Genomic DNA, 114,897 nt, shown 5'->3' with positions numbered 1-114,897 from the left:
TGCCTTCCACGCCGAGGGGAATCTCGTGTGGGCCGGTGAATCCCTGGTGGGCTACGCCACGGTGTGGTGGCGTGCCGGCAACCCGCGCGCGGCGGCGGCGCTGCTCTCGGCGGCCCGCAGGCGCTTCGCGCGTGCCGGCGACTCCGAGCGTGAAGGCTGCTCGCTGGCGCTCCTGGCGCGCGCCCTGCTGGAGGGCGGTGAGCGCAGGCGCGCCGCGGCCTGCCTTGCGCGCCTGCGCGGCCCGGGCCGGCGCCCGGCCTCCCCGCGGCTGCGGCACCTGGCGCTGGCCGCGGAAGCCGGCGTGGCGCGCGCCGCGGGAGATCTGGCCGCCGCGCGGCGCTTCCTGCGCCGGGCGGCGCGGGAGTCGGAACGGCTGGCGGCGCGCGTCCTCGACGAGCAGTGGCGGTCCACGTTCTGGGGCGAGTGGGGCTGGCCACACCGCGAGCTCGCTGCGCTGGAGCTGGAGCAGGGCCGGGTGGCCGAGGCGCTGGAGGCCCTGGAAGGCGGGCGCGGGCGCGCCCTGGTCGGCCCCACGGCGCGCGGCGGCGGCAGGGGCGGGGAGATTCCCGGCAAGGTCCGCGCGTGGGCCGCGGCGCGAATGGCCCGCGAGCGGGAGCGCACCGCCCGTTCGGGCGAAGCCGTGCCCGAGGCCACGCCGGCGGGGCGGCGCCCCGTGGAGCCCGGCCCGGAGTCGCCGGCGCTGCGGCGCGCGCTGCGCGCCGCGCCCCGGATGATCCGCGCCGCCGCGCTGCAGAAGGCACTGCCCCAGGATGTGCTGCTCATTGACTACCTGCTCCACCGGGGCAGCCTGGGTGCGATCACCGCCGGCCGTCACCGCCTCTCCGGCCGGCTGGGAATGGCCAACGAGGCTCAGGTCACGCGCCTGGTGCACTCGCTGCTGTTCCAGTTGCGCAGCGCCACATTCTCCGGCGCGGGTGCCCCGGGCCCGGCGGGCGCGCCGGGTGCCACCCTGGCGGAGCTGGCCGCGCTGGCGCTGTGGCCCGCGCTGGGGCCGTCCCTCCCCGCCGGCCTGCCGCGGGGGCTGGCGGTGGCGCCCGTGGGGCCGCTGGCGCGGCTGCCATGGGCCGCGCTGCCGCTGCCCGACGGCCGGGCGTTGTGCGAGGCCATGAGCCTGGTGGTGGTCCCGGGCCTGCGCCTGGGCCTGGCGGGCGCGCGGACCGCGAGTCCCACGGCCACCTCCCCGCCCCTGATCGTGGCCGCGGACGCCGGCGAGTTGGAGAACGTGGAGCCGGAGACCCGCGCGCTGCTGCGGGAATTTCCGCAGGCCAGACTGCTGGCGGGTGCGGAGGCCACGGCGGAGCGATTCCTGGATCTGGCCCCGCGCGCCGAGTGGATCCATTTTGCGGGCCACGGTCACTAGCGCGCGGATGCCCCGAATGCCAGCGGGCTGCAGCTCTCCGACCGCTGGCTGCTCGCCTCGGAGCTGGCGGGGCTGCGCCTCCGAGCCCGCTGGGTCACGCTTTCCGCCTGCCAGACGGCCCGGGCCCTGGTCCGGCCGGGCGAGGAGTGGTTCGGGCTGGCGCGCTCCTTCCTCGTGGCGGGAGCGGGTGCGGTGATCGCGTCGCAATGGGATGTGGACGATCGGGCCACCTCCCGGCTCATGTCGGCCGTCTACGGGCGCATGGCGGCCGGGGCGGGTCCGGCGGGCGCCCTGGCGGACGTGCAGTCCGGGTGCAACCGGGACGGGATCCATCCGCTGGACTGGGCGGGGTTCGTGGTGCTGGGGGGACCGGCGGCAGCGGGGCCGGGGAAGGTGCCCGGAACAGCCGAGAAGACGCTGTAGGCGCGGAACTTTGAGACATTTCTCGCATCAAATTCAGGTGGCAACTACCCCCCGGAGGAGAGCCCATGAGTCCGCACCAGCAGATTCCTGAGAGAACCGGCCCCGCCAGGATCGCCGCGCAGCTTCTGGCCCTGGGGCTGGCGCTGGTCCTGGCATCCTGCAGCAGGCAGGCGCCGCTGTCGCCCCTTGTGGGAGTCAGCCCGCTCCCCGGACACCCCGGCAACGCCACGGCCGATCAGACCGGCGACCCACAGGAAGTGGTGCTCTCCCTGCTCGACGTCCGCGACGCCCCGGCGCTCGCTGTCGCCTACGCGGTGACACTCATCGAAACCGACGACGAGGGCTACGCGAAGTTCCTCGCTCCCTTCGGCACCAACCCCGACACCGTGGCTGCGCGGATGGCGCTTGACCCGCGCGTGGCCAGTGCCGAGCGCAACGTCCTCTTCGAACCCGCCGAGACCCGCCAGCAGAGCTGGGCATTCGACGACGGTGGCGGCACGCCGAAAGCGTTCATGGAGCAGCCGGCCGGGGCCGCCATCCACCTTTCCCAGGCGCATCGTTTCAGCCAGGGGGCGGGCGTGACCATCGCCATCCTCGACAACGGCGCCGACGCTTCGCACCCCGCGCTCCGCGGGCACGTGGTGGGCGGCTGGAACTTCGTGGACCGGAACTCCGACTTCACCGACCGCGCCTACGGAGTGGACAGCAACGGCAACGGCATCCTCGACGAGGCGCTCGGCCATGGCACGCACGTCGCCGGCATTGCGGCCCTGACCGCCCCGGCGGCCCGGCTGTTGATCGTGCGGGTGCTCAACTCCGACGGCCGCGGCGACGTCATGGACGTCGCCTCCGGCATCCGCTGGGCGATGGCCAACGGCGCACGGGTGATCAACCTGAGCCTGGGCACGCTGCAGGAGAGCCCGGCCATCAAGCAGGCACTGAACGACGCGAGGGCCACCGGGGTGGTGTGCGTGGCGTCGGCCGGCAACTGGGGCGCCGAGCACCCCGAGGAATACCCCGCCCATGCGCACGCAGCCCTGGCCGTGGCCGCGATGGACGCCATGGGCACCGCCGCCCCCTTCACCTCGTTCGGCGGCTTCGTGGCCGTGAGCGCCCCCGGTGTCGGGGTGCGCAGCGCGTTCCCGGGCAACCGGTACATGCTCTGGAGCGGCACCTCGATGTCCGCGCCGTTCGTGAGCGGCACCTCGGCGCTGCTGCTTTCGCTGCACCCGAACTGGAACCACGACCAGGTGATCCAGCGCCTCACGGCCACCGCGGGACCGGTGGCCACCTCGCGAAGCGAGCAGGCCGGCAAGCTGGGCGTGGGCTCCCTGGACGCCGGCGCCGCGCTGCGGGCCGACTCCACCATGGCGTGGAACTCGGGCGGCGGGGACGGCGACCTCACGCGCCGGAAGTAGTCCTGGGCGCGGGAAGACAGGCAAAAGAGACCGGCGCGGTCCGCAAGGGCCGCGCCGGCTTCGTTTCCATCCGCTGAAGCGCCTCTCAGTCCGCCAGCAGCTTCTCGTCGCCCGGGCGGGTGTGGTTCCAGTAGTCGAGGCGCAGCGACTTCTTCAGCTCCAGCGTCACGCCCTTCTGCGTTTCCACGCGCAGCAGGCGGTTCGGGAACACCGACTCGAAGTGATAGACATCCACCACGTCCAGGTAGCGCACCTCCACGCGCCGCGCCGGGAAGCGACCCGCGGGCACGGTGAGCGACTCGGCCTCCGCCACGTGCACCAGCGCCGGCACCAGCCCGGTGCGCTGCACCCGCGCGGCCGCCTGGGACGGGAGCAGGTCAAAGCCGATGTCCCCGCCGCGGCCCAGGTCCACGCCGCGCAGCCACAGCGGCAGGGCGTCCAGGGCCTGGGCGCCGGCGCCGGCCTCCAGGCGCAGCTCCCGGTCCCCTTCCTCGTCCCAGTAGGAGCCGGAGCGGTGGGTCCACGGCTGGTTCGCGGGCCTCGCCCCGGGCAGGGGCGGCTTCACCTCCACCCAGGTCATGCCGCAGCCGTCCTGCGAGGTGGCCGAGAGCTTCACCAGTTTCCAGGCGCGCGCGTCGAGGAAGCTGGAGGTCATCAGGTGCTCGGTGTAGGTGCCGGCGGGCACATCGAGGAAGAAGTTCTGCTTGAGCACCGGGAAGTTCACCTTCGGGCCGGGCGCGGCGTCGGACTTCACCAGCAGCCTCCGGTCGAAGTCCTCCTTGACCACGATCGAGCGGGCCTCCACGCGCACGGTGTCGCCGGCGCGGTTGCGCGCCGTGCCCGCGTAGATCGAGATCTCCGCCTTGCCGTCGTCCCACACGGGGTGGGTGCCGAGGCCGGTGACGGGCCGCGACACCGGCAGCGTCTCGGTGGCCACCACCTCGGTCGGCGCGGCACGGGCGCGCGGGCGCTTGTTGCGCGCCTCCGCCGGGGACCAGGCGCACACCAGGGCCGCCAGGAGCAGCGTGGCGCGAACCAGCGCGGCCCCCGGCCTCATGCGCCTCCCATCCGGCCCACCGCGCCCGCCTCGACCGCCACGCGGCGGCCCTGCGCGTGCGAGGCTCGCGCCGCATCCAGCACGCGCTGGGTGGCCACGCCATCCTCCAGGTTGGGATGGAACCCGGATCGGTCGCGCACGCTGGTCGCCAGCCCGGTGAGCAGCGCGTAGAAGGGATCGAGCCGGGCATCCTCGCCGTGGCGCTGGATGTCGAACTCCTTCTCCACCGACACCTGCTCGCGCGGGTGCCCCGGGCGCGCGCGGAACAGCACGTCGTTCTCCACGAACAGGCTGCCGTGCTCGCCATGCAGCTCGAAGACGTCGTCGCGGTGGGACACCACGGCGCTGGCCTCGAGCACCCCGGTGGCGCCGTCCTTGAATTCGGCGGTCACCACGAAAGCGTCGTCAGCCGTGACCGGCCTGGGCGTGCCGGAGGCGTCGGGTCGCGTCGGGAAGTGGTTCTCCATCGTCGCCGACACCGAGGTGACCGGCCCGGCCACCCACTGCGCGTAGTCCACCAGGTGCGACCCGATGGCGCCCCACATGCCCCCGCCCATGCCGGCGTCGCACAGCCAGCGCCAGGCGATCCCGCGGTGGGGGTTGAAGAAGTCGTAGTGGCTGCGCGCCTCGAAGCGCGTGAGCGGGCCGATGTCGCCGCGCCGGAGCAGCTCGCGCGCAAAGGCCCGCGCGGGCATCATGCGGTACTCGTGGTTCAGGGCGTGCACCCGGCCGCGCTCGCGGGCGAACCGGAGCAGGTCCTCCGCCTCGGCCGCGTCCATGGCGGTGGGCTTCTCCAACAGCAGGTCCCGGCCCAGCTCCAGCGCGCGCCGCGCCTGGGGGTGGTGCAGCTTCGGTGGCGTCACCACGCTCACCAGGTCGCAGTCCACCTCATCGAGCATGCGTTTCCAGTCGTCGGAGGCGTATTTCACGCCCAGTTCGTCGGCCGCGGCCCTGGCGCTTTCGAGGCGGGCGCTGGCGATTCCCACCAGCTTGTAGTCGGGGTGCCTGCGAAAGGCCGGGCCCTGCACGCGGCGTGCGAAACCGGCGCCGATCAGGGCAACGCGAATCGGTTCGGGCATGGGCGCTCCTCGGGTTTCAGGTCTTCCAGGAGGGCGGGATCCAGGGCGAATTCCGGGACACTCCGGACGAGTCTAGCGCATCCAAGGAGAGGGCGCACCGTGGGCCGGGACGCCCCGGGGCTCCCAAGCCCGCGGCCAGGCTGGTCCTGGCCGGAATACCCCCGACGCATGGCCTCGAGGTATCGATTTTCCTTCAGGGAGGAGTCACTTGATGATTCGCAATCACCTCGCCGGCGCGCTGGCGCGCGCCGCCCTGCTGACGGTGGTCCTGGGTCTCGCCGCCGGGCAGGCCCGAGCCTACCCCGGCATGGACAAGAAGCCGGCCGCCGCCCCGCAGGGGCACCCGACCGTTTCCGGAACCAAGTTCGTGTACGACTGCCCGCGCCCCGGCTGCGTCTTCGAGAGCAGCGGGCCCGGTACGTGTCCGCACCACGGTCTCAAGCTGGCGAAGATGTCCACGATGTACACCTGCCCCACGGACAACCAGCCGGTTGCCGGCCCGGGCAAGTGCCCGCGCTGCCCGATGGACGCGAAGCCGCACAAGTTGTCGGCGGAAGTGGCGAAGAGCGCCGCGCCCGCGGCGAAGAAGCCGGCTCCCAAGGCCCGGCCCGCGAACGCGACCTAGGAGGGCGGGCCGCAGCCCGCGCAGGCCGCAACCCGGACGTGACACGCGGGTCGCGCCCGGAACGCGAGGCGCGGACCGCAACCCGGGTGTGAGGCGCGCTATTGCGCCGGCAGCGCGTTCTTCCGCGGCCGCTGCAGCGGGTCCAGGAAGCGCTTGCGCACCCGCAGGAAGCGCGGCGTGACCTCGGCCAGCTCGTCGTCGGCCAGGAACTCCAGCGTCTGCTCCAGGCTCATGACCCGCGGGGGGATCAGCTTGGTGGTGTCGTCGGAGCCGGCGGCGCGCATGTTGGTGAGCTTCTTCTCCTTGGTGATGTTCACGTCCATGTCGCTTTCGCGCGCGTTCTCCCCCACCACCATGCCCATGTAGACCTGGTCGCCGGGGGACATGAACACCTCGCCACGCTCCTGCATGTGCTCGATGGCGTAGGCGGTGCAGCGGCCGGAGCGGTCGGCCACCAGGGCGCCGGTCTTGCGGGTGGGCATCGAGCCCGTCCACGGCTCGTAGCCGTCGAAGATGTGGTTCAGCAGGCCGGTGCCCCGGGTGTCGGTGAGGAACTGGCTGCGGAACCCGATCAGCCCGCGCGAGGGAATGCGGAACTCCAGCCGCACGCGCCCGGTGCCGTGGTTGACCATCTTGGTCATGCGGCCCTTGCGGGGCCCCAACTTCTGCGTCACCACCCCCACGAACTCCTCGGGGCAGTCGATCACCACCATTTCCATGGGCTCCATCACGGTGCCCTTCTCGACGTGGGTGATCACCTCGGGGCGGCTCACCGAGAGCTCGAAGCCCTCGCGGCGCATCATCTCGATCAGGATCGCCAGCTGCAGCTCTCCGCGCCCGGACACCTTGAACGCGTCGGGCGTCTCGGTGAGCTCCAGGCGGATGGCCACGTTCGAGAACACTTCCTTCTCCAGCCGCTCGCGCAGATGCCGCGAGGTGACGTACTTGCCGTCGGTGCCCACAAAGGGCGAGGTGTTGATGCTGAAGATCATCGAGACGGTCGGCTCGTCAATGTGGATCGGCGGGAGCGCCATGGGGTTCTCGGGGTCGCCGATGGTGTCGCCGATGCCCAGGTCGGCCACTCCCGCCAGCGCCACGATCTCCCCGGCGTGCGCTTCCTGCACCGGCACGCGCTTGAGCCCCTCGAAGGTGTAGAGCGCCGTGATCTTGGCCTGCGACTGCTGCCCCTCGCGGTTGATGAGCACCACCTGCTGGGCCATCTTCACCGTGCCGCTCACGATGCGCCCGATGGCCAGCCGGCCCACGAAGTCATCGTAGTCCAGGGTGGTCACCTGGAACTGAAGCGGCTTCGCGGGATCCACCTTGGGGGCGGGGATGTGCTCGAGGATCGCCTCGAACAGGGGCTTCAAGTTGGAGTCCGGGCCCTCGGGCGACATGCGGCAGGTGCCGGCGCGGGCGTTGGCGTAGATCACCGGGAACTCCAGCTGGTGCACGTCGGCGTCGAGGTCGATGAACAGGTCGTAGACCTCGTCCAGCACCTCCACGGCGCGGGCGTCCTTGCGGTCGATCTTGTTGATCACCACCATCGGCTGCAGCTTGAGTTCCAGCGCCTTCATCAGCACGAAGCGCGTCTGGGGCAGCGGGCCCTCGGAGGCGTCCACCAGCAGCAGCACGCCGTCCACCATGGTCAGGGTGCGCTCCACCTCGCCGCCGAAGTCGGCGTGGCCGGGGGTGTCCACGATGTTGATCTTGTGGCCCTCGAAGTGCACCGAGGTGTTCTTGGCCAGGATGGTGATGCCCTTCTCGCGCTCCAGGTCGTTGGAGTCCATGACCCGCTCCTGGACGGTCTCGTTGGCGCGGAAGGTGCCGCTCTGCCACAGCATGGCGTCCACCAGCGTGGTCTTGCCGTGGTCCACGTGGGCGATGATGGCGATGTTTCGGAGGTCGTCACGACGGGTCAAGGCGGGGTGCTCCTCTGGTCCGGGTTCGGGATGGGCGCGTTAGCCTGCTGCGCTCCCGGGGCTACCCGGTGAGGGCCATGCCGGCGGCGGCCGCAAACGGCGGCCGGCGCCCGGGGAATCATGCTTCGCGCGGAACGCTGTAGGATAGCATATTTGGGGCGACCGTGGGGCGGGCGATGCCGCCCCACGGGAGGGGGCCACCTGGGGTATCCTATTCGGCCAGGGAGGAGGCGGATCCATGCGGCCCGGCAGGCTCGACCACCCAGAACAGCCAGATCGCGGACCCGCCGCCCGGGGAGCGGCGGGGATGATGTCCCCCGTCACGGCCCACGCCGTGCGCGCAGCGCTCCTGCTCACGCTGCTCGTGCTCCTGGCCCACTCGCTCCTCTATCTCTTCCTCACCGACGACGCCTTCATCTCCTTCCGCTACGCGCACAACCTGGCGCAGGGCCACGGGCTGGTGTTCAACCCGGGTCAAGAGCGCGTGGAGGGCTACACCAACTTCCTGTGGATGGTGCTGCTCTCGGCGTTCGACCGCGCGGGCCTGGCCCCCGAGAAGGCGGCCCACGGGCTGAGCCTCCTGGCCACGGCGTTGCTGTGGGCGGTGGTGGCGGCATTCGCGTGGCGCGCGCGGAAGGCGGGCGGGCCGGCGTGGATCGTGGTGTTCGCGCCGCTGGCCCTGGCACTCACGCGCAGCGTGGCGGTATGGAGCACCGGCGGGCTGGAGACGCGCCTCTTCGAGCTGCTGGTGGTCGGCGGGACGCTGCGGCTGCTGGTGGAACTGGATGCGGAGACCGAGGGCCGGGATCTGCTCCGCCCCCTCTCCCCGCTGCTCTTCGGCCTCGCCGCGCTCACCCGTCCCGAGGGCCTGCTGCTGATGTTCTGCGCGCTGGGAGCCGCGGCCGTGGCGCTGCGTGCGCGCGGCCGGCTGCACATTCCGTTCTTCCTGCTGCGCGCCGCCCCGGGGCTCGCGGTGGTGGCTTCGCACGTGGCGTTCCGATTCGCGTACTACGGCTCGTGCCTGCCCAATACCTACTACGCCAAGGTGGGCGGCGGCTCGTGGTGGGGCCTGGGCGGGCGCTACCTGCTGCAATTCGCGCTCGAGTACGCGGCGTGGGCGTGGATCCCGCTGCTGGTCGCAGCCGTGGCGTGGCACCGCGCGCGCGGGACGTCGCGCGTGCCGCTCGTAGTCGCCGCTCTGATCCTGCCGCACGTGCTCTACGCGGCCGCCGTGGGCGGCGACCACTTTGAATACCGTCTGATTGATTTCTACTTCCCGCTGGTGTTCCTGCTGCTGGCGGATGGACTACGCCGCATCGCGGCCCTGCCCGCGGGACGCGCACTGGCCGGCGCGTGCGCGCTCCTGATCCTGGTGGGTACAGTGGACCTGCCGCTGCAGTCCCACCTGCAGTATCCCGGCAGCTACCTTCCCGGCTACCCCGGGCGCTGGAGCGAAAAGCCCGAAGCGGCGGGATTCCTCGATGCGGACCGCGACTACCTGCACCGGTTACCCGGCCTGCGCCAGTTGGCGGCGCTTCACCGCTCGCTCATGGACGATCTCACGCGCCACCAGGTCGGAATACGGGCGGAGGAGCATCGGCTATTCCTGGACACCGTGAAGCCGGAGGGTCTGCGCCTCGCGGGCCTGGTGCGGGCCGGGCTGCTCCCGCGCGACGCGCACGTGGCCATGGATTGTGTCGGCGCGATCCCCTACTACTCCGGCGTGCGCACGCTGGACCGCCTGGGCCTGACCGACGCCTGGGTGGCTCGCCACGGAGACGTCGCAGCGGAGATGCTAGCCCACCGCCGCCACGCCACGCTGGAGTACGCGCGCAAGGCCGGCGTGGACCTGTGGGACGCCGGCAGCGCCCACCTGCTGTGGCGCGCGGACGACCCCGTGTTCTTCACGGAACTGCTGGCGGCCGAGCGCGCTCCCGGGAGCACCTACGCGGCCCGCGTGGACACGGCATGGTGGATGCTCGCACGACTGCCCATGGGCGAGGCGGCAGCGGGGCGCCGCATGCCGCGCCTGGACTTGCGCCCGCTGGACCGCGCCCTCACCCGCGAGATCCTGGCCGACGCAGTGCCCCTGATGCGTGAGAGCCTGCGACGGGATCCGACGAACGAGAAACTCGAGTCGCGACTGGCCCGCGTGTGCCTGCTGCGCGGCGACGACGCCGGCGCACTGCCACTGCTTCGACACGCCGTGGAGCGCCATCCGGAGGATGGGCGCGGCTGGGACCGGCTGGCCACGTGCCAGGCGCGGCTGGGGGACTTTGCGGGGGCCATTCGCACGCTGGAGGCCGGCGTGGCGGCGACGCGGGGTCGGGGGGAACCGGGGACGGCGGCGCGGCTGGAGCGGGCGACCGGACTGCTCAAGGAGGCAGGAAGGGAGTCTGATTCGGCCCTCTCCAAGTGATATTGACACCGGGATGGAAGAGCGTACTCTTATTGCCAATCCTCGATGATGAATCTCCATGGCCGTCCTCCCGCCGATCGGTGAAACCGCTCGGAGTGCTCACATAGTTCCGAACAACCCATCCTGGACGAGTTCGGGACATTCCCTATTCAGTGCGGACGAGGTCCCGGTCCCCGTCACGGCACCGGCGCCTCGCATCGCCCCCACATCATAAGGAGGCGTCATGGCCGCGTTGCCGCCGGACTGTCAGGCCGTCCCACCGAGTTCTTCCGTGCGCTTTGCACGGCAACGAACCAAGGCGCAGAGCCGGCCGCGGGCTTCGTGCCTCCCGCGACTCCCGATGGTCATCCTGCTCCTCGCCTGGATGATCCCCGCCTGGGTCGAATCCACCTTCGCCTTGAGCTACCTCCAGGGCTCCGCGCCAGCCAGCTACAATGTCGGGCCTGGCGGCATCACCATCGAGGCCTGGGTCCAGATGCGCTCCCTTCCCGGATACGACCCACGCATCGTGATCGCCACCAGCGAGCCAGTGGGCTCGCACACCGATCCCATGGAAGTGTGGCAATGGTACGTCTGCAAGTGCAGTTCCTGCCCCAAGGGCTCCCTGGGATTCGGGCTGACACATGACCGGTGGTCACGCCACGAACTCGCCTCCCGCACCAGGATTGACGACGGCACGTTTCACCACTTCGCCACTACCTACGACGGTCAGGTGATGCGAATCTACGTTGATGGCGTACTCGACACTTCGAAGACCGTGGGCAGCGTTACGGTGAATGTGGGCGGCGGCGGAATGGTAGTCGGGCAGAGCATCGACTATGGCAATCCGATGGACGGACAGGTCGACGAGCTCCGAGTCTGGGACCATGCCCGGACCGCCGCCGAGATTGCGGCCTCATACGGATCCGAGATCTCCCCTTTCTCGCCCGGCCTGATCGGATATTGGCGCCTGAACGACGATGGCACGGATCTCGCCGGCACGAATAGTCTGACCGCGGGCGGCGGCGCAAACTACATTCCGTCCGGAAGGCTGGGCTCCGGAAACGTGTGCTTTTCGGACGTGAGCACGACCTGCTACATCTCCGGCATCGGCGGAGCCTGTGCGGGTCTGGGCCCAGACGTCACACCACCGAGCCTGCAGACGACTGTTCCTGCCTCGGGCGACAGCGTCTACGCGGGTGAGGCGGTTGCCATGACGTGGCAGGCATCAGACCCTTCATCTCCGCGTTCTGCAAAAGTTGATTACTCCCTTGATGGCGGCATGAGCTACATACCGATCGCCGGCTGGTTCCACGATACCGGCGGGGCGTCCATCGTGAATCCCCCCGTCCCCCCCACGGGGGGTCTGCTGCGACTTCGGATCCGGGATGCCGCGGGAAACGAGTCCAGCGCGACCTTCCCGATCAGGCCTGAAAGGGTCCCGCCCTGGGTGCAGCTTTCCGTGCCGAATGGCGGTGAGATACTCGCCGCCGGCGTTTCGTTTCCGATTCACTGGTCCGCGACGGACAACCAGGGCGTTACGTCCGTTGACATCGAGTTCTCTTCAGACGGCGGGGCATCCTACAGCGCGATCGCGCTCGGAGCGGCGTCAACTTCGCCCTACTCCTGGAACTTTCCCAGTGACACCACGGAGTCGGGCAGGATCCGGATCACGGCCTGGGACGCTGCCGGAAACGCCGCATCCGACGTCAGCGACGCGAACTTCTCCATCCGCCTCGACAGGGTGCCGCCAACGGTCCACCTCACCACACCCAACGGCGGTGAAGTCCTCGCTGGGGATTGCATCACCACTGTCCGCTGGACGACCAGCGACGATGTCGGGGTGTCACGGGTGGATCTCGAGTTCTCAGTCGACGGCGGGGCGACCTTCGTTCCGGCCGGCTCGACATCCGGCACCACCGAGTTGGCCTGGCAGGTACCAAACGTCACGACCTCGACCGGCGTGATGCGCATCACAGCATGGGACCAGACAGGGAAGTCATCGAGTGACTCGAGTGACCAGAACTTCTCCATCAACGCGATCTCGCCTGTCTACTATCCATGGACGGGACACTACTACGAAGCCGTTCAAGGACACACGACCTGGGAGGAGGCCAGGATCGCGGCCGCAAAGCGCGTGTACAAGTGCGTTCCGGGCCACCTGGTCACCATCACCACAGCGGGCGAGAACAGTTTCGTGTTTGGCCCGAGCGTGCCTGGAAACAAGATGGGAATGTGGTTGGGTGGCTTCCAGAACCATGAATCGAGATACTACCTTGAGCCGCGGGGTGGCTGGCAGTGGGTGACCCGGGAGCCGTTCATCTACTCCCTGTTCGCCTTTGGTGAACCCAACAACGACAGTCCGAACTCGGATTTCCTAGAGTCCATGATCACATGGACTGCCGGAAGCTGGAACGATGAGCCCGCCAACTCTGAGTTCAACTTGGGCTACATCGTGGAATACGATGTGCCGTTTCCCGTCGTTGGCGGGATCTCGGGCGGTGGCAGCCCCGGCATACCTGGCCGGCTACGTGAGATGGGGGCAGGCCCGGGCCAGGCTGCGGCGGAAGTTGATCCGCGTGGCTGCCTGAGCCTGGCCGGGGGCCACCCCAGGGCAAGCGGGCGCCTTCCCGAATTCAGACTGAGCATGGGCGCGGTTCCAGGCACGGCCAAGCTGACACTGCTCGACGCGCAGGGCCGCCATGTGGCGAATCTGTTCGAGTCCCACCTGCAACCCGGCGAGACCATCACCATCCCCGCGAGCGGGGCGACCGCCGTGGGACGCCGGATCGCCGCCGGAGTGTATTTCCTCCAATTCACGGCCCCCGGCGTAGATCGATCACTGAAAGTCATGATCCTGCAGTAGCGCCCAGGCCTTTGCCCCGCCCCCGCCTTCCCCCCAAGGCGGGGGCGTGCTAGGTTGCCTGCCATGCCCATCCACACGAGCACCCCCGAAGAAGCCCTGCCCTTCTACGCCCGCCGCTCGGTGGCCCGCGCCTCCGAGGGCATGGTGGCCTGCTCGCAGCCGCTGGCCGCCGTCGAGGGGCTGCGCGCGCTGCGCGAGGGCGGCAACGCCGCGGACGCCATCGTCACCATGGCCGCCATGCTGTGCGTGGTGGAGCCGATGTCCACCGGAATCGGCGGCGACGCTTTCGCCATCCACTGGAGCGCCGCCGACCGCAAGCTCCGCGCGCTCAACGCCAGCGGCCGGGCCGGTTCGAAGGCCACCGCCGCCGCGCTGCGCGCGCAGGGGTTGGACCGCGTGCCTCTGACCGGCGGGCGGTCCATCAGCGTGCCGGGGGCCGTGTCCGGCTGGGCCGCGCTGTTGGAGAAGTGCGGCACCTGGAAGCTGGACCGCTGCCTGGCGCCGGCCATGGAGACCGCCGAACGCGGCTTTCCCGTCACCGAGCTGATCGCCGCCAGCTGGGAGAAGCTCACCGAGAAGCTCCGCGCCAATCCCGAGGCCGCGCGCGTGTATCTGCCCGGCGGCCGCGCGCCGCGCGCCGGCGAGGTCTTTCGCAACCCGGACCTGGCCGCCTCGCTCAAGCGCATCGCCAAGGGCGGCGCGAAGGCCTTCTACCATGGCGTGATGGCCGAGGCCATCGCCGCGGAGTGCGCGAAGCAGGGCGGCTTCGTGGAAGCGGAGGACCTGGCCGGACACAAGCCGGAGTGGGTGACCCCGCTGTGGGCGCCCTACCGCGGCCACTACGTGGTGGAGTGCCCGCCCAACGGACAGGGCCTGGCGGCGCTGCTGGCGCTGCGCGTGTGCGAGGGCTTCGACCTGCGCGGCATGGGCGCGCTGTCGCAGGCGGCGTTGCACGTGGAGATCGAGGCCATGCGCCTGGCGTTCGCCGACGCGCACCGCTTCATCGGCGATCCGGCCATGGCGGCGGTGCCGGTGGCCGAACTGGTCTCCGAGACCTACAGCGCCACGCGGCGCGCGCTGATCCAGCCCGAACAGGCGCTCAAGATGCCCACCGCCGGCATTCCGCGCGGCGACAACACCGTGTACCTGTGCGCGGTGGACGGCAGGCGCGACTGCGTGAGCTTCATACAGAGCCTGTATTATGGATTCGGATCCGGCGTGGTGGTCCCCGGCACCGGCATGGCGCTGCAGAATCGCGGCGCCGGCTTCACCCTCGAGCCGGGCCACCCGAACGAACTGGCGCCGGGCAAGCGGCCATTCCATACCATCATCCCCGCCATGCTCTTCGACGCCCCACCTGACGCCACGGACAGCCCCGGCCCGCTGGCCGTCTTCGGCGTGATGGGCGGGCCGATGCAGCCACAGGGCCACCTGCAGGTGGTGACGGGGATGCTGGACTTCGACCTCGACGTCCAGCGGGTGCTGGAGCTCCCCCGGTTCCGCGTGGAGGAAGGCCGCGTGCTTCTGGAGTCGCTCGTGCCGGGCACCAGCGCCGACGCGCTGCGGGCATTCGGACACCGCGTCGAGCACGACGACACGCTGATGGGCGGCTTCGGCGGCGGGCAGATCATCCGCATGCGGCGCGACAATGGGACACTCGAAGGCGGCAGCGATCCGCGCAAGGACGGGCTCGCGATCGGATACTGACACGTGTGCGCGAGCCCGCGAGCCGATTCCACCCCGCCAGGCCGGGGACACGGGAACCCGGCGGCAGAGCCACGGCCGGAGGAGCCAACAGCGAAGGCAGGGCCAGCCTGGCCCTGCCTTCATGTTCGTAGTCGCCGTTCCCTGCCGAGCCGGGTGGCTCTATTTCCCTCTGCGCCTCGACTTCGCCAGGCCTGCCAGCGCGGTTCCGAAGAGGAGCAGGGTGGCCGGCTCCGGAATGGCGGCCGAGGGCTCCAGCAGTTCCACCTTGTCAATGAAACCACCCGAATAGGCGCCATTCGGAAGGAACCTGAGCGTCCGCACCTCGCTGGTGGGAGGAATGAACGTGGCCCCGAGGCCCCTCCACAGCGTGCCGCCGTACACGTCCATCCCCGCCGTCGAAACGACTCCGGACAGGACGGTTCCCGAGCCTGACCCCAGGAAGTAGGAGATCTCCGTTGTCGAACCCCCGCCGCCGCCGTTGAAGAGGAACGAGAATTCGTAGGCCGTGCCGGCGGTCAGGAAGACATCCTGCGAGATGCCGGATCCCGTTCCCACCCCCGGATTGAGGTCGAACCACTGGTTTCCATCACCGCTCGACACGGCTCCGGCATAGCCCTGCACGGCAATGTCCCCGGTGCCGGTCCAGCCAAAAGGCGTGACGTCAATGAGGTACGGACTGCCGGGCGGCACCACCGGATTCTCGAACCCGCCATTCGTGACCAGGTTCATCGCGCCGGCCTGGCCGGCGACAAGGAGCGTTCCGAGCATGAGCACGAACCACAGCTGCTTCATGGCGATTCCTCCTCCTGGTGCGTTCGAGGCGGGTGAGCCGGGCTGCCGCCGTCCCCGCCGTCAGTACCATCACGTTGCCCTACTACCATCTGCAAGTATGCATTATCATCGGGCGTGCCGCAAGCATGCCGCGTCCCGCACTCGCCCGAGGCGGGCGAAGTCGGTCGAGGTCGTTGAGCCCGACGCCGGCACACACTTCAAACGAGGTGACGAGTGAGCCCCAATCAACAGTCCCTGGCTGCCTGGATTGACGCCCACACCCGGGCCATCGAGCCCAAGGCCTTCGCCGCCCTGGACGCCGAGTGGAAGGCCAACACCACCGGCCGCGAGGACGACCAGGCCCTGAGCGCGCGGCTGCAGGCGGAGTACATCCGCCACTACGGGAGTGCCTCCGACTTCGCCGAGCTCAAGGCGTTCCGGTCCCAGGGCACCCCGGAGGACCCGCTCCTCGCGCGCCAGCTGGACCGGCTGTACCGCGCCTACCTGGGCAACCAGATGGCCCCCAAGGTAATCGAGGAGCTGGTCAGGATGCAGAAAGCCCTCGAGGGGACGTTCAACAACTTCCGGGCGGAACTGAACGGAACACCGGTCACGGACAACCGGATCAAGGACATCCTGCGCGACGAGACGGACAACGGCGCGCGGCGGGCCGCGTGGGAGGCCAGCAAGCAGATCGGCACGCGCACCTGCGCGGGCATCCGAGAGCTGGCGCGCCGGCGGAACATCGAGGCGAAGCGCCTGGGCTTCCGCGACTACTTCGCGATGGGTCTCGAGCTCCAGGAACTGGACGAGACGCGGCTGTTCGACACCTTCGCGAAGCTGGAGCAGCTCTCCGACGCGCCGTTCACGGCGTGGCGCGAGCAGCTGGACGAATCCCTGGCGAAGCGCTTCGGCGTGCGGCCCTCGGAGGTCGGCCCGTGGCACATGGCGGACCCTTTCTTCCAGGAGGCGCCCCCCAGCGACGTGTCGCTGGACGGCTACTTCGCGGAGAAGAAGCTCGAGACCCTGGCGAAGACCCACTTCGACGGCACGGGAATGCCGGTGGACGACCTGCTGGCCCGCGCCGATCTCTACGAGCGCGACGGCAAGTGCCAGCACGCGTTCTGCATGAGCATCGACCGGCGCGACGACGTGCGCGTGCTGTGCAATCTCAAGTCCAACGAGAAGTGGATGGGCACGCTGCTCCACGAACTGGGCCACGCGGTGTACGACAAGTACTGCGACCGCGGGCTGCCGTTCCTGTTGCGCGAGCCCGCGCACATCCTGTCCACCGAGGCCATCGCCATGTTGAACGGGCGCTTCACCCATTGCCCCGAGTGGCTGGAGAAGATCGTCGGCGTACCGGCGACGGAAGCCAGGGCGCTGGGCGTGAAGCTGCGCCGCCACCTGGGCCGCGAGTTCATGCTGCTGACCCGCTGGGTGATGGTGATGACCCACTTCGAGCGCGACCTGTACGCCGATCCGGAGGGGGTTCCCGATTCGCGCTGGTGGGACTACGTGGAGCGCTTCCAGAAGCTGGCGCGCCCCGCGGGCCGCAACGCGCCCGACTGGGCCTCCAAGATCCACCTCGCCGTGGCGCCGGTGTACTACCAGAACTACCTGCTGGGCGAGATGATGGCCTCCCAGCTGGCGCGCCACGTGTCCGGCCGCGTCCTGGGCTCCGCCGACGGCGCGCTCGGAGCGCTGGTGAACCGCAAGGAAGTCGGGGAGTACTTCGTGAACGGCCTGTTCGCCCTGGGGGCGCGCCATCCCTGGGAAGTGACCCTGGAGAAGTGCACCGGCGAGGGTCTCAACCCGGCGCACTTCGTGGCGGAGTACGCCGGCTGATGGCCTCCGCCGGCGCCGCCGACCGGTTCGCGGGCCACACGAAGCTGCACCTGGGGTGCGGCCCGCACGTGATGGAAGGCTGGGCCAACCTCGACCTCGAGGCCGGCGAAGGCGCCATCGCCTTCGACCTCACCCGGCCCCTGCCCCTGGCGGACGGCGCCATCACCCACGTGTACTCGGAGCACTTCCTGGAGCACCTCACCCGCGAGCAGGGCCTGGCCCTGATGCGCGAGTGTCACCGGGTGCTGGTCCCGGGCGGGGTGCTGCGCGTCAGCACCCCCGACCTGGCGAAGATGGTGATGGAGTACCTCATGAGCCGCACCACCGAGTGGCGGGACATGGAGTGGAATCCCGCCACGCCCTGCCAGATGATGAACGAGGGCATGCGGCTGTGGGGGCACCAGTTCCTCTATGACGAGAAGGAGCTGCGGGCGATGCTGGTGGAGGCGGGGTTCGAGGCGGCGCAGCGACTTGCGTGGCGGCAGAGCGGGCGCGCGGAATTGCGCGGCCTGGAGACCCGGCCGTACCACGGGGAGATCATCCTGGAGGCGGTGAAGTAGGGCGGCGCCAGGCCGCCCTTCATCCCGCCGGCGCGGGCGGGGTCACGGCCTGCCGTGCCTTCGCTCCCATGATCATCATCCAGAAGATGATCGGCACCTCCCCGAGGTAGAGCGGCATCAGGAGCCGGAATATCATGCGCTTGTGCTCCGGGAAGAGCACCCCTGTGACGCTCGACACCATGTACGCCAAGCCCGCGATCATCAGCAGGACGCCGAGGATCCGGGGGAAGAAGCGGGACTTGATGACGAGGATGCCGAAGGGAAGAAGCCACAGTCCCCAGAAGGCGGTGACCACCCCGGCGCAGTCTCCGTGCAACTTGAGCGCGCCCAACGCCAGGGCATCCAGCTGGGGCTTGGTGAACACCGACATGTAGTCGGTGCCGGCCAGGAGCATCAGGGGGACGAACTCGAGGAGCAGGTTGGTGAACGCGAGCGCGATGCCGGTGGACACCAGCAGGACCATGAGCATGCTGTGGAACCGGCTCGCGTCCCGGAGCAACCGGTACAGGCCCGCGACCAGGAAGATGAAGATCACCAGGGTGGCGATCCCGAGCAGGATCCCGAGGCGGTAGGTGGGCTCGCCCGCGGTGATGTTGCGGGCCGTGGCAGCGGCGTCGCCGGGCACCATGAATCTCGGAAACAGGAACTCGCCGACGATTCCCAGGATCATGAAGATGAAGTAGAGTGCGCCGATTCGATGCGCCATCGCCTTGGTTGAGTTCACGGCCTGCCTCCGGGTGGATGCCGACTCCCGCGCGGGGGCTGTTTCCGCGGACCGGGATGAGTGACGCGCAGCCCGGAACGTCCCAGGCGAGTCCGAACCAGTATACGCTCCCGCCCGCCGGGGAGTTTCAGCAACGCGCGGGCATCCCGCACCCGCCCCGGGCGCGCCCCTACTTCACCCGGACGACCTTCGCCACCCCGGCCTCCTGGCCGCATTCCACCCGCAGCCAGTACACCCCTGAAGCCGCCCACCCGCCGCCCGAAGCGGCGCCATCCCAGATCAGGGTGGTCTCCGTCGGACCCGCCGGAAGCCCCCACGCCCGCAGCACCCGCCCCGACACATCCACGATCCGGGCCCGGCGCGCACCCAGTCCGCCGCGCACGCTGAATTCCACACCGCCCGCAGACACTGCTCCGCCCAGTGCCCGTACCGTCAGCGGCCGCGCCCCCGGACGTCCCGGCCCGGGCACCGCCGTCGGCGTGCCCAGGTCGAACGCGATCCCGCCCGGCTTGAGGCCCGTGCTGACCGGTGTGGACGTCTTCTGCACCCCGCTGGCGGCGTCGAAGACCCGCACCCCCGGCGCGGACGATGACCGGTCCGCCACCCACACCTGCCCCGCGTCGTCCACGTTGACGTCCACCAGCACGAACCCGCCGGGCGCGTAGATCGTCGCCGTGCGCCGGTGCGTGGAGAGATCGAACCTCACCAACGCGGTGTTGAACGATGCGTCCGACACGATGGCGTAGCCCTCCGTTCCGGAGGTGAACCGGAACAAGTTGATGTCCGCATGCAGGGAGTCCTCCCGCACCGCGAACCCGCCCGCCGTGAGGCCCACCGGGTCGATCCCCTCGATGCCCCCGTCGAGCACTCCGTAGTCCCCCGTCTCACCCACGTACAGCCGGCCGTCGGCGCGGTTGAGCAACAGCGGCGTGTTGGGGTTGGCCCCGGTGAGCGGGATCGCCTGCTTTCCGGGCAGCGCGGGATTGGCATCCAGCACCGTGTCGGCGTCGGTGTCAATCACCACGACCTTCCCGGGCCCCGTCGGCGCGTAGAAATTGGCCCGGTCGAGCAGTTGCAGCGACACGAACAGCCGCTTCCCCACCACCGCGGCCTGGTCCATCTCGGGAATCCCGTCGGCGTCGGCGAAGGCCGCGAAACTGACGGTGCCGGTGTGCGCGCCGGTCTGCGGGTTGACCACCCACAGTTCGGGGCTGTCATAGCGCGTCACGTACGCCTTCGTGGTTGAGACGAACGCGATGTCGTGCGGATTGGAGCCCGCGCCGACCGAGAACTGCACCACGATGTGCCACGAGGGCACCGGGTCCAGCACCTGGATGTTGTCCCCGCCCGCGCGGTTGACCACGTGAAAGCGACCTCCGTGCCAGCGCACGACGGCGTCGCTGCCCGTGGTGGCCACGTTGTCGTGAAGGGTCCACGGCGAGTTCAGGCCCACGTCGGCGGCGCTGCCACTCACGCCGTAGTCGGTGGTGACCACCAGGGCGCGGGTCGCGGCCCGCGCGGCCGGCACGGCCGGCGTGCCCAGGAGCAGGATCGAGAGGATGGCCAGGGATGCGGTGCGCATGGTGCGGTTCCTTTCAGGGCAACTCCGGCCGGCGGCCGGCGGGTGCGTCGGGCCCGGTGGAGCCGGGCGCGGAGGTCCATCGGAGAGTGAGCCGGGCGGTTCGGCCCGGAAGCGGGTATCCAAAGAGATCGGAGGCGCGACGGTCGGTCAGGTTGTCGAGCGCGAAGCGCAGGGCCAGGCCGGCGGGTTCGATGGGCGCCTCCAGCTCCAGCGCCCACAGGGTGCGCGAAGCGGCCAGCGAGCCCTCCGCGTGGGCGCGGTCCAGCCAGTTGCGGCCCACGTGTTGCGCACGCAGCGTGGGACGCAGAGGGCCGGCATTCCACATCGCCCGGGCAAACGCCTCGAACTCGGGGCGGCCGGGCAGTTGCTTGCCCGCGCGGGTGACATCGCCCGACTTGTCCACGGCGGAAAGCCATGTGGCCGAGGCCTCGGCCTCCAGCGCCCCGAGCGCGGCGCGGGCGCGCAGTTCCTCCCCCGACACGCGCACCCGACCGCTGTTCTGCGGGATGGCGGTCCGCTGCGAGTTCTGCTCCGGCACGATGGCGTCGGTGACCGTGCCCCAGAAGTACGCGCCTTCCAATTCGAAGGCACTCGGGCCCCGCGCCAGCCGCCACGCGAAACCGGCATCCTGGCTGGTGCCGCGCTCCGGGCGCAGCGAGGGGTTGCCCACCTGTGAGCCCTCGACGCCGAAGCGTTCCGACATGCTCGGAAGCCGCTGGTAGACGGCCGCATCCGCCTTGAGCCACAGCCCGGGCAGAGCGCGCACCGAGACGCCCGCCACGGGCAGGATGCGCGATTCCATCGCGCCACCCATCGGAGGCGTGGCTCGCCCCATGCGGTCGATGGTGGAACCGCGGTCCGCCCACCACTCGGCGCGCGCCCCGGCGGTTGCCTCCAGCCGCTCGCGCTGCAGGGAAGCGCGCGCGCCCAGCACGCCCGAAGATCGGTTGGCGCCGCGCGCCGTGCGCTTCGGCAGCACGAACTCCGGCGCCCAGTGCTCCACCGTCTGCTGGATTGCCGCTCCCAGCTCCGCGCCACGCCCCAGCCTCCGCGTGCCGTGCAGTCGCGCCCCGAGCACCTGGTCGGTGCTGCGTGATTCCAGGTAGCCCACCTTCAACTCGCCGCGCGGGTCCTCGAAGTGCGCTTCGCCGCGGGTGTAGAACGCCTCGGCGCTCAGCAGCCCGGCGCTTTCCCGCTCCCACAGGCGGGCGCGGACGCGGGCCGCTCCGCCCGAGGAGCGGAAGCGCGAGTGGTACGCCTGGAAATAGCCGGGTCCCGGCAGGCCCTGCGCGGAGGAGAAGGCGTAGGCGCCCACGGCGACACGCCCGCGCGTCGCCAGCAGCGAACCGCGCCACCGGTCCAGGTCGTTGTTGACGCGGACCACGCCGGTGTCGTCTCCCGCTTCGAACCACGTGCCGTTGTCGCTGCGGTAGGCGAAGTCTCCGCGGTAGGTCTCGTGCGAGAGCGCGAAATGGGCCGTGGCGCCGGCCGCGAGCAGCGAGGCGCCGAAGGACTCCTGCCGGTCGCCGTACGAGCCCGCCGCCATGGCTGCCCGCGCCCGCACCGCGCGGGAGGTGTCGCTCACCAGGTTGACCGCGCCCCCCGGCGCGCCCGCGCCAAGTTCGAAGGGCACGTGCCCGCGGTGCACCTCGATGCGCGCGAGGCTCTCGTAGGGCAGGTCGTTGAGGTTCACCGCGCCGAACTCGCTCCAGCGCAGCGGCACGCCGTCCAGGTAGTAGCCTACCTGGGCCGCCGAGCTGCCGCGGATGGAGAGCGTGGCAAACGCCCCAGGCCCACCAGTGGTGCTCACGTGCAGGCCCGGGGCGCGCCGCAGCTCCGCGGCCACACCCCCATCCCGGGCGCCTCGGGGGCCCACCGTCAGCGCGGTGGAGAATCCCGGCGAGCGCGCCAGCCGCTCCGCGTCGGACGGGCGCGGGGCCACCACGCGGACGGTGTCGAGGACCATGGGCGCGGCGCGTGCCGCGGCGGGGCCGCACGCCAGGGATGCGCACGCGAAGAACGCCGCGGCGAAGCAGCGGGGCTCAGGCAGCGGACGTGAAATGAGTGGACGGGATGAACCGGGTGCGCGCGAGCGCCGGAAGCAGGACACCTTCGATCTCCGCGGATCGAGCCGCCCGGCTTCACCGATGGCACGGGCAGCTGGAACGCGGCAGGCCGCTGCGTTCCTCGAAGACCCGGGCAGGTCTCCTGACTGAGGGCTCGACGCGGGCGTCGCCTTCCCGGCTCGGCGCCAGTGGCTTCATGACACCCGCTTGCCCATCACAGTGGCGGGACCGTGGGGGAATCGCACCCCCTTCCCTTTTCACCCGGAAATCCGGGCACCCGGGAATGGCAGGGCTAACGGTAGACCCCTGCGGGGCCGCGAGTCAAGGAGTGCGTGGTCACAGGGCGCCTGGCGAGGGAGCATCAGCGGGGCCGCTGCAGGGTGACCACCCGCCTGGCAGTTGCGACCGGTCCGCAAAGAAACCGCCCGCCCCGCGCTCGCGGGACGGGCGGAGAACCACTGATGGGATGCCGGACTCAGGAGTGACGTCGGCGCAGGGCCACGAGGCCGACCATCCCGCCGCCCAGCAGAATCAGGGTCCGGGGCTCGGGGACCGGTGCGGGAGTGCCGTTGGCGGCGTCAATGCTCGCCCACTCCTCGAACCCGTCGTTGGTGGCGTAGGCCCCGCCGGTGGCGCCGAACTTGGAGTACAGGTACAGGTACTTGCCGGCGTAGGGCTGGACCAGGCTCTGTGGCAGGTAGGCGAACATGTCCCCGGCGCCGCTGCCGCTCTCCAGCGAGTAGTCGAGGTAGATCTTGTTGTCCGAGCCCATGTCGTACACCAGCGTGCCGAGGGAAGCCAGTGAGGAGTTGCTGTGGATATCCGGCGCGTCCGCCGCGTAGATCTTGAGCTTGTCCAGCGACAGCATCGGCGAGTTGCCCGTCTGGTTGATGTCCAGCAGGAAGCGGATGGACGGGGTGCCCTCACGGTCCACGACCCCGAAGTCGTCGAACTTGATCGAATGAGTGAACGAGGCGCTGCTGTTCACGTGCGCCAGGTCCCCGGAGAGCGGGCGATAGTCCGTGTTGAAGCCCTGCTCCCAATCGGAGTGCTGCAGCCTCACGAACGGGTTGATCACGCCGCTGCCCGTGGACTGGTGCTCCACCTGCTTGAAGTACGCGCTGCCGATGAAGCCGCTGGCGCCCAGCGTGGTGAGGTCGAGGATCGTCGCGCCGGACGGCTGGACGGCGAACGCCGCCAGGGCCAGGCACAGACCGGCGACCGAGAGTCTGCGCGTGCACGAGGTCATGTCGGGACTCGCCTCCTTACAGTGCCTCCCGCGCCACCGGGGTGGGCGGAAGTGGGCACGGGGATGGTGCAGTGCGATGGGCTCGGGGCCCTTTCCTACGCAGAGTAGTTTACCAAATATGTTCATAAGAAGAAACAGATATTTACATGTGAGAACATCAGATAGGCCAATCATGGCCGAATCCGAGGCTGGTACTTCGAGGAATGTGTCCGGGGGTTCGGGGTTGAGTGGGTGGGGCGGGGGACCTGGACCGGAGGGCACAAGCGACTGTCGTCTAACGAGTTATCCAGAGATCCTGCGGAACCGGTTGGTCGCCAGCCACATCACGGCGCAGCCCATGGCCAGCAGCGCCCCGTATTGCGGCCACAGCGCGTCCAGCCCGGCCCCCTTGAGAAAGATGCCGCGGATGATCTCGAGGTAATGACGCAGCGGGTTCAGCAGCGTGAACCAGCGGAAGGCCGCCGGCATGCTGCTCACCGGGAACATGAACCCGCTCAGCAGCATCATGGGCTGGAACACCAGGAACGTGGACATGAACGCCTCCTGCTGCGTCGTCGAGATCGAGGAGATGAACAGCCCCAGCCCCAGCGCGGTCATCAGGAAGCACAGGCTGGCCAGCAGCAGCAGCCCCAGGGCGCCCGTGAACGGGATGTGGAACCACAGCACCGCGGCGCCCAGGATCAGCGCCTGGTCCAGCAGCCCGATGAGCGCGAACGGGATGGTCTTGCCGGCGATCATCTCCCAGGGCTCGAGCGGGCTCACCCGCAGCTGCTCCAGCGTGCCCAGTTCGCGCTCCCGCACCACCGCGAGCGAAGTCAGCAGCAGGCACACCAGCAGGATGATGGTGCCCACCACCGCGGGGATGTTGTAGTTCCGGCTGGCCAGGTCCGGGTTGAACCACGCGCGCTCGCGCACGTCCACCGGGGGGACGAAGCGCGAGCCCGCCACCCTGGCGCCGTAGGCGGTCACGATGCGCTCGGCGTAGCCCTGCGCCACGGTGGCGGTGTTGGAATTGGTGCCGTCCAGGATCACCTGCACCGTGGCCCCCTCGCCGCCCGCGGTGAGCGCACGCGCGAACCCGGGCGGGATCTCGATGCCCACCGTCGCGGAACCGTGGTCCATGGCATTCACCAGGTCCGCGGAGCGCTCCGAGCGGCCCACGATCTTGAAGTAGCCCGCCGCGGTGAACGAGCGGACCAGTTCGCGCGACGCCCGGGTGTGATCGTGGTCCACCACGAAGGTCCTGGTGTGCCGGATGTCGGTGCTCACGGCGTAGCCGAAGATGATCAGCTGGATCATCGGCGACACCAGCACCATGCGCGCCAGGCGGGGATCCCGGAACAGCTGCCGGAATTCCTTGCGCACCATCTCGCGCACGCGCTCGAAGCTGGCGGCGAGGTCGTTCACCGGAGCTCCTTGCGGAACGCGCGGGTGGCCAGCGCCAGGCCGGCGGCGGCAAACGCCAGCATCAGCAGTCCCTGGAGCAGCAGGACGTGCACGCCCACGCCCTTGAGGAAGATCCCCCGCGTCACCACCAGGAAGTAGCGCGCGGGCACCAGCAGGCTGATGGCCTGCAGCGGAGCGGGCATGACATCAATGCTGAACATGAAGCCCGAGAGCAGGAACGCGGGCAGGAACGTGGCCACCATGGCCATCTGCGTGGCCAGAACCTGCGAGCGCGCCACCGCCGAGATGAACATGCCCAGACCCAGCGCGCCCACCAGGAACGCGGTGGCCAGGACCATCAGCAGCGCCGCGTTGCCGCGGAACGGCACGTGGAAGAGCAGCACCCCCACCACGCTGGCCAGCACCACGTCCGCGATGCCGATGCACAGGTAGGGCAGCAGCTTGCCCAGCACCACCTCCAGCCGGTGCACCGGGGTGGACGCCAGCTGCTCCATGGTCCCGCGCTCCCACTCGCGCGCGATGGTGAGCGAGGTGAGCATGGCCGCGATGATCATCATGATCACCGGGATCAGCCCCGGCACGATCATGTTGCGGCTGGCCAGCTCCTGGTTGAACCACACCCGGCTGCGGGTGGCCACCGGAAGGCGCATCCCGCTGGCGCGCAGCGCGACGCGGTTGGAGTAGGAGCGCACGATGCCCTGGGTGTAGCCCATCGCGATGGTGGCGGTGTTGGCGTCGCTGCCGTCCAGCAGCACCTGCAGCGGGGCGGTGCGCCCCGCGCCCAGGTCGGCGGCGAAGCCGCGGGGGATGACCAGCGCCACGCGCACCTTGCCGCGGTCCATCAGCGGCTCCACCTCCCGCACCCGCGCGGGACGCGCCGCCACGGTGAAGTAGCCGGAGGCGCGGAAGGCGTCCACCAGCTCCCGGCTGCGGGCGGTGCCGTCCAGGTCCACCGCCGCCAGCGGGATATTGTTCACGTCCCAGGTGATGGCGTAGCCGAACATCACCACCAGCAGCAGCGGCAGCACGAACGCCATCCACATGCTGCGGCGGTCGCGGCGCAGCTGCAGCAGTTCCTTGCGCGCGATCGCCAGCAGGCGACCGCGGTTCAGCCCGGGGCCGCTCCTACCCATCGATCGCGCCCCCCTCCTGGCGGACGCGGGAGATGAACACGTCCTCCAGCGACGGCGGGATCTCCGCCACCCCGGCCAGGCGGATGCCGCGGGAGCCCAGCGCGCCGGGTATCGCGGCGCGGACCGCGGCGACGTCCGCCACCGCCACGTGCACGGCGCGCCCGAACATGCCCGCCTCCAGCACCCCCGGGAGCAGGCGCAGCGCCTCCACCGACTCCGCGCCGTGGTCGGTGCGCACTTCCAGGATGGGCTCGCGCATGGCCGCGCGCAGCGCCGCGGGCGTGTCGAGCGCGATCAGCCGCCCGCGGTTCATGAGCGCCAGCCGGTGGCAGTACTCGGCCTCCTCCATGTAGTGCGTGCTCACGAACACGGTGGTGCCGGCCTCGGCCATGCCACCGATCAGGTCCCAGAAGGAGCGGCGGGAGATGGGGTCCACCCCGGAGGTGGGCTCGTCCAGGAACAGCACCGGCGGCTCGTGCAGCACCGCGCAGCCCAGCGCCAGGCGCTGCTTCCAGCCCAGCGGCAGTTCGCCGGTGAGGCGCCGCGTGTGCTCGGCCAGGCCCGCCATGCCCACCACCCAGTCGCGCCGCTCCGCCCGGCGCTCCCGCGCCACGCCATAGATGCCGGAGAAGAACGCGATGTTCTCGTCCACCGTCAGGTCGGCGTACAGCGAGAAGAGCTGCGACATGTAGCCCACGCGGCGCTTGATCTCGCGCGCGTCGCGGGCCACGTCGAAGCCCGCCACGGATGCGCGACCTGAGGAAGGTTTGAGCAGCGCGGTGAGCATCTTGATGGTGGTGGTCTTGCCGGCGCCGTTCGGCCCCAGGAAGCCGAAGATCTCCCCGGCGCGGACCTCGAAGCTGACGTGATCCACGGCGGTGAAGTCACCGAAGCGGCGCGTGAGATCGCCGGCGCTCGCGGCGAGGGGCGCCGGGGCGGGGCCCGCGCCCGGGGGGGCGACACCCGCGCCCGGACCCGCGTTCCGTTCGTCCATCATTCCGTCCCCGCCCGCTCGACGCGGTCGATGAACACGTCCTCCATGCCCGGCTCCGCGGGCTCCACGGATTCCACCTGGCAGCCCGCCGCGCGAAGCGCGGCGTCCAGCGGCGCGGCGGCGGTCCGGGCGGACGCCACCATCACGTGCAGCCGGTCGCCGAACACCGCCGCGTGGCGCACGCCCGGGTGCCGCAGCGCCACGTCGCGCGCCTGGCGCAACGGCCCGGCCTTCACCGCGAGCATGTCCCCGGCGAGCGCGTCCTGCAGCGCGGCGGGCGTGTCCAGCGCCAGTACGCGCCCGCGGTGCAGGAGCACCAGCCGGTCGAACCGCTCCGCCTCGTCCATGTATGCGGTGCTCACCACCACCGTGGTGCCGGCGGCCACCATGTCGTGCACGATCAGCCACAGATCGCGCCGCGAGATGGGATCCACCCCGAAGGTGGGCTCGTCCAGCAGCAGGATCTCGGGCTGGTGCACCAGCGCGCAGGACAGGCCCAACTTCTGCTTCATCCCCCCCGAGAGCTGCCCGGCCAGGCGATCGCGGAACGGGCCCAGGCTGGAGAAGCGGAACAGCCGCTCCAGCCTGGCCGGCCGCTCCGCGGCAGGCACGCTGTAGAGGTCGGCGTAGAAATTGAGGTTCTCGAGCACGGTGAGGTCCTGGTACAGACCGAAGCGCTGTGACATGTACGCCAGCGAGGGCTTCACGCCCTCGGGGTCGCGCGCCACGCTCACCCCCAGCAGCCGGGCGTCGCCGGAGCTGGGCCGCATCACGCCCGCCAGCATGCGCAACGTGGTGGTCTTCCCGGCGCCGTCGGGGCCCACCAGGCCGAACAACTCCCCGCGGCCCACGGTGAAGGTAAGCCCGTCCACGGCCACCAGCTCGCCGAAGCGCCGCGTGAGGCCTTCGACCTCGATGACCGGCGGGCGCGCCGGCTGGGCGCCCCCGGGCTCCGGCGCGCTCATCGCCTGGGCGACTCCAGGCGGACGTCCGCGGGCATGCCCGGTTTCAGCTCGTGCCTGGGATCCCCGTCAATCTGCACCTTCACGGCGTACACCAGCTTCACGCGTTCCTCTGCCGTCTGCACGCTCTTGGGTGTGAACTCCGCCTCGCTGGCGATGAACACCACGCGGCCCTCGTATTTCTTGCCCCTGTAGGTGTCGGACGTGATGGCGGCCGGCTGGCCCAGGCGCACCGCCCCCACCCGGTCTTCGCGCACGTAGATGCGCACCCACCGGTCGGCGGGGTTCATGAGCGTCAGCACCGGCGAGCCGGCGCCGAGCACCTCCCCGGGCTCCCGGTGGCGCACGGTGATCACGCCGTCGAAGGGGGCGCGCACCGTCATGTTGTCCAGGGTGGCCCGCAGTCCGCGCACCGCGGCCTCCGCCTGCGCCAGCTGCGCGCGCTGCGCCGCGATGCGCTCCTTGCGCGGGCCGGCCTGCATCAGCTGCATCTGCTCGCGCGCCTGGCTGTGCTGGCTCTTCGCGACGTCGAAGGCCACCTGGGCCTTGTCCAGCGCCTGCTCGCTCACGGCGCCGTCCCCGCGCAGCCGCGAAGTGCGGTCCAGGTCGGACTTCGCGTCCGCCAGCCGCCGCCCGGCGGCGACCAGGCCGTCGCGGGCCTGCGCCACTTCCTCGGAACGGAACCCCTTCTCCAGCTCGTCCAGCGCCGCGCGGGCCGCGTCGCGCTGCGCCTCGGCCTGCTGCAGGCGGGCCACGGCCTCGGCGCGGTCGAGGACCGCAAGCTCGGCCCCGGTCCGCACCGTCTCGCCCTCGCGGACGGCGATCGACTCGATCCTGCCGGGGGCCTGGAAGCCGAGCTGGGCGTCGGTGGCCTCCACGGTTCCCGACGCGGCCACCGCCCCGCCGTCGCCGCGGAGGCGCAGCACGACGACCGTGGCCACGGCCGCCACGATCAGCAGGGGCACCACGATACGGACTGGTTTCGGGATCATCTCGAACTCTCCTGGGGTGCGGGCGGCGCGACACGCGCGGCGCCCCGTTCATCGGACAGACAGCGTTTCAGTTCGTCGAACATGTCCATGGCGGTGGCACGCAGCGGCAGCGTTCGCCCGGAGATCATCCAGCGCATCCCCGCGGACTGCGTGACCGCGAGCGCGAGATTGGCCAGGCGCGCGGCCCGGGCCCGGGAGCGGCGGCCACCCTGGGCGCGCAGGAACAACCCGGTCATGCGCGCGTGCAGCAGATCCTGGACCTGGACGGCCTTGCCCTGGAGTCCGCGGGACACCGGCGCCGCGTGCCCGCTCAGCACCACCAGCGGCGCGCCCCCGGTCTGCTCCACGAATTCCAGCAGCGTGAGCACCAGGCCCCGGGCGCCCTGCCAGGCGTCGCCCGGGGGGCGGTACGCCTCGATACGCCGACGCAGCTCGTCGGCGGCGCGGCCCACGGCGTCGGCGAGGATGTCCTCCTTGCCCGCGTAGTGGCGGAACAGGCACGCCTCGGACACGCCCACGCGGCGCGCCAGCGCCGCGGTGGTCCAGGCGTGCAGGCCCTCCTCCGCCAGGATGGCCAGGGTGGCCGCGGCGATCTCCGCGCGCCGCTCCTCGGCCGCCTTGCGCCGGCGCACCGGCGGGCGGGCCGCGGCGCGGGAGTCGGGGTTGGGTCGGGTTCCCATCGTAAGTGAATATTTACTTACTTTCCATTCCAAGTCAAGCGCCCGCCCCCGGATCCCCGGGCTCCGGGGGCAGAAGTCTCCGGAACACTGTCTCGCCGGTGCGGGCCATCTCCCGCAGGTAGGGCCGGCACAACCCGCAGCCCATGCCGGCCCCGGTGCAACGCATGAGCTCCTCCAGCGAACCGCCCGCCTGCAGGCGCTCCCGGAGACGGGCAAAGGTCCAGCCGCTGCACAGGCAGGTGTCCACGCGGATCGGGTCCATGGTCCTGTCTTGGATGAGCCCTGCCCGGTCGGGGAGCGGACGCACGACCCGCCTGGGACGTCTTGACGTCGCAGTTGTCGTGGATGCATACTGCCCATATGGGCAGTATGCATGGAAGAGCCCCGCAGGCGGGCGCGGAGCACCGGCCCGCAAGGCACGAGCCGTGAAGGTGGAGCTGCTGGACGAGCCGGTGGCCTGCCGCGCCGAATTCTCCGCCGGGCGCGTCACGCCCCTGGCCTTCACGCGGGGAGGGCGCGAGATCGTTGTGACGCAGGTGCACGCGCGCTGGGTGGACCGCGCGGGCCGTCACCCGCGGTTCCACTTCTCCGCCGGGACCGAGGGCGGCGAGATCTTCGAGCTGCGCCTGGACGCCGCCGACATGCAGTGGCGGGTGCAGGCGGTGCTGATCGAGTGACGAGCGGGGGCGGCGCCTCCCCGCGGGGCCGGGGCGGGAGCGACTCATGATCCTCCATGTGGACATCGACGCCTTCTTCGCGCAGGTGGAGCAACTGCGCTACCCGCCGCTGCGCGGTCGCCCGGTGATCGTGGGCGCGGGCGTCATCGCCTCGTGCTCCTACGAGGCGCGCCGCCACGGGCTGCGGGCGGGCATGCGGCTCTCCGAGGCGCGGCGGCGCTGCCCGGGCGTGGTGATCCTGGAGGGCTCGGCGCAGACCTACCGGTGCTTCGCGGAGGCCATCTTCGAACTGTGCGGGGGCGTGAGCGGCGCGGTGGAGTCGTACCTGGACGAGGCCTACCTGGACCTTGCGGGCACCGAGCGCTACCACGGCGACCCGGTGGCGGCGGCCGCGCGGCTCAAGGAGCGCATCCGTCGCGAGGTGGGGCTGACCGTGAGCGTGGGGATCGGCCCCAACCGCATGCTGGCGAAGCTGGCGTGCAAGATTCGCCGCCCCGACGGGCTGAACCACATCACCGCCGGGGAGGCCCCCGCGTTCCTGGAGGGCCGTCCCGTGGAGGATCTGCCCGGCGTGGGGCCGCGCACCGCGAGGCGCCTCAGGGGGCTCAACATCACCACCGTCGCCGCGCTGCGCGCGGTGCCGCGCGAGGCGCTGGCGCGGCTGCTGGGTGCGGCCGGCGAGGCGCTCCACGAGCGCAGTCACGGGCGCGACACGCGCGCCGTGGGCCCGCGCGAGATCCCGGGGAGCGTGAGCCGCGAAACCAGCTTTCACTCCCCCGCCACCGACACCGGGGAGATCGAGGGCATGCTGGGCTACCTGGCCGGCCGCCTGGGCCGCGCCCTGCGCGAGCTGGGGCTGGCGGCGCGCACCGTGGGCTGCTCGATGCGCACCTCCGACGGCCAGGGCGACACGCGCTCGCGCACCCTGGCCGAACCCACCGACCTCGACTCGCTGCTGTTCGAGACGGCGCGCGACCTGCTGCGCCGCATGCACACGCGCCGCGTGGCGCTGCACCTGGTGGGGGTGCGCGCCACCGGCCTGGGCCCGGCGGGCGGGCGCCAGGGCCGCCTCTTCGACGCCGACCCCGCGCGCGAGGCCTCGCTGCTGGGCGCGCTGGACGAGGTGCGCGGGCGCTTCGGCCACGGCGCGGTGGTCTCGGGCGGCGCGCTGCACCTGCTGGGCAGGCTGGAGCAGAACGAGCATGGGTTCGTGCTTCGTACCCCTTCACTCACAAAGTGACGGCTCGTGGCTGCGCGGGTGCGCGTCGCCGGGCGAGCTGGCGCGTGCCGCCGCGCGCGCGGGCCACGCGGCGCTGGCGCTGGCCGACGTGGAGAGTCTCGCGCACGCCGTCACCTTCTTCCGCGCGGCGCGGGCCGAGGGCGTGCGGCCCATCCTGGGCCTGGAACTGCGCCGCCCGGAGTGCGCCGCGCTGCTGCTGGCGCGCGACCGCGAGGGCTACGCGCGGCTGTGCGCGCTGGCCACGGCCGCGGCCATGGAGCCCGGTTTCGACGCGGCGGCGGCGCTGCTCGGGGACGCCCGCGGGCTGTTCGTGCTCTCCGACCACGCGGCCACGCTGCGCCGGCTGGCCCCGCTGCCGGAAGGCACGGCGTTCACGCGGCTGCGCGCCGGTTGCGGCGCCCCCGCGCTGGCGCAGCGCGCCGCCCGGCTGGCGCACGAGGCGCACCGGCCGCTGGTGGCCACCGGGGAGACGCTGTGGCTGGAGGAGCCGCAGCGCGAACTGCGGCGCGCGCTGGAGGCCGCGCGCAGGAAGACGCTCGCGGCGCGCGTGCCGCCGGAGTCCGCCGCCCCCGCACACGCGCGGCTGCTGGGGCCGGAGGCGGCGGAGCGCGAGTTCGAGGCGTTCCCGGGCGCGCGCATCCGCAACGCCGCGCTGGCGGAGGCGTGCCGCGTGGACATCCTGCCCGGCCGGCCCATCTTCCCGGCGGTGGACGTGCCCTCGGGAGATCCGCTGGAACACCTCCGGGCGCGCTGCGAGGAGGGCCTGCACGCGCGCTACGGCCCGTGCCGGCTCCCCGCCGCGCGCCGGCGGCTGAGGCACGAGCTGGCGCAGGCGCACGGCATGGGCTTCACGCCGTACTTCCTGCTGGTGGCCCGCATCATGGATTTCGCCCGCGGCGCGGGCATCCCCAGCGTGGGCCGCGGCTCGGGCGCCAGCAGCGTGATCGCGTACGCGCTGGGCATCACCAACGTGGACCCGCTGGAACACCGGCTGTTCTTCGAGCGCTTCCTGCACCCCGAACGCCCGGACTGCCCCGACCTGGACATCGACCTGTGCTGGAAGCGGCGCGAGGAGGTGATCGCGCACGTGCAGCGCGCGTGGCCCGGCGGGCTCACCGCGATGATCGCCACGCACGCCACGTTCGGGTTCCGCTCCGCCTTCCGGGAGACCGCCAAGGCGCTGGGAGTCGGCCCCGCGGACACCGACCGGCTGGCGGCGCGACTGCCGCGGTCGCTGGAGACGACCGCCAGCGAGGTGCACGCCGCGCTCGCGGAGCACCCGCCCGCGCGCCGCGTGGACTGGCGCGAGCCGGAGCTGGACGCCGCGCTGCGCCTGGCCGCGTCGCTGGAGGGCCGCCTGCACCACCTCGGGATGCACCCCGGGGGGGTGGTGATCGCCGACCGGCCGCTCACGCACTACACGGCGCTGGCCCGCTCGCCGCGCGGCGTGACCATCACGCAGTGCGAAATGCGCGCGGTGGAGGCGCTGGGGCTGGTGAAGATGGACCTGCTCGGAAACCGTGCGCTCTCGGAGATCGCGGAGACGGTGGCGGCGGTGGGCGACGGTGGTTCCGCGCGAGCGTCGGCGTTGGGCGGGCGGGGAGAAGACGGGTCGCGCCTCGGTTCCGTTCTGTCAGCCGCCCGCGCCCCCGACGGCGACCCCGCCACCGTCGCGCTGCTGCAGACCGGGCGCACGCTTTCCTGCTTCCAGCTGGAGTCTCCGGCCATGCGTCACCTGCTGCGACAGATGCGCCCGGCGAGCCTCGCGGACACCGTCGCGGCGGTGGCGCTCATCCGTCCGGGGCCGTCGGACTCGGGCATGAAGGAGCGCTACCTCCGCCGGCTGCACGGGCTGGAGCCGGTGAGCGTGCCGCACCCGTGGCTGCGCGAGGCGCTGGAGCCCACGCTGGGGTTGCTGCTCTACGAGGAGGACGTGATGACGGTGGCCGCGGCCATGCTGGGGCAGCCGCTGGCCGACGGGGACCTGGTGCGGCGCGCCATCTCCGCGACCCACACCGACGCCGAGCGCGCCGCGCTGGGGCACACCTTCATCGCCCGGTGCGTGCAGCGCGGGGTGGAGGAGGCGGTGGCGCGGGAGGTGTGGGCGTCCCTGGCGCGCTTCGCGGCGTACTCTTTCTGCAAGGCGCACGCCGCGGGCTACGGGGCGCTGGCGTGGCACGCGGCCTACCTCAAGGCGCACCACCCGGTCGAGTTCTATCGTGCGGTGGCCAACCACCACCAGGGGATGTACCCGCTGTGGGTGCACCTGGAGGAGGCGCGGCGGGTCGGCGTGGAGGTGCGCGGGCCGGCCGTGAATGCGTCCGAGGAGGAATTCACGCTCGAGGACGCAGGCCTCCATCGCGCAGTCCGCGCCGGCCTGGCCACCGTGGCCGCGCTCTCCGCGGCCTCGCGCGCGCGCCTGCTCGCCGCGCGCCGCGCCGACGGACCGTTTGCCTCGCTGCCCGACTTCCTGGCGCGCGCGCGTCTGCCGGAGCGGGAGTGCGCCGCGCTCATCGAAGCGGGAGCGTTCGACTTCACCGGCCGCACCCGCGCCGCGCTGCTCTTCGAGCTCGCCGCCACGCGCGACGCCTACCGTGACGCGCAGCCCGGCGGACTGTTCCCGGGCCACCGCGCACCGTGCGCGCTGCCGGACCTGCCGGAGTTCGAGCCGCTGGAGTCGATGACGCGCGAAATGAAGGCCGCGGGCTTCGCCGTCAGCGGCCCGCCGCTCCTGCCGTGGGCTGGCGTGCTGGGGGAGCTCCGCCCCGCGCCCGCGGACACGCTGGAGCGACGCGTGGGCCGCGAGGTCCGCGTGGCGGGCCTGCCGTGCGCCGCGCGGCGCGTCCGCGCGCGCGACGGGCGCCGCATGCTCTTCCTGACGCTGGCCGCGGCCACCGGCCTGGTCGAGTGCACCTTCTTCCCCGACGCCTACGCGCTGGCTCCCCCGCCGGTCGAGGGCGGCCCGCTGCTGGTGGAAGGCCGCGTGGAGGAGCAGATGGGCGCGGTCACCGTCACGGCCCGGCGGTGGTCGCGACTGCCGGATCCCCGGCCGGGCGATGCGGGCCCACGCGCGGCGGATGTGAGCGCCCGCACGCGGGATGCCCGCGCGGACTCCGGCAGTCTCCCGCTCCCCCGCGCCGCTGCGCGCCCCGCCACTCCGTGGTAAGGTCGCGGGCCATGGGTCCGCGCGCCGAGATCAACACACCCCACCGACCCGCCGAACCGCCCGGCCTCGGCCCGGCCACGTGGTGGACCGTCGCCGCGCTGGCCGCGGTGCGCCTCGCCATCGTCCTGTTCGGCCCCTACAACCTCTCCCCCGACGAAGCCTACTTCTGGGAATGGTCGCGCCACCCCGCGTTCGGCTACTACGACCAGGGACCGATGGTCGCGTGGGCCATCCGCGCGTTCACCCTGCTGCTGGGCGACACCGAACCGGGCGTTCGAGCCGGGGCGCTCGCGATGGGCTCGGCGACGCTGCTGCTCCTCGCCTCGCTGGTGCGCCGCCTGGGAGGTTCACGCCGCGCGGGGTGCCTGGCGGTGCTGGCAGTCTCGCTCACCCCGCTCGGGCAACTCAACGCGATCGTCATGACCTACTACCTGCCGCAGCTGGTGCTGTGGGCCCTGGTGATGCACACGCTGTGGGAGCTTCGCGGCGGGGCCGGCGACACGGCCGCACGTGGCGCCGCCACGGCGCCGGCTCACGGTGCGGACCGCCCGGCCGGCGCCCCGCGCGCGTGGCTGGCCCTGGGCCTGTGGCTGGGGCTCGGCGGGCTCACGCATCACACGTTCCTGTGGCTGGGTCTCGTCGCCGCGGCGTGGCTGATCGCCACGCCCGCCACGCGGCGGGCGTTCACCGGGCCCTGGCCGTACGTGGCGGCGCTGGTGGCGGTGGCGGTGGTCTCGCCCTACCTCGCGTGGAACGCGCAGCACGACTGGGTGGGCCTGAGACACGCGCTGGGGCTGGTGCGCGTGGAGACGCCGACGTGGCGGGGCATCCGTTGGGGAGGCGTGGCGTACTACGTCGAGGGGCAGTTCGCGGTGCTCACGCCGGTGTACTTCGCTTCCGCGCTGGTGGCCATCGGGTCGGCGGCAGCCCGCGCGCGGCGCGACGACGGCGCGCGGCTGCTCGCGCTGGGCACCTGGCCGCTGTTCGCCTACGTGGCCACGCTGGCGTTCGCGGGCCGCTCGGAAGCCAACTGGACCTCGGCCGCCACGCTGGGGCTGGCCGCCGCATGGGCGCTGCGCGTGGACGCGGCCTGGGCGCGCCGGGGGTGGATGCCGCTCGTCGTGCCCGCGGCGCTGGGCACGGCGCTGGCGCTCACGCTGGCCGCGCATGGCGCCCCGCTCTTCTGGAGCCTGGGAGGCGACGCCTCGCGGCCGGACCGGGACCCGCTGCACCGCCTGCACGGCTGGCGGCGGCTGGGCGAAGAGGTGTACGCCGCGCGGCGCGCGCTCGCGGGGCCGACGCCGGCGGTGGCGGCGACGGTGGATGACTACGCCATCCCCGCCGAGCTGTCCTTCTACGCGCCCGACCACGCTCCCACCTGGTGCCCGCCGATCGGGCGGCGGCATCACCAGTACGACTTCTGGGCCCCCGGCGCGCCGCCTCCCGGCGGCAGCGCGGTGTGGGTGACGCGCTCCCCGCTGGCGGGCGACGACCCGGTGCGCGGGCTGTTCCGGGTTTGGAGCGCCGCGCGCGAGGTCCCGATCGTGGAACCGTGGACCGGGGTGGTGCGGCGGCGGTTCTACCTCTACGAATGCCGGGGCTTCCTCGGCGTGCCGCAGGACCGGCTGAGGGAGTTCTGAGCCGGCCCGCCGTCAGCGGGTGGACGAAGTGTCGGGCGCCGCGAGGGCCGCCAGCGTGTCCCACTCGGCCGGCTGGAGACGGAAGCGTTTCCTCATGCGGTCCAGGCCCTTCATCCAATCCTCGCGCGTCATGTCACCGGGATCGGGCAGATCGTGACACCCCTGGCATCTCCGCTCCATCAACTTCCAGCCGTAGGTCTCGGGGCGGGCCGCGCGACGGGATGGCCCCGGCGCGCAACCCGCGGCCACGAGCAGTGCCAGGAGCCCCAGGAGCGCGGGCGGCACGAGACGAGCCCGCGGGACGGGCGAGGCGGGCGCCGGGCGCCGCTCCAGGCGCGCGGACGGGTTCGGCGTCCCACGCGAGACGTGCGGCGCGCCGCCCATCACAGGTCGACGCCCAGGATCGCGCGCACCTGGGTGCGCTCGAAGTCCACCAGGTTCCGGTGTCCCGAGGAGCGGGGGCTGCCCGAGATCTGGGGCATCACCGCCAGCGAGAGCTGCACCTTCTCCGACTGCAGATTGAGGCACGGGCCGGCGGAGAACATGGACGCGGACTTGGCCCCGAAGTTCGGGTACTCCGCCACGTAGCGGGCCTCCAGGCCCAGGGCCACGTGCGAGTTCACGTCGAAGGCGATTCCGCCGGACAGGCTCAGCTTGAACTCGTTGCGCAACACCTCGCCGCTCTCCAGCAACTCCTCCGCGTCGTGTCGGTACTCGAACTCCCCGGCCGCGTTGAAGGCCGCCAGGATGTGCCCCGCGCGGTGCGCCAGGAGCAGCTTCGGTTCCAGCTCGATCTCGTCGCCGGTCTCCGTCACTTCGAAGTACACGGCGGGATCGCCGGGAAGCCGGCCGGGCTCGGCCAGCGAGTAGATCAACTCCAGGGAGGGGGCCTTGAAGCGCAGCGCCTCTCCCGGCGGCTGGCTGAAGTTGAGGTAGGCGGATGCGGTCAGGCGGTGCGTGATCCCGTACTCGAATTCGACGCGTGGATCCCACTGGGTGTGCTGCGTGGAATCCTGCTTGCCGGTCTTCGCCGTGAGCCACGTCTCCAATTCCAGGGTGCCGGCCGGCGGGCGGTACGGTGTGTACGAGTAGAGGAAATAGCGTCGGTCCGCGCGCGCGATGCCCGCAAGCGCCGGCAACAGCAGGACCGCGAGCATGCAGACGGAAAGGCGGGTACGCAGGCCGGCGCGCGCGATGGCGGGCCGGCCGCTGCGGTCAGGCATCCTTCTCATTCGGCTCTCCCTTCGGTTCGAGGCAGAAGATCTCCACGGGCCCGTGGGCCCGGCATGTGGAACAGGGAAGCTCCGTGCCGCACTGGCGGTGGAACCCCTGGAAGCGGTCCAGGAGCCGGCGCTGTTCCTCGTCCTCCGAGGCAAACCGCAGCAGGTCCAGCATTCGGTCGGCGGCGTCGTGGCTGATCACGTGCTCCCAGCGGCACGCCTCGGCGGAGGCCCGGTCGGGCGGCAGGCCCAGGACGTCGGTGAGAAACGTCAGGACGATCTTGAAGCGGCCCCGGACATCCATGGCCACGCGCCGGCCGGGGGGCGTGAGCTTCGGAAAGCGGGCGGCATCGAAGCGCACCAGGCCGCGCTCCTCCAGGTGTCCCAGGGCGATGGAAACCGAGCCCTTGGTGATCCCCAGCCGCGTCGCGATGTCCACCACGCGCGCGTAGCCGCGCTCCTCGCGGAGCTCGAGGATGGCCCGCAGATAGTGCTCGGTGCTCACCGCCAGCCCGTGGCGGTTTCGAAGTGGGGATGTTGACATGGCGACCTCCGGTAGCTTATAGACAACCACGGTTTGTTGACACAAACTATAGGACGACAAACACACCCCTGTCAACACCTTCTTTCTGGTCTCCGTCTCGAGGGGGGGGTGGAGGGGGTGGACCTACCGGCTCACGGTGCTATCGGCTCATCACGTTGTGCGGCGCCGCGCTGTTGTTGGTCCAGGTCACGGTCTCACCCACCCGCACCGAATCCTCGCTGGCCGAAAGCGTGTAACACCCGCCACCGCTGCTCAGGGTAACAGTCGTGTGGTGGTGTGCCGCCTGGATGGCCGCGGAAGCCGGCACCACCACCACCGTGCCGAAGAGCCCCTGGCACGTGCCGTGGATGGTGCACTTGTACGGGAAGTTGCCGGTGGTGTTGAAAGTGTGGGGGTAGCTCTCGCCACCGTTGAGCGTCGGGGAGGAGAGTTCCGTGCCGGTACCGGGGTTGGGGTTGCCGGGGGCGTTGCTTTCGTAGCAGGACGTCAGCAGCCCGGCCACGGCGAACAGGACCAGGGGTGGCGCGAGGGCGAATCTGCTCTTCATGCATGATCCCTTCGCGGCCAGGACGGACGATGCGGCACTCTCTTGGATGCGGCGGACGGAGCCGGCGATGCTGGCAACCGGGGAGCGGGGCCTCTATACTGCGCGCCATGTCCAACCGCGCCCCGCGCCGACCCGCCTCCCTGGCTTGCGCCGGCTGCCTGGTGCTCGCGGGGCTCTTCGCGAGCCCGGCCAGGCCCGCCGCCCCCGATCCCATCGCAGCGTTCCAGCAGGAGCTGGAGCGGGGCACCAAGCTGGCCGCGTCCTCCCCCGCCACCGCCCTTCAGCACTACAAGCGTGCCTACGCCCTGGCCCACGCCACCGGGCTGGACTCGATGGAGGCCGTGTCCCTGCTCCGCATCGGCCAGGTGGAACTGGGTCGCGACGGGGCGCGCGCACGCATCGTGCTGCACGCCGCGCTGCCGCTGTGGCGCGCTCGCGGGGATTCCTCCGGGGTGGCGCGCACCCTGGCCGCCCTGGCCGAGGCGGAGCGCCGCGACGGCCGCCCGGACCAGGCCGTGGCGCTGCTGGAGCAGGCTGCGCAGGCCGCCCGCCAGCCCCGCGAACAGGCCCGGCTATGGCTGCAATGCGCCGCAATCGACAAGGACCTCGACGACGCGCTGGCCCGGGGCCGTCACCTGGAGCGCGCCGCCCGGGCCGCGCAGGATTCGCGCGATCCCGGCCTTGCCGCGCTGGCGGCCGCCGCGCGCGCGCGCCAGCTGTACCTGCAGCGGGCCCTGCCCTCCGCCGAGGCGATGCTCACCGGCGCCGGCGGCGGGGGCGACGTGGCGCCGCTGCCGCCCCGGGCGCGCGCGGCACTTCTCCTGGCGCACGCGGATCTGAATTCCGAGACCGGCTGGTACGCTGCCGCGGCCCGCGACCTGGACCAGGCGGAGCCGCTCTCGTCCGCCGATTCCACCGGCGAGATCCGGCTCGCGCTGCTGGAGCGGCGAGGCGCGCTGGCGTGGACCGGCGGCGATTCGGACTCGGCGGCCACGATCTACCTGGCGCTGCGCGCGGCGGCCCGCGCGGCCGGGGCGAATGACATTGCAGCCCGGGCGGCGCTGGCCCTCGGGCGCATCGAGCTGCACTCCTCGAACCCCGCCGGCGCGCGCACCTGGGCCGGCGCGGTGGCGGGCCACGGCGCCGCGGCCGCCCCTTCGATCGCCCTGGGCGCGACGCTGCTGCACGGGCTGGCCTCGCTGGCCGACCACCGCACCGCCTCCGCGCGCGTCGAGCTGACGAGGGCGCGCCTCGAAGCGCTGCGCCTGGGCGAGCCCGAGATGGAGGCCGCCGCGGACCAGGCCCTGGGGGACGCCGAGACACTCGATGCCCGACCGGACGCCGCGTTTCGCTGGTACGCCCGCGCCGCGGCGGCTCTGTCGCGCGCCGAGACCGCCCGCTGGATGCAGGACGGACCGCGCGTGCCGGCCTGGGTCGCGAGCGACGGCCTGCTGCGTCGGCGCCTGAACGTGGCGCTCATGGAGCCCAACCCGGCGCGCGGCTGGCAGCTGCAGGAGGACGCCCGCGCCGCGGCGCTGCTGCGCGCGCTGGAGGGTCCGGGCGCCGCGCGGCTGCGCCTCTGGACGCCGCAGGAGCGGGCCCTCGCATCCGCCCTGGCCGTGGAACTGGCCGCATCCCGCGCGCGCCCTCCGGCGGGCGAAGACGGCTGGCTGCCCCTGGTGCGCGCCGCCGACAGCCTGCAGTCCGCGGTGGACGCCCGGCTCCTGGCCGCGCGCCACTTGCGCCCCGCGGCCGTATCCGAGGTGCAGCGCGCGCTGCGCCCCGGCGAGGCCCTGCTCACGTACTCCCTGGCGGCCGACGGCGCCTGCGTGTGGATTGCCACGCACGATTCGCTGGTCCGGGTGGACCTGGGCCCGTCTCTGGATCTGGTGCCGGCCTGCCGCCTGGCCTCGCGGGGCAGCGACAGCTCCGCCGCGATGCTTCGGGACCGGCTGGCCCGGCCGGTCGAGCCCCGCCTGCCGCCGGGGCTCACCCGCCTGGTGCTCGTCCCCGACCCCGAAATGGTGACCGTCCCGTCCAGCCTGCCGTGGAGCATCCCGCCGCAGGCGAACCCGGCCGCCGGCACCGCGGGTGCTGCCGAACCGGCGCGCGCGGTGGCCGCCTCGGCCGGCTCGTGGGCGTGGCTCTCGACGCGGCCGGCCGCGCGCACGGGCCGCTCCTCGTGGGTGGGAGTCGCGCCGGGCTCGCTGTCGCCGGTATCGGAGGGGAACGGCACCCCGGAGGCACCCGATTCCGCGGGCCCCGGCCCGGATTGGTTCCGCGCGGGAGCCGGCGGCCGTGCCGTGGGCACCCCCGTGCGGATCGCCCAGCGTGCCGGGTGCACGGTCCTCCTGGGGCCCGCTGCGGCGCGCGCCACCGGCGGGAACCACGCGGGAGGCGCGATGGCGGAATCCCCCGGCCTCGCGGCCCTGGCCCGCGCGCACGCAGCGCTGGAAACCGGTGTCTCGGTCGTCGCTGTGCAGGTGGGGGGCCCTCCGCCGTCCGGCCCTCCGGGGGCCGCACCGGGGCGGGGGGACGCGGATCCCACATCCGCCTGGATGTCCGCGTTCCACTCCCGGCTCCAGGCCGGGGCCAGCGCCGCGCGCGCCGCGGCGGCTGCGGACTCCGCCGCACCGGGCCCGGCGTTCCTGGTGCTGGGCTCCGCCTTCGAGTCCGTCCGGCTGGCGCCGGAGTTGCGCGTGGTCCCGTGGGTCGGCGCGGTGGCGCTGGCCACGCTGGCGCTGGTGGTGATCGTGCTGCTGGCAGGAGCCGCCCGCGGCCGCAGGGAGTAGCCGTCCGGGCCGGGAGCCTCAGCGCCCCGGCCCGCAGCGAAACGACAAAGGGGCGGGACGCGCATGCGTCCCGCCCCTTTGTCGTTTCGCGTCCCGGAAGTCCGGGAGCTGCTCCGGCCCCACCGCGACGGGTCCGAAGCGCGGCTACTTCTGTGGCGCCGGCGCGGGCGCGGGCGCCGCCCCTTCGATGGCCTCGACGGTGATGTTCAGGTTCACGTCGTCGCCCAGCACGAACCCGCCCTTGTCGAGCTGGTGGTTCCACAGCACGCCGAAGTCCTTGCGGTTCAGCTTGCCGACGGCCTCGAAGCCCATGCGGCCGACGCCGTCCGCGCCCGGGCCGGAACCCAGCACGTTTGCCGTCAGCGTCACAGGACGCGTCACGCCGCGCATGGTGAGGTCGCCGGTGAACTCGAAGCTGTCCTTGCCCAGCGGCTTCACGGACTTGCTGGCAAACGTGATGGTCGGGAAACTGTCGGCGGCGAAGAAGTCCGCGCTGCGAAGGTGATTGTCCCGCCGCTCCACGCCGGTGTTGATGCTGGCGGTGGGGATCTCCACGGTCACCGAGGAGGCGGCCAGGTTGGCGGCGTCGTAGGTGAAGGTGCCCTTGAACTTCGCGAAGTTGCCGTGCACCTTGCTGACCAGGTGGCGGATGGTGAAGCCCACCTCGGAATGCGACGGGTCGATCCTGTAGCTGACCGGGGCGGCCTGCGCGGAGACGGCCGCGGCCAGGCCCAGGGTGGTGAGCGTGCGGACGAGCGTGCGACGTTTCATGAGTGACATTCCTTTCGCTGTGGGTCCCGGGTCTCGGGGGATCCGGGAGGCGCGGCGCCTCCCGGACATGTTGAATTCACTTCGCACGCCGCCATGCGCGGGCGCCGTGCGACATTTCAATCAGCTTCCAGGTCCGGGCCGTAGAGCTTCTCGACCAGGCGGCTCAACTCGAAGCGCTCGGCCTCGGTGAGCCTGCCCATGACGCGGCGCGTCTCGCGGCGCATCGGGCCGTCAATGGCATCCACCGCGCCCAGCCCCTTCGCGGTGATGCGCGAGACCGTGGTGCGCCGGTCCAGGGTGCCGGGACACCGCTGTACCATGCCGGCGGCGTCCAGTCGGTCCAGGGTGCGCGTCACGTCGGGGTTGCGGTCGAGCATCCGCACGGCGATCTCGCAGCGGGTGCGCCCCTCCGGGCCGGCCCCCCTCAGGATGCGAAGCACGTTGTACTGCGAAACGCTGAGTCCGTCCCCGGGGAGCGCCCGCATCACACACGCCTTCAGGTAGTCCGCGGCCACCAGCAGATTCAGGAGCACCTCCTGGTGGCTGGACTCGAACCGGGTCTGCTTCAGTCGCCTCGCCAACACTTCACCCATGATCTGGGCCCTCTCTCAGTTATGTGTTGCAACACATATTTGGATGCCGGGGGTACGCGGGGGATTCCAGGAAGACCGCCGGGAGGAGTCTCGGAGGGCGGGAGCTGCCGGGGAGCCGGGGATCCGGAGGGAATGCGGCGCCGCGACGAGGGCCGGTTCAGGCGCGCGGAGCGGCCCCGTCCCCCAGCTCCGCCTGGAGGCGCTCGCGCCAGTCTTCCGGAGCGCCATGGTATTGGGAGACAGTGAGTTGTGCAGCGTCCAGGACGTCCCCGGAGCCCATCCGGTGGGAGTCGGAGAACACGTCGCCCCCCCGGGATTCGATGCGGCCCAACTGGCGCTCGTAGAGCGACACCAGGAACGCCAGCACGAAGGCCGCCCCGGGCGGCATCTCCTGGCCGGGGAGCCGCCAGGGATCCCCGGCGCGCCGGCGGATGGCCCGGGCGCGACCGGCCACGGAAAGCACCCAGGCGTTCCGGGCGGCGGCCGGGCCGGTGGTGAGGGCCGACGGATCCAGCCCCGCGGCGCGCAGCTCGGCGCGGGGCGCCAGGGCCGTGCCCCGCATGGGCCCTTCGAGGTCGCGGGCCAGGTCGCGCAGTCCGTGCACCAGGTAGGTGAACCGCGCCAGCTCGGCGAAGGCGGGGTGATGCGAAGCGGGATGAGGCACGTGGCGGCCCCCGGCGGACGTGGAACTCATCAGCATGGCGAAGAGCCGGCCCGGGCCCACGGCCACGCCCTCGGAGTAGGCCAGGAACTCCTCGAGCGTCTCGAAGCCGTCGCGGCTCAGGTCCTCCAGCAGCGCCGCCCCCAACCGCTCCCAGGGCTCGAAGGGCAGCTCGCACACGCGGAAGAGCGTGGCCAGCGCGCCCTGCATCACGTCACCGGTCCCCCGCTCGCCGCGGCGGGCGGCGCGCGCCCGCTCCAGCCAGCGGGTCACTCCGGCGCGCAGTTCGGTCCCGCCGGCTCCCGCGGCGCGCTCGTCCACGGCGTCATCCACACCGCGCATGGAGGCGTAGGCCACCTCGAATGCCGTGCGCGGCAGCGGGTCGGCCAGCAGCCGCGAGGCCAGGTACAGGTAGGGCCGTCCCGCGGAGGTCACCGCGTGCGCGGCGCGCACCTCCTCCGCCGTCCACGGCTGTGGTATCTTCATCGTTCGCATGAAAGGATGGCCCCGGTGACCTCTGATCGCCCGACCCGGAACCGACCGCGCGCCTCGCACAGCCGATTCTCGCCGCCTGCGGTGCCCCGCGCCGAGCGGGTGTACGTGAACCGCAACCTGCGTTTCTCCTCGGTGTCCGCCATCGGGTTCGACCTGGACCATACCCTGGCCCACTACGACCCGCTGCCGGTGGAAAAGCTGGCCTTCGAGGCCACCCTCGACAAGCTGGTGACCGAGCGCAACTACCCGCCCGAGATCCGCAACTTCCGATACGACCCGGCCTACGTGATCCGCGGCCTGGTGGTGGACCGCGACCGCGGCAACGTGCTCAAGATGGACTACTTCAACTTCGTGGCCCGCGGCTTTCACGGCCGGCAGCGGCTCGGCACGCAGGCGCGGCGGGAGATCTATCGCGCCCAGAAGTTCCACCTGGCGCACACCACCCACGTCTCGGTGGACACGCTGTTCCACCTGCCCGAGGTGTACCTGTTCATGTGCCTGGTGGAGTTCCTGGAGCAGAAGGAAGGTCGCTGCGACCTGGACTACTCCACCGTGTACGGCGACGTGCGCGCCATGATCGACCGGGCGCACGGCGACGGCGCCATCAAGACGCCCATCGTCGGCTCGCCGGAGAAGTTCCTGCGACGCGACCCGCTGCTGGCCCCCACGCTGGAGGACTTCCGCCGCAGCGGCCGGAAGCTGTTCCTGCTCACCAACTCGGAACTGTACTACACCGACGCACTGATGTCGTACCTGCTCCCGCCGGCGGAGACGGGGCGCCGGAACTGGCGCGAGTTCTTCGATCTCATCGTGGTGGACGCCGGCAAGCCCGGCTACTTCCTCTCGGGGGCCAACCACGTGCAGGGACTTCACCCGCCGGACGGGCCGGGTGCGCCCCGCCACCTCGAGGAGCAGTTCGGCGTGCCGGCCTACAGCGGCGGGGACGCCGCGTTTCTCCAGAAGATCCTGGACGCCGCCGGCGACCGCGTCCTGTACTTCGGCGACCACACCTACGGCGACATCCTGCGCTCCAAGCGCTCCCTGGGCTGGCGCACCGCCATGATCGTGCCGGAGGTGGAGGCGGAGGTCGGCGTCACCGGGACCATCGCCGAGGACCTCAAACAGCTGGCGGCGCTCATCGACGCGCGCGACCGGGTGGAGCTGCGCCGCGCCGCGGCCGAGCGCGAGTTCCGCGCGCTGGCGCTCACCGACCCCGGCGCGTCGGAGGCCAAGGCCGCGCGGCGCCGCACCCGGCTGGAGGCGCTGCGCCGGAACATGGGCGCGCTGCGCGAGGAGCTGGCGCGCCACACTTCCGAGATTGACGTGCTGGGGCGCAAGTGCAGCAACGCCTACAACCGCCACTGGGGCTCGGTATTCCGCGAGGACAACGAAATCACGCGCTTTGGTCACCAGCTCAAGGACTTCGCGTGCCTGTACACCTCGCGCGTGAGCAACTTCCTGCACTACCCGTCCAACTTCTACTTCCGATCCCCCGTGGGGCTCATGCCGCATGAGATGTAGCCCCACCGGGGCCGCCGGGTCCGGGCGTCCCGCCGAGCGCCGGGCAGGGGTCCCGGCGCCCTGGTGGCAATCTCCCCCGCGCTGGCTGGTCTTCGCATTGCCCGCCGCGCTGGCGCTGCTGGTGAGCCTGCCGGCGGCGCAGGGCCCCATGTTGTGGGACGATGTGCTGCTCATCCCCGGGGACCCTTTTGTCCACCGGCTCGGGAACGTGCCCGCGGCCTTTCTTCGCAGCTTCTGGGCGGCCAAGCCGGGCGGCCCCGAGTACTTCGACTACTACCGCCCGCTGACCACCGTGACCTACATCGTCAACTACGCGCTCTCGGGCCCCTGGAGCGGGCCCTACCACCTGGTGAACTCCGCGATCTACGCGGGCACCGCCGGGCTGCTGGCGCTGCTGGCGGCCGAGCTGGGCCTGGGGGCCGGCGTGGCGCTGGCCGCGGGGGCGCTGTTCGCGGCGTGGCCGCCGCACAACGAGAACGTGGATTTCATCTCGGGCCGCACCGACCTGCTGGTGGGGCTGTTCCTGCTGCTGGCCCTGGGTGCCTGGGCCCGGGAGCGGCGGGCGGCGCGGCTCTCCCCCGGAATGCTGGCCGGGCTCGCCGCGTGCTCCGCGGGTGCGGCGTTCTCGAAGGAGCTGGGCTACGTGGGCCCGGCGGCGCTGCTGCTCTACGAGTGGACCGCGCCGCGGGCAAACGTGGCCGGCGCGGGGGCCGCGCGCGTGGCCGCCCGGCTGTTGGCCGCCGGGGTTCCGGTGGCCGCCGCCGCGGGGCTGCGCACACTGGCGCTCGAGCACCGCACGATCTCCGCCTACCCCCCGCCGATGCACATGTTCGCCACGCTGATGATCGAGACCCGCACGCTGCTGGCCCCCTGGCCGCTGTTCCTGAACCAGCGATTCGTGCCGACGGATTTCGGCCGCCCGCCGCTGGCGGCGGTGATCGCGTGGACCCTGTTCTTCGTCGCGGGATGGCTGCTCCTGCCCCGCCGGGGGGAGCGCGCCGCCTGGCTGGCAACCTGGCTGCTGCTGGCCCCCGGCTGCGCCATCGGGGTGCCCGCCAGCCGCATGCTCTACGTGCCCACGCTGGCGTTCCTGCCGCTGGCGGCATGGAGATTGTCGCGCCTGCCCTGGCCCGCGCCCGCCCGGGCGGCGGCGTGCGCCGCGGCCGTGGCGCTGGGATCGGCCGGCTTCGTGTTGGCGGGGCAGGTGTGGTCGGACGACATCGGGCTCTACCGCCACCTGGTGCGCGAGGCTCCGCAGGACGCGGTGGTCCACGGCGACCTGGCCAGCCTCTACGATCTGCGCGCGAACCGGCCGGACCTCGCGGACTCCACCCGGGAGCGCCTCCGGAGCCTGTCGGTGCGCCACGCGAACCTCTCGCTGGCGATCGACCCCAACCTGTCCTACTCGTGGTACCGGCTGGGACGGCACGAGGCGCAGCTGGGGCACGATTCCGTGGCCGTGGCCCTGCTGGTGCGCGGGCTGAAGATCCGGGAGGAACCGGCGGCGCGCTTCGTGCTCGCCCAGTCCTACACGCGGCTGGGCCGCCTTGCGGAGGCCGAGTCGTGCGTGTTCCAATCCATGCGGGGTCCGACGGGCCGCGGCGACCCGGAGCGCTGGGTGGAGCTGGGATGGATCCAGTTCCGCCAACGGCGCTTCGAGGAGTCCGCGCGGGCCTCGGCCGGGGCGTTGGCCCTCGCGCCGGGCCACTCCGTGGCAGCCTACAACCGGGCGTTGGCGCTGGGCTGCGCGGGACACTTGGACGCCGCGCGCGCCGCCTACCGCGAGGCGCTGGCGCGCGACCCCGACGGATCGCAGGCCGCCGCCGCGCTTGCCGACATCGCGGAGCACGGCGCGGGCGGCGGGCCGCGCGCGGGCGAGGTGGCGCGGGTGTTCCTGGAAACCGCGGGGCTCGCGGGATCGGCGCCCGGGGCCCTGTCCCCGGGCCTGGTGCCGCGGCTGCGCGAGGCGCTGGCGCGCGCGAAGACGACCTGGCCGGACCTGGCCCGCCTGGAGGCGACGTCGAATGGAGCGCGATAGGGGCAGCACCCGGGCCGCCGCCGGGCCCTCGCTCCCCGGGTGGCTGGGCCGCCCCGGGCGCCGGACGCTGTTCTTCGCGCCCTTCCTGCTGGCGCTCCTGCTCTCGCTGCCCGCCCTGCGCTGGCCGCTGGTGTGGGACGACATCAACCTGCTGGCCGGGGACACCTTCACGCACCGACTGCGCAACGTGCCCGCGGCGTTCACGCGCCCGTTCTGGAACATGGATCCGCCGAGCCGGGAGCGGTTCGACTACTACCGGCCGGTGACCACCGTCACCTACATCCTGAACTACGCCGCCGGGGGACTGCGAAGCGAGGGCTACCACGGCGTGAACTCGCTGCTCTATGCGCTCACCTGCGGCCTGCTGGGACTGACGCTCGCGGAGCTGGGGCTGGCGGCGGGGGTGGCGCTGGCCGGCGCGACCCTGTTCGCGGCGTGGCCCGCGCACAACGAGAGCGTGCTGTTCATCGCCGGGCGCACCGACCTGCTGGCGGGCGGGTTCGGGCTGCTGCAGCTGTTCTTCTGCGCGCGCCACCGTCGCGATCGCGGGCCGGGGGCGCTGAACCTGGCCGGCATGGTGGTGGCCGGCGCGGGGGCGGCGTTCTCCAAGGAAGTGGGGTTCGCCATGCCGGTGGTGATCCTGGCCCATGAGTGGGCCTCGGGATGGCGGCGCGATTCGTGGATCCGCTCGCTGGCCTCGGTCGTGCCGGCCGCGGCCGGCTTCACGGCCGCCCGGCTGGTGCTGGCGGGGCGCCCGCACGCGGCCTGGGCGGGAGTAGAGCCCTTCCTCACCACCTTCGGGCTGGCCTCGAGCATCCTGCTCCTGCCCTGGCCCCCGAGGCTCGGCATCACGCAGTATCCGCACCTCTCCGTTCCCGGCGTGACCGCGATCGCGGTTTGGGCCGTCGCGGCGGCGCTCGCGCTCTTCACCCTGCCGGGGCGCGGCGCGCGGGCGGCCTGGGCGCTGGCCTGGGCTATCCTGGGTGCATCCTGCATCATCGGGATGCCGGCCGAGCGGCTCACCTACATCCCCAGCATGTTCCTCCTGCCGTTGTGGGCGGAGCGGCTTTCGCGCCTGCCGTGGCAGGAGGCGCTGCGCGGACTCGCGTGGGGGGGCCTGGTGGCCGCGGCCGCGGCCGGGTTCCTGGTGGGCGGGCAGAAGTGGGCTTCGATGCCCGCGCTCATGGAAGCCGGGGTGCGCACCTGCCCGGGAGATCCGAGCATGCGCGACAACCTGGCGGATGCCTACTACTACCTCACCACCTTGACCGGGGCCCCGGACACGGCGCGTGCGCGACTGCTCGAGATGTCCGCGGAGCAGTCGCGCTATTCGGCGATTCTCGACGCCCGCCGGCCGCGGCCGTGGTTCTCTCTGTCCCGGACCTACTTCGACCTGGGCCGCGATGCCCGGGCCCTGGACGCCTCCCGCCGCGGCCAGGCCCTGGGCGAGCTGCCCGCGGGGTTCTTCATGAGGGCCCAGATCCTCACCCGCATGGGCCGCTTCGACGAGGCCGACGACGCCGCGTACCGGGCGCTCGCCGACCCGGTGGGAATGCACGACCCGGAGCGGTGGACGCTGCTGGGCTGGATCCGGTTCCGCCGCGGGGACTATGGGCAGTCCGTGCTGGCCTCGCGTCAGGCGACGAAGATCGATCCGCGGTCGCGCGTCGCGGCCTACAACATGGCGCTGGCCCTGGCGTGCTCGGGCGCGGACTCGGCGGACACCGCCTTCCGGAACGCGCTGCGGGTGGATGACGATGGCTCCGGCGCGGCCGCGGCGCTGGAGGACATCGCCGAGCACGGCGCGCGCGGCGGCAAGGGCGCGGAGGTCGCGGCGCGCGCGTTCTTCGGAGCGGCGGCGGCGCGATTCGCCGCGCACGACAGCGTCGGCGACGCCTTGGAGGTCGCGCTGGGAAAGGCGGCGCAGACCTGGCCGAAGCTCCGCGACCTCGCCCCCCCGGGAGCGGTCCGGTGAGGGCGATCCCCTGCCTGTGGCTGGCCTGCGCCCTGGCCGTGGCGGCGGCGCCCCCACCGGCGCGGTCCCAGGCCGCGGTGGCGGACGGGCCCCCGGAGGCGATGGGCGCGAATGTCCTCGTGGACCGCCTCGTGGCGCTGGGATTCGAGGAGGTCCGCGTGGCGGCGGCCCCCGGCGCCGGCGCGTCCGCCGCAGCCGCGGGCCTGCGGGTCGTCCTCGAGAACCGCCGCTTCCGGGACCCGGCGTTCGCCCTCGGCGTCGTGGCCGCGGTCCTCGCGGGGCAGGACGCCTCCCGGGACTGCGAACTGATCCTGCTGCGCCAGGGCCTGCCCGTGGCCCGGCTCCGGTTCCTCCCCGAAGACGTGGGAGCGCTGGCCCGCGGCACCCTCGCTCCGGAGGTGTTCGCCGACCGCATCGAGTGCGAGCCGCTGCCGGACCTCGACGTGGAGGCGTGGCTCGCCGCAGGCGGGCCACCCGGGCCACCCGCGCGCTCCCGCGCCCGCATGCGCTTCGACGTGGGGCCGCGCGTGACCTTGGACAGCCAGTTCGGGCACATTGACCAGCCGTTCACCTACCACCTGGAGATCGGCCCCGAGATCAGCACCCAGCCCTGGAAGGGCGCGCTGCTGCGGGCCAGCTGGGCGTTCCCATGGGCTCACGGCAACGACATCCCGCCCGACGGGCTGCACCCGGACTATCACCAGAGCCGCCTCGGAGAGGCGGCGCTGTTCCAGTTTCACCGGCTCGGAAGCCACGTCCTGGGTTCCTTCTCGGCAGGCTACTTCGGCGTGAACCGCTACGGGTTTTCCGCCGGGGCCGGCATGACGGCCGGGCGGAGCTTCTACCTCGACGTCTCGGCCGACCTCACCGGCTCGCTGGCCTTCCGCCCGGAAATGACCTACTCCGGGCTCACCCGGGTCACGTTCTCCGGCGGCGCGACCTATCGGCCGGGCAGTCCTGACCTGGCGTTCTCGGTGCGCGGGGGACGCTACCTGTTCGGGGCCACTGCCGGCTCGGGCACCGGCGCCTACGCGGTGAGGGCAGAGATGGCGCGCCGCTTTCACCAGGTGGAGGTCGGGTTCTTCGTGGTCCAGGCGGAATCCAAACACTATGGCGGGTTGCGGTTGAGCTTGCCGCTGCCACCAGCCATAAGGTTGCGGCCCAACAAGTTGCGTCTGGACGCCCCGCCCGCGTTCCCGGCCGAATACCGCACCGAAGAGGCCCCCTTCGAAGCCCAGCCGGTGAATTCCAGGCTGCGCGCGGCGTTGCTGGATGATCTCTGGCCCAGCTCCATCCGAGCCCAATGGGACTCCTGGATTGCCGGTTATCTCCACGTTTGGCAGGGACAGGGAGGGCTCGAGCCGTGAAATCCACCGCCCGGGCCCCCCGGCCCGCCATGGCCCTGCTGGCCCTCGCCGGAGCGCTGGCCCTCGGCATGGCCGGCACGCCGGACCGGGCCGCCAGCCAGGCCTCGATGAGCGGGCTTTCGGGCCATTGGAATGTGCCGGGCGCAGAACTTTTGGGGGACGGAAAGCTCGAATTCGGCTATAATTCTGTTCCAAAGCGGTGGGCCTACGACCGGCGGGGCGAGTATCGTAACGATGTATACTTCGCCACCCTCGGGTTCCTCTCGCGCGTCGAAATCGGCCTCCGGGTCACGGCGCTGCCGGGGTTCATCGCGTTCTCGGATGTGGATTCAGCCTCGCGCCTGACCGACTCCGACCGGATGGTCAGCGTGAAGGTGCAACTGCTTCGGGCTTCGCGATCCATGCCGGATGTCACGGTGGGGATCGAGGACCTGGAGGGCACGCGTCGCTTTCACACCGCCTACGTGGTCGTGGGCCGCGGCATCCCGCTGGGACCGCTGCGGTTCCGGGCCGATGCGGGCTACGCGGGCCCGGTGTTCGGCAAGCGCACGAATGTCACGCTGGACGGAGCGTTCGGCGCGGTGGACGTGTGGGCCCTGGACCGGATCGCGTGCGGCGCGGAGTACGATTCGGAGAAGTGGAACTTGGGGCTTAAGGCACGCGGGCCCCTGGGCATCACGGGGCGGCTGGTGTGGCTCCATGCGCGGGACCTCTCCGGGGGTTTCGGCTTGAGCGTGAATCTATAACAACCGGTTTCACCGAGGAGGCACCGTCATGACACTCTCGTTTGGCTCCGCTGGTCGGTCCCCCCGCCTGATCATCCTCCTCGCCGCGGGAATGATCCTGTTGTCGCTTACCGCCATCTCCTGCCGCCAGGTCACAGACCCGGCCAGCAAGGTCGCGCTCAACGCGGCAGGCACGGTGGACGAGTGCATCGCAGCCTGCAACACTGCAGCGGCACAGCGTGTGTTCCAGCAGCAGAAGGTCCACAATGTCCTTATCTTCCTCGCCAAGGGCGACCCGGCCAAGATCACGGCGGAGAACTCGCGCTTCCAGGCTGCCCTGGCGGCCATCGAGGCGGACCGCCTCGCGTGCATCGCGCAGTGCCACCACGCTGGCGGCGCGACCGCAGGTCGCTAATTCGCCGCGGCCCCGGCGAACTCGGGGAAGCGTACCTGGCTGGAACGACCAAATGAGGAACGAATGATGCGCGTATTGGTGACGGGTGGGGCCGGCTTCATCGGGTCCCACCTTGTGGAAAGCCTGCTGGCACGCGGCGACGAGGTCTGGGCCCTGGACGACCTCTCGACCGGGCGCATGGAGAACCTGGGCGGCTGCATCGGGGATCCGAAGTTCCACTTCGTGCGCGGCACGGTCACGGACCGCGAGTGCGTGTCCCGCCTGGCGTCGGGCGTGGACCGGATCTTCCACCTGGCCGCGGCCGTGGGCGTGCGCAAGATCATGGAGGAGCCGCTCCGCTCCCTCATGACCAACCTCACGGGCACCGAGGTGGTGCTCGAGGCCGCCTCCGCGCGCAACCTGCGCACGGTGATCTTCTCCAGTTCCGAAGTGTACGGCAAGGGCGCCCGGGTGCCGTTCCACGAGGACGACGACCTGGTGCTCGGCGCCACCGGGGTGCTCCGGTGGAGCTACGCCTGCGGCAAGGCCGCCGACGAGTTCATGGCCATGGCCTACTCGTACGAGCGGCACCTCCCGGTCACCGTGGTGCGCTGCTTCAACACCTGCGGCCCCCGGCAGTCGGATGCCTACGGAATGGTCATTCCCACCTTCCTGAACCGCGCGCTGCGCGGGGAGGCCGTCCCGGTCCACGGCGACGGTTCCCAGACCCGCTGCTTCTCCTACGTCGGCGACGTGGTGCGCGGTGTGCTGCTGCTGGCCGACTCGGAGGTCACCGCGGGGCAGGTCTACAACATCGGCAACGACGAGGAGGTGTCCATCCTGGGGCTGGCCCAGCGGATCCTCCAGATGGTGGACAGCCGCTCGCGCATCATGTATGTCCCCTACCGCGAGGTCTACGGCCCGCACTTCGAGGACATGGCCCGCCGGGTGCCCAGCCTGGAGAAGATCCAGGCCGCCGTGGGTTATCGTCCGGAAGTCAGCCTCGAGCAGTTGCTGGAAATCACGCTGCTCGCGGTGCGCAACGGCCAGATCGCAAGCGCGACGGCCTGACCCGCCTCGATCGCCGGACCCGAAGCCACGAAGGCCACTCCCGCGGGAGTGGCCTTCTTCCTTGTTCCCCGTGGCGGCGGGCGCAGGATCAGCCCCACGCTTCGCGCTTCACCCGCTTGCGGTCCAGGCCCGTCTCCAGCAGCCAGGACTGGGCCTCGAGCAGCATCGGCTTCGGCCCGCACAGGAAGCACATGGGATCCAGCCCGCGGGCGGCCTCCAGGACCGCCTCCTTCGGGAAGCGCCCGGTGCGGTGCGGCCACGCCGGGCCGGCGCCGCGCGTGGCGGTGAGGAACAGCTCGATCCGGCCCGACTTCACCCAGCGGTCCAGCTCCTCGCGGTAGATGATGTCCTCGGGCGTGCGCGCGCTGTACATGAGGCGGATGCGCTCGGTGCCGCCGGAGTCCTCGATCAGCCGGATCATGGCGCGGAATGGCGCCACCCCGGTGCCACCGGCGATCAGGAGCAGGTCGTGGAACGCCCCCGGCGCGTAGGTGAAGACCCCGAATGGGCCCTTCACGTCGAGCACCTGCCCCACCGGGGCGTCGCACAGCCTCGGGGAGAGCCGGCCGTCCGAGAGCCGCCGCACGGTGACGTCCAGCCGCCCGGGCTCGCTGGGGGATGACGAGATCGAGAAGGCCCGGTGCAACTCCTCGTCGGGAAAGCCCACCTCCACGAACTGGCCGGCCTTGTATTCCATCGGGCTGCCCGAGAGGTCCATGCGCAGCGTCCACACGTCGGGTGTGTCCTGCCGCTTCTCGACCAGGGGAAGCTTGAGACGCAGAAAGCCCATTCGTCCTCCGGGGATGCCCCCCGTCCGGCCGCCGCGCGGCGGCCCGTGAAAAGCCCGGACCGCGGGACGGTCCGGGCGAGAGTCTAGGAAATCGGGCGCGGGTGGCAAGTGGTGCCTGCGGCGTGCACGCGGGCCGGGACACGCAGCCCGCGTGCCGTGATCACCAGGCGGCCGGCGCCACCCGGCGCACGGCCTGCCAGCCGCGGGCTCAAGCCTGCAGCGAACCGGCGCGCTTGAGCTCCAGCAGGTGACCCATGCGGGCGCGCTTGGTGAACAGGTAACGGGCGTTGGCCATCGTGGGCGAAACCTCGATCGGCTCGCGCGAGACCACCTGGATCCCGTGGCGCTCGAGCCCCTCGATCTTCCGGGGATTGTTGCTGAGCAGGCGCACCTTTCGGATTCCCAGGTCGGACAGGATGCCCGCCGCGGGCCCGTACTCGCGTCCGTCGGCCGGGAAGCCCAGCCGCTCGTTGGCGTCCACCGTGTCCAGCCCGCGCTCCTGCAGCGCGTAGGCGCGCAGCTTGTTCAGCAGCCCGATGCCGCGCCCCTCCTGGCGCAGGTACACCACCACGCCGCGGCCTTCCGCCTCGATGCGGCGCAGCGCCATCTCCAGCTGCGGTCCGCAATCGCAGCGGTGCGAGCCGAGCACGTCGCCGGTGAGGCACTCGGAGTGGATGCGCACCAGCCACGGGGCGTTCTTCACCGCACGCACCGGCTCCTTCACGATGGCCAGGTGTTCCTTGCCGTCGCGCGGGGACTCGTATCCGTAAAGGCGGAAATCTCCGAATTCACTGGGCAGGTGCACGCGCGCCACGCGCGCCACCGGCCAGGGCGGCGTCGCAAGCGCGGTCTGCGACTGGGCTTTCATGGGTGCGGGGACCTTTCGGAAGCGCGGCCGGGAAGATGCGTGGGGCCGTAGCGGCGTCCCCAGCCCGTGGGGATCAGCCCGATTCTCACCATCTCTGCTGTGGGTTTAGATGCGGGAGACGGCAGCCCGTTTCGGGGCGGGGGAAGGTCGGCACGTAACGATACAGACACCTCAGGGGCGGGCAGGCACCGGGGGAGCGCGGCAGGCACGGGCCCGAATCGGCGGTGCCGCCCCCGGGCCGTCAGTAGGCCGCGACCCGCCGCGCCGCGGCCACGATGTCGGAGGTCTGCGGCAGGATCTCGTCCTCGAGGTCCGGCGCGTACGCCACCGGGCAGTCCATGGCCCCGACCCGCTCCACCGGGGCGTCCAGGAACTCGAACAACTCCGAGCCGATCCGCGCCGCGATCTCCGCGCCCACGCCGAAGGACAGCGCGTCCTCGTGCACCACCAGCGCGCGGTGGGTGCGCCGCACGGACTCCGCGATGGAGTCCCAGTCGTAGGGCACGATGGTGCGCAGGTCCAGCAGGTCCAGGGAGATCTCCTCGGACTGCAGCGTGCGCGCCGCCTGCCATGCGCGGTACACCGTGGACCCGTAGCTGACCACGGTCATCGTGTCGCCCTCCCGCACGCGCCGCGCGGCGCCGAAGGGCACCATGTACTCCGGGCCGGGATAGCGGCCCTTGTTGTGCACCTGGCGGTAGAGGTGCTTCGGCTCGCAGAAGATCACCGGGTCGTCGCAGCGGATGGCGGTGCGCAACAGCCCGTTGGCGTCCAGCGCCGTCGAGGGCATCACCACGCGCAGCCCGGGACAGTGCGCGAAGAGCGCCTCGCCCGACTGGCTGTGGTAGGGCGCGCCACCGTGCAGGTAGCCCCCGGAGGCCACCCGCACCACCACCGGGCACTTCCAGTGGTTGCCCGAGCGGTAGCGCATGTAGCCCAGCTCGTTGCGCAACTGCATCATCGCCGGCCAGATGTAGTCCATGAACTGGATTTCGACCACCGGCTTGAGCCCGCGCAGTGCCATGCCGATGGCGCGCCCGATGATGTTGGCCTCGGCCAGCGGCGAGTTGAACACCCTGCGGCCGCCGAACTCCTTCTGCAGCCTGTGGGTGACACGGAACACCCCGCCCTTGCCCGCCACCTCCTTGAGCGTGTCCTCGCGCGTGGCATCGGCGACGTCCTCGCCGAACACCAGGATGCGCGGGTCGCGCGCCATCTCGTCGCGCAGGCAGCGGTTGAGGAGGTCCACCATCGTGACCTCCTTGGTGCCTTCCCCGAAGGCGGGCTCGGTGCGGAAGGTGTCGGAGCGGGGATCCATCTCGGGCGAGAACACCGCCCAGCCGGCGGTGCTCTTCGGCGGCTGTGGCGAGGCCACCGCCTCGTCGGCGGCGCGGGCAACCTCCGCGTCCACGGCGGCGTGCAGGGCCTCGATTTCCTCCTCGGTGGCCAGCCCCTCCTCCAGCAGGTGCGCGCGCATCCGCGCCAGCGGGTCGCGTTTCTGCTCCGCCTCGCGCTCGGTCTTGGTGCGGTAGAGCGACTCGTCGTCGGAGAGCGAGTGCGAGTAGGGCCGGATCACGTGCGCGTGGATCAGCGCCGGGCCCCGGCGCTCGCGGACGTGCGCGGCCGCCTCGCGCAGCGCGGCGTGGCTGGCGAAGAAGTCGGTGCCGTCCACCTCCACGATGTGCACGCCGACCTTGCGATAGCCCTCAAGCAGCCGGGAGACGTTTCCACCCGCGTACTGGACCTCGCTGGGCACCGAGATGGCGTAGCCGTTATCCTCGATCATGAACAGCACCGGCAGCTTCCGGTTCGCCGCGGTGTTGAGCCCCTCCCAGAACTCCCCCTCGGAGCACGCGCCCTCGCCCACCGAGACGTACACCAGTTCGTCCGGCTGCACCTGGGTCACGCCCTCGATGCCCGGGGTCTCCGAGATGTACACGCCCGCCTCGGCCAGGCCGCAGGCCTGCAGGAACTGCGTGCCGGTGCAGGAGCTCTTGGACACGATGTGCAGCCGGCGGTGCCCCCAGTGCGAGGGCATCTGGCGCCCCCCGGAGGCGGGGTCGGCCTCCGCGCCCACCGAGGCGAGAAAGATCTCCCTGGGCGTCACTCCCAGGCCCAGCACCAGCGCGCGGTCGCGGTAGTACGGCAGGAACCAGTCGTGGCCTGGACGAAGCACCATCGAGGCCGCCGCCAGCACCGCCTCGTGCCCCACGCCGTTGATCTGGAAGAACACCTTGCTCTGGGCCTTGAGCTGGATCTCCTTGTCGTCCACCCGGCGGGACAGGACCATGGTCCGGTAGGCCCTCAGAACCTGCTCGCGGTCCAGGCCGTGGGTCTTCTCCGCCTGCCGTTGCTGCAGCATGCCGGGTCGCCTCTCTGGGGTTTCGGGGTGGTGGTGCGCGGCCGGCGCCCCCGCGGGAGCGAAGTGCCGGGATCGAATGGGTTTCAGGCGGCCGATCTCGTTCGGATTGCTGCAATTATGGGTGATCCAGGCGGCCCAAGTCAACGTCCGCCCCGGCGTCGCGGGCCATTCCGCGCCCCCAAGGATTAGATTCGGGACCGCCGTCGCGGCTGCGCGGGATTCGTAGCCCCGACCCGGTTCGTGCTACTATCCATGCGGCTTTTCCCGGACCCCCGGTAGCAAGACCACCGGATGACTGGAATCCGGGGCCGGATTCGGCCCTGGTCGCAGAAGTTCCACCGGAAGGAGGCTGCCCTCATGAAGCGGTTCACGCTCCCCATTCTCGCGGTGCTCGCTGCGTCCGTCCTGGCCCTGGCGGCCATGTCGGGTTGCGGCAGCTCGAACAACAACAACAACAACGGGCCGGTCGGCAAGGCCGAGGTCATCACGGCCAACGCGGTCATCATGAGCACGGTGGCCGACATCACCAACAACGACGCCTTCGCCATGCTCAACAACCCCGCGTTCACCGGGCTGTTGAACCTGGGCGGCCTGGGCATTCCGCAGCTGCTGCGCTCCCCGCGGGACCCCCGCGCCTCGCTGGAAGCCGTACGCGGCATCCAGGCGCGCCGCTCCTCCAAGCCGAACACCCAGCTCACGCTGCCCACCGGCACCTACCGCGTGGTCGGCGACACGTTGGTGTTCTCCTCGGCGGCGCCCACGACCTACCTGCGGCTGATCATGGCCAACATGTCGGTGCCGGCGGACTCCGACTCCATCACCATCAAGGATGTCCACTATGGCTACCTGCGCACCGGCTCGGGGCTGGACGCCAGCACCGACACCATCCCGGTGGGCCTGAAGATCCGCATGTACAACTGGCACCCGCTGCAGGGCGCCACGCCGGGCCTGATCGCCACGCTGGAGTACTCGCTCTCCGTGACCGCGTCGCTGCAGCTCTCCAGTGTGGCCGTGAGCCTGGACATTCCGGCGGTGATCTACACCAGCGTCGCGCTCACGCTGGACGGCGTGAACCACGTCTACACGCTGGCCTTCGACATCAACGCCCGGCGCCAGGGAGTCACCGAGAACCTGACCTTGCGCCTGCACACCACCGGCGACATCCTGAATGACAGCAACGTGGAGCTCACGGGCGTGGACTTCCTCGGCTCCCACACCTATGCCAACAACTCGTGGGCCAACAACCTGTACATCACCAACATCTACATGGACCCCGAAGGCGCGGGCAACGACAGCGCCCACGTGGAAGGTGACATCCGCAAGAACAACGTCATCGTGGCCACCATCGCCGGCACGCTCATGACGCCCGTGGAGCCCGACACCTGTCAGCCGGTGTACGTGACCATCACGCCCACCAACGAGACGGTCTCGGTGTGCACGGTGTACGGCGAACTGGCCATCCCGGGCGTCACGTTGAGCCCGCGGCGGATGATGGCGACCGACACGCGGCGCTGGTACCAGTAGGACGACGCAGGCAGCAGTCTCCGGAACGGGGCGGTCCTTCGGGGCCGCCCTTTCCGTATGTGTCCGCCTGGCAGGGGAATTCGAAGAGGGGGCGGCCGGCGGCCGCCCCCTCGCGATGTCGGCAGGCATGAATGCCGGCCCTGCATCTGCTGCCCTACAAGAGGATGGCGCCCTGGGTCGCGACCACGTACTTGGGCTTGGGGCAGACGTGGTCCTTCGGTGCGGGCTCTTCCATGGCTTCCTGCGGGAGCTGCTTCACCACGCCCTGCACCACGATCTTCCGTCCGGCGCAGTCCTTGGGCAGGAGCACCGTCTCGTCGAGGCTGCGGGCCATGAAGCTCTTGCCGCCGGACTCCACTTCCACCCAGCAGCCGCGGCCCTGGCACACGGCTTTCACGGTGCCTTCCAGCCGCACGGTCTTTCCCGAGAACTTCGCGGGATTCGCGGCGAGCCTGGAGATGCTCACCGGGGCCTTCACAGTGATCTTCGCGCCCACCGCCAGCGGGCCGGTCTGTCCGCTCTCGGGGGTCTTCGCCTCGGGCACCGAGGCCTGGGTCTCCTGCGCCCGCACCTTCGTGGCGCAACCGGCCAGCGCCGCCACGAGCACTCCCGCCGCCACCCACTTGATGGACTTCACGGCCTGCCTCCTTCGTTGGAACCCTGTGGGAAGTCGCGCTGCGGACAGCCCTCCGCCTCGCAGCACGTGTGACAAACACGCTTGAATACCCGGAGCCCGGTCAGCTCCACCTCCGGCGCGAGGTGCCCGGATTTCACGGGCTCCTCCCCCAGCAGGGCGGTGCTCAGGTACTTCTTGTTGTCGTCGGGGAACACGGTGGCCACCACGGCCCCGGCGCCGAGCTCCTCCTGCACCTTGAGCGCGCCGAGGAAGTTGGCGCCCGAGGAGATGCCCACCGCCAGCCCCAGCCGGGACGCCAGCGCCTGCGACATCCGGATGGCGTCGCCGTCGGACACGTCCACCACGGAATCCAGCCCGGCGAGATCCACGATGTCGGGGATGAACTCGTCGGAGATGCCCTGGATGCGGTGCTGGCCGCACTTATGCCCGGTGCGCAGCGTGGGGCTCTCCATGGGCTCGAGCGGGTGCACCCGGATGCCGGGCCGGAGGGCCCGCAGGCACCGGCCCACGCCCATGACCGTGCCCCCGGTGCCGATGCCGGCCACGAACGCGTCCGGCGCCAGGCCGTGGAACTGGAGCTGCCACCAGATCTCGGGGCCGGTGGTGAGTTCGTGCGCCTGCACGTTGGCCTCGTTGGAAAACTGGCGGGGCAGGAACACGTGGTCGTCGCTCGAAGCCAGGTCCTCGGCCATGCGGATGCTGCCCACGAACCCGCCCTGCTCGCGGGTGACCGGCACCACGTGCGCGCCGTAGCTGCGGATCAGGTCCACGCGCTCGCGGCTCATCCAGTCGGGCATGTAGATCACCACGGGGTGGCCGAGCGCGCGGCCCAGCGCGGCGAACGAGATTCCGGTGTTGCCGCTGGTGGCCTCCACGATGGTGTCGCCCGGGCGGATCCGCCCTTCGCGGTAGGCGCATTCCAGGATGTGCAGCGCCATACGGTCCTTGATGCTGCCGGTCATGTTGAGCTGCTCGGACTTGCAGTAGACGGTGCGGAGGATGCCGCGGAGGCGCACGTCGACGGCCAGCAGGGGCGTGTTGCCGATGAGCCGCCCGAGGCTCTTGAAGCGTTCCTGGAGCTGGGGATCCAGCGCGGCCACGGTTGACATGGCGGGAGCATAGCCCGGCGCGGGCCGTTCGGCCAGCCCGGGGGCTGACAGGCCGGGGGTCGACAGCCCGGGGATCGAAGTCCTCAACCCTTCCGTCCGCGGCGCGATTCCGCGATCTCGCGCACCGCCCGGATGGCCACGTCCATGTGCTCCGGCGTATTGAACGGGCCGATGCCCATGCGCACCGCGCCGTGGATCTTGTCGGTGCCCAGGCGCTCGTGCACCATCGGCGCGCAGTGCAGCCCGGTGCGGCAGGCGATGTTGTAGTCCACGTCGAGCATCGTGCCGGTGTCCAGCGCCTCCAGGCCGTCCACGTTGAACAGCAGCACGCTGATCCGGTCCTGCGCGGAGTCCTGGCAGTACAGCGTCACGCCCTCGATCTCCCGCAGGCCGTCCCGCAGCCTCGTCCACAGCGCCATTTCGCGGCGGTGCAGGTTCCCGAGGCCCTGTTCCATCACCCACATCACGCCGGCGTGCAGCCCGGCGATTCCCGGAAGGTTGGGGGTGCCGTATTCCATGCGGTAGGGGTACTCGTCCAAGTGAAAGCGCTGCGCGCTGCGCACCCCGGTGCCCCCGGCGCGCGTGTGCCGCAACTCCACCCCTTCGGCCACGTACATGCCGCCGGTGCCCATCGGGCCCATCAGGGACTTGTGGCCGGTGAAGCACACCACCCCGGCTCCCAGCGCCTCCACGTCCACCGGCACCATGCCCGCGGTCTGCGACACGTCGAGCACCATGGGGATGCCCCGCGCCCGGCACGCGCGGCCGATCTCCCCGGCTGGCTGCACCGTGCCGGTCACGTTCGAGGCGTGGTTCACCACCACGGCTCGGGTGGTGGGACGGAGCTTCGCAATCACTTCCCCGGGGTCCACGTAGCCGCGGTCGTCGAAGTCCACCCAGTCCACTTCCACGCCGCTCGCCTGAAGGTGCCACAGTGGCCGCAGCGAGGAGTTGTGCTCCAGGCGCGTGGTGACGGCGTGGTCCCCGGGCTGCAGCAGCCCGAAGATGGCCAGGTTCAGCGCGTCGGTGGCGTTGTGGCCGAACACCAGCCGGTTGGGATCGCTGCCGTGGAAGAACTCCGTGAGCAGCTTGCGCGTGTCCTCCACCAGGTGGCCGGACTCCAGGCACAGGTCATAGCCGGAGCGGCCGGGGTTCACCCCGGCGTGCCGGTAGAAATGGTCCATGAAGGTGTACACGCCGGGCGGCTTGGGGAAGGAAGTGGCGCCGTTGTCGAGGTAGATCAGGCCGGCCGGGGGTGTGTCCACGGGACATCGGATGTCGTGGGGATTGCTCGCAACTGGGTTCATGCTTCACCTCTCATGCCTGCGCACGCAGGCCGGATCAGGGCGTCCGCCACCATCTCCGCCACGGTCTTGATGGCCACCCCGAGCTTGTACTCCCGGTTCAACTCCATCAACTGGTCGATGCAGTTGTGGCACGGGGCCACCACCGTGGCCGCGCCGGTCTTCCGGATCTGCTCCGCCTTCACCGAGCCGGCCTGGAGGCGCTTCGCCCGGAAGCGGGCCATGGACAGCTGCCCACCGCCACCGCCGCAGCAGAAGTTCTCCCGGCCGCAGGGGCTCATCTCCACCAGGCGCGTCACCGTCCTGCGCAACACCGTGCGCTGGGGCTCGGACACCCCACCGCTGCGCACCAGGTTGCAGGGGTCGTGGAGCGTGACCTTCCCCGGGTGCCGCGACCGGTCCACGCGGATGCGCCCCTCGAGGAGATAATCCTCCATGACTTCGAGGAAGCTGCGCACCTCGAAACGGTAGCCCTCCTGGCGCCACTCGGGCGCCTCCCAGCGGGCCGCGGCGAAGCCGTGGCCACATTCGCCGATCACCAGCGTCCGGCAGCCCAGCCGTTCCATGGACCGCACCAGGTTCTCCGAGATCGCCCGACCCTGCTCCACGTTGCCCGTGAACAGCCCGTAGTTGGTGAGGTCCCAGCCCTCGCTGGCCACGGTCCAGTCCTCGCCCGCCGCGTGGAACACCGCCGCGCTGGCCTGCAGCGACAGCGGGTAGAACTTCGGCTCCCGCGGGTTCACCGTGAACAGTACCTTCGCCCCGGTCTTGTCCACGGGGATGCCGGCCGCGGGATCGCCCGTCTCGGTTCGCAGCTCCTCCCCGATCCACTCCACCGTGTCGAGCCAGTCCTGCCGGGTGATGCCCATGTTGTTGCCCGTGGAGAGGCTCAGGTCCACCGTGGCCTGCAGGTCGTCGGGCACCAGTCCCATCTCGGCCAGCGCCCCGCGCGCCGCGCGGAGCACTCCGGCGATGTGCACGCCGGTGGTGCAGTTCAGGCTGCACCGCCCGCACAGGGAACACCGGCCGAAGATCGCCTCGATCCACCGGCGTGCCATTTCCTTATCCAGGGAGCGCGCCCCCACCAGCGCGGGCGCCAGGCGGCCCGCGGCCGTGAAGTTGCGGCGGAACACCGAGGCCGCCAGCTCCAGCTTGTACGCGGGGATGGACTCCAGCTCGCCGTCGGCCCGAAAGTAGTGGCACGAGTCGGCGCACAGGCCGCAGCGCACGCATGTCTGGAGCCACGAGGACTCGGCTTCGCGGATCTTCGCGGAAAACGCCCGCAGGCCGCGCCGGAAGTCCTCCGGCGTGAGCCGCTCCAGCCGCTCATCCAGCGCGTCCTTGTGCGTGGCCACGGCGCCCCCCTACGCCGGCGGCGGGAACGTGCCCCGCCGCCCGAAGTGCGCGCCCATGAAGGCGCGGGTGGTGAAGAAGAAGAAACAGTGCCGGATCTTGCCCAGCGGGATGTACAGCAGCAGCGCCGTGCCCCACGCGAGCCACAGCGGCTCGACCGGGGCGCCCGGGGCGCGGGCGGAGGTCAGCGCCGAGAGGCCGGTGCACAGGATGTTCGCCAGGAGATCATCGGGCACGCTCAGGCGCCGCAGGCGGGAGTCGGCCAGGCGCTTCGCCAGCAGCGCGGCGCCGGCCAGCGCGCCCACGGCGGCCACGGCCCGGAACACGCGCAGCGGCCATCCTGCGGGCCCGGCACCTGCGACATGCACTGCCAGGAGTGCGAGCGAGGCGAAGATGCCCAGGTGATACGCCACCCCCGCGACCCACGCCGGCAGGTTCTCGCGGGTGCTCTCCTTCGCGGTGGGTGACATCCCGGGCCCGAAAGCGTAGAGCACGCCGCGGCGCGGATCCCCGGCGGGTCTCGAGAAATACCGCGGCCGCCCGCGGGCGCGGGACCGCAGCACTTCCGTGGCCAGCGCCCCCAGGGCCCACGCCCCGCTCACCAGCACCGCGATCTGCAGGGGCGGCGCCATGGCGGCTACACGCAGCCGTCCGGCTTGGGCAGGCCGGCGAGCTTGCACGCGCCGCGCGCGGGGCCCGAGGGGAACAGTTCGTAGACCCTCTTCAGCGGCAGTCCGGTGGTCTTGCAGATGGAGCGGACCATGGGCGCGGAGCCGTGTTCCTCGAAGTGACCGCGGATGAAGCGGATCACCGCCCAGTGCTCGTCCCCGAGCGCGTCGAGGTCCTCGGCGCTCTTCGCCAGGAACAGCGCCAGTTCCTCGGTCCACTCCCCGGGGCGGACCAGGAATCCTTCCTCGTTGACTTCCAGTTGTTTGCCGGAGAATTCGATCGCAGGCATGCATCCCCCCCGGGGAAACCTCCACCCAACCGCGCCCGGCAGCCCGGATACCGGGCGGCGGGCCGATGCTCACCGTGGATTATGGACGATGTGGGCGGCGGTGGAAAGAGGGCCCGGCGAGGGGGTGTCCCGGGCTTCAACGCCCCAGCGCGTGCACCATCCACACGTTCGGATCGTGGTACACACCCGTGCCCGCCTCGCGGTCCATGCGCACCGGGGCCGCCGCGCCCGGCACCACGTAGTCGCCGCTCCCGGGAAAGGCCATCCCGGCCCACTTCTCCCATTCCTGCACGCTGCCGGGAATCGTCATGGACCGCGGCGCGGCGCGGGCGATGCGCCCGCCCAGGCGCGCGTGCAGCCGGATCCACGGGTCGAATGGCAGCCCGTCGTCGCGGGTCCATCCGGCGTAGCGTTCGATGGGGATGGTGGGATAGCGATCCTTCAGGGTGGGACGCACGCAGGCGATGAGCGCCCGGAAGCCGCGTTCGCCCGCCAGGGAGCGCAGGGCACCGAGCATCCGCCCGCCGAGCCTGTCGCCGCGGCGGGAGCCCGCCACCACGATCTGCAGGGCCCCGAGCGTGTCGGGTTCGCGACCGGCGGCGCGGTCCGCCACGGTGCGCTCGAACTGGTCGTCCCAGCCCGCGGGCAGGTCGGCGTCGGTGCCGTCCCAGCGCAGCGGCGCGGAGTTCGCCGCGGCGCAAGGGCGCCCGCCGGGCTCCAGCAGCAGCAGCTGGAACCCGGCGAAGTGCTCGTACAGGTTCCCCCACAGCCGGTTGGCGACGGGGTCGTGAAACATGAGCTCCGGCCACGCCGCGCGGTTGTGCGCGTTCATGGCCTCGCGGAGGTCGGGGCGCTCCGCGAGGCTCACCAGCGCCAGCGTGCCCTCCGTGCCGCGGTCCTCAGGGTCGCTCAAACGTTGTGCGACTCCATGCCCTTCACCCACTGCGAGTACGCCAGCATCAGCAGGGCCGACAGCATGCCGACCACGCCGAAGACGAAGAACAGCCGGCCCGGGTGGTAGGCGTTCCACAGCATGCTGGTGGCGTCCACGTGGTTCAGGCCGGTGACCGCCAGCAGCTTCTGCATCGCCTCCGGCCGGGACACGCCGGTGATCTGGTGGTGCTGCGCCAGGTAGTCCTGCGCCAGCTTGGCCTTCTCGCCCCATTCGCCGTACACGTAGCCGCCCAGCTTGGAGGCGCTCACCCAGCCGATCGCGAAGGGTACGTTGGCGTAGCCCATGTACAGGCCCTTCTGGCCCGGGGGCGCGATCACGCCCAGGTACTCGTTGAGCTTCGGGGAGGCCAGCATCTCGCCCACCGCGAACACCAGGATGCCCAGCAGGCACAGGTACCCGGAAGTGGTGTAGCCGGAGAGCACCAGCCCGGCGGTGGCGATCACCATGCCGATGGTGATGGACATGATGCGCCGCATGCGCGAGACCAGCCACGAGACGAACACCACGCCCACGATCACCAGGCCGGCGTCGAAGTTGATCATCCACTCCTGGGACATCTGCGGCCCGCGCAGCGAGCCCTGCTGCAGCATGAACTGCGGCACGTGCAGCGCCGCGACCATCTGCGAGCTGTCCACCCAGTCCTCGATGAAGTTGGGCAGCAGGTCGAAGAGCTGCATGAACATGAGCCAGAAGCCGGACATGATCAGGATGAACGCCAGCAGCGTGGGCTGCATGAGGTTCCTGAAGGTGGTGACCAGCACGTCCAGCGGCGTGCCGGTCTGCTTGTTCACCGGCTGGGCCTGGCCCTTCAGGATCAGCAGCAGCACCCCGAAGATGGTGAGGTCCACCACGCTGGCGACGGCCGCGTTGTGGTTGCCCCAGAACAGCACCCGGGCCAGCACCAGGCCGATCCCGATCAGCACCGCCAGGCGCACGAAGTCGGAGACGCCGCGCTTCTTCACCTCGGTCGCCTCGCCGTGGCCGCCCGCCCCCACCTCGGGGTAGGTCAGCAGCATCAGGTAGTTGAGCGCCATGATGCACGCGCAGCCCATGAACAGCATGGGCCACGACAGGCCGCGCAGCTCGTGGGCCAGCGGCGGGCCCAGGAACGCGCCCACGTTCACCATCATGTAGAAGATGCCCCAGCCCACGCCGCTGTTCACCTTGGAGAGCGATTGCGACAGCGTGCCCTGCACCCCCGGCTTGAAGATGGCCGTGCCGAAGGCCAGCGTGCAGCAGCCCAGCAGGAACGGCAGGTACTCGCGCTGCGTGGCCATGAGCAGGTAGCCGATCACGTTGATGGCCACCGCCGCCGCAATGGTGCGCTTGTAGCCGTACCGGTCGGCGAAGCCGCCCGAGAACAGCGGCACGAAGGTCTGCACCGCCGCCCAGATGGCGAAGATGTTGGCCTTCTGCGCCATGGTGAAGTGCAGGCCTCCGATGGCGTCGGCCTGCGCGATGTAGATGGGGATCACGACGCGCACGCCGTAGTAGGCGAGGCGCTCGAACATCTCGATGATGTTCACCATCCAGTAGGAGCGCGGAAGCGAGCCGATCTGGTTCCCTATGGAAGGCTTGGGATCCCCGGGCGCGGCCGCCGCTTGGACTGTGGTCGCCATGCGGACTCCATGGTTGAAGGTGGACGTGACGAGGCAGGATAGCACAGAAATCCGCGCCGCTTGTCACCGGCCGTGAGAGGCTGCTATCGTGGGCTTGATCATCGGCCGCCCCACCCCCACCTGTCAGGAATCCGGCCACCCATGTCCGAGCCCCGCGCGACCAGCGACCTCGTCGAGATCCCGGACGACGACTACGGGGACATCCCCCGCGAGACGCTGATCGGCCTCTACCACCACGTGCGCCTGGCGCGCGAGCTGGAACTGCGCCTGGTGAGCCTGTTCAAGCAGAGCAAGGTGGTGGGCGGGCTGTACCCCGGCTACGGGCACGAAGCCACCACCGTGGGCTCGGCCTTCGCCCTGGGCCCGGGCGACGTGCTGCTGCCCCTGCACCGCGACCTGGGCGCGCAGATCGCCCGCGGGCAGCCGCTCAAGTACATCTTCGCCCAGTACATGGGCAAGGCCACCAGCCCCACCGGCGGCAAGGACGGCAACGTCCACCTGGCCAACCCGGAGCTGGGGATCGTGGGCTGCATCAGCCACATCGGGGCCATGCTGCCGGTGGCGGTGGGCATCTCCTACGCCGGCAGGGTCCTCGGCCGCACGGTGGTCACCATGAGCTACATCGGCGACGGGGGCTCCAGCATCGGTGAGGTGCACGAGGCCCTGAACTTCGCCGCGGTCCTGGACATCCCGTTCATCCTGGTGGTCGAGAACAACCGCTTTGCCTACTCCACGCCGGTGAACCGGCAGTACCGCTGCGAGCACATCTCCGACCGCGCCGCCGGCTACGGCATCTCCGGGGTGCGCGTGGACGGCAACAACATCCTGGCGGTGTACGCCGCCGCGCGCCGGGCCGCCGAACGCGGCCGCCGCGGCGAGGGGCCCACGATGCTCGAGTGCGAGACCATGCGCATGATGGGCCACTCGGTGCACGACCCCGCGCAGTACGTGCCCCGCGAACTGATCGAGGAGGGCCGGCGCCGCGACCCGGTGGCGCGCTACGAGCGCTACCTGCTCCGCCACGGCGTGCTGCACGAGGCGGACGTGCCGGCGTGGACCGAGCGGGTGGCCGGGGAGATCGACGCCGCGGTGACGTGGGCCGAGCAGAGCCCCATGCCCGAGCCCGCCGAGGCGGCGCGCGGGGTGTACGCCGAGGGCGGCTCCGGCCGCACCCTCGGCGGGGGGGTATGACCGTGCCGGCGCGCACCTACATCGAGGCCATCCGGGAGGGACTGCGCGGCGAGATGCGCCGCGACCGCCGCGTGGTGTGCCTGGGCGAGGACATCGGCGCGTACGGCGGGGCGTTCAAGGTCACCGAGGGCCTGCTCGAGGAGTTCGGGGAGGCCCGGGTGCTGGACACCCCGATGGCGGAGTCCAGCATCGTGGGCATGGCCATCGGAATGGCCCTGCGCGGACTTCGGCCGGTGGCCGAGATGCAGTTCGCGGACTTCATCTCGCTGGCGTTCAACCAGCTGGTGAACAACGCCGGCACCCTGCACTACCGCTTCGGATTCAAGGTCCCGATGGTGGTGCGCTGCCCCTCCGGGGGCGGGGTGCACGGCGGCCCGTTCCATTCGCAGAACATCGAGGCGTACTTCTTCCACGCGCCGGGGCTCAAGATCGTGGCTCCCGCCACCGCGTACGACGCCCGGGGGCTGATGGTCTCCGCCATCCGCGACGACAACCCGGTACTGTACCTGGAGCACAAGTTCCTGTACCGCCGGGTGCGCGACGAGGTGCCGGAGGCCGATTTCAGCGTGCCGCTGGGTCAGGCCGCGGTGCGCCGTCCGGGCCGGCACCTCACCCTCGTGGGCTACGGTTCCACCGTGGCCATGGCCCTGGAGGCCGCGCAGACGCTGGCGGCGGAGGGCGTGGAGGCGGAGGTGATCGACCTGCGCAGCCTGGTACCGATGGACCTGGACACGGTGATGCAGAGCGTGCGCCGCACGCACCGCGTGGTGGTGGCCCACGAGGACCGCCGTCGCGGCGGGGTGGGCGCCGAGATCGCCGCCGAGATCGCCGAGCACGCGCTGGAGTACCTGGACGCGCCCGTGGGCCGGGTGGCGGCGCTGGACACCCCGGTGCCCTTCAGTCCGCCGCTGGAGGAGTTCTACCTGCCGAACGCCGCGAAGGTGCTGGAAGTCGCGAGGAATACCGCAAGATACTGACCGCCATCGTGTCCGGGGCCCGGCATGCGGGACGCGCCTCCGCGGCCGGTCGTGAACATCGGGCTTCCCGGCGGTTGCCCGCCCCGGCCGCCCCGGCGTAGACTGACGGCATGAGCCGCATCCTGGTCGTGGACGACGACGACGATCTCGTCCGGATCTTCTCCTACCGCCTGCAGCAGGATGGCTACGACGTCTCCTCCGCATCCACGGGCGCACAGGCGCTGGAGGCGCTGCTGCGCGAGCCGCCGGACCTGGTGTTCCTCGATCTCGGCCTGCCTCGCGGCAACGGGTTCCAGGTGCTGGAGAAGGTGCGTGCCACGCCGCGCCTCTCCGGCGTGCCGGTGATTGTGCTCTCCGGCAACGCCGAGCCGGCCTACCGCGACCGCGCGGTGAAGGCCGGCGCCGACCGCTTCTTCCCCAAGCCCTCCGACCTCACGGATCTTCTGGTGGCCGCGCGCGAGCTGCTGGCGCGGGCGACCCCCCACCCGGGCTAGCCCCTGACCGGGAACGGCCGCAGGCCGCAGGTTCCAGGAGGCATCCCGCCCGCGAATTTCACACCGGATGCAATATTCGGGGGCTCCCCCACGTCATGGAGAGTGACGGCAGCGATCGGAGGCACGTGGACCCGGACCGGGAACGGAGCGCGGAGATGGCTCGCGGAGAAGAGGCGGCATTCACCGGGCTCTACCGCGAGTACCGCACGCGCCTGCACCAGTACGCGTTGAGCCTGGTGCGCGACCCCGACGCCGCGGAGGACGCCGTGCAGGACGCGTTCCTGGGCTGGGTCCGGCAGCTGGCGGCCGGCAAGGCGCCCCGGCGGGGCGGGCCGTACCTGTACGCCTCGGTGCGCAACCGCTGCCTGGACCGGCTCCGGCGGCGGCCCGAGATGGCCCTGGACGAGGCGCACGTCGAGCTGCTGGCCGCCCCCGCGGGCGACGCGGAGCGGATCGGGCTCCGGGACGCACTCAATCGCCTGCTTCTCGCGCTGCCGGAGGAGCAGCGCGAGGTGGTGGTGCTCAGGACCTGGCATGACATGGAGTTCGCCGCGATCGCCACGCTCCAGGGCGTGCCGCTCAACACGGCGATCGCGCGCTACCACTACGCGCTGGCCCGGCTGAGAAGGGAGCTGGAAGAATCATGAGTGACGACCGCTTTGAGCGCCTGCTGCGCGGCTACGGGCTTCCGGAGGCGCCGCCCGGGATGGACCTGCGGGTGCTTGCGGAGGCGGAGCGGATCCTGGCCCGGGCGCGGGTGCGGGCTGCCGCGGCCGGCGTCGCGCGCGCGTTCGGGAATGCCCTCGGTTTCGGCTACGTCAATTACCTCGTTGATCTCGTCACCGCAACCGACGCGGAGTACCGCGTCGATCTCATCTGACAGGAGCGTTCACCATGTCCACCTACTACGAGGAAAGACGCGCAAGCCGGCGGCGCTTCGTTCGCCGGAACCTGCTGTGGATCGCCCCGCTCGGCGCGGTCGCGGCGATCGGCGTGTTCATCGGCGTCGGTTTCCTGGTCACGTGGTTGTGGCGCGAGACGGTGGGGGACATCTTCGGCATCAAGCCGATCAGCTTCTGGCAGGCGTGGGGGCTGATCCTGCTGGCCCAGATCCTGTTCAAGTCCAACATGCAGCGCAACGTCCCGGCCGGCTCCATGCACCCGCGCCGGTCCGATTGCGAGCCCGGCCCCGTGGCCGGGACGGCGGGACCCGAACCGGGGGCCTGAGCGCAAGGGGACGACCCGCCGGCGCAGCGGCTTCGACGCCGGCCACGCGGCGCGGGCGGGTCACTTCCGCGGCGGCTCGCTGGGGCGCAATTCCACCCGGGACGCCAGCGCGCGAGGGTTCTGCTTCAGCAGGCCCACCACCACTTCCGCCACGTCTCCGGACGACAGCTTCCACGGGGCGGCCGGGCGGCCGGAGCCTCCGAAGTCCGTTTCCACGCTGCCCGGCATCACGTACGCCACCCGGATGTGGTCGTGGCGCACCTCCAGCATCAGCGCTTCCGAGAAGCCCACCAGCGCGTGCTTGGACGCGCAGTAGGCGGCCGCGCCCGCGAACGCCTGCTTCCCGGCCAGGCTCCCGATGTTGATGATCGCGCCGCCACCCCTCCGCCGCAGCGCGGGCACCGCCGCGCGGCAGGCAAAGAACACGCCGTCCACGTTGGTGCGCATCACCGAGTCCCACTCGTCGTCGCTCATCGCCTGCACGTCCTTGAACACGCCCACCCCGGCGTTGTTGACCAGGATGTCCAGGCCCCCGAAGCGCTCCTCCGTGTCGGCGACGAGCGCCTCCACCTGGGCGCGGTCGCGCACGTCGCAGGCGCGTCCGGCCACGGGCCCGCGCGACGCCAGATCCCGGACGGCGGCGTCCACGGCGGCCGCGTCGCGGGCCGAGACCATCACCCGGGCGCCCTCGGCCAGCAGCAGCTCCGCGATGGCGCGGCCGATGCCCCGGGTGCTGCCGGTGACCACCGCCACCTTGTCCTTCAGTGAGACCATCGCCCGGTCCTCCCCGGCCTCATCGCCGGGCCGCGCCGCGCGCGGCGTCGGCCACCGCGCGCGCGGCCTCCAGGGCGCGGTCCACCGCGGCGCGGTCCACGTCCAGGTGTGTCACGGCGCGGATGCGCGGGGGCACGTTGGAACCCATGCGCACGCCGTGCTTGAGCAGCTCGGCCACGAACTCGCGCGAGGTCAGGCCCAGCCCGTCCACGCGGAAGAAGACCATGTTGCTCTGGATCTCGGGCGGGTCCAGCGTGATGCCGGGGATGGCGGCAAGGCCCTGGCCCAGCAGCCTCGCGTTGGCGTGGTCCTCGGCGAGCCGGTCCACGTGGTGTTCCAGAGCGTACAGGCAGGCGGCCGCCAGCACACCCGCCTGGCGCATGGCGCCACCCAGCATGTGCTTGAGGCGGCGCGCCTCCGCGGCGTAGGCGCGTGAGCCCGCCGTGACCGCTCCCACCGGCGCGCCCAGACCCTTCGAGAAGCACAGCGTCACCGAGTCGAACAACGAGCCGAACCGGGCGGCGGGCACGCCGGCGGCCATCTGCGCGTTCATCAGCCGCGCTCCGTCCAGGTGCGCGCGCAGCCCGTGTCGCCGCGCCACCTCCACCACGGATTTCACCTGCTCCAGGCTCCACACCGCCCCCCCGCCGATGTTGGTGGTCTGCTCCACCGACACCAGGCGGGTGCGCGGAAAGTGCGGGTCGTCCGGCCGGATCGCCTCCTCCACCTGCTGCGCGGTGAAGATTCCGCACCGTCCGGGGAGGAGGCGCAGGGAGGCACCGGCCAGCCCCGCCGGGCCGCCGCCCTCGAAGTTCGCGGGGTGGGCCCACGTCTCGAGGATCACTTCCTCCCCCGGGCGGATGTGCACCTTGAAGGCGATCGCGTTGGCCATGGTGGCCGACGGCAGGAACACCGCCGCCTCCTGTCCCAGGATCGGCGCGATCATCTCCTCCAGCCGGGTCACGGTGGGGTCCTCGCGGCGCTGTTCGTCGCCCACCACGGCCTCGGCCATGGCGCGGCGCATGGCCGCGCCCGGGCGGGTGGCGGTGTCGCTGCCGAAGTCAGTCAATTTCGGGTCCAACGGAAGCCTCCAGTTGATTGCGCGCGCCGGATCCGGCCGGAACACTCAGGGAATCGTGATTTCACAGCAGAGACTGGAGCTCGCGACCTCCACGATCCGGCAGGCCAGGCCGAGATCCGACGCCAGCGCCTCGAAGCCCGCGGCATCCACGGTGGTGGCCCGGAACCCGTCCTCGCAGACGATCACGCCGTCGCCGGTCGCGCGGCGGTCGATCCTGCCGATCAGCCCCCTCGCCGCCTGCGCCTCGAACCACTCCAGGCGGGCCTCCCAGAAGCTCGCGGCGTAGCTGGAGAAGAGCACCGTGCCGCCGCGCCGCGTCACCCGCACGGCCTCGGCCAGCAGTGCCCGCCGGTCGGCTGCGAATGCGGAGATCCCATTCTGCACGCAGACGGTCAGGTCGAACGAGGCGTCGGACAGGCCCATCCGGGCCGCGTCCATGGCCAGGAGTTTCACCGCCGGGAGCCCCGACAGGAACTCGCGCGCGAGACCCAGGCTCGCCCGGGAGGTGTCCACGCCGACCGTGGACCGCACCGCCCCGGCCAGGCGCCGCAACACGCGGCCGTAGCCGCAGCCGAGCTCCAGCGCGCGCATTCCCGCGCCGGCGTGGTCCAGCACGAACCCGACCTCCGCCTCCAGGTAGGCCTTCGCCCGCGGCGGGGCCACCTCGTAGCAGGCGCGCAGCCGTTCGGCCGACAGGGTGCGGCTGTAATACCCGGCCAATTCCGGCCCTCCGCCCGGCTTCCCCGGCGCCCCGGGCACGGCGCCCCCAATCCCGGGCGGGGGATCCGGCCCGACCCCGAATTCGCGGCCCGCCCTGCGCCGGATTATGGCGCGGGCGGGCCGTTCGCTCAACCCGGGGGAATCTGCTATCTTCATGGTTCGCAATCCGCCGCAAACCCCGGAGGCCCCTTGCTCGAAGAACGCTTCCAACAGTACGAACGCCTGCCCCGCGAACTCCACGACGAGATCCTCATCTTCACGGCCGACCTCCGTGCCTCGCTCGCCGCCTTCGCCACGGACGCGGTGGACGCCGGGCAGGCCGAGAAATTCGCCGCGCGCGTCGAGAACCTCGAGAAACGCAAGGGCGCCGCGCTGTGGGGCGACTACCTGCGCGCCCACCTGGCCGGCCACACCAACCGGGTCGAGGAGTGGGAGCGCGAGCTCATGAAGGTGGCCGACCGGCTGTTCCAGGGCGGGGACGCAGCGGCCGCGCTCGCGGTGGCGGAGGAGGTGCTGGAATCACACCCCTCGGCGGCGGCGGCACGGCTGCAGGTGCGCGCGCTGGAATCGCTGGGCGACGAGGCGCGGCTCGAGCAGGCGCTGGAGCAGGCGTGGCAGCTGGACCAGGGCAGCGCGCAGGTCGCGCTCAGGCTGGCGGCGCGGGCCCGCGCACGCGGGGATTCGTGCGGCGAACTGGAGTGGCGCGGGGCGGCGCTGCGCGGGCTGGTGGAGACGTCCGACTGGCCGGCCCTCGATGAATGCATGCTGGCGGTGCTGGAGGGCGACGAGCCCACCTCGCACGAGGCGGCCATCGACTCGCTGCTGCCGCTGATGCGCGCCGGGCAGGCCGACCGCGTGACCGGCTACCTGGACCTGGGCATGCTGCGCTGGCTGCACGACCCGCTGGACCGCCGGCTCGTGGGCGCGCTGCGCCTGGCCGTGGAGCGCGCGGTGGCGGGCGAGAATATCCGCCCGGCGCTGCTGCAGGCCATGCGCTCGCTGCATGCGGGCTTCTCCCACCTGGAGGAGTTCCTGGACCATTCCGGGATCTCGCGCATCGGGACCGACCTGGGCGACTCCCTGAAGTCGTGGGACGAGCTGTGGACGTGGAGGCCCGGGCTGGTGGTGGAGCACAACAGCATGGGTCTGGGCATCATCCGGAGCAACGACGGCCAGCGCGTCCAGATCGACTTCCCGGCCAAGGCCGGGCACAGCATGACCGTGAACTTCGCGAAGCAAAGCCTGATCCTGCTCGCCCCCGACAGTCTGAAGTCGCAGCTCGCCCGCGACCGGGAAGTCACCATGGCGCGCTTCGACACCGACCCTGGCGGCGTGCTGGCCGACGCGCTGCAGGACCTCGGCGGCACCGCCAAGAGCAGCGACCTCAAGAAGCACCTGGCGCACCTGGGGTTTCCCACCAAGTCGTTCGCGGCGTGGTGGAAGAAGGCCAAGGCCGCGGCCGCGGACCACCCGCGCCTGGACGACCACGAGGCCTATCGCGACGTGATCCACCTGGTGCGCGACGGCGGCACCGCCGGGCGCACGCTCCCGCGGCTGGACACCAAGAAGGGCCCCAAGACCGCTGTCACCATGCTCACGCGCTTCCTCGCGCAGCACCCCGGGGCGCTGGAGGAGGCGAAGAAGCGCTACCGCCCGTACTTCCAGTCGTGGGCGTCCGACCCGGGGCTGGGCGACCTCGAGCGCGCCGCCGCGGTGCTCACGCTGGCCCGCTGGTTCCCCGAGGACGCCGACGACTGGTCCGCCATCGCGGGCGGGCTGGACCCGGTGGAACTGGACGCGCCCAACTGGAGCTCCGTCCGCGACCAGGAGTACTGGTTCGACCTGCTGACCCGCCATTCGCGCTGGGCCTCGCTGCTGCCCCCGTTCCTGGGCTCGAAGAAGGCGGAGTTGCGGGCGCTGTGCCAGAGGGCGCTGCAGGAGCGCTGGGGCGAATGCGCCGGGGCGGAGCTGGAGCGGCTGCTGGAGCGCGCCAGTGAGCTGCCGGCCGCGGCGGTGGCCCTGTGCGCCGAGGCGCTGAACAAGACGGAGAGCCCCTCGTGGTTCAAGCCGTGGCGTGCCGTGCTGGCGCTGGTCTCGGTGCTGGAGGGCCGCGCCCCGGAGCCGGTGGTGAAGGAGGCGCTCGGCATGCTGGACGCAAACGAAGGCGCGCTGCTGCGGCTGCTGAAGAACGCGCCCCCGCCCGAGGATCTGGCGATCACGCTGGAGCAACTGGTCCGCCACTGGCGCTCCTCGGACCGCTTCCTGTTCCCGGTCATGGAGTTCCTGCGCGCCACCCCGGCCGCGGCAATTTCCAACGCCGCCGAGGAGAGCCGCGCCGCGGCATTCCGCAAGCTCGAGATCCCCAGCGCCGGCTCCACCGACGCCGACGCCACGCTGATGACCCGCCGCACCTTCGACCGACACGTCACCGAACTGGAGCGCCTGGACCGAGAGCTCAAGACCACCATCCCGCTGGCCATCCGCAAGGCCCGGGAGCTGGGGGACCTGAGGGAAAACGCCGAGTACGACGCCGCCAAGCTGAAGCAGCGCCAGACCACCCAGCGCTGCGAGCAGCTGCAGTCGCTGATTCACCGCGCTCGCCTGATCGAGGAGATAAGCGTCCGCGAGGATTCGGCCGGCCCGGGCACCGAGGTGGTGCTCCACGGGGACGGCGCCGAGCGCACGGTGTGGATCCTGGGCGAAGGCGACAGCGATCACGGCCCGGAGGTGGTGGGCTACCTGGCCCCGGCGGGCCGCGCACTGCAGGGCCACAAGGTCGGCGACCGGGTGACGCTCACCGGCGACGGCGGCGCCGACGTCGAGTACGAGGTGCGGCAGATCCGCAGGCGCGTGCCGCCCGCGCCGGTGCAGGACGACTCGCCGCTGCTGTAACCGGCTGATTGACACCCCTTCCGCCGCGTGCGCACAATGGCTCCTTTCGGAGTGCTGCCTTCTCGCGCGCGCCGATTCCATCCTGATCGCAAGGCGCGCTCCCGGTTCGATGTCCCTTGCCGGAGGTCACGCCCGATGTCGAGCGGCAACCCCGTTCCCGCCAAGCGTCATTCGCACGCCTCGCCCGGAGGCGCCGACGTCTCCGCCTACGAGCCCTACATTCCCGCCTCGGCCCGGCTCGCGGAGTTCACCCCGGTCCCGCTGATCCTGGGCACGCTGCTGGGGGTCGTCTTCGGCGCCTCCTCGCTGTACCTGGTGCTCAAGGTGGGCCTCACGGTGAGCGCCTCCATCCCGGTGGCGGTGCTGAGCATCACCTTCTTCCGGATCCTGTCGAAGCTGGGCACGCGCGACGCCACCATCCTCGAGAACAACATCGTGCAGATCGCGGGCTCGGCGGGCGAGTCCATCGCCTTCGGGGTGGGCGTCACCATGCCGGCGATCATGATCCTGGGCTTCGACCTGGAGATCGCGCGGGTCACGCTGGTGGCCATGCTGGGCGGGCTGCTGGGGATCCTGATGATGATCCCGCTGCGGCGGGCGCTGATCGTGCAGCAGCACGGGCGCCTGAAGTACCCGGAGGGCACGGCGTGCGCCGAGGTGCTGGTGGCGGGAGCCTCCGCGGAGTCGCGCGCCGCGGCGGCCACCGGGCGGCACGCGGCGGCCTCCGACGCGGCGGCCTCACCCACAGGGGCGCGCACCATCTTCACCGGCTTCGGCGTGGGCTTCGTGTACCACGTGGTCATGGCCGCGTTCCGCGGCTGGAAGGACACGCCGCAGAAGGTCTTCGGCGCGCCCTTCAAGTCCGGCTCGATCGCCGCGGAGATCTCCCCGGCGCTGCTGGGCGTGGGCTACATCATCGGCCCGACCATCTCGTCGATCATGTGCGGCGGCGGCGTGCTCGCCTACCTGGTGCTGATCCCGATGATCAAGTACTTCGGCGAGGGCATGACCGGCCCGCTGCCGCCGGGCACCATCCCCATCAGCGAGATGGGCCCCAGCGAGATCCGCGGCGCGTACGTGCTCTACATCGGCGCCGGCGCGGTGGCCGCGGGCGGCATCATCAGCCTGTTCCGCTCGCTGCCCACGATCTGGCACAGCCTGAAGGAGGGCGTGCGCGACGTGCAGGCCAGCCCCGGCGCCTCGGCCAGCATGGTGCGCACCGAGCAGGACATCTCGATGCGCTTCGTGGTGGGCGGCATCCTGGCGCTGATCGCGATGATCATGATCTTCCGCACCCTGCACATGAACCTGCTGGGGGCGCTCCTGATCGTGGTGTTCGGGTTCCTGTTCGTCACCGTGTCTTCGCGACTGGTGGGCGAGATCGGGTCGTCCTCCAACCCCATCTCCGGGATGACGGTGGCCACGCTGCTGCTCACCTGCCTGATCTTCGTGCTGATCGGATGGACCGGCCCCACCTACTACGTCACCGCGCTGTCGGTGGGCGGCATCGTGTGCATCGCCGCATCCAACGGCGGGGCCACGTCGCAGGGGCTCAAGGCCGGGTTCCTTGTGGGCGGCACGCCGCGGCTGCAGCAGATCGCCATCCTGGTCGGCGCGTTCGCCTCGGCGCTGGTGCTGGGACCGATTCTGCTCAAGCTCAACGACGCCGCCACGGTGTACGTGCCACGGCTGGGCTTCGAGGCGGTGCGCGGGCAGGCGCCCGCGCTGACCCCGGAAGCGGCGCAGGCGCTGCCGCAATTCCAGGATGCCCTCCGCCCGCCCGCGCGCGGCGACTACCGCGTGCTCGCGGTGGCGCCGGGCACCGCGGCGCCGGTGAAGGGCCTCGACCCCGGCGAGTACCTCGTGGATGCCGCCGGCAAGGTGGCCTACCGCGTCCAGAACAACTTCCCGGCGACGCTGCGCGCGCTTCCGGCCCAGCTGGGCCACGCCGAGAAGGTGCGCGGCCCGCAGGCGGCCGCGGACGGGGCCACCTACCGCGTGTGGCAGAAGACCGACGACGCCGGCGGCCTGCCGGGCCGCTACCTGGTCACGGACCAGGGCGTGCCGGTGTACCTGGTGGACCCGGGCATCAACGGCGTGCACCGCACGCGGCCCGACGGCACCAGCGTCACCAAGTACGACGCGCCCAAGGCCACGCTGATGTCCTACATCATCAAGGGGATCCTCAACCACCAGCTGCCGTGGGGCCTGGTGCTGCTGGGCGTGATGATCGCCGTGGTGCTGGAGATGGCCGGCATCCCCTCACTGGCTTTCGCGGTGGGCGTGTACCTGCCCATCTCCTCCTCCACTCCCATTTTCGTCGGCGGCATGGTCCGCTGGCTGGTGGACCGCTGGCTCAAGCACTCCAAGTTCAAGGACCGCGAGCTCACTCCCGAGCAGCTCACCGCCGAGGGCGACAAGAGCCCCGGCGTGCTGATGGCCTCAGGCTACATCGCCGGCGGCGCCATCGCCGGGATCGTGGTGGCCTTCCTCGCCGGCATGATGAGCGACGTCAACGGCAGGTTCGAAGCGTGGTCCACCGCGCACAACCCGTTCTTCAACGGGCCGAACGCAGACCTGCTCTCGATGATTCCGTTCGCGATCCTGACGCTCCTGCTGTACCTGGCGGGGCGGGAGCTGATCCTGGCGGAGAGGAGGAAGTCGTAGGGCAGGTCGCCGAGCCTGCCAGATCTCGGCCCCGGAAGGACGGGGTCTCACGCCTGCCGAACCCAGGACGCAGAATCTCCAGGACGATCGAGGGGCAGGCGCGAACGCCTGCCCCTCGTGGCTTGTGCGAGCTGGCTCCACGGCCTGCGCCAGGCAGGCAGGAATGTGTGCCCTACTTCTTCCCTGCCGGCGGCATGCCCCTCGGGGCATCCCACGCCGTCGGCGGCGGAAACACGATGATCGAACCGTCCGCCTTCGTTCCGGGGGGCACCCCGTCCGGCACCTTGTGGTGCACGGCGGGCAGGCTCTTCAGGTACGCCGCGATGCTCATGGCGTCCTCGTCGCTCAAGCCCGCGAAGCCCTGCCACGGCATCGGGGGGTTGAGGAGCCGGCCGTCGGGGCGGATCCCGGTGCGGATGGCGCGGACGATGTCCGCCTCGCTCCACTTGCCGAGGCCGGTGGCGGCGTCGGGCGTCAGGTTGCGGGCATAGGACACGCCCCACGGACCCTGCCAGCCGATCTCGCTCCCCGAGAGAGCGCGCTTCATGTCCGGGGCGCCGTAGAAGGTGCCGGGCGTGTGGCAGTCGCCACAGCCCGCGAAGCGCACCAGGTAGGCACCACGCTTCACGAGGGTCGGCGAGGCGGCGTCCTTTGCCGGAGCGACGGCGACGATCACCGCCACCGTCGCGGCGGCGAGCACGGATACGGCCAGCGTGGAACGGAAACGACTGCGGAACATCGTGAACCCTCCGGGGACTGTGGGGTCGTCACGGGTGTGACGGATGCGGCGGCCAGGTTGCGGATACGATGCGGACCAGCGCGCTAATGATACCCGGAGAGCCTTACTTCATCCACAGCAATTTCGCGGCGGCGGCCTCCCCCCCGGCGGAAATCCGGGCGAAGTACACGCCCGCCGCGGAGGGTCCCGACGGGGCCCGGCCGGCGCCCAGCACCCCGGCGCCCTCTCCCACGGCCCCCGACCAGCGGGCCCGGAACCTTCCGGGCTCGGCCGGCCCCCGCCACAGCACGGCCGCCCGCCGGCCCTGTACGTCGAAGACCTCCAGCACCGCGGGCCGGCCCGACAGCGCGGCGGGAACCTCGAAGGTCAGCTCCACCACCCCCCCCGCAGTCTGCGACCGCGTGAACCGCAGCGTCCGTGCCGCCCCACCGCCCGGCCCGGTGTCGCTGATCGCGCCGGACGGAGCCTGTTGGAAGAGGAGCCATCCAGCGGGGTCCACCGTGACACTGTCCACCGGCCATTCCAGCGTGCACTGCGACGTGGAAGTCGCCGAGCCGTCCTGCCCGATCCAGACCGTCACCACGGTGTCGCGCCCGCCCGCGCGCAGCCCGAGCTCCACCGGCATCCGGAACACGCCGCCACCGGGCTGCACCTGTTCCAGCGTGACGTAGTTGAAGTACCCGCCCGTGACCCGTGGCACCGTGTTCCGGCTCACGCGCAACACCGGGTGGCCCTTCCCGTGGATCCACGGGTCGAAGAACCAGTTCAGCGGGCCGCCGTAGCGGGCCTCCATCGCCGCCTGGAAGTCCGCCACCGTGGCCCCCGCGTAGCGGTGGGCGGCGCCGAAGTCCCGCCATCCGCGCACGAACGCGCTGTCGCCCATGACGTGCCGCAGCATGTGCAGAGCCCACGCGCCCTTGTAGTAGATGCTCAGCCCGAACAGCTTGTTCGAGGGCGGGTTGTAGAGGGAGTAGCTGGAGGTGGACTCTTCCTTGAAGTACGCCACGGCCCACGCGCGCAGCCGCGTGCGCGCCGAATCCGCACCGTAAGCATGCTCGGTGAAGAGGATGTCGCCGTAACTGGCGAAGCCCTCGTTCAGCCACACGTTGGGCCACGAGAGGCAGGTCACCATGTCGCCCCACCACTGGTGCGACAGCTCGTGCGCGTACCCCCTCTCCCAGGAGCGCGTGCCGGTGATCCAGCCGCGCGAGATGGTGGTGCGCGTCTGGTGCTCCATCCCGCCGCCGAAGTTCTTGGTGGCGGCCATGCCGTAGTTCTCGAACGGGTACTGGCCCCAGATCGAGCCGTAGAAGTCCACCATGTCCGGCAGGCGCGAGAAGTCCACCGCCGCCTTGGCGGAGTCGGCGCGCAGCACGTAGCTTCGCAGCGGCACGTAGGCCGCGCTGTCGGCCAGTTCCGCGTAGTTGCCGATGGCCACCGAGACCAGGTAGGTGGCGACCGGGAAGTTCGTGCCCCAGTGATAGGTCTTCTTCCGCGTCACCGGGTTCCAGTCCGGGGGCGCGATCTGCACGCCGTTGGAGGCCACGAACATGGTGTCCGGCACGGTGGCGTGAATCTCGGATGTGGCCTTGTCCCACGGCTGGTCGTAGCACGGGAACCAGTAGCGCGCGTTCGACGGCTCGGTGAACGTGAACCACGTCTCGGGATACGCCTGGTAGTAACCGCGCGCGGCGGGGCCGTGATACGTCACGGTGACCACCGTGCTCTCCCCCGCGGCCAGCGCGTGCGGCAGCGTCACCGTGAGCTGACCACCCGCCACGGAGAAGGGCGCGGGGGCTTCCTGCTGGGTCACGGCATCCACGTTGAGGGAAACGCAATCGAAGGTCACGGTCCCCAGCGGGGCCGACGCGCGCAGGGTGATCGCGCAGGTGCCCGACAGGCTGGTGCCCAGGCACGGGAAGTCCAGGTCCAGCCGGTAGTGCAGCGCGTCGTAGGAGTGCAGGCTCTCGGCCGCGGCCATGGAGGGCTTCAGCGAGTGCGCGGGAAGCTCCCGGTCGGGCTCGAAGGGGAAGGGCTCCGCTGCGGGTGTGGCAGGCGCGGGCGCGGAAGTCCCACCGGTGGGCGCGGGCGCATTCACGCCGGGCGCGGGAACCGCGCGCGCAAGAGCCGCCCGCGAGGCGCAGGCGGATGTAAGCATGGCGGCCAGGAGAAGTGCGAGTCGGGACGCGGTGCAGCGCATGCGGGTGTCTCCGGTTCCGGGGGGGACCGCGCGGAGGAGAGGCGATCTCCCGCTCATGATGGTATCGCGGAAACGGCTCGGGCTCAACGCGGGATTCCCGCCCTTTGGGATTCCCGCCCGTCCGCCGGCGCCGGCGCCTTCGACGCGATCCGAACCGGCGCGCCTCACACGCACGGCGCTTCCGTGCGGCGCCACGGCACTTTCGCGTTGACACCACGCGGACCCAAATCTAGACTTCGTTGGGGATTGATTTGGCTGCACGTGCTGCACGAGAGGTATGCCGCAGGGGCTGAATCCAGGGCTTCTGCGGCTGTTTTTTTCACGGGGCACGGCGGGTGGCGCGACGGTCGCCACGCGGCGGCCCCGGCAGGACTGAAGGAGGTGAACAGTTCCGTGCGTGCGAATGGTACCGTGAAGTGGTTCAACGAGGTGAAGGGCTTCGGGTTCATCAGCCAGGAGGGTGGTGAAGACCTGTTTGTCCACTACTCCGCGATCCAGGGCAACGGCTTCAAGACCCTCAAGGAGGGCCAGCCGGTGGAGTTCGACGTGGTGCAGGGCCCGAAGGGCCTGCAGGCGGCGAACGTCAACCCGAAGTAGGGAAGCGACAGGGCCCGGCCCGGGAGGCCGGCGCCCTTGGCACCGCGGCGGCGCCGCCATCGGCCGCGCCGCCGGAAGGATGAAAATGCGGGCCCGCCCGGGTGGGAGCATCCGGGCGGGCCCGCGTGTTCAACAGGGCGGCGGCTCGCGGCGGGGGCCGCGCGTCAGCGCTCCCGGTACTTCGAGGTGATCGGCATGCGGCGGTCCTTGCCCAGCCCCCGGTGCGTGATGCGCGGCCCGGGCGGCGCCTGGCGGCGCTTGTACTCGTTGCGGTCCACCATCTCCATCACCCTGCGCACCAGCGGCGCGTCGAAGCCCCGCGCGGCGATCTCCTCCACCGGCAGGTCCTCCTCCACGTAGCCGCGCAGGATGGGGTCCAGCACCGCGTAGGGCGGCAGCGAGTCGGTGTCGCGCTGGTTGGGGCGCAGCTCCGCCGAGGGCGGCTTGGCGATCACCCAGCGCGGGATCACGTCGCGCTCCCCGCGGTCGTTGCGCCACGAACACAGCCGGAACACCAGCGTCTTCTCGATGTCCTTGATCACCGCGAAACCGCCGGCCATGTCCCCGTACAGAGTGGAATAGCCGGTGGACATCTCGCTCTTGTTGCCGGTGGTGAGCACCAGCGAGCCGCGTGCGTTGGAGATCGCCATCAGGAGATTCCCGCGGATTCTCGCCTGGAGGTTCTCCTCGGTGAGCCCGTGCGCGCCCTCGCCCAGCAGTTTCTCCAGCAGCTCCATGGTGGCCGCGAACGGCGCCTCGATGGGGATCATCTCGGTGCGGATCCCCAGCGCCCTGGCCAGCGACTCGGCGTCGGAGACGCTGCCTTCGCTGGAGTAGCGCGAGGGCATCATCACGCCCAGCACGTGCGCCGCGCCCAGCGCGTCGGCGGCGATGGTGGCCACCAGGCTGGAGTCGATCCCGCCGCTCAAGCCGATCACCACGTCCTTGAAGCCGTTCTTGCGCACGTAGTCGCGCACCGCCAGGACCAGGGCGCCGTAGACCTCCTCCTCCACCTCCAGCGTGGGCGCCACGTCGTAGCCCAGCGGCCGGCGGGAGGCGACCGTGATCGCCGCCGTGGGCACCACGTCCGGCGGGGCGGTCGCGCGCGCGCCTCCGGCCGCCCGCGCGGCGTCCGATACGTCCAGATCCGCCAGCAGCAGCGCCTCCTCGAACTGCGGGGCGCGCGCCAGCATGCGGCCGTCGGGGCCGAACACCAGCGAGCCGCCGTCGAAGATCAGCTCATCCTGGCCGCCCACCATGTTGGTGTAGCTGATGAACACGCCGTTCTCCAGTGCGCGGCGGACGAGCATGCGCTCGCGCAGCTCGCGCTTGCCGACGCTGTAGGGCGAGGCGTTCAGGTTCACCAGCACCCGTGCGCCGGACATCGCCTGCTCGCGCGCCGGCCCCTCGCGGAACCAGATGTCCTCGCACACCATCAGCCCGATGGGCACCCCGCCCACGTCCACCACCGGGCACGCGTCCCCGGGCTCGAAGTAGCGCTGCTCGTCGAACACGTCGTAGTTGGGGAGCAGGATCTTGTGGTAGCGCGCAGTGACCCGCTGGCCCTGGATCAGCGCGGCGGAATTGCGGGCGCGCCGATCCTCGCCCGCGCCGCGGTCCACGTAACCCACCACCAGCGCCAGGCCCGGCGCCTCGCGCGCCAGGCGGTCCAGTTCCGCCAGGTTGTCCTCCACGAAGCTGCGGCGGAACACCAGGTCCTCGGGTGGGTAGCCGGTGAGGGCCAGCTCGGGGAAGCACACCAGGTCGGCGCCCTTCTCGGCGGCGCGGCGCGCGAAGTCGAGGATCCGGTCCGCGTTGCCGCGCAGGTCCCCCACCACCGGGTTCACCTGGGCCAGTGCGATGCGGAACATCAGGGATCAGACCTTGCCGTGCGGGGTGGACGCCACCCGGGTGCCGTCGGGAAGCGTCTCGATGCGGTAATCACCGAAGAGGTTGGGGGACTCGCCTTGCATGATGGCGAGCACCTTCAGGGCCAGCTTGCGGATCTCCTCGTCGGCCGCCACGCTGCCGCGCATCTCGATGAAATGGCGCAGCGCGCGGGCGTTGGCGGTGACGAAGATGCGTGTCTCGGTGGCGTTGGGCAGCACGCTGCGCGCGGCCTGGCGGGCCATCTTGCGGCGGAGGGTACGGTCCTCCACGTCGGAGAACTTCCTTTCGAGGCCGGCCACCAGCGCGTCGTAGGCGCGGCGCGCGCCATCCACGGCCTCGCGCCACAGCGCGTCCAGCGCCGGGTCGGCGGCGATGCAGTCGGGCTGGATGAACGGTGCCTCGCTCTCGTTCACGTAGCGCTGGCTCAGTTGCGAGTAGCCGAACCCGGCGCGGTGGCGGATCAGCTCGTGGGTGAGCGAGCGCGACACGCCGGTGAACACGAAGTTCCACACCGCGTGCTCCAGCACGCTGCCGTGGCCCACCTCCACGATGTGCTCCAGGAACTCGCGGTTGGTCTTGCGGCCCTTGCCGAAGCTCATGTAGCACAGCCGCCCGCCGGCCTCGGCCAGCGCCTCGGCGCCGACCTCGGTGTCGGTGGACCAGGTGGCCTGGTGGTCGTCGAGAAAGCGCTGGATCTCGGAGTCATCGACGACCTGGCGGCCCACGAGGTAGACCTCGGGCTCGTGGAGGACGCGCAGCGGGGCGCGCGCGCCGGCTGACTGTTCCGTCTCGTTCTGGGTCGGCATGAGCGGATGATAGGGGTTGGGCGGGGAGATTGGCAACGGCGGGCTGTGCGGGGACGCGGGCCGGGGTGGGTCCGCCCTACGCCAGCTCCCCCAGCACTCTCAGCGCCGCACCGCGGATCGCGGCGAACGGCCTCGCCGTGGGGCCGGGATTCCATTCCCGCGCCGGTGGGATGTGGACAAAGCCCGCCGGGATGGCGGTGGATCCTCCGGCACCTGGAGGCGCGCCCGATCCAGATCCGCTTTCCAGCGCCAGCAGCGTGCAGTACATCAGGTGATTGCACAGGTACGTCCCCGCGCTGTTGGAGATGCGCGCGGGGAGTTCGTGACCTTCCAAGGCGGCCAGCATGCGCGCCAGGGGGAGCGTGGAGAAGAAGCCGTCCGGGCCGTCGGGCGCAATGCGCCGGCCGCCCGGGGTGTCGCCGGTGCCGTCGGGCACCGTGGACTCGTCCCAGTTGATGCCGATGCGCTCGAGGCGGATGTCGTCCGAGCCGGTGGCCACGCCGAAGCTCACCACCGCGGAGGGGCGCACCGCCGCCACCTTCTCCAGCAGCAGCCGCGGGGCCTCGCCGTACTTCACCGGCAGGATGATCCCCGCCAGCGGCACGCCCGCGGGCGGGGCGGCCAGCAGGGATTCCACCAGCTTCTGGGAGGGGTTGATCGCGAAGCCGGGAAACGGGCCAAAACCGGAGATGAGGATGCTCATGGGCCCAGCATAGCTCGTGGATTGCGGGGCGGCCAACACAGGTTTAGACTCAATCGCAACATCCCGGCAGTATGGCCGTTTCCAGAAGACCGAGTTCCACGTTGCCGTGGGCGCGCCGAGGTGCGCCCCGACGGAGGCCGCCCGTGGAGATCCGGACCCGTCGCACCCTTCCATTCCTGGGGGCCGCCGCGTCGGCGCTGTGCCTCGCGTGGTGGGCCCTGGCCCCGGGGCATGCCGGAGCCTCCCGACGCGGAGATTCCGGCACTGGTGCGCTCGAGTTCAGCTTCACCTACTTCACGCCCGACCTGACCATCGATCAGCCGATCACGGTCGGCGGCGTGAAGTTCCGCGGCTTCACCATTCCGATGAATCGGTACTCCGGCCTGTACGTGGGCGCCCAGCAGGCGGGCACCCTGGGACAGCGCTACGGCATCGGGATCGGCAGGCAGGACCTGAGGTTCTACATGGATGGCCCGGAGACGTCGAACGGGCCCTTCTCGCTGGAGACGTTCTGGGTGTACTTCGACGCCGGCCTTGGCGGCAGGGTGCGGCGGGGGCGCTTCGAGCTGGCCCCGGCGGTCGGGGTGGGCCCGGTGATCACGATGGGGAGGATCGGCAGCAATCTTGGCGCCGGCGAGGGGCGCTCCACGCGCGTGGTGACGCTGGGCCACGTGGAGCTCCCGGCCCGGGTGTGGCTGTCGGACAGGGTGGCGGTCTCGGCGGCCTACCACCGCTTCTTCCGGCTGAGCGACGCGACCTACAACTTCGGCAACGGCGTCCTGCTCAAGTCCCACCTCGGGAATGCCCACGAGTTCCGCCTTGGGTTCTACCTGCATGACTAGCCGCGCCCGGTGGGTTGGTCTCGTGCTCGCGGCCGTGGCGGGCGCGCTCCCGGGCTGCGCAAAGCTCCCCACCCGTTCCAGCGCGCCCCCGGCCAGGCCGCAACTGGAGTCCCTCCAGTTCCCGGCCACGACGGGGATCTGGACGGTGCGCGCGACCGCGTCTGACCCGGAGGGGCGACAGGTCCGATTCCGCGTCCTCCTGAATGGCGCCCAGTTCCCATCGGAGATCACTTCGACCCGTTTTACCGGGAGCGGAGTGCCGCTGCAGTTCGACATCTTCCTGCCGGGGCCGGGCAACTACCGCCTCGAGATCCAGGCGCAGGATGCGGGTGAGAACCTGTCCCCGCCTTCGGAGGCGATCGAAGCCAGCTACGACCTCGACTGGATCGCCATACGCCAGCCCGCCTTCCCAATTCCGAGCGACCGGATCACCGCGCTCGCGGTGCTGGGCACGATGCGCTACATCGGCACCGAGGACGCCGGGCTGGCGATGTTCGAGCGCTTCGTCGGATGGCAGTACCTTAACACGGCGAACACGCCGCTGGCCGATGCGCACGTGACCGCGGTGTGGCCGTACACGATCGGCGGCCAGCGTCGGCCCTGGATCGGGACCATGAACGGCGGCCTGCGCGCGTGGATCGCCGGGCAGGAAGTGTTCTGCAACACCGACAATTCCAGCCTTCCCGCGAACCACGTCACGGCCATCTCGTTCAGCACGCACGGCGCGTGGATCGGGACCCTGGGGGGCGGTGTGGCCCGGATCGACACCACGGCGTGGACCTGGCGGGTGAACAACACGGGAAACTCCCCCCTGCCCAGCGACAGGGTCACCGCCATCGCGCACGCCGCGAATGGCGCGTGGGTGGGCACCGAGGACCGTGGGCTGGCAAAGTGGACTCCCGGAGGCGCCGGCTGGACGCTCCACAACACCGGCAACTCGGCGCTGCCCTCGGACCGCATCACCTGCATCGCGGTGGACTCGTCACAGAACGTGTGGGTGGGAACGGACGGGGGCGGGCTGGCGGTGCTGCGCGGGACCACGTGGACGACGTACCGGGCCACGCCCTCGGGACTGCCCAGTGACCGGATCCTGTCGCTGCTGGCGGGGCCCGAGCGGCCCGCCGCCACGATGTGGATCGGCACCCCGGCGGGGCTGGCCCGCTTTCGCCAGCCCGGGTGGCGGACGTTCACCACGCGCAACTCGCTCCTGCCCGGCGACACCATCACCGCACTCGGCTACGCCTACCTGGGCTGGCCGCTGTGGGTGGGAACCGATCGCGGCCTGGTGAACTTCCGGGGCGACACGGGCGGGGCGCCCTCGCCGCCGGTGGCGCGCTTCCGCCCCTAGTCGGCGCCGGCCTTCACTTCGTCCGCCGCTTCCGGTTCCTCGCGTAGTCCACCAGCACGTACGAGCCCAGCTTCTCGAGATCGGAGAAGTACGCCCGCCCGCGGTTGATGCGGGTGAGCCTGTCCACGAAGCCCACCAGTTCGTGGTGTTCCGCCAGCATGAAGGTCGAGATCTCGATCCCCTTGCGCCGGCACAGCCCGGCCTGCTCCAGGGTCTTGTTGACGATCCGGGGGTCCAGCCCGAAGGCGTTCTTGTACAGCCGGCCGTTCTCCCACATGCAGCTGGGCTTGCCGTCGGTGATCATGAAGATCTGCTTGTTGGGCTGGCGGTCCTTCGCCAGCAGCCGCTGCGCCAGCATCAGGCCCGCGCGGGTATTGGTGTGGTACGGGCCCACGGTCACATACGGCAGCTGCCGCAGCGGCACCTCGGTGGCGTCGTCGCCGAACAGCACCACGCGCAGCGAGTCCTTGGGATACTGCGTGGTGATCAGCTCGGCCAGCGCCAGCGCCACGCGCTTGGCGGGGGTGATGCGGTCCTCTCCGTAGAGGATCATGCTGTGGCTCACGTCCACCAGCAGCACCGTGGAGCAGTTCGTCAGGTGCTCGGTCTCGTGGATGGCCAGGTCGTCCTCCGCCAGCGAGAGGTCGTCCAGGCCCCCGCGGCGCACCGCGTTGTGCAGCGTGGTGTTCACGTCGAGGTCCGAGAGCCGGTCGCCGAACTGGTACGGGCGCGACTCCGGCAGGCGCTCCTGCCCCGCCCCCGCGGCCGGGGTGCGGTGGTCACCGGAGGGCCCCTTCTCCGCGGTGGAGAAGATGTCGTTGAGCGCCGACTTGCGGATGGCGCGCTCGCCGCGGGAAGTCACCTCGTAGCCCCCGCCCGTGGCGGGGCGCACCATGCCGCCCTCCTGCAAGAGCTTCTTGAATTCCTCGATGCCGAACTTGTCGTCGAAGAAGCCGTATTCGCGGCCGGCCTGCTCCATCCAGCGCAGCGCCTCCTCCACGTCCCCGCTCACCTGGAGCAGCAGGTCGTTGTAGATGCGCAGCAGCGCCTTGAAGAACTCCGGCGTGAGCCGGCGGTCGCCGGACCAGCGCGAGTATCTAAGCCTCATCGCCTCCGCCCAGGCTGGAGAACATGGACTTGAACATGTCGCGGTAGGTGACCGAGCGCCCGTCCACGCGGTCGCGGGTCAGGATGCTGTGCTGGTGCAGCCCCTCGAGCGCGAACTCCATCGCCACGGCCAGCTCCGCGTCGCCGGCGGGCTTGAGGTGCTTCGTGGCCACGCGGCGCAGGCCCTTCACCGTGTCCAGTGCCTCGAGGAACTGGGCGTCGGTGGAGTCATCGGCCACCTCCACGCTGTGCCCGGCGGCAAACCACTCCACGATTTCCTTGTACTCCGAGTTCGCCAGGCCCTCCTCGGCCGCCTGCTGTCCGCGGCGCTTCTTCGGGAACGCGCTGGGAAAGGTCCGCGCGAAGTAGCTCTTGAGCCCTCGGCCGATCAGGTGGCGGGCCACGTTGAGCGGGCCTTCCTGCTCCCCTTCCAGCACCAGCTCCACCTTGCCCGAGACGGCCGAGACCGCGGCCGCCAGGTCGCACACCCGGGCCATGGCGCACGGCGAGCCCAGCTTGATGGCGCGTTGCTCGGCGTTGGACACCACCGTCTCCGCCAGCGCGATGGTCATGCGCGCCGAGACTCCCGAGTTCTGGTCCACGTACTCGCTCTCGCGCGCCTGCACCGCGACCTCCTCGATCACCTCGCGCAGGAACCGCGGCACGTCCACGCGGTGGTCGCCGCGCTCCAACCACGCCTCCTGCTGCGTGATCTTCATGCCTTCCTCGATGCTGCGGGGGTAGTGCGTGAGGATCTGGCTCTGGATGCGGTCCCGCAGCGGGGTGATGATGTTGCCGCGGTTGGTGTAGTCCTCCGGGTTGGCGCTGAACACCATCTGCACGTCCAGGGGAATGCGCACCGGGAAGCCGCGGATCTGGAAGTCGCGCTCCTCGAGGATGTTCAGCAGCCCCACCTGGATGCGCGGCTGCAGGTCCGGCAGCTCGTTGATGGCGAAGATGCCGCGGTTGGTGCGCGGGATGATGCCGTAGTGGATCACCCGCTCGTCGCTGTAGGCGAGCTTGAGCGAGGCCGCCTTGATGGGGTCCAGGTCGCCGATCAGGTCGGCGATGGTCACGTCTGGCGTGGCCAGTTTCTCCTGGTAGCGCGCGTCGCGCTCCAGCCACTCGATGGCCAGGTCGTCGCCCTCCTCGAACACGCGGCGCCGGGCCTCGGAGGAGACGGGCTCCATGGGATCGTCGTTGAGCGGCGCTCCGGGGACCACCGGCACCGCCTCGTCCAGGAAGTTCACCATCGCGCGCAGGATGCGGGTCTTGGCCTGCCCGCGCAGCCCCAGCAGGATGAAGTCGTGGCGCGCCAGGACGGCGTTGACCAGTTGCGGGACGACGGTGTCCTCGTAGCCGACGATGCCGGGGAACAGCTCTTCGCCGCGGCGGAGCGTGCGCACCAGGTTGCCGCGGATTTCTTCCTTCACGCCCCGGGCGGTGTAGCCGGAGGCCTTCAGCTGGCCCAAGGTCTTGGGTCGCAACGTGTTCGACATGGAGCTCCTCGGGGTGGCAGAACGGAATCGGGGCCCGTCGCGGGCCTCTGCGGGGTTAGATGCGCGGATGTCGCCCGGAGTAGCCTCCCGCGGGCGGCATTCGTGTTTGCGGGTGCCCGGCGTCCTCGCAGACCTCTTCCGGGGATGGTGCCGTGCCGAGCTGCGCACGCCGGCCTGGATGCCCGACCTACCTTGGCGGGGTCCACCCTGGGGGGAGTGTGACTCCCACCGGCAGGCCCGGGAGGGCCTGGATCTCCCTGACCAGGTCCTCCTCGCGCTCTCGCGGCAGGCGGACCAGGACCGAGGAATCCGTCCGGGCCAGCACCCGGACAGCGGGTGGAAGCAGCTTCAGCAGCTCACGGTCCCCCAGCAACACGTAGCCCACGTTGAGCCGTGCGAGCTCCAGGCGCAGCAACGGGTCCCAGGGGCCGTTCCAGGGGTCGGCCCAGTTGTAGTACGTGCGCGGCGCGCGGCGGACGAGGTGCTTGTAGGGGCCGCGGCCGCCGAGGGCCAGGTACCAGGCGAATACCGTCGGGCGATCCAGCGCCACCTGGTAGGTGTCATCGCGCGGGCCGTAGCCGCCCCGGGGGTAGACCAGCACGCTGCGGCCGTCTTCCATGGCGCGGTGCTGCGCCGGGGTGAGCGCGAAGGCGCGAACGGCTCCGGCTTCGAGGCGCAGGGGGAAGTACTCCACGGCGGCCAGCGCCAGCAGTGCCGTGGCCATCCCCCACTTCCACGCCGGGCGGCGCAGGGAGCGCAGGGCGTCCACGCCGAAGGCGGCGAAGATCATCACGAAGAACATCACCATCGGGAAGAACCGCGGCATGACGCGAAACGCCCGGCCGCGGGGCAGCAGCTCCAGCCCGGCGGAGGGCAGGCCCGCGGCGTTCACGGTCAGCGCCACGCAGAGCAGCGCCAGCGCCGCAAAACCCAGCGCGGCCGGGCGCGCGCCGGGTGCGCGCCACAGGCGCACCGCACCGAACACGGCGAGTGCGAGGCACGACACCGGCAGGTACACGCCCCAGAACTCGGGAATTTCCGCGAAGCGCAGCGCGGAGAGCGCGCTCAGTCGCGGGAAGGTGAACAGCCCCGCCAGGGTGACGCCGTCGTAGAGCGGGATCACGGCCTGGTCCGACCACGGCGAGGCCCTTAGGAAGAGCAGCGAGGGCGTGCCCGGCAGCAGGCAGGCGAAGAACACCGCCTTGCGCCACCTGGCGGCCGGCGCGCGGCCGCCGCGCAGCACCTCGAACACCGCCACCACCAGCAATCCCACCACCGCGAGCATGAAGAACTCCACGAAGGAGTTCCAGAACGCGGCCCACGCGCATGCCGAGAACACCAGGCCGGCTCGCACGGAGAAGCGGTTGCGGGCGTAGCAATGCACCAGCGCGCCCAGCGCCCCGCCCCACAGGCCGGCACCCAGCAGATTCACGTGACAGGTGGCCTTCAGCACGAAGTACGGACACAGCCCGAAGCCGGCCGCGCCCAGGAACGCGGCGGTGCGGGAGAGCTCGAAGGTCCGGCGCAGGAACACGAAGTAGGCCAGCGCTCCGAGGCACACCAACGCCAGCACCATCACGTTGTACGCGCCCACCACGCCCAGCAGCTTCGCCACGGGCAGGGTGAGCCAGGTGAACAACAGGCGCTGGGAATCAAAGTGCAGACCCGCGCCGATGGGAGGCATCACCCAGTCGCAGAAGAACGGGTCGAGCCCCGCGGCCAGGCGCTTCTGCACCCACCAGAACACCCACAGGCCGGGGTAGGCGTCGCGCAGGCCGGGGTGGCCCTGCACGTCGTCCACCAGGATGTGGGTGCGCAGCACGGGCAGCAGCGGTCGGAGAAAGAGCCCCTCGAGGGCCAGGACACCGGCCAGCGCCAGCAGCAGGTCGCGGAACCAGGTCGGCGGGGCGTGCTCGCGCAGCGCGGGAGGCCCCGGGCTGCCCGGGCCCGGCGCCCGCTGGCCGCGTGCGGGCCAGCCGCGCGCGTGCCGGCGTGCCGCGCCCGCGGCGCCCGCTGCCCCGGGCCCCGCGGACGAACGTCCGGACCCTCGTGGATTCCTCACCGCCATGCCCGCCCTGCCCCCGCGTGCCCCTACCGCTCCACCAGGACCGCGCGCACCGGGCTGGCGTCCACGTCCATGAGACGCAGCGGCAGCGCGATCAGCTCGTACTCGCCCGGCTCCACGTGCGACAGGTCCAGGTTCTCGAGGATCGCCACGCCGCCGTTCAGCAGCGCGACGTGGTTGGCCATGGTCCTGCTGCGGAACGCATCCACGGAGGGCACGTCCACGCCCACCAGGACGATGCCGCGGGAGGCCAGAAACTCGCCGGCACCGTCGGCCAGGCAGGGGAAGTTCTCGTCGAACTGCGCGGGGCGGAAGGCACGCGTGGTGCGGATCAGCAGCCGCCGGGTGCGGGCCCACGGCACCGCGGCCAGGTGCTCCGGCCGCACCTCCGGGACCGCGCCCACGTCCACGACCAGCGCCGGGCCCAGGTAGGGCTCCAGCGGCGCGCGTCCGATGTCGCGGCCCGCGTCCAGGAAGTGCATCGCGCCGTCGGCGTGCGCGCCCAGGTGCACGGTGCCGCGGATCTCGGTCACGTTCACCGCATCGCCGCGCTCGCGGCTCAGGGTGCGATGCACGGAGAGAGGCACGTCGCCGGGCCACACGGCGGTGTTCACCGAGACCGGGGGGCTGATGTCGTGGATCTTCACCGCGGCTCCTCCAGCACCCGAGCCACGGCGTCGGCGGGGGTGCCCGCGAACTGGATGAGCCGCAGCTGCTCCGCGGGGATCCCCAGCGGGTTGGCGGGCCCGGCCAGCGCCTTCTCCAGCGCGTTGCCGAGCACCACCACGGGCGCCGGCTTGCGCAGTTTCATCCACAGCAGGTTCCACACCAGGAAGAGCTCCGCGGCGGTGCCGATCCCGCCGGGCAGCACCAGGAAGCCATCGGGCTCCTCGGTGAGCACCCGCAGCCGCTCGAAGAGGTCCGGCGTGGGCTCCTCCACGCTCAGGTACGGGTTCGGCGTGCGGCCCTCGAACGAGTCCACCGTCACTCCCACCACCCGGCCGCCGCATTCGCCCGCGGCGCGGCTCACCGCCTCCATCACGCCGCCGTAGCCGCCGTTCATCACCACGGCGCCGGCTTCCGCGAGAAGCCGGCCCACCTCGTGCGCCAGCCGCGACTCGGGCGAGTCGGCGGCCACCGTGGAACTGCCGTAGACCGCGATGATCCGGCTCACCGGACCACCTCGTCCGAGACGCGCTTGAGCTGGGTCATCGCCTCGTCGATCTCCGAGTCGGTGGTATAGAAGTGCGGCGCCATGCGCACGCCGGCGTCGGGGCGGGCGTCCACCAGGACCTCGCGGCGGATCAGTTCCCCGGCCACCCGCTCCGGCCGGGGCACGGCGAAGGTCACCGTGCCGCCGCGGCGTTCGGGATCGCCCGGCGTGCGCGTGGGAATGCCCAGCTCCGCGGCGAGTTCCATCATGCGCGCGGTCATGAGGCGGCTGCGTGCGCGGATGACGGGCACCCCGAGGCGGTTCACGATCCGGTATCCGGGCCGCGCCGCGTACAGGCACGGCACGTGCGGCGTGCCGTTCAGGAAGCGGTACGGGTTGTCCGCGTACTCCATGCGCGCCTCGAAGGCGAAGGGCCGCCGGTGCGCCATCCAGCCGGTGAAGGCCGGCGCGAAGCGCTCGCGCAGTCCCGGCTTCACGTACAGGTAGCCCGCGCCGGGCCCGCCGCACAGCCACTTCACCGAGCCGCCCACCAGGATGTCGAGGTCCCAGGCGCGCACGTCGATGGGCAACGTGCCCACCGACTGGTAGGCGTCCAGCATCACCAGCGCACCCACTTCCCGCGCACGGCGGATCACCGGCTCCACGTCCACCACGTAGGCGCTGCGGAACAACACGTGGGAGATGGCCACCACGCGGGTGGTGTGGTCCATGGCCTGCACGATCCGCTCCGCGGGCACCGAGATGCCGTCGGGAGATTCCACGCGCACCAGCTTCGCACCCCGTCGCGCCTCGCCCTGGTACAGGTAGAGCAGGGACGGGAAGTCCATCGCGGTGTGCACCAGGCCGTTGCGCCCCGAGGGATAGTCGAGCGCCGAGAGCACCACGGCCTCGGCGGTGGTCACGTTGGGCAGCATCACCACGCTGCCCTTCTCCGCCCCGATCAGCGGCGCCAGCAGGTCGCCGGTCTCCTCGGACAGCTGCCACCAGGCTTCCTCCCACGCGCGCACGCCCCGGGCGGCCCACAGGTCCGAGAACTCGAGCATGGCGTCGCGCACGCCGCGCGGCATGGCGCCGAGCGAGTGGCTCACCATGTACACGGTGTGCGAGAGAATGGGAAATTCCGCGCGCGCCCGCAGCAGCGGGTCGAAGGGGGTGGCGGCGGCGGGAGATGACATGGATGCTCCTCGTGTCGGACTGCGTGCCGGTGTCGCGGCCCGCGGTGCGCGCGGACGGCAGGGGGACATTCTACCGCCCCGGGCGCCGGACCGGGCGCCGGACCGGGTAGGTGATACCCCGGGGCCTGCGGCGCCTTCCCACATCGGACCGGTCCGGCGGGCGCGGCCCGGCAAGAGGCTGCCCGGCAGCGTCTTCACCCTGCTGGTATGCGGGCCGGATGCCGGCGGACCGTCCCCCGCGCCGCCCGGCCCCCTATCCCTGTGCGCTCTGGCAGTAGCGGCACTTCTTCGCCGCCGCCAGGATACTCTCGCCGCACTGCGGGCAGGTCTTCATCGCCGGGCCGGCGGGCGCGGGCGCGGGCTTGAGCAGCGACTTGGTGATCATGAATACCACGAACGAGATGATCACGAAGTCCACCACACCACCCAGGAACGAGCCGTACTTGATGGCGTTGGCCACGGAACCGTCGGGCTTGTGGCTGAGCACGAATTCCATCTCGCGCCACGCGCCGCCGGGGATGAGCAGCCCGATCACGGGCATCAGGATGTCCGCCACCAGCGAGGACACCACCTTGCCGACGGCGGCACCGATGATCACACCGATCGCGAGTGCGAGTGCGTTGGTCTGGAGCAGGAACTTCTTGAACTCGCCAACCATGGCGTCCTCCTCTGGGATCGGAGTGGACACAGCCTCCGGGAGCAGGATAACGGCGACACCGGGTGGCCGGACCACTGTTAAAGGTCCATGCCACCCTGTTCGATAACCGTGCTAGATTGTCTACGCGCGATATTGGCGCCGGTCAACATATTTCCGGGCCCCGTGCCCGCCGACCATGGAAGGCCGCAAACATGAGCACCCAGACCTCCGTCGAACCCGAGGTGTCCGTGAAGCCCAAGGTGCGCTGCGTGGGTGTCCTCACCGCCGGCGGTGACTGTCCCGGCCTGAACGCGGTGATCCGCGCCGTGTACAAGACGGCGCACTTCCGCTACGGCATGGACGTGATCGGCATCGAGGACGGATTCAAGGGCGCGCTCGAGAACCGGACCCGTCCCCTCACCATGGACAACGTGCGCGGCATCCTGCCGCTGGGGGGCACCATCCTCGGCAGCAGCAACCGCGACGACCCCTTCCGCGTGCCGCACCTGGCGGGCGGCCAGAAGACCTACGAGGACCGCTCCGACGACGTGCTCGACAACCTGCAGCGACTGGGCATCCAGGCCCTGATCGCCGTGGGCGGAGACGGCACGCTGACCATGGCCAGCAAGCTGGCGCGCAAGGGCCTGCAGGTGGTGGGGGTGCCCAAGACCATCGACAACGACCTCTCCGCCACGGACGTGACGTTCGGATTCGACTCCGCCCTGCGCATCGCCACGCAGGCGGTGGACATGCTGCACACCACCGCCGAGGCGCACCACCGTGTGATGGTGGTCGAGGTGATGGGCCGCTACGCCGGCTGGATCGCGCTGGAGTCGGCCATGGCCGGGGGCGCGGACATCGTGCTGATCCCGGAGATCCCGTTCCGGCTCGAGAAGGTCTACGAGCAGATCCGCGACCGGCTGCGCCGCGGCAGCAGGTTTTCCATCGTCGTCGTGGGCGAGGGCGCCAAGCCCGCGGGCGGCACCGAGATCGTGCAGAAGCGGATCGAGGACAGCACCGACCCGGTGCGCCTGGGCGGCATCGGCAACTGGCTGGCCCGCCAGATCGAGGATTCCACCGAGATCGAGACGCGCGTCACCGTGCTGGGGCACCTGCAGCGCAGCGGCCCCCCCACGCCCTTCGACCGGGTGCTGGGAACGCGCCTCGGGGTGATGGCGGCGGACCTGGTGGCCCGCGGCGAGTTCGGGAGGATGGCCTCGCTGCGTGGAACGGAGATCGTCTCGGTGCCGCTGGAGGACGCCGTGGAGAAGCCGCGCAACGTGGACCCGGACGGCTCCATGGTGCGCGCCGCGCGGGCGGTGGGGATGACGTTCGGAGATTAGGGGTCCAGGGTAATATCGTGGAACGAACGGGGGGCGTCTGCCCCCCGTTTGATTGGGGGGGAGCACACAAGACCCGGCCGTCGTGGCCCGCTCCTGCTCGACCCAGGCCAGCCCGGTTCTGAGGAAGTTCCCGGCCTCGGCCTCCTTTCCGCGTTTCGCATGGAGACGGAGGGAAGCGGGCGACCTTGACCCGGACTTATCCCTCCCGCCTACCTGGCGGATTCCCCCAGCGCCTTCTCGATGATATCGAGATGGTGCTTCCGGTGGGAGCCCCGGTCCAGGTTCGGCGCGTCGGGACGCGCCAGGGCCATCTCGACCACTTCGTCGGGGACTTGCGCGAGATAGGCGTCGATCTCCTCCGCGGCGTGCAACGCCGCCGCCGCGGCCCGCTCGGGCGGGATCAATTCCAGCAGCGGCTGGGCCGCGTCGTTGAAGAGATCGCCGTCATACTTGCGCGCGTCGTCGGGAGGATCCCCGCCGCACATGTCGCGGGCGGCCCACCGGCGCATCAGGCCGAGACGCTGGAGATCCCAGAGCGCGACGTGGGCGAGCGCTCCCGCGACCGTCCAGCCGTTGGGAAGATGCGCGGCGAGCTGGTTCGCGTCGAGCCGGGCGATCAGCGCCCGCAGGCGCTCCCGCTGCAATCGACTGCTCTCCGCAAATGCTTGCGAGACAGGCATCACGTTCCTCCGCGCTTGATTGAAGACGAATGGCCCCGTCGCATGACGGTTGTCAGGCCACCGAACCCCCATTGGACAGGAATAACGACTCGCGTCATGCTACTCTTCGGGTGATGTGGATCCCCGCGGACTCCGAGACCGGGCGACTTTTGAATTATAGCGCTCCACCTCTCGAAAGGGACACGCGCGGTCGAAGTTGTCGCAATCATGTCCATGTCGCTCGACGGCTGCGCCGCCGACCTCAGCGGTGGCGGAGGCCGAGGTGTTCGACTGGTGCACCCCTGTCCGCCGGGGAATGTAACTGGATGGTCGCCGTGGTTGCAGGCATTCCGTTCCGGGAACTTTGGTGAGGACGAACCTGGAGAAGACCATGCGCAAGCTCATCGTTGCCGCCTACATCAGTCTCGATGGCGTCATTCAGGCTCCTGGTGGGCCCGACGAGGATCCCGGCGAATTCCGCTTCGGCGGCTGGGCGTCACCCTACGACGACGAGGCCATCGACCAGGCCGCCCAGGACATGTTCGCGCAGCCGTTCGAGTTGCTGCTGGGGCGTCGAACCTACGACATGTTCGCGTCGTTCTGGCCGGGCGTAGGGCCCGAAGCGGGCAACCCCGTCGCCGACCTGTTCAACAGCGTCCCCAAGCACGTGGCCACGCACCGACCCGGCACGCTTGCCTGGAAGAACAGTCATGCGCTGGAGGGCGACCTTGCCGACTCGATACGCGCGCTCAAACACGGGGACGGCGGCGACCTGTTGACGCAGGGCAGCAGCGACGTGGTGCGCCAACTGCTCGCCGCCGGGCTGGTGGACGAGCTACGGCTCGTCACCGTGCCCGTCGTACTTGGCCGCGGCAAGCGCTTGTTCGGCGACGACGCGCAAGCGTCGGCCTTCACCCTGGCGCGCTCGACCAGCTCGCCTGGCGGTGTGCTGATCACCCGCTATGTGCGGGAGGGCGAGGTGCGCACCGCGACGTGGAGGACTGAGTAGGAAGAGCCGGCGCCGCCCAACATGCGCGTGCAGCGGACTCGCGCGGGGCATACCGGAAGGATGCCAGGGTGCCGCGTCACAAGGAGGGACGATGAGGCAGTTGCTCGCGCGGACCATGATTCTCGTGCTCCTGTTCTCGGTCGCACCCGCATTGGCCCAGGGCCAGGGCGAGGCAGCGAGACCCGAGTCGCCGGTCGGCTCCATGGAGATGATCGATGTGCCGGCGCCCTCCCTGGCCCGGAGTCTGATACGTATGCCGCCGGCCGAGCGGACCGTGGTCTACCTGCCGCCATCGTACGGCGCTGACGCTCAGAGGCGCTATCCGGTGGTCTACTTTCTCACGGGCTTTGCGGACCAGATCTTCCTCTACACCCACGTGCCGTACTACCAGGGATTCCTGCTCCAGGAGGCCATGGACCGGCTGATTGGAGAGAAGAAGATCGGGGAGATGATCGTGGTCATCCCGAACGGGCTCACGCCGCTCGGTGGATCCTTCTACATCAACTCCACGGTCAACGGCAACTGGGAGGACTTCGTCGTTCGAGATCTGGTGGGCCGCATCGATGCCAGTTACCGCACCATCGCCGCTCCCCGGGCGCGGGCAATATCCGGCCATTCGATGGGCGGGTTCGGTGCCCTGAACATCGCCATGCGCCATCCAGACGTCTTCGCAGCCGTCTACGCGCTCTCCCCCGGACTGGCCGCTCCTGGCGGCCTGGAAACCCATCCCAGTTTCGCGAACGCAACCGTCCGTCAGCGTATTTGTGACTTCCTGGATACCGTCGGCGTCATCGAGAACTGCCGGAGCGAGGTTACGCTCCTCGCCCAGGCGAGTTACTGGAACCAGACCTTCGACACCTACCCCTTGTTTGCTCTGGCCTACAGTGCGGCTTTCGCTCCGGGGTCCGGGGGAAACGGCCTCAGGCTGGAGTATCCTTATCGTCGCCAGGGGGAGGAGTTCGCAAGGGACCCGGCCGTTTGGGAGAGATTCGAAGGAGGGTTCGGCAAGTGGGATGAGAAGATCCAACAGAACCTGGGCAATCTGAGGAAACTGTCATTCATCGCGATCGATGTCGGCGAGAACGACGAGTATCCATGGATCACTGCGGGGTGCCGCCATGTCTCCAAGTTGATGTCGACTGCGGGAATACACAGCGAACTGATGACGTATTCCGGGGGCCACGAGAACAGGCTGCGTGAACGCTTGGAGACCTCGATGTTCCCAGCCCTGTCCCGCGTTCTTGCCGCTGGGAGATGACGACGCGGCGGCCCGCTCCGGGACGAAGAACCATGGTCCCCCTACACCCTCCCCGCCTTCGCCGCCGCCTCCTTCAGCTCCTCCATCATCCGCCCCCGCTCGCGGTACAGCCTCCGCAGCGGCCGCGGGGCGTGCTTCGCCAGCGCGTACGCAGTGAGGATCGGCAGCCCCACCGTACTGTCGAGATAGCACACCACCGTGCCCGGCAGCTGGTCGGGGTCCACCTTTCCCCAGGACACCGCTTCGGAGGGCGTGGCGCCGGAGAGGCCGCCGGTGTCGGGGCGCGCGTCGGTCATCTGCAGGAAGAAGTCGTGGCCCTTCTCCTCGATGCCCAGCACTTCCTGGATCTGCGGCTCGGTCTGCAGCACGAAGTTCTTCGGTGAGCCGCCTCCGATCAGCAGCACCCCGCTCTTCCCCTTGCGTTTGGCGTCCAGCACCAGCGCCGCGGTTTCGTTGACGTCGAGGTTGGGATCGAGCAGCAGCTTCGAGCCGAACAGCGCCTTGCCGGCGATGTTCATGCCGATGCTGCTGTCCCCCGGCGAGCTGGTGTACACCGGCACGTCGCACTGGTGGCACACCGAAAGCAGCGACTGGTCGCCGCGGCCCAGCGCCTTCTCGCGCTCGTGCAGGTACTTCCCCGCCAGCCAGTGGAACTCGGCGGTGCTCATGGTGCGCTGGAACTCCGGCGCATCGATGATCTTGCGGAAGAACTCGTCGGTGGAAAGCAGCACGCGGTAGTCGAAGAAGATGTCGTAGATGCGCACCACGCCTTCGTTGCGCAGGTCCACGTCGCTCACCGAGGGGCTGCCGAAGTGCATGGCCAGGCCCAGCCCGTAGTGGGCGTCGTGGTACAGGTTGGCGCCGGTGGACACCACCCAGTCGATCATCCCGGCGCGGATCAGGGGGATGAGCGCCGAGATCCCCACGCCCGCGGGAGTGAGCGCGCCGGTGAGCGACATGCCTACCACCGTGTCCGGCTGCAGCATCCGCTCCGTGTACAGCCGGCATCCCTCGCGCAGGCGGGCCGCGTTGTAAGCCAGGAAGGTGTGCTCCACCAGCTCGGTGACGGTGATGGCGGAGTGGATGGGCCTCGGCTCCAGCCGCGGGCCGGACAGGTACTTGTGGCCGGACATGGCGATTCTCCTCGGGACGTCGGGATGCGTGGGTCAGGATCGGTCGGAAGCTAACAGATGGGTCCGGGGGGGACAAGCGAAGGGTGGCGAAGGGTGGCCCCTACTCCATCCCCCGCAGTCGCCGCCTCAGCTCCAGCAGCGCCAGCGCGGTCCAGGCCGCGGCCGTGGCGCACGAGAGTCCCGCGCACCGGGCGAGCGGCGGCGGGGGCGTGCCTGTGGTCACGGCCTGCATGGCCTCGCGCAGGCCGGACAGCGGCAGCGCTCCTGCCAGCGCGACGCGCCAGGCGGCCAGCTCGTCGGGCGGTGTGTAGGCACCCGCCACGAAGAGCGCCGGCAGCAGCCCGACCAGCGCGTACACGGGCACCTCCGCGCGCGATCCCGCGAGCCCGCCCGCGGCCGCGCCGGCCAGGGTGGCGAACACCAGCGCCGGCACCGCGGAGGCCAGCAGGGCGGCGAACCCCGCCGCGGACGAGTGGTGGCGCGCCGCGATGGCCACCAGCAGCGGCAGCGCGCGCACGAAGTCGAGACACACCTGGACCGCCAGAGCGTCCGCGAACAGCCGGTACGGCGACGCCGGCGTGGCCAGCAGGCGGGTCGGGATGCCCTCGGCCATGAGCCCCGCAGCGCGCCGCCCGGCGGCCAGGGCGCCGGTGAGCGCCAGCAGGGTGGTGTACGCGGCGGCCTCGTGGAACGCCGGTGGGTTGCCGCCCAGCAGCGGCAGTGCGATCGCCAGCGGCACCAGCATGCCCCGCACGAGCGGCCCGCGCTGCGACCTCAGCTCCAGCGCCTCGCGGCGCCACAGTCCCACGGGCAGCATCAGCGCGGCTCCAGTCGCATGCCGGTGTGCTTCAGGTACACCTCCCCCAGCCCCGCGGCCTGCACGTGCAGGTTCACCAGCTGCCCCCCGGAGCGCGCCACCTCGGCCACCACGGTGTCCACGAAGCCGCTGCCGCGGCGCACCAGGAAGGTGACCGAGTTGTCGTGCGCGGCCACCTGCAGCACCCCCGGGAGCGCGCGGAACGGGCCGGGTTCCACCGGCATGGCCAGCTCGCAGGTCACCTGCGCGTGGGCCTCCAGGCCCTCCATGAGCTCGTCGCGCGTGCCCTGCGCCACCACCCGGCCCAGGTGCATCACCGCCACCCGGCGGCACAGCGCCTCGGCCTCCGCCGCCCGCGCCGTGGCCAGCACCACCGCGGCCCCTCGCGCCGCGGCCCCGGCGATCACGTGGCGGGCGCACACCTCCGAGCTGTACCCCAGGTTGAGCAGCGGTTCGTCCAGCAGCACCAGCTCGGGCTGGTGGGCCAGCGCCTGCAGCAGCGAGAGTCGGCGGCGGGCGTCGGCGTCGTAGGAGGAAACCGGCAGGTCGCGCAGCGCCCGCAGCTCCAGCTCGTCAAACAGCCCGTCCACGCGGGGCAGGAGCCGCTCGCGGGGCGCACCGTGCAGGCTGGCGAGGAAATAGGCGTTGTGGAATCCGGAGAGCGCCGGGAAGTGGGCGTCGCGCCCGTCGAGATAGCCGATGCGGCGCCGCTGCGCCCGGCGTCCGCGGCGGTCGTCTCGGCCCCACAGGGCCAGGCGACCGGGGCCGGGCTCGAGCTGGGCTCCCAGGAGCCGCAGCACCGTGGTGCAGCCGGAGCCGCGCGGTCCGAGCAGGCCCAGCACCTCGCCGGGGCGCACCTCCAGGCTGATCTCCTCCACGCCGCGGCCGCTGCGGTGCAGGCGCGACACGCGCTCCAGGACGGCCACGGGCGCGCAAGGCCCCGCGGGGGACGCCGGGGGCGCGGCCGGCCCGGGGCTCATCGCGCCTCGGCGTCCAGCACCGCGCGGATGGCGCGGCGCACCTGGGCCCGCTCCCCGGGCGGGAGCGGTTTCGCGCCCCAGGCGCGGCAGGCTCCAAGGGCGGACAGCAGCGTGCGACAGGCGTCGCCACAGTTCGCGCAGGTCGCCACGTGCGATTCCAGGCGCGCGCAGACGTTGGAATCCAGCTCCCCCTCGAGGTAGCGGCTGAGCATGCGCGCGGTGTCGGGGCAGTGGGCGCCCGCGGGCGGGGCGCCCGCGGGGCCGGCCGTGCGCGTGACGACGCGGGTCGGGTCTCCGGCTCCTGCCGCCCGCCGGCCCCGGCGGGCCGGCTTGGCCGCCTGACCGCGACGCCCCGGCATCGCCTCCCCCGCGAGGTACGGGGCGAGCGCGCGGCGCAGCGCGATCCGCCCGCGGTGCAGGCGGGACTTCACAGCCCGCTCCCCCAGCCCCAGCACGTGGCCCACGTCCCTGGCCGGCATGCCCTCCACGTCGCGCAGCAGCAGCACTTCGCGCTGCGGTGCGGGCAGGGCGGCGATGGCCTGTTCCAGCATGGCGCGCAGCTCGCCGCGCTCCACGCGCTCGGCGGGGTCTTCGCCGGGATCGGCCACCTGCAGCGGGCCCGACTCCTCCGAACCCGGGGCGTCCAGGGACTCGAAGCGGTCGGGGGCACTGGCGGCCCGGCGGCGGAAGCGGGTGCAGGCGTTCCGGGCCACCGTGTAGGCCCACGTGGTCAGGGAGGACTCCCCTCGGAAGGTGTCCAGGTTGCGGACGACCGCGGTCAGAACCCCCTGCATCACGTCCTCGGCGTCGGTCTCGTTGCGGCAGAACCCCTTGGAAAATCGATAGATGGAGTCGGAAATGCCCTCCAGGAGCCGGCGCATCGCGCGGGCGTCCCCGGAGCGCGCCTCCCGGACCAGGCGCCTCTCCTCGGCCGGCGTCAGGGCCGCCTTTCGGGATCCGGGCCGCCGCGCCGCCTGGTCCCGGAACGCCGTCACCGCGTCCATGGCCCGCCCGGTGCGGGGGTCGGAGCGAATCCTTTCCGCCCCAAATGGCCCCTACCCTTCGACATCGTCACGCCGTCCTCCGTTGGAATCCTCTGGGGGTAACTTGAAGACCAGACACATGCTAGCAAACTTGACCGGGCTCCTCACGCTGCTTCTGGCGGGACCCGGCGGGGCCGGGGCCGAGCCCTGGACCGTGGAGCGCGTGCTGGAATCAGTGCGCTCCACGGACCCTGCCATCGCCGCCGCCCGGGCCCGGGGTGAGGCGGGCCGCGCCCAGGGCGCCTCGGCCTGGGCGGGGCTCTCGCCCCAGCTGCGACTGCAGGGCAGCGTCCTGCGCAGCGACGACCCGGCGCTCCTGTTCTCGGAGAAGCTGTGGCAGGGCCGCTTCACGCAGGCCGACTTCGACGTGCAGGCGCTCAACCGCCCTCCGGCTCGCACCGCCTGGCAGTACGGCCTGGTGCTGGACCAGCCGATCTTCAACGGTGCCGGGGAAGTCACCACGCCGGCGCTGGTCGGCCACCTGCGTCGGGCCGCCACCGCCGCAGAACAGGCCGCGGTAGGCGGGCTGCTGCTGCGCGCGGCCGAGACCTACGCCGGCGCGTGGCGCGCCCGCCGCGCACTGGAGGCCGATTCGCTCTCACTGGAAGCCGCGCTGGAGCAGCGCCGCTCCGCGGTGGCGCGCTTCCGCACCGGGCAGGTGCCCGAGTTGGACACGCTGCTCGCGGCCGCCCGCCTGGCCGGGGCCCGGGCCGCGTGGCTGGGGCGGCAGGCCGAAGGCGAAGTGGCCATCGCCCGCCTCTCGCGCCTGGTGGGCGCCACGGTGAATCCGTCCGAGCTGGCCGACCCATCCGCCCCTGCCGCAGACGCTCCCCTCGGCGAAGCCGCGGATCGCGGCGAGGTGCGCGCCGCGCGCGAACGCGCCGCGGCACTTGAGATCGAATCGAAGCGCGCCGGGCTGCGCCTGCTGCCCTCGCTGAACGGGCGGGTGACGCTGAACTGGTACCGCGACCCCGCGCAGGGCCCCGCGGAGCGCCGCTGGATGGCGAGCCTTGCCATGGACCTGCCGGTGTGGGACGGCGCGCGACGCGTGAACGAGTGGCGCGCCGCGCAGGCCCAGGCCCGCATGGCCCGCGCCGACGCGCAGGCCGCCGAGCGCGACCTGGAAGTCGCGGCCGCCGGGGCGCGCGCGGAGGCGGACATCGCGCCGCGGCGATTCGAGGCCGCCCGGATGGGCCGCGCCGCCGCCGAGGAGGGGCTGCGCTTCGCCCAGGACCGCTACCGGGCCGGGCTGCTGCCGCTGAGTGAACTGCTGGCCGCCGACGCGGAAGCTGCGAAGGCGCGCCTGGGGGAAGTCGACGCGCGCGTGAACCTGCTGCTCACGCGCTACCGCCACCTGCACGCGATCGGGGAATTGAGATGAACAGCTACCGGTTTCGATGGATCCTCCCGGCCGCGCTGGCGGCCCTGGCCACGGGCTGCGGCGGCGGCGAGGCGCGCAAGCCCGCCGAAGCCGCGCCCGTGACCGTGACCACCTTCCGCGCCGGTGGCGCCGCGGAGGCCGGCGAGGTGGTGCTGCCGGGCCGCGCCCGCGCCCGGGAGGAAGTGACCGTCACCGCGCGCATCCCGGCGCGCCTAACGCAACTGCCGCTGCGCGAGGGGCAGCACTTCCGCAGGGGCGAGGTGCTCGCCCGCTTCGAGGCCGAGGAGACCCGCCGCGCGTTGGATGCCGCCCGCGCCGGGCTCTCGGCCGCCACGCTGCGGCGCGACCAGGCGCGGCTGCAGGAGTCCCGCATGGACTCGCTGTTCGCGGGGCGGGTGGCCGCGCTGCGCGAGTTGGAGGGGGCGCAGATGGAACGGCGCGCCGCCGACGCGGGCTGGGAGCAGGCCCGCGCCGGGCTCGAGGAACTGATCAGCGGAACCGCCATCCCCGCGCCCTTTGACGGCGTGGTGGTGCGGCGCCGGGTGGACCCGGGCGCCGGTGTGGGCCCCGGTCAGCCGCTGCTGGACATCCGCTCCGACGCAGCCGACGAGATTGAAGCCGCCGTGCCCGAAGCCCAGGTGGAGCGCGCCCGCTCGGCGCGCGTGCTCTTCCAGGTGGGCGAGGGCCCGTGGCGCCCCGCGGAGATCGCCCGCCTGGACGGCATGGTGGACTTCGCCACCCGGACCCGCACCCTGTACCTGCGCCCCGCGGGCGGTGCGGGCCGGCCGGAGCCCGGCGCGTTCGTGCGCGTGAAGTTCGAAGCCCCGGCAAACGCACGGCACGCGGCAGAGGCGGGACGTGCGGCGGAAGCGACGGACGGCGCGGACGGGGCGAGGGACGCCGCCGCGGGCTCCGCCACGGCCGCGAGCCCCGCCACGGCCGCAAGCGCCTCCGCCGCCGGCCCGGTGACCGTGCCGGTCTCGAGCCTGGTGCGCCGCGGGGAGCTGAGCGGCGTCTACGTGATCCGCGACGGCCGCGCCACGCTGCGCTGGCTGCGCCTCGGCCGCCAGGCCGGCGCCGAGGTGGAGGTGCTCGCCGGGCTGTGGCGCGGCGAGGACGTGGCCGTCTCCCCCGCCGGGCTTTCCGATGGCCGGCCGGTGACGGTGTCCCGATGACGCAGAAGATCCCGACCGTGGGGCTCGCGGGGCGCATCGCGAGCACGTTCCTGCACTCGCGCCTCACGCCGCTCATCGTGATCGCCTCGGTGCTGTTGGGGGCGATGGCCCTGTTGACCCTGCCGCGCGAGGAGGAGCCGCAGATCAAGGTGCCCATGGTGGACATCCGCCTCGCGTGGCCGGGCACGCCCGCCGCGCAGGTGGAGCGCCAGCTCACCACGCTGGTGGAGCGCCGCCTGTGGCAGATTCCCGATCTCGAGTACCTCTACTCCACCACCGCCACCGACGGCGCCCTGTTGATCGCGCGCTTCAAGGTGGGCTCCAGTCCCGAACAGGCGCTGGTGCGGATTCGCACGCGCCTCGACGAGGTGGGCCCCGACCTGCCCGCGGGCGCGCAGGTGTTCTCCGTGTCCCCGCGCTCCATCGACGACGTGCCGGTCCTGGGCGTGACCCTGTGGAGCCCCACGCGCGCCGACATGGACCAGAACGCCCTGCGCCGCGTGGCCTCCGAGCTGGCCGTGGAGCTGCGCAAGGCGCCCGGGGTGGCGCGCGTGCGGGTGCTGGGCGGCGAGCCGCGCGAGGTGCGCATCGAGCCCGACCCCGGCCGCATGGCCGCGCTGGGCCTGACGGTGAACGAGCTGATGGGCGCGCTCTCGGGCGCCGGCATGTCCTTCCCTGCCGGCGGCACGGAGCAGGGCGGCGCCCTGCGGGCGTTGCGCGCGGAGTCGCCGTTCGAGACCGCCGACCAGGTGCGCGCACTGGCGGTGACCGCCCGGGGAGGCCGCCCGGTGCGCCTCTCCGAGGTGGCCCGCGTGGCCGACGGCCCCGGGGAGCGGACGCAGTACGTGTTCTTCGGAGACGACAAGGGCGCGCGGCACCCGGCGGTGACGCTGGAGGTGTCCAAGCGCCCCGGGGTGAACGCCACCGAGATGGTGAAGTTCCTGCACCGGCGCATCGAGGAGCTGCGGCCCGCGCTGCTGGGCAGCGACGTGGCCACCGTGACCACGCGCGACTACGGCGAGACCGCGAAGGTGAAGTCCGACGACCTGATGTTCCACCTGCTGCTGGCCACCTTCTCGGTGATCCTGCTCATCGCGCTGGTGCTGGGCCGGCGCGAGTCGGTGGTGGTGGCGGTGGCCATCCCGGTCACCCTGGCGCTGACGCTGTTCCTGTACCTGTTCCTGGGCTACACGCTGAACCGGGTCACGCTCTTCGCGCTCATCTTCTCCATCGGCATCCTGGTGGACGACGCCATCGTGGTGGTGGAGAACATCGCCCGCCACTTCCAGATGAAGGACGGCCGGCCGGTGGACCAGCGGGTCATCGAGGCCGTGGACGAGGTGGGCAACCCCACCGTGCTGGCCACGTTCGCGGTGATCGCCGCCATCCTGCCGCTCACCGCGGTGGGCGGGTTGATGGGCCCCTACATGAAGCCCATCCCCATCGGCGCGTCGCTGGCGATGCTGTTCTCGCTGGCGGTGGCCTTCATCGTGTCGCCGTGGGCGGCGCTGCGGGTGGTCAAGCCCGGCGGCGCGCACGGCGCGCACGGCGAGGCCGCCCCGGAGGGCGCGCTGAGTCGACTGTACCGGCGGGCCATGGGCCGCCTCCTGGATGACGGGCGCGCGCGCGGCGGCTTCTTCGCGGTCATGGGACTGCTTTTCGTGCTCGCCGTGGGGCTGCTGGCGGTGCGCCTGGTCACGGTGAAGATGCTGCCGTTCGACAACAAGAGCGAGTTCGAGGTGCTGCTGGACCTGCCGCCGGGCACGCCGCTGGAGGCCACCCTGGCCGCCACCGCGGAGGTGAGCGCCCGGCTGAGCCGCGAGCCCGAGGTGGAGAACACCGTGACCTACGCCGGCCTGGGCGCGCCGGTGACCTTCAACGGCCTGGTGCGCCACTACGACTTCCGCGAGGACCCGCGCTTCGCCGAGGTGCAGGTGAAGCTGGTGGAGCCCGGGAAGCGCCGGCAGCAGAGCCACGCCATCGCCCGCCGCGTGCGACCCGCGATGGAGGCCATCGCGGCGCGCTACGGCGCGCGCGTGAAGGTGGTGGAAGTGCCGCCCGGCCCGCCGGTTCTGAGCACGCTGGTGGCCGAGGTCTACGGCCCGGACCCCGAAGGCCAGCGGCGCCTCGCCCACCAGGTGTGGGACGTGTTCCGCAGTACGCCCGGGGTGGTGGACACCGACCTGCTGCTGGCGGAGAACCAGCCACGCACCCGGCTGGTGGTGGACCGCGACCGCGCGGTGCTGGCCGGCGTGCCGGCCGCCCAGGTGGTGGACGCCACGTCCGCGCTCTTCGCGGGGCGGACGGTGGGCTCGCTGCGGGCCCCGGCCGAGGCCGAGGCGGTGCCGGTGAAGGTGCGCCTGTCCACCGCCGACCGCGGCGACCTGGCGGCGCTGTCCGCGCTCCGCATGGGCGCGGGCGGCGGCACGCCGATGAGCGAGCTGACCCGGGCGCAGGCGGATTCCGCGCCCCCGGAGATCTACCACAAGAACCTGCACCGCGTGCTGTACGTGCTGGGAGACGTGGCCGGCCGCGAGGAGAGCCCGGTGTACGCCATCGGGGCGCTGCGTCCGCGCGTGGACAGCCTGGTGGCGCCCGACGGCGGCAGGGTGCACCAGCTGAGCACCAAGGTGCCCGACAGCGACGAGAAGTACGCGGTGAAGTGGGACGGCGAGTGGCACATCACCTACGAGGTGTTCCGCGACATGGGGGCGGCGTTCGCCGTGGTCCTGGTGCTGATCTACCTGCTCACCGTGGGCTGGTTCAAGTCGTTCACCACCCCGCTGGTGATCATGATCCCGATCCCGCTCAGCCTCGTGGGCATCCTGCCGGCGCACGCGCTGATCGGGGCCTTCTTCACCACCACGTCCATGATCGGGTTCATCGCCGGGGCCGGCATCACGGTGCGCAACTCGGTGATCCTGGTGGACTTCATCGAGCTGCGGCGCGCACAGGGCCTGAGCCTGCGGCAGGCCGTGATCGACGCCGGCGCGATCCGCTTCCGGCCCATGGTGCTCACCGCCGCGGCGGTGGCCGTTGGGGGTGCCGTGATCCTGTTCGATCCCATCTTCCAGGGCCTCGCGGTGGCCCTGATCGGCGGCGAAGTGGCCGCCACGGTAATCTCGCCGGTGGCCGTCCCGGTGCTCTACTACCTGCTTCGCCGCCGCGGCGAGCGCAAGGAGGTGGCCGCATGAAGATGCTCTGGATCGTGGCCGACGCGGTGCGGCTGGACCCGCTGCGCGAGAAGCTGGTGGAGCTGCGCGCGCCCGGCTACAGCGTGATGCCGGTGGTCGAGGGCGCCGGCAGGACCGGCCTGCACACCGGCGACCGCGTTCACCCCGGCGCCCTGGCGGCGGTGATGGTGGTGGCCGAGGACGCGGACGCGGACCGGATCTTCGAAGGCATGGTGCGCTGCCGCGACGAATGCGGCGATACGGTGACCAGGATCTTCCTCCTGCCGGTGGAACGGCAGGCGTGAGAGTACCGCGTCGATCCCGCTGTCGCCCGTGGCGCCCCAGGATCGGAACCTACACCCGGAGCGTCCCGCCACCGAGCGCGTGGCGGGACGGAAAGGAGAATCCAACATGACCATCAACGAGGCGCTGCGCGCCGTCGCCGGCCTGTTCGTGGTGGCTTCGGTGGCGCTGGGCTACTGGGTTGACCCGTGGTTCTTCGCGTTCACGGCGTTCGTGGGGCTCAATCTGCTCCAGTCCGCGTTCAGCCGCTGGTGCCCCATGATGTGGATCCTGGAAAAGGCGGGCCTCCGGAAGACCTAGCCCGGGCGGGGGCCACCGGTTTGTCGGTTGTGCTACGCTTGCCCTGATGGCCCACCTGGAACCCCAGAATCCGGACCCCGGGATCCTGGTCCGCGCCGCGCGCGAGCTCTTCGGCGCCCCGGACTCCGGCGAACTCCTCCGGCGCTTCTTCGCGCTGGTCCGCGAGGCCGTGCCCTGCGACGGCCTCGAAGCGGCCCTGTTGCTGCCCACGCGGCGTGCCGTGAGACTGGTGGCCGTGGGCCCGGAGGGGCTGCTGCCTTCCCCGGGCGCGGCCCTGCCTCTCCAGGGCACCTCCTACGCGCACGCGATGGCATCCGGGATTCCCTACATCTCCGGCGACCTGCAGGCCGGGGAACTGCGCTACCCCGACGAGGAACTCTGCCGCAGCCGCGGCATCCGGCGCGTGGCCATGGTGCCGCTCGGCGCCCCGGGCCAGTGGCTGGGCGCGCTGCGGGCGGGCCGCGGCGGGAACTCCCCCTTCACGGAGGAGGAGGTGGCCCGCTTCGGGCAGCTGTGCGAACCGTTCGCTCAGGCGCTGTCCGACGTGGAGGCGCGCGCGGAGCTGCGCGCGGCGGTGGCCCGCGAGCGGGCGCTGGTGGACATCGCCGCCGAGGCCCTGCCGGCCCCGGACCTGGGCCTGGCGTTCCAGGCCGTGTGCGACGCGCTGGCGCGGGTGATGGTCTACGACCGACTGGTGCTCTTCGGGCTCGACGGAGAGCGCGTGCGGGCCCTGTTCTTCCGCGACAACGTCCCGGAAATCGAGAGCGGTCCGCTGGAATACGAGTGGGCCGGCTCGCACCTCGAGGGCGCCATCCGGCGCCGGGAGCCCTACCTGTACCGCTTCGGGGAGAGCCACTTCCCGCAGTTCGAGGCGCTCGCCCGCCTGGGGTTCCGGTGCGCGCTGGGCGCGCCGGTACTGGCCGGCGGCGCGGTGTTCGGCACGCTGAGCGCCGGGTGCAGTGACCCGGACGCCTACGGCGCGGACGATCTCGACCTGGTGCAACGCGCCGCCCGGCTTCTGGGCCAGGCCGTGGAGCGCTTCCGCGAGCACGAGCACGCCCAGCTGGCCGCGACCCGGGAGCGCAACCTCCGGGAGCTGCGCGCATCCTTGAGCGGACAGCTGGATGTCCAGGAGGTCTTCGACACCTTGGTGTCCGGGCTGCGCCGGATATGCCCCTTCGAGTTCGCGACCTCCTTCGACCTGCGCGACGAGTGGTACGTCCCGCTTGCCACCGACGCGCCGCCGGAGGCGCGCGACGCCATCTTCGTCCGCCATCGCCTCGAGGACACCCTGGTCGCCGAGTCGCTGCGCGCCGGCAACGGGGTGCGCCGGCAGGGCGGGCAGGGTGGCGACAGTGACCACGTGTGGTCGCTGGCGAACGGATACGTCGCCAGCCTGGTGCTGCCGGTGATCCTGCGGGGCCAGCTGGTGGGCAAGCTGGCGCTGGTCTCGCGCGACCCGGACGCGTTTCCGCCCGGCGACATGGACTTCCTGCGCCAGGCGGCCCGCCAGTTCGGCGCCGCGCTGGAGGGCGCGCGCGCCTTCGCCGAGGTGCAGCGGCTGGCCCAGCGCGAGCGCGACCTGCTGGAGATCACCAACACGCTGGCCTCCTTCCACCACCCCCGCGACGTGTACCCGGCGATGATGGAGGCGCTGCAGCGCCTGGTGGACTTCGACCGCAGCGTGGTGTTCTCGATCGAAGGCGAGTGGATGCGCCCGATCAACCCCGCTCAGTCCGAGGACGATCCCGGCGGGCTGGCCCTGGTCCAGCGGTGGCGCGAATCCGATGCGCGCGTGGCGATCGAGACCCGCCGCCCCGCGCGCTACGTCCTGGAGGAACAGGATTCCGAGCGATCGCACGCCCTGCGTGCCGCCGGCCTGCGCACCCTGGCCTATGTCCCGGTTCCCGGCCGCGACCAGGCGGTGGCGGTGTTCGCGCTGGCCTCGCAGAGCCCCGATGCGCTCACCCCGGGCGATCTGCGGCTGGTGGGACGGGCCGCCCAGCAGTTCGGGCTGGCGTTGGAGAACGCGCGGGCCCACTCCGAGAACCTGCGGCTCGCGGAACGCGAGCGAAACCTGCTGGAGCTGGCCAACGCGCTCACCGTGTACCGCGACCCCCAGGAGATCCTCCAGGAGGTGCTCCCGGCGGTGCGGCGGCTGGTGCGCTTCGAGCCTTCCGACGCCGCGATCATGGTGGAACTGGACGGCGAGACGATGCGGCCGGTCGCCACCAGCGCGCCCGCAGTCCGCGAGTCGCGCCTGTGGCGCCCATTTCGCTGGGCGGACCTGCCGGTCGCGCAGGTCCTGGCCACCGGCCAGCCGCGGCGCCTCCCGGTGGAGCGCCTGTGGCCCGCGGCGGCGGAAAGCCTGGGTGCGCTGGGCTTCCGGGTCTCGGCCCTGGTCCCGATGGTGATCCACGGCCGCACCGTGGGCGTCCTGTGGCTGGTCTCCCCCCGGCAGGAGGCCTTCCCCGCGGCCGACGTGGACGTGTTCGCGCGCATCGCGCAGCAGCTGGGGCTCACCCTGGAGGCCGGGCGGGGCTACATCGAGATCCAGCGGCGCGAGGAGAAGCTGGAGCTGGAGAACCGCTATCTCAAGGAGGAGCTCTCCGAGGTGGCCGGGTTCGAGGAGATCATCGGGGTCGGCCCCGCCCTGGCGCGGGTGCGCGAGCTGGTGCGCAAGGTGGCCCGCACCGGCACGGTGGTGCTCATCCGCGGTGAGAGCGGCACCGGCAAGGAGCTGGTGGCGGAGGCGGTCCACCGGCTCAGCGCCCGTGCCGACCGCCCGCTCATCAAGGTCAACTGCGCCGCGCTGCCGGAGAGCCTCATCGGCAGCGAGCTCTTCGGCCACGAGAAGGGGGCGTTCACCGGGGCCTTTGCCCAGCGCCTGGGTCGCTTCGAGCTGGCGCGCGGCGGAACGATCTTCCTGGACGAGATCGCGGAGCTGTCGCCGGACGTGCAGTCGAACCTCCTGCGCGTCCTGCAGGAGGGGGAGTTCGAGCGCGTGGGCAGCAGCACCACGCAGAAGACCGACGCGCGCGTGATCACCGCCACCAACCGGGACCTCGAGGTCGCGGTGGCCGACGGCAGGTTCCGCCAGGACCTGTTCTATCGGCTGAACGTGTTCCCCATCTACGTCCCCCCGCTGCGCGAGCGGCCCGAGGACATCCCGGTGCTGGCCTACTACTTCCTGCACCGGCTGGCGCGGCGCATGGGCCGCAACATCACCCGGCTGGCGCCGGAGAGCGAGGCGCGGATGATCGCCTACTCCTGGCCCGGGAACATCCGCGAGTTGCAGAATGTGATCGAGCGCGCCGTGATCCTGTGCGACGGAGACGAGCTGCGGCTCGACCCGTCGCTGCTGAGCCCGGGGCAGCCTGAAGAGCCGGCCCGGCCCGCCCGGCCGTTCCTCCCCGCGGCCGTCGCCGGCAGCCTGGTGGAAGCCGAGCGCACCCACATCCTCGCCGCCTTGCGGCGCGCCGGGGGCAGGATCGCCGGCCCCGGCGGCGCGGCGGAGATCCTGGCTCTCAAGCGCACCACCCTCAATTCGAAGATCAAGAAGCTGGGGATCTCCCGGCACGAGTTCCTGCAATAGCCGAAGCGACGATATATAGCCGTCTGTTGGACTAAATATGGTCATATGGCGATATTTAGTCGTGAGTGTGAATAGACGTTACCGAATTCTGAGCCAACCCCACCCACCAAGTCTATGCACGACAATTCAGTAATGGAACTCTCGGGTCCATGTCACTCCATGGCATACTCCGTGCAATGTCCGATGTTCAGACACGACTTGGGAGCCCGCGCTCATGATCCGAATATCCCGGCTGGCCGACAATGGCAGCTGCCACTTCAAGATAGAGGGCAGGGCACTGGGCACCTTCGGGGATGAACTCCGGAAGTTCCTCGAGGGGCTGCTGGACTCGGAGAGCCGGATCACGCTGGACCTCGAGGGCCTGCTGGCCATCGACCAGCCCACGCTCGAGTTCCTGGCCCACAGGCGCGACCGGGTGATCCTGGAACACGCGCCACGGTATCTCGACCGCTGGATCCTGGGTGCGGAGGCGACCAGCTAGTTCGGTCCGCCGGGCTCGCGACCGCAGCGGACGGGGCCCGAAGATGCGTGATGCTGCGCAAGCCGGCGGCGGCCGCGCTAGCGTGCGTCGCAGAGGCGGGGGCGCTCAAGGGCGCGCGTGAAACCGAGTTGTCCGCCGGCTGCGCAGCATCGATTTCCGTGGAGAGTTTTCGAAGGGTGGGGGGACGGGGTCGCAGACGCGGGGGCGGTTTGCTCCTCTCCCCTCACCCGATTTTCCTGACATAGCGGGTTTGCATCCTGCCTGACAACTTCGGGCGGAGTTGAGAGCGTGGCGACGCGGGGGCGGTCGCCGCATCTCACTCCGCCCGATTCCGTTTGATATCCCGGGGGTTGACTGTGTACCCTAGGGCGTCCGCCGGGAGGCTCGGGCGCCTCCGCCGCTGTCCCCCGCATGGACGCTCCGCCGCCCTCGCCCGGGCGGCAGGTCCGTGACTGCCGGGAAGGAGCCCCGCATGAAGAGCCAGCCTCTCGAGCACAGGATCTGGATCCACGCGCCCATCGCCGAGGTCTGGAGGGCATGGACGGACGCCGAGAGCATCGCCCAGTGGTTCGCGCAGGTGGTGCGCGTGGAGCCCTGGGAAGGCGGCGCCTTCGAGTTATCCTTCGAGCCGGAGTCCCCCGAGCGCCACAGCACGCGGGGCTGCCGGCTGCTCGAGTTTCTC

Annotated in this window: 97 protein-coding genes and 1 riboswitch (1 of these 98 cut by a window edge); of the genes, 44 read left to right on the top strand and 53 right to left on the bottom strand. The window is 71.3% G+C overall.

Going from position 1 to position 114,897, the window contains the following annotated elements:
- The 3 genes from HZB25_07240 to HZB25_07230 all read left to right on the top strand — a co-directional run.
- Positions 1-1,381, top strand: the 3' portion of a protein-coding gene (locus HZB25_07240; protein ID MBI5837021.1) for a CHAT domain-containing protein. Its footprint begins 968 nt before the window's first position; the window shows 1,381 of its 2,349 coding nt (coding positions 969-2,349); its start codon lies beyond the left edge, outside the window; its stop codon occupies positions 1,379-1,381.
- A 27-nt stretch (positions 1,382-1,408) separates the two neighbouring features.
- The gene (locus HZB25_07235; GenBank protein MBI5837020.1) at positions 1,409-1,804 is read left to right on the top strand and encodes a CHAT domain-containing protein; all 396 of its coding nucleotides are present in this window, start codon (positions 1,409-1,411) and stop codon (positions 1,802-1,804) included.
- Positions 1,805-1,869: 65 nt separating this feature from the next.
- Complete coding sequence (locus tag HZB25_07230; GenBank protein MBI5837019.1) at positions 1,870-3,222, top strand: S8 family serine peptidase; 1,353 nt, start codon at positions 1,870-1,872, stop codon at positions 3,220-3,222.
- An 85-nt stretch (positions 3,223-3,307) separates the two neighbouring features.
- Here HZB25_07230 and HZB25_07225 read toward each other — a convergent pair whose 3' ends face one another.
- Complete coding sequence (locus HZB25_07225; protein MBI5837018.1) at positions 3,308-4,279, bottom strand: hypothetical protein; 972 nt, start codon at positions 4,277-4,279, stop codon at positions 3,308-3,310.
- Positions 4,276-5,358: a Gfo/Idh/MocA family oxidoreductase gene (locus HZB25_07220; GenBank protein MBI5837017.1), complete on the bottom strand. Its 1,083-nt coding sequence runs from the start codon at positions 5,356-5,358 to the stop codon at positions 4,276-4,278. The genes HZB25_07225 and HZB25_07220 overlap by 4 nt, the downstream gene beginning before the upstream one ends.
- 211 nt (positions 5,359-5,569) lie before the next feature.
- On the opposite strand from HZB25_07220, the gene HZB25_07215 reads away from it, so the two are divergent.
- Entirely contained in the window at positions 5,570-5,983 is a 414-nt protein-coding gene (locus tag HZB25_07215; protein ID MBI5837016.1) for a hypothetical protein, read from the top strand.
- A gap of 98 nt (positions 5,984-6,081) precedes the next feature.
- Here HZB25_07215 and typA read toward each other — a convergent pair whose 3' ends face one another.
- Positions 6,082-7,905 carry a translational GTPase TypA gene (gene typA, locus HZB25_07210; protein MBI5837015.1) on the bottom strand — a complete coding sequence of 608 codons (1,824 nt, stop codon included), beginning with the start codon at positions 7,903-7,905 and terminating at the stop codon, positions 6,082-6,084.
- Positions 7,906-8,212: 307 nt separating this feature from the next.
- Here typA and HZB25_07205 point away from each other — a divergent pair, with 307 nt between their 5' ends.
- The 3 genes from HZB25_07205 (at position 8,213) to HZB25_07195 (ending at position 14,876) form a co-directional block, all read left to right on the top strand.
- A complete protein-coding gene (locus tag HZB25_07205; GenBank protein MBI5837014.1) occupies positions 8,213-10,324 on the top strand; it encodes a hypothetical protein in 2,112 nt (703 codons plus the stop codon).
- Positions 10,325-10,664: 340 nt separating this feature from the next.
- On the top strand, positions 10,665-13,169 hold the full coding sequence (locus HZB25_07200; GenBank protein ID MBI5837013.1) for a hypothetical protein: 2,505 nt from the start codon (positions 10,665-10,667) through the stop codon (positions 13,167-13,169).
- A 63-nt stretch (positions 13,170-13,232) separates the two neighbouring features.
- Positions 13,233-14,876, top strand: a complete 1,644-nt coding sequence (locus tag HZB25_07195) for a gamma-glutamyltransferase family protein (GenBank protein MBI5837012.1) — start codon at positions 13,233-13,235, stop codon at positions 14,874-14,876.
- A 159-nt stretch (positions 14,877-15,035) separates the two neighbouring features.
- On the opposite strand, the gene HZB25_07190 is transcribed toward HZB25_07195, so the two are convergent.
- Complete coding sequence (locus HZB25_07190) at positions 15,036-15,668, bottom strand: PEP-CTERM sorting domain-containing protein (protein ID MBI5837011.1); 633 nt, start codon at positions 15,666-15,668, stop codon at positions 15,036-15,038.
- A 213-nt stretch (positions 15,669-15,881) separates the two neighbouring features.
- Here HZB25_07190 and HZB25_07185 point away from each other — a divergent pair, with 213 nt between their 5' ends.
- Positions 15,882-17,495 (top strand): M3 family oligoendopeptidase, encoded by a 1,614-nt coding sequence (locus tag HZB25_07185; protein MBI5837010.1) that lies wholly within the window; start codon positions 15,882-15,884, stop codon positions 17,493-17,495.
- Positions 17,495-18,055: a methyltransferase domain-containing protein gene (locus tag HZB25_07180; protein MBI5837009.1), complete on the top strand. Its 561-nt coding sequence runs from the start codon at positions 17,495-17,497 to the stop codon at positions 18,053-18,055. Before HZB25_07185 ends, HZB25_07180 begins: the two co-directional genes overlap by 1 nt.
- Positions 18,056-18,074: 19 nt before the next feature.
- Here the strand turns inward: HZB25_07180 and HZB25_07175 are convergent, their stop codons facing one another.
- The 11 genes from HZB25_07175 to HZB25_07125 form a co-directional block, all read right to left on the bottom strand.
- A complete protein-coding gene (locus HZB25_07175; protein MBI5837008.1) occupies positions 18,075-18,779 on the bottom strand; it encodes a DUF4386 domain-containing protein in 705 nt (234 codons plus the stop codon).
- Positions 18,780-18,948: 169 nt separating this feature from the next.
- Complete coding sequence (locus tag HZB25_07170; GenBank protein MBI5837007.1) at positions 18,949-20,361, bottom strand: hypothetical protein; 1,413 nt, start codon at positions 20,359-20,361, stop codon at positions 18,949-18,951.
- A 13-nt stretch (positions 20,362-20,374) separates the two neighbouring features.
- Positions 20,375-22,327, bottom strand: coding sequence for a TonB-dependent receptor (locus HZB25_07165; protein ID MBI5837006.1), 1,953 nt, complete (start codon positions 22,325-22,327; stop codon positions 20,375-20,377).
- 214 nt (positions 22,328-22,541) lie between these two features.
- Positions 22,542-22,723: riboswitch (cobalamin riboswitch) on the bottom strand.
- 179 nt (positions 22,724-22,902) lie between these two features.
- Positions 22,903-23,676, bottom strand: a complete 774-nt coding sequence (locus HZB25_07160) for a PEP-CTERM sorting domain-containing protein (protein MBI5837005.1) — start codon at positions 23,674-23,676, stop codon at positions 22,903-22,905.
- A gap of 282 nt (positions 23,677-23,958) precedes the next feature.
- A complete protein-coding gene (locus HZB25_07155; protein ID MBI5837004.1) occupies positions 23,959-25,044 on the bottom strand; it encodes an ABC transporter permease in 1,086 nt (361 codons plus the stop codon).
- Between the two features lie 35 nt (positions 25,045-25,079).
- Positions 25,080-26,216 (bottom strand): ABC transporter permease, encoded by a 1,137-nt coding sequence (locus HZB25_07150; protein MBI5837003.1) that lies wholly within the window; start codon positions 26,214-26,216, stop codon positions 25,080-25,082.
- Entirely contained in the window at positions 26,209-27,210 is a 1,002-nt protein-coding gene (locus tag HZB25_07145) for an ABC transporter ATP-binding protein (protein ID MBI5837002.1), read from the bottom strand. The genes HZB25_07150 and HZB25_07145 overlap by 8 nt, the downstream gene beginning before the upstream one ends.
- Positions 27,210-28,175 (bottom strand): ABC transporter ATP-binding protein, encoded by a 966-nt coding sequence (locus tag HZB25_07140; protein ID MBI5837001.1) that lies wholly within the window; start codon positions 28,173-28,175, stop codon positions 27,210-27,212. The genes HZB25_07145 and HZB25_07140 overlap by 1 nt, the downstream gene beginning before the upstream one ends.
- Entirely contained in the window at positions 28,172-29,164 is a 993-nt protein-coding gene (locus tag HZB25_07135; protein MBI5837000.1) for an HlyD family efflux transporter periplasmic adaptor subunit, read from the bottom strand. Before HZB25_07135 ends, HZB25_07140 begins: the two co-directional genes overlap by 4 nt.
- Entirely contained in the window at positions 29,161-29,844 is a 684-nt protein-coding gene (locus HZB25_07130; GenBank protein ID MBI5836999.1) for a TetR family transcriptional regulator, read from the bottom strand. The genes HZB25_07135 and HZB25_07130 overlap by 4 nt, the downstream gene beginning before the upstream one ends.
- 34 nt (positions 29,845-29,878) lie before the next feature.
- Positions 29,879-30,097, bottom strand: coding sequence for a (2Fe-2S)-binding protein (locus HZB25_07125; protein ID MBI5836998.1), 219 nt, complete (start codon positions 30,095-30,097; stop codon positions 29,879-29,881).
- A 172-nt stretch (positions 30,098-30,269) separates the two neighbouring features.
- On the opposite strand from HZB25_07125, the gene HZB25_07120 reads away from it, so the two are divergent.
- Genes HZB25_07120 through HZB25_07105 form a run of 4 tightly spaced genes read left to right on the top strand, consistent with a single transcriptional unit; the run spans position 30,270 to position 36,567 of the window.
- Complete coding sequence (locus HZB25_07120) at positions 30,270-30,521, top strand: hypothetical protein (protein ID MBI5836997.1); 252 nt, start codon at positions 30,270-30,272, stop codon at positions 30,519-30,521.
- A 46-nt stretch (positions 30,522-30,567) separates the two neighbouring features.
- Entirely contained in the window at positions 30,568-31,761 is a 1,194-nt protein-coding gene (locus HZB25_07115) for a DNA polymerase IV (protein MBI5836996.1), read from the top strand.
- Positions 31,724-34,927 carry a DNA polymerase III subunit alpha gene (locus HZB25_07110; protein ID MBI5836995.1) on the top strand — a complete coding sequence of 1,068 codons (3,204 nt, stop codon included), beginning with the start codon at positions 31,724-31,726 and terminating at the stop codon, positions 34,925-34,927. The genes HZB25_07115 and HZB25_07110 overlap by 38 nt, the downstream gene beginning before the upstream one ends.
- Positions 34,928-34,938: 11 nt before the next feature.
- Complete coding sequence (locus HZB25_07105; GenBank protein ID MBI5836994.1) at positions 34,939-36,567, top strand: glycosyltransferase family 39 protein; 1,629 nt, start codon at positions 34,939-34,941, stop codon at positions 36,565-36,567.
- A gap of 12 nt (positions 36,568-36,579) precedes the next feature.
- On the opposite strand, the gene HZB25_07100 is transcribed toward HZB25_07105, so the two are convergent.
- From HZB25_07100 to HZB25_07085, 4 genes are all read right to left on the bottom strand, one after another.
- Positions 36,580-36,852, bottom strand: coding sequence for a hypothetical protein (locus HZB25_07100; protein ID MBI5836993.1), 273 nt, complete (start codon positions 36,850-36,852; stop codon positions 36,580-36,582).
- Positions 36,853-36,950: 98 nt separating this feature from the next.
- Complete coding sequence (locus tag HZB25_07095) at positions 36,951-37,799, bottom strand: hypothetical protein (GenBank protein MBI5836992.1); 849 nt, start codon at positions 37,797-37,799, stop codon at positions 36,951-36,953.
- Positions 37,783-38,331 (bottom strand): metal-dependent transcriptional regulator, encoded by a 549-nt coding sequence (locus HZB25_07090; protein MBI5836991.1) that lies wholly within the window; start codon positions 38,329-38,331, stop codon positions 37,783-37,785. The genes HZB25_07095 and HZB25_07090 overlap by 17 nt, the downstream gene beginning before the upstream one ends.
- A gap of 139 nt (positions 38,332-38,470) precedes the next feature.
- Positions 38,471-38,878: a hypothetical protein gene (locus HZB25_07085; GenBank protein MBI5836990.1), complete on the bottom strand. Its 408-nt coding sequence runs from the start codon at positions 38,876-38,878 to the stop codon at positions 38,471-38,473.
- 107 nt (positions 38,879-38,985) lie between these two features.
- Here HZB25_07085 and HZB25_07080 point away from each other — a divergent pair, with 107 nt between their 5' ends.
- A complete protein-coding gene (locus HZB25_07080; GenBank protein ID MBI5836989.1) occupies positions 38,986-41,670 on the top strand; it encodes a hypothetical protein in 2,685 nt (894 codons plus the stop codon).
- Positions 41,671-41,814: 144 nt separating this feature from the next.
- Here HZB25_07080 and HZB25_07075 read toward each other — a convergent pair whose 3' ends face one another.
- The 3 genes from HZB25_07075 to HZB25_07065 form a co-directional block, all read right to left on the bottom strand.
- Entirely contained in the window at positions 41,815-42,441 is a 627-nt protein-coding gene (locus tag HZB25_07075; protein ID MBI5836988.1) for a YceI family protein, read from the bottom strand.
- A gap of 116 nt (positions 42,442-42,557) precedes the next feature.
- Positions 42,558-43,034, bottom strand: coding sequence for a MarR family transcriptional regulator (locus tag HZB25_07070; GenBank protein MBI5836987.1), 477 nt, complete (start codon positions 43,032-43,034; stop codon positions 42,558-42,560).
- 157 nt (positions 43,035-43,191) lie between these two features.
- The gene (locus HZB25_07065; GenBank protein ID MBI5836986.1) at positions 43,192-44,190 is read right to left on the bottom strand and encodes a squalene/phytoene synthase family protein; all 999 of its coding nucleotides are present in this window, start codon (positions 44,188-44,190) and stop codon (positions 43,192-43,194) included.
- A gap of 15 nt (positions 44,191-44,205) precedes the next feature.
- On the opposite strand from HZB25_07065, the gene HZB25_07060 reads away from it, so the two are divergent.
- From HZB25_07060 to HZB25_07030, 7 genes are all read left to right on the top strand, one after another.
- Entirely contained in the window at positions 44,206-45,711 is a 1,506-nt protein-coding gene (locus HZB25_07060) for an HAD-IG family 5'-nucleotidase (GenBank protein MBI5836985.1), read from the top strand.
- Positions 45,701-47,749 (top strand): hypothetical protein, encoded by a 2,049-nt coding sequence (locus tag HZB25_07055; protein MBI5836984.1) that lies wholly within the window; start codon positions 45,701-45,703, stop codon positions 47,747-47,749. The genes HZB25_07060 and HZB25_07055 overlap by 11 nt, the downstream gene beginning before the upstream one ends.
- On the top strand, positions 47,736-49,724 hold the full coding sequence (locus tag HZB25_07050; GenBank protein MBI5836983.1) for a tetratricopeptide repeat protein: 1,989 nt from the start codon (positions 47,736-47,738) through the stop codon (positions 49,722-49,724). The genes HZB25_07055 and HZB25_07050 overlap by 14 nt, the downstream gene beginning before the upstream one ends.
- Positions 49,721-51,091 carry a YjbH domain-containing protein gene (locus tag HZB25_07045; protein ID MBI5836982.1) on the top strand — a complete coding sequence of 457 codons (1,371 nt, stop codon included), beginning with the start codon at positions 49,721-49,723 and terminating at the stop codon, positions 51,089-51,091. Before HZB25_07050 ends, HZB25_07045 begins: the two co-directional genes overlap by 4 nt.
- Positions 51,088-51,837 (top strand): YjbH domain-containing protein, encoded by a 750-nt coding sequence (locus HZB25_07040; GenBank protein MBI5836981.1) that lies wholly within the window; start codon positions 51,088-51,090, stop codon positions 51,835-51,837. Before HZB25_07045 ends, HZB25_07040 begins: the two co-directional genes overlap by 4 nt.
- Positions 51,838-51,865: 28 nt before the next feature.
- Positions 51,866-52,231 carry a hypothetical protein gene (locus HZB25_07035; protein MBI5836980.1) on the top strand — a complete coding sequence of 122 codons (366 nt, stop codon included), beginning with the start codon at positions 51,866-51,868 and terminating at the stop codon, positions 52,229-52,231.
- 63 nt (positions 52,232-52,294) lie between these two features.
- Positions 52,295-53,281 (top strand): GDP-mannose 4,6-dehydratase, encoded by a 987-nt coding sequence (locus HZB25_07030; protein MBI5836979.1) that lies wholly within the window; start codon positions 52,295-52,297, stop codon positions 53,279-53,281.
- A gap of 88 nt (positions 53,282-53,369) precedes the next feature.
- Here HZB25_07030 and HZB25_07025 read toward each other — a convergent pair whose 3' ends face one another.
- The 3 genes from HZB25_07025 to HZB25_07015 form a co-directional block, all read right to left on the bottom strand.
- Entirely contained in the window at positions 53,370-54,071 is a 702-nt protein-coding gene (locus HZB25_07025; protein MBI5836978.1) for a hypothetical protein, read from the bottom strand.
- 208 nt (positions 54,072-54,279) lie between these two features.
- The gene (gene ribA, locus HZB25_07020; protein MBI5836977.1) at positions 54,280-54,939 is read right to left on the bottom strand and encodes a GTP cyclohydrolase II; all 660 of its coding nucleotides are present in this window, start codon (positions 54,937-54,939) and stop codon (positions 54,280-54,282) included.
- Between the two features lie 241 nt (positions 54,940-55,180).
- Positions 55,181-57,301, bottom strand: a complete 2,121-nt coding sequence (locus HZB25_07015) for a dehydrogenase E1 component subunit alpha/beta (protein MBI5836976.1) — start codon at positions 57,299-57,301, stop codon at positions 55,181-55,183.
- Positions 57,302-57,658: 357 nt separating this feature from the next.
- Here HZB25_07015 and HZB25_07010 point away from each other — a divergent pair, with 357 nt between their 5' ends.
- Positions 57,659-58,825 (top strand): hypothetical protein, encoded by a 1,167-nt coding sequence (locus HZB25_07010; GenBank protein MBI5836975.1) that lies wholly within the window; start codon positions 57,659-57,661, stop codon positions 58,823-58,825.
- 154 nt (positions 58,826-58,979) lie between these two features.
- Here the strand turns inward: HZB25_07010 and HZB25_07005 are convergent, their stop codons facing one another.
- From HZB25_07005 to HZB25_06970, 8 genes are all read right to left on the bottom strand, one after another.
- Positions 58,980-59,462 (bottom strand): DUF4920 domain-containing protein, encoded by a 483-nt coding sequence (locus tag HZB25_07005; GenBank protein ID MBI5836974.1) that lies wholly within the window; start codon positions 59,460-59,462, stop codon positions 58,980-58,982.
- Positions 59,459-60,571: a cysteine synthase family protein gene (locus tag HZB25_07000; GenBank protein MBI5836973.1), complete on the bottom strand. Its 1,113-nt coding sequence runs from the start codon at positions 60,569-60,571 to the stop codon at positions 59,459-59,461. The genes HZB25_07005 and HZB25_07000 overlap by 4 nt, the downstream gene beginning before the upstream one ends.
- Positions 60,572-60,654: 83 nt before the next feature.
- Positions 60,655-61,878: an aminotransferase class V-fold PLP-dependent enzyme gene (locus tag HZB25_06995; GenBank protein ID MBI5836972.1), complete on the bottom strand. Its 1,224-nt coding sequence runs from the start codon at positions 61,876-61,878 to the stop codon at positions 60,655-60,657.
- The gene (locus HZB25_06990; GenBank protein ID MBI5836971.1) at positions 61,875-63,230 is read right to left on the bottom strand and encodes a (Fe-S)-binding protein; all 1,356 of its coding nucleotides are present in this window, start codon (positions 63,228-63,230) and stop codon (positions 61,875-61,877) included. The genes HZB25_06995 and HZB25_06990 overlap by 4 nt, the downstream gene beginning before the upstream one ends.
- Before the next feature lie 9 nt (positions 63,231-63,239).
- Positions 63,240-63,860: a hypothetical protein gene (locus HZB25_06985; protein MBI5836970.1), complete on the bottom strand. Its 621-nt coding sequence runs from the start codon at positions 63,858-63,860 to the stop codon at positions 63,240-63,242.
- 5 nt (positions 63,861-63,865) lie between these two features.
- On the bottom strand, positions 63,866-64,186 hold the full coding sequence (locus HZB25_06980; GenBank protein ID MBI5836969.1) for a TusE/DsrC/DsvC family sulfur relay protein: 321 nt from the start codon (positions 64,184-64,186) through the stop codon (positions 63,866-63,868).
- 136 nt (positions 64,187-64,322) lie between these two features.
- Positions 64,323-65,099, bottom strand: coding sequence for a GNAT family N-acetyltransferase (locus HZB25_06975; protein ID MBI5836968.1), 777 nt, complete (start codon positions 65,097-65,099; stop codon positions 64,323-64,325).
- Positions 65,096-66,760: an MFS transporter gene (locus HZB25_06970; protein ID MBI5836967.1), complete on the bottom strand. Its 1,665-nt coding sequence runs from the start codon at positions 66,758-66,760 to the stop codon at positions 65,096-65,098. Before HZB25_06970 ends, HZB25_06975 begins: the two co-directional genes overlap by 4 nt.
- Before the next feature lie 141 nt (positions 66,761-66,901).
- Between HZB25_06970 and HZB25_06965 the strand changes: the two genes are divergently transcribed.
- The 6 genes from HZB25_06965 (at position 66,902) to HZB25_06940 (ending at position 70,649) form a co-directional block, all read left to right on the top strand.
- Positions 66,902-67,951 carry a thiamine pyrophosphate-dependent dehydrogenase E1 component subunit alpha gene (locus tag HZB25_06965; protein ID MBI5836966.1) on the top strand — a complete coding sequence of 350 codons (1,050 nt, stop codon included), beginning with the start codon at positions 66,902-66,904 and terminating at the stop codon, positions 67,949-67,951.
- Positions 67,948-68,928, top strand: coding sequence for an alpha-ketoacid dehydrogenase subunit beta (locus tag HZB25_06960; protein MBI5836965.1), 981 nt, complete (start codon positions 67,948-67,950; stop codon positions 68,926-68,928). Before HZB25_06965 ends, HZB25_06960 begins: the two co-directional genes overlap by 4 nt.
- A 110-nt stretch (positions 68,929-69,038) precedes the next feature.
- Complete coding sequence (locus HZB25_06955) at positions 69,039-69,422, top strand: response regulator (protein ID MBI5836964.1); 384 nt, start codon at positions 69,039-69,041, stop codon at positions 69,420-69,422.
- A gap of 155 nt (positions 69,423-69,577) precedes the next feature.
- Complete coding sequence (locus HZB25_06950) at positions 69,578-70,069, top strand: sigma-70 family RNA polymerase sigma factor (protein ID MBI5836963.1); 492 nt, start codon at positions 69,578-69,580, stop codon at positions 70,067-70,069.
- Positions 70,066-70,302, top strand: coding sequence for a hypothetical protein (locus HZB25_06945; protein MBI5836962.1), 237 nt, complete (start codon positions 70,066-70,068; stop codon positions 70,300-70,302). Before HZB25_06950 ends, HZB25_06945 begins: the two co-directional genes overlap by 4 nt.
- Before the next feature lie 14 nt (positions 70,303-70,316).
- Positions 70,317-70,649, top strand: a complete 333-nt coding sequence (locus HZB25_06940; GenBank protein MBI5836961.1) for a hypothetical protein — start codon at positions 70,317-70,319, stop codon at positions 70,647-70,649.
- Positions 70,650-70,709: 60 nt separating this feature from the next.
- On the opposite strand, the gene HZB25_06935 is transcribed toward HZB25_06940, so the two are convergent.
- The 3 genes from HZB25_06935 to HZB25_06925 are packed head-to-tail and all read right to left on the bottom strand — an operon-like array spanning position 70,710 to position 73,224.
- Positions 70,710-71,423: an SDR family oxidoreductase gene (locus HZB25_06935; GenBank protein ID MBI5836960.1), complete on the bottom strand. Its 714-nt coding sequence runs from the start codon at positions 71,421-71,423 to the stop codon at positions 70,710-70,712.
- 19 nt (positions 71,424-71,442) lie between these two features.
- Positions 71,443-72,492, bottom strand: coding sequence for an aminotransferase class I/II-fold pyridoxal phosphate-dependent enzyme (locus tag HZB25_06930; GenBank protein ID MBI5836959.1), 1,050 nt, complete (start codon positions 72,490-72,492; stop codon positions 71,443-71,445).
- A gap of 57 nt (positions 72,493-72,549) precedes the next feature.
- Positions 72,550-73,224, bottom strand: a complete 675-nt coding sequence (locus HZB25_06925; GenBank protein ID MBI5836958.1) for a class I SAM-dependent methyltransferase — start codon at positions 73,222-73,224, stop codon at positions 72,550-72,552.
- 189 nt (positions 73,225-73,413) lie between these two features.
- Here HZB25_06925 and HZB25_06920 point away from each other — a divergent pair, with 189 nt between their 5' ends.
- Both HZB25_06920 and HZB25_06915 read left to right on the top strand, forming a co-directional pair.
- Positions 73,414-76,116 (top strand): GreA/GreB family elongation factor, encoded by a 2,703-nt coding sequence (locus HZB25_06920; GenBank protein MBI5836957.1) that lies wholly within the window; start codon positions 73,414-73,416, stop codon positions 76,114-76,116.
- 135 nt (positions 76,117-76,251) lie between these two features.
- Complete coding sequence (locus HZB25_06915; protein MBI5836956.1) at positions 76,252-78,783, top strand: oligopeptide transporter, OPT family; 2,532 nt, start codon at positions 76,252-76,254, stop codon at positions 78,781-78,783.
- A 172-nt stretch (positions 78,784-78,955) separates the two neighbouring features.
- On the opposite strand, the gene HZB25_06910 is transcribed toward HZB25_06915, so the two are convergent.
- The gene (locus HZB25_06910; GenBank protein MBI5836955.1) at positions 78,956-79,522 is read right to left on the bottom strand and encodes a cytochrome c; all 567 of its coding nucleotides are present in this window, start codon (positions 79,520-79,522) and stop codon (positions 78,956-78,958) included.
- Between the two features lie 103 nt (positions 79,523-79,625).
- Positions 79,626-81,722, bottom strand: coding sequence for a M1 family metallopeptidase (locus HZB25_06905; protein MBI5836954.1), 2,097 nt, complete (start codon positions 81,720-81,722; stop codon positions 79,626-79,628).
- Between the two features lie 393 nt (positions 81,723-82,115).
- Here HZB25_06905 and HZB25_06900 point away from each other — a divergent pair, with 393 nt between their 5' ends.
- Positions 82,116-82,319 (top strand): cold-shock protein, encoded by a 204-nt coding sequence (locus tag HZB25_06900; GenBank protein MBI5836953.1) that lies wholly within the window; start codon positions 82,116-82,118, stop codon positions 82,317-82,319.
- Between the two features lie 164 nt (positions 82,320-82,483).
- Here the strand turns inward: HZB25_06900 and HZB25_06895 are convergent, their stop codons facing one another.
- The 3 genes from HZB25_06895 to HZB25_06885 all read right to left on the bottom strand — a co-directional run bounded on the left by HZB25_06895 (position 82,484) and on the right by HZB25_06885 (position 85,718).
- On the bottom strand, positions 82,484-84,190 hold the full coding sequence (locus HZB25_06895) for an NAD+ synthase (GenBank protein MBI5836952.1): 1,707 nt from the start codon (positions 84,188-84,190) through the stop codon (positions 82,484-82,486).
- A gap of 6 nt (positions 84,191-84,196) precedes the next feature.
- Positions 84,197-85,015 carry an FAD-dependent thymidylate synthase gene (gene thyX, locus HZB25_06890; protein ID MBI5836951.1) on the bottom strand — a complete coding sequence of 273 codons (819 nt, stop codon included), beginning with the start codon at positions 85,013-85,015 and terminating at the stop codon, positions 84,197-84,199.
- Positions 85,016-85,091: 76 nt separating this feature from the next.
- Positions 85,092-85,718 (bottom strand): pyroglutamyl-peptidase I, encoded by a 627-nt coding sequence (locus HZB25_06885; protein MBI5836950.1) that lies wholly within the window; start codon positions 85,716-85,718, stop codon positions 85,092-85,094.
- Between the two features lie 143 nt (positions 85,719-85,861).
- Here HZB25_06885 and HZB25_06880 point away from each other — a divergent pair, with 143 nt between their 5' ends.
- Complete coding sequence (locus tag HZB25_06880) at positions 85,862-86,560, top strand: hypothetical protein (protein MBI5836949.1); 699 nt, start codon at positions 85,862-85,864, stop codon at positions 86,558-86,560.
- A 256-nt stretch (positions 86,561-86,816) separates the two neighbouring features.
- Positions 86,817-87,908, top strand: a complete 1,092-nt coding sequence (locus HZB25_06875) for a hypothetical protein (protein ID MBI5836948.1) — start codon at positions 86,817-86,819, stop codon at positions 87,906-87,908.
- 13 nt (positions 87,909-87,921) lie between these two features.
- Here the strand turns inward: HZB25_06875 and HZB25_06870 are convergent, their stop codons facing one another.
- The 7 genes from HZB25_06870 to mscL form a co-directional block, all read right to left on the bottom strand.
- Entirely contained in the window at positions 87,922-89,016 is a 1,095-nt protein-coding gene (locus HZB25_06870; protein MBI5836947.1) for a VWA domain-containing protein, read from the bottom strand.
- Positions 89,006-90,514 carry a sigma 54-interacting transcriptional regulator gene (locus HZB25_06865; GenBank protein MBI5836946.1) on the bottom strand — a complete coding sequence of 503 codons (1,509 nt, stop codon included), beginning with the start codon at positions 90,512-90,514 and terminating at the stop codon, positions 89,006-89,008. Before HZB25_06865 ends, HZB25_06870 begins: the two co-directional genes overlap by 11 nt.
- 187 nt (positions 90,515-90,701) lie before the next feature.
- Entirely contained in the window at positions 90,702-92,576 is a 1,875-nt protein-coding gene (locus tag HZB25_06860; protein ID MBI5836945.1) for a hypothetical protein, read from the bottom strand.
- A 29-nt stretch (positions 92,577-92,605) separates the two neighbouring features.
- Positions 92,606-93,226: a cyclase family protein gene (locus tag HZB25_06855; protein ID MBI5836944.1), complete on the bottom strand. Its 621-nt coding sequence runs from the start codon at positions 93,224-93,226 to the stop codon at positions 92,606-92,608.
- Entirely contained in the window at positions 93,223-93,753 is a 531-nt protein-coding gene (locus tag HZB25_06850; protein MBI5836943.1) for an LOG family protein, read from the bottom strand. The genes HZB25_06855 and HZB25_06850 overlap by 4 nt, the downstream gene beginning before the upstream one ends.
- Positions 93,750-94,928 carry an aminotransferase class V-fold PLP-dependent enzyme gene (locus HZB25_06845; GenBank protein MBI5836942.1) on the bottom strand — a complete coding sequence of 393 codons (1,179 nt, stop codon included), beginning with the start codon at positions 94,926-94,928 and terminating at the stop codon, positions 93,750-93,752. Before HZB25_06845 ends, HZB25_06850 begins: the two co-directional genes overlap by 4 nt.
- A 253-nt stretch (positions 94,929-95,181) precedes the next feature.
- Positions 95,182-95,586 (bottom strand): large conductance mechanosensitive channel protein MscL, encoded by a 405-nt coding sequence (gene mscL / locus HZB25_06840; protein ID MBI5836941.1) that lies wholly within the window; start codon positions 95,584-95,586, stop codon positions 95,182-95,184.
- Positions 95,587-95,777: 191 nt separating this feature from the next.
- Here mscL and HZB25_06835 point away from each other — a divergent pair, with 191 nt between their 5' ends.
- A complete protein-coding gene (locus HZB25_06835) occupies positions 95,778-96,908 on the top strand; it encodes a 6-phosphofructokinase (GenBank protein ID MBI5836940.1) in 1,131 nt (376 codons plus the stop codon).
- 209 nt (positions 96,909-97,117) lie between these two features.
- Here HZB25_06835 and HZB25_06830 read toward each other — a convergent pair whose 3' ends face one another.
- The gene (locus HZB25_06830; GenBank protein MBI5836939.1) at positions 97,118-97,588 is read right to left on the bottom strand and encodes a DinB family protein; all 471 of its coding nucleotides are present in this window, start codon (positions 97,586-97,588) and stop codon (positions 97,118-97,120) included.
- Between the two features lie 370 nt (positions 97,589-97,958).
- Here HZB25_06830 and HZB25_06825 point away from each other — a divergent pair, with 370 nt between their 5' ends.
- Together HZB25_06825 and HZB25_06820 are read left to right on the top strand one after the other, a co-directional pair.
- Positions 97,959-98,576: a dihydrofolate reductase gene (locus tag HZB25_06825; GenBank protein MBI5836938.1), complete on the top strand. Its 618-nt coding sequence runs from the start codon at positions 97,959-97,961 to the stop codon at positions 98,574-98,576.
- A 91-nt stretch (positions 98,577-98,667) separates the two neighbouring features.
- Entirely contained in the window at positions 98,668-99,834 is a 1,167-nt protein-coding gene (locus HZB25_06820) for a hypothetical protein (protein MBI5836937.1), read from the top strand.
- A gap of 41 nt (positions 99,835-99,875) precedes the next feature.
- Here the strand turns inward: HZB25_06820 and HZB25_06815 are convergent, their stop codons facing one another.
- The 4 genes from HZB25_06815 to HZB25_06800 form a co-directional block, all read right to left on the bottom strand.
- Entirely contained in the window at positions 99,876-100,967 is a 1,092-nt protein-coding gene (locus tag HZB25_06815; protein ID MBI5836936.1) for a deoxyhypusine synthase, read from the bottom strand.
- A 100-nt stretch (positions 100,968-101,067) separates the two neighbouring features.
- Entirely contained in the window at positions 101,068-101,784 is a 717-nt protein-coding gene (locus HZB25_06810; protein MBI5836935.1) for a hypothetical protein, read from the bottom strand.
- Complete coding sequence (locus HZB25_06805) at positions 101,784-102,764, bottom strand: ATP-binding cassette domain-containing protein (GenBank protein ID MBI5836934.1); 981 nt, start codon at positions 102,762-102,764, stop codon at positions 101,784-101,786. The genes HZB25_06810 and HZB25_06805 overlap by 1 nt, the downstream gene beginning before the upstream one ends.
- Positions 102,761-103,768: a sigma-70 family RNA polymerase sigma factor gene (locus HZB25_06800; protein MBI5836933.1), complete on the bottom strand. Its 1,008-nt coding sequence runs from the start codon at positions 103,766-103,768 to the stop codon at positions 102,761-102,763. Before HZB25_06800 ends, HZB25_06805 begins: the two co-directional genes overlap by 4 nt.
- 118 nt (positions 103,769-103,886) lie before the next feature.
- On the opposite strand from HZB25_06800, the gene HZB25_06795 reads away from it, so the two are divergent.
- The 8 genes from HZB25_06795 to HZB25_06760 form a co-directional block, all read left to right on the top strand.
- Positions 103,887-105,188, top strand: coding sequence for a TolC family protein (locus HZB25_06795; protein MBI5836932.1), 1,302 nt, complete (start codon positions 103,887-103,889; stop codon positions 105,186-105,188).
- The gene (locus tag HZB25_06790) at positions 105,185-106,363 is read left to right on the top strand and encodes an efflux RND transporter periplasmic adaptor subunit (protein ID MBI5836931.1); all 1,179 of its coding nucleotides are present in this window, start codon (positions 105,185-105,187) and stop codon (positions 106,361-106,363) included. The genes HZB25_06795 and HZB25_06790 overlap by 4 nt, the downstream gene beginning before the upstream one ends.
- Positions 106,364-106,371: 8 nt before the next feature.
- A complete protein-coding gene (locus tag HZB25_06785; protein MBI5836930.1) occupies positions 106,372-109,557 on the top strand; it encodes an efflux RND transporter permease subunit in 3,186 nt (1,061 codons plus the stop codon).
- Positions 109,554-109,841 carry a hypothetical protein gene (locus tag HZB25_06780; protein ID MBI5836929.1) on the top strand — a complete coding sequence of 96 codons (288 nt, stop codon included), beginning with the start codon at positions 109,554-109,556 and terminating at the stop codon, positions 109,839-109,841. The genes HZB25_06785 and HZB25_06780 overlap by 4 nt, the downstream gene beginning before the upstream one ends.
- Positions 109,842-109,947: 106 nt before the next feature.
- Complete coding sequence (locus tag HZB25_06775; protein MBI5836928.1) at positions 109,948-110,139, top strand: DUF2892 domain-containing protein; 192 nt, start codon at positions 109,948-109,950, stop codon at positions 110,137-110,139.
- A gap of 46 nt (positions 110,140-110,185) precedes the next feature.
- The gene (locus HZB25_06770) at positions 110,186-113,734 is read left to right on the top strand and encodes a sigma 54-interacting transcriptional regulator (GenBank protein MBI5836927.1); all 3,549 of its coding nucleotides are present in this window, start codon (positions 110,186-110,188) and stop codon (positions 113,732-113,734) included.
- A gap of 214 nt (positions 113,735-113,948) precedes the next feature.
- Entirely contained in the window at positions 113,949-114,215 is a 267-nt protein-coding gene (locus tag HZB25_06765) for a hypothetical protein (GenBank protein ID MBI5836926.1), read from the top strand.
- Positions 114,216-114,687: 472 nt separating this feature from the next.
- The coding region (locus tag HZB25_06760) for an SRPBCC domain-containing protein (GenBank protein ID MBI5836925.1) at positions 114,688-114,897 on the top strand (210 nt) is incomplete at its 3' end.

It is taken from the genome of Candidatus Eisenbacteria bacterium (assembly GCA_016235265.1).
In the GTDB taxonomy this organism is placed as follows: domain Bacteria; phylum Eisenbacteria; class RBG-16-71-46; order RBG-16-71-46; family JACRLI01; genus JACRLI01.
This window is presented reverse-complemented; position numbering and strand designations above follow the sequence as displayed.

What these genes read in the sequence shown, in the direction of transcription:
- HZB25_07220 (MBI5837017.1), bottom strand. Translation starts at nt 5,358, where the DNA reads ATGCCCGAACCGATTCGCGTTGCCCTGATCGGCGCCGGTTTCGCACGC.
- HZB25_07085 (MBI5836990.1), bottom strand. Translation starts at nt 38,878, where the DNA reads ATGAAGAGCAGATTCGCCCTCGCGCCACCCCTGGTCCTGTTCGCCGTG.
- mscL (MBI5836941.1), bottom strand. Translation starts at nt 95,586, where the DNA reads ATGGTTGGCGAGTTCAAGAAGTTCCTGCTCCAGACCAACGCACTCGCA.
- ribA (MBI5836977.1), bottom strand. Translation starts at nt 54,939, where the DNA reads ATGAAAGCCCAGTCGCAGACCGCGCTTGCGACGCCGCCCTGGCCGGTG.
- HZB25_07105 (MBI5836994.1), top strand. Translation starts at nt 34,939, where the DNA reads ATGGGTCCGCGCGCCGAGATCAACACACCCCACCGACCCGCCGAACCG.
- HZB25_07155 (MBI5837004.1), bottom strand. Translation starts at nt 25,044, where the DNA reads ATGGTGCGCAAGGAATTCCGGCAGCTGTTCCGGGATCCCCGCCTGGCG.
- HZB25_06765 (MBI5836926.1), top strand. Translation starts at nt 113,949, where the DNA reads ATGATCCGAATATCCCGGCTGGCCGACAATGGCAGCTGCCACTTCAAG.
- HZB25_07205 (MBI5837014.1), top strand. Translation starts at nt 8,213, where the DNA reads ATGATGTCCCCCGTCACGGCCCACGCCGTGCGCGCAGCGCTCCTGCTC.
- HZB25_07200 (MBI5837013.1), top strand. Translation starts at nt 10,665, where the DNA reads ATGGTCATCCTGCTCCTCGCCTGGATGATCCCCGCCTGGGTCGAATCC.
- HZB25_06965 (MBI5836966.1), top strand. Translation starts at nt 66,902, where the DNA reads ATGTCCGAGCCCCGCGCGACCAGCGACCTCGTCGAGATCCCGGACGAC.
- thyX (MBI5836951.1), bottom strand. Translation starts at nt 85,015, where the DNA reads ATGCCGACCCAGAACGAGACGGAACAGTCAGCCGGCGCGCGCGCCCCG.
- HZB25_07195 (MBI5837012.1), top strand. Translation starts at nt 13,233, where the DNA reads ATGCCCATCCACACGAGCACCCCCGAAGAAGCCCTGCCCTTCTACGCC.
- HZB25_06820 (MBI5836937.1), top strand. Translation starts at nt 98,668, where the DNA reads ATGAGGCAGTTGCTCGCGCGGACCATGATTCTCGTGCTCCTGTTCTCG.
- HZB25_07135 (MBI5837000.1), bottom strand. Translation starts at nt 29,164, where the DNA reads ATGATCCCGAAACCAGTCCGTATCGTGGTGCCCCTGCTGATCGTGGCG.
- HZB25_06795 (MBI5836932.1), top strand. Translation starts at nt 103,887, where the DNA reads ATGCTAGCAAACTTGACCGGGCTCCTCACGCTGCTTCTGGCGGGACCC.
- HZB25_07170 (MBI5837007.1), bottom strand. Translation starts at nt 20,361, where the DNA reads ATGCGCACCGCATCCCTGGCCATCCTCTCGATCCTGCTCCTGGGCACG.
- HZB25_06825 (MBI5836938.1), top strand. Translation starts at nt 97,959, where the DNA reads ATGCGCAAGCTCATCGTTGCCGCCTACATCAGTCTCGATGGCGTCATT.
- HZB25_06830 (MBI5836939.1), bottom strand. Translation starts at nt 97,588, where the DNA reads ATGCCTGTCTCGCAAGCATTTGCGGAGAGCAGTCGATTGCAGCGGGAG.
- HZB25_07080 (MBI5836989.1), top strand. Translation starts at nt 38,986, where the DNA reads ATGTCCAACCGCGCCCCGCGCCGACCCGCCTCCCTGGCTTGCGCCGGC.
- HZB25_07145 (MBI5837002.1), bottom strand. Translation starts at nt 27,210, where the DNA reads ATGGACGAACGGAACGCGGGTCCGGGCGCGGGTGTCGCCCCCCCGGGC.
- HZB25_07110 (MBI5836995.1), top strand. Translation starts at nt 31,724, where the DNA reads ATGGGTTCGTGCTTCGTACCCCTTCACTCACAAAGTGACGGCTCGTGG.
- HZB25_07150 (MBI5837003.1), bottom strand. Translation starts at nt 26,216, where the DNA reads ATGGGTAGGAGCGGCCCCGGGCTGAACCGCGGTCGCCTGCTGGCGATC.
- HZB25_06910 (MBI5836955.1), bottom strand. Translation starts at nt 79,522, where the DNA reads ATGTTCCGCAGTCGTTTCCGTTCCACGCTGGCCGTATCCGTGCTCGCC.
- HZB25_06885 (MBI5836950.1), bottom strand. Translation starts at nt 85,718, where the DNA reads ATGAGCATCCTCATCTCCGGTTTTGGCCCGTTTCCCGGCTTCGCGATC.
- HZB25_07160 (MBI5837005.1), bottom strand. Translation starts at nt 23,676, where the DNA reads ATGACCTCGTGCACGCGCAGACTCTCGGTCGCCGGTCTGTGCCTGGCC.
- HZB25_06835 (MBI5836940.1), top strand. Translation starts at nt 95,778, where the DNA reads ATGAGCACCCAGACCTCCGTCGAACCCGAGGTGTCCGTGAAGCCCAAG.
- HZB25_06865 (MBI5836946.1), bottom strand. Translation starts at nt 90,514, where the DNA reads ATGTCGAACACGTTGCGACCCAAGACCTTGGGCCAGCTGAAGGCCTCC.
- HZB25_06815 (MBI5836936.1), bottom strand. Translation starts at nt 100,967, where the DNA reads ATGTCCGGCCACAAGTACCTGTCCGGCCCGCGGCTGGAGCCGAGGCCC.
- HZB25_07115 (MBI5836996.1), top strand. Translation starts at nt 30,568, where the DNA reads ATGATCCTCCATGTGGACATCGACGCCTTCTTCGCGCAGGTGGAGCAA.
- HZB25_06800 (MBI5836933.1), bottom strand. Translation starts at nt 103,768, where the DNA reads ATGGACGCGGTGACGGCGTTCCGGGACCAGGCGGCGCGGCGGCCCGGA.
- HZB25_07000 (MBI5836973.1), bottom strand. Translation starts at nt 60,571, where the DNA reads ATGTCAACCGTGGCCGCGCTGGATCCCCAGCTCCAGGAACGCTTCAAG.
- HZB25_06905 (MBI5836954.1), bottom strand. Translation starts at nt 81,722, where the DNA reads ATGCGCTGCACCGCGTCCCGACTCGCACTTCTCCTGGCCGCCATGCTT.
- HZB25_06810 (MBI5836935.1), bottom strand. Translation starts at nt 101,784, where the DNA reads ATGCTGCCCGTGGGACTGTGGCGCCGCGAGGCGCTGGAGCTGAGGTCG.
- HZB25_07025 (MBI5836978.1), bottom strand. Translation starts at nt 54,071, where the DNA reads ATGGGCTTTCTGCGTCTCAAGCTTCCCCTGGTCGAGAAGCGGCAGGAC.
- HZB25_07035 (MBI5836980.1), top strand. Translation starts at nt 51,866, where the DNA reads ATGACACTCTCGTTTGGCTCCGCTGGTCGGTCCCCCCGCCTGATCATC.
- HZB25_07180 (MBI5837009.1), top strand. Translation starts at nt 17,495, where the DNA reads ATGGCCTCCGCCGGCGCCGCCGACCGGTTCGCGGGCCACACGAAGCTG.
- HZB25_06915 (MBI5836956.1), top strand. Translation starts at nt 76,252, where the DNA reads ATGTCGAGCGGCAACCCCGTTCCCGCCAAGCGTCATTCGCACGCCTCG.
- HZB25_06945 (MBI5836962.1), top strand. Translation starts at nt 70,066, where the DNA reads ATGAGTGACGACCGCTTTGAGCGCCTGCTGCGCGGCTACGGGCTTCCG.
- HZB25_06985 (MBI5836970.1), bottom strand. Translation starts at nt 63,860, where the DNA reads ATGGCGCCGCCCCTGCAGATCGCGGTGCTGGTGAGCGGGGCGTGGGCC.
- HZB25_06780 (MBI5836929.1), top strand. Translation starts at nt 109,554, where the DNA reads ATGAAGATGCTCTGGATCGTGGCCGACGCGGTGCGGCTGGACCCGCTG.
- HZB25_07075 (MBI5836988.1), bottom strand. Translation starts at nt 42,441, where the DNA reads ATGAAACGTCGCACGCTCGTCCGCACGCTCACCACCCTGGGCCTGGCC.
- HZB25_07010 (MBI5836975.1), top strand. Translation starts at nt 57,659, where the DNA reads ATGAAGCGGTTCACGCTCCCCATTCTCGCGGTGCTCGCTGCGTCCGTC.
- HZB25_07230 (MBI5837019.1), top strand. Translation starts at nt 1,870, where the DNA reads ATGAGTCCGCACCAGCAGATTCCTGAGAGAACCGGCCCCGCCAGGATC.
- HZB25_07130 (MBI5836999.1), bottom strand. Translation starts at nt 29,844, where the DNA reads ATGGGAACCCGACCCAACCCCGACTCCCGCGCCGCGGCCCGCCCGCCG.
- HZB25_07065 (MBI5836986.1), bottom strand. Translation starts at nt 44,190, where the DNA reads ATGCGAACGATGAAGATACCACAGCCGTGGACGGCGGAGGAGGTGCGC.
- HZB25_07090 (MBI5836991.1), bottom strand. Translation starts at nt 38,331, where the DNA reads ATGTCAACATCCCCACTTCGAAACCGCCACGGGCTGGCGGTGAGCACC.
- HZB25_07140 (MBI5837001.1), bottom strand. Translation starts at nt 28,175, where the DNA reads ATGAGCGCGCCGGAGCCCGGGGGCGCCCAGCCGGCGCGCCCGCCGGTC.
- HZB25_06950 (MBI5836963.1), top strand. Translation starts at nt 69,578, where the DNA reads ATGGCTCGCGGAGAAGAGGCGGCATTCACCGGGCTCTACCGCGAGTAC.
- HZB25_07050 (MBI5836983.1), top strand. Translation starts at nt 47,736, where the DNA reads ATGGAGCGCGATAGGGGCAGCACCCGGGCCGCCGCCGGGCCCTCGCTC.
- HZB25_06845 (MBI5836942.1), bottom strand. Translation starts at nt 94,928, where the DNA reads ATGTCATCTCCCGCCGCCGCCACCCCCTTCGACCCGCTGCTGCGGGCG.
- HZB25_07190 (MBI5837011.1), bottom strand. Translation starts at nt 15,668, where the DNA reads ATGAAGCAGCTGTGGTTCGTGCTCATGCTCGGAACGCTCCTTGTCGCC.
- HZB25_06775 (MBI5836928.1), top strand. Translation starts at nt 109,948, where the DNA reads ATGACCATCAACGAGGCGCTGCGCGCCGTCGCCGGCCTGTTCGTGGTG.
- HZB25_06790 (MBI5836931.1), top strand. Translation starts at nt 105,185, where the DNA reads ATGAACAGCTACCGGTTTCGATGGATCCTCCCGGCCGCGCTGGCGGCC.
- HZB25_07070 (MBI5836987.1), bottom strand. Translation starts at nt 43,034, where the DNA reads ATGGGTGAAGTGTTGGCGAGGCGACTGAAGCAGACCCGGTTCGAGTCC.
- HZB25_06970 (MBI5836967.1), bottom strand. Translation starts at nt 66,760, where the DNA reads ATGGCGACCACAGTCCAAGCGGCGGCCGCGCCCGGGGATCCCAAGCCT.
- HZB25_07215 (MBI5837016.1), top strand. Translation starts at nt 5,570, where the DNA reads ATGATTCGCAATCACCTCGCCGGCGCGCTGGCGCGCGCCGCCCTGCTG.
- HZB25_07165 (MBI5837006.1), bottom strand. Translation starts at nt 22,327, where the DNA reads ATGGTCCTCGACACCGTCCGCGTGGTGGCCCCGCGCCCGTCCGACGCG.
- HZB25_07015 (MBI5836976.1), bottom strand. Translation starts at nt 57,301, where the DNA reads ATGCTGCAGCAACGGCAGGCGGAGAAGACCCACGGCCTGGACCGCGAG.
- HZB25_06955 (MBI5836964.1), top strand. Translation starts at nt 69,039, where the DNA reads ATGAGCCGCATCCTGGTCGTGGACGACGACGACGATCTCGTCCGGATC.
- HZB25_07095 (MBI5836992.1), bottom strand. Translation starts at nt 37,799, where the DNA reads ATGAGAAGGATGCCTGACCGCAGCGGCCGGCCCGCCATCGCGCGCGCC.
- HZB25_06940 (MBI5836961.1), top strand. Translation starts at nt 70,317, where the DNA reads ATGTCCACCTACTACGAGGAAAGACGCGCAAGCCGGCGGCGCTTCGTT.
- HZB25_07030 (MBI5836979.1), top strand. Translation starts at nt 52,295, where the DNA reads ATGATGCGCGTATTGGTGACGGGTGGGGCCGGCTTCATCGGGTCCCAC.
- HZB25_06770 (MBI5836927.1), top strand. Translation starts at nt 110,186, where the DNA reads ATGGCCCACCTGGAACCCCAGAATCCGGACCCCGGGATCCTGGTCCGC.
- HZB25_06870 (MBI5836947.1), bottom strand. Translation starts at nt 89,016, where the DNA reads ATGAGGCTTAGATACTCGCGCTGGTCCGGCGACCGCCGGCTCACGCCG.
- HZB25_06805 (MBI5836934.1), bottom strand. Translation starts at nt 102,764, where the DNA reads ATGAGCCCCGGGCCGGCCGCGCCCCCGGCGTCCCCCGCGGGGCCTTGC.
- HZB25_07225 (MBI5837018.1), bottom strand. Translation starts at nt 4,279, where the DNA reads ATGAGGCCGGGGGCCGCGCTGGTTCGCGCCACGCTGCTCCTGGCGGCC.
- HZB25_06980 (MBI5836969.1), bottom strand. Translation starts at nt 64,186, where the DNA reads ATGCCTGCGATCGAATTCTCCGGCAAACAACTGGAAGTCAACGAGGAA.
- HZB25_06895 (MBI5836952.1), bottom strand. Translation starts at nt 84,190, where the DNA reads ATGTTCCGCATCGCACTGGCCCAGGTGAACCCGGTGGTGGGGGACCTG.
- HZB25_06935 (MBI5836960.1), bottom strand. Translation starts at nt 71,423, where the DNA reads ATGGTCTCACTGAAGGACAAGGTGGCGGTGGTCACCGGCAGCACCCGG.
- HZB25_06995 (MBI5836972.1), bottom strand. Translation starts at nt 61,878, where the DNA reads ATGAACCCAGTTGCGAGCAATCCCCACGACATCCGATGTCCCGTGGAC.
- HZB25_07055 (MBI5836984.1), top strand. Translation starts at nt 45,701, where the DNA reads ATGAGATGTAGCCCCACCGGGGCCGCCGGGTCCGGGCGTCCCGCCGAG.
- HZB25_06960 (MBI5836965.1), top strand. Translation starts at nt 67,948, where the DNA reads ATGACCGTGCCGGCGCGCACCTACATCGAGGCCATCCGGGAGGGACTG.